Here is a 112,791-nt window from a genome sequence, read left to right as displayed (position 1 = left end):
GGTGGCCACCGCCGAGCGGATCACCCGGGCGGTGGAGCGGGCCACGGCCGCGCGGCTGCCGCTGCTGGCGCTGCCGGTCTCGGGCGGGACCAGGATGCAGGAGGGCACCGCCGCGTTCCTCTGCATGGTGCGGATCACCGCCGCCGTCCAGGCCCACCGGGCGGCCGGTCTGCCCTACCTGACGTACCTGCGCAGCCCGACCATGGGCGGGGTGTTCGCCTCCTGGGGCACCCTCGGCCATCTGGTGCTGGCCGAGCCGGGGGCCGGCTGGGCTTCCTCGGGCCGCGGGTGTACCGGGAGCTGCGCGGGGTGGAGCTCCCGGAGGAGGTGCAGCGGGCCGAGACCCTGGTGGCGCACGGTCTGGTCGACGGCGTCGTCCCGCCGGAGCGGCTGGCGCGGACGGTGGCCCGGGCCCTCGCGGTGCTCGCCGACCCGCCCGGACCGGCCGGGCTGCCCGACCCGGAACGGCCGGCGGAGCCGGTGGACGCCTGGGAGGCCGTGCTCCGCAGCCGCGCCCCGGACCGCCCGGGGACGGAGGCCGTGCTCGCGGCCGCCGACCTCGGCCTGCTGGAGCTGGCCGCGCCGGACTCCGCGCTGGTCCGGGCGCTGGCCCGGTTCGGCGGGCAGCCGGCCGTGGTCGTGGGGCAACGGGCGGGCGCCGAGCGGCCGTTCACCGCGCCGATCTGCGCAGCGTGCGCCGGACCGCCCGGCTGGCCGAGCAGCTGGGCCTGCCGCTGGTGACGCTGGTGGACACCTCGGGGGCCGAACTCTCCGTGCAGGCCGAGCTGGACGGCCTGGCGCTGGAGATCGCCCGGACCCTGGAGACGCTGGTCGCACTGCGCACACCCGTCCTGGCGGTGCTGCTCGGCCAGGGTTCGGGCGGCGGGGCCCTGGCCCTGCTGCCGGCCGACACCGTGCTGGCGGCGGCCAGCGGCTGGCTGGCCCCGTGCCGCCGGAGGGCGCCTCGGCGATCGTGCACCGGGACGGCGGGCACGCCGCGGAGCTGGCCCGCGCCCAGGGCATCGGGGCGGCCGACCTGGTCGCGGCGGGCCTGGTGGACCGGGTACTGCCGGAGGGCGACGACGAGGGCCCCGGCCCCGGCTTCGCCAACCGGGTCGCCCACGCCATCGGTACGGGCCTCGCCGACCTGACGGCCCGTCCGGACGAGGAGCGGCTGGCGGCCCGCGCCGCCCGCCACCGACGGCTCGGCGGCAGCGCCCTGAACCCACCCCGACCGTCCCGTGGCACACCCGCCGGGTGACGGCCCGTCCGGACGCGCGCACCGGCCGTCGCCCACGCTGCCGTCCACCCGCCCCGTCCACCCGCCCCGGCCCCGCGACCCGACGCCCCGAAGGCTCGACCGCCCCGCCACACCCTCGGGTGACGGAACGTCAGGCCCCGGTCGCGGCCCGCCCTCGCCGGGTGAGGATGGCCGTGGGGGACGGCCCCGAGCCAGTGGGAGTGGGAGGTACGGGTGACCGGTTCGCTGCCCAGCGCGGGTGAGGGAGCCCTCACCGCAGCAACCCCACCGCAGCAGCCCTCACCCTCCGCGGCCGGGCCGGTCGGCCCGGTTCAAGGCCCGGCTGGCCGTGCTGGCCACCACCGCCAAGGGACTGCCGGACCGGGTGCCGATCGTCGGCCGGGCCGTCGGCCAGCTGATCCGGGTCAACCTGCTGGACAAACGCCACCCGGCTGGCCGCCCAGGCCTCCTCAGTGCGCTGCCCGCGCTCTTCGTGGTGGCGGTCTTCGCCCCCGCCTCGGTCCGGGACGGCGTGGTCGGCTCGCTCCGGGACCAGCTGGGCCTCCAGGGCGAGGCGCAGCAGCAGGTGCGGCAGCTGCTCTCGGCCGGCAACGACGACGTGACCCAGAGCTTCGGGGTGATCGGCGCGCTGGTCACCCTGCTCTCGGCCACCGCGCTGAGCCGGGCCATGCAGCGGGTCTGCGAGCGCTGCTGGGACCTGCCCAAGTCGGGGGTTCGGCTGGCCGCCTGGCGCTGGCTGGCCTGGTGGCGGCCTTCCTGGCCTTCCTGGTCTTCCAGTCGCCGGTCCGGAGGGCTTCGGGGCCGGGGCCTGGCTGGGACTGCCGCTCTACCTGGTGCTGGCCACCGTCCTCTGGTGGTGGACCCAGCACCTGCTGCTGGGCAACCGGGTGCGCTGGTACCCGCTGCTGCCCGGGGCGCTGCTCTGCGGGGTGGCCTGCCTCGGCCTGGGCCTGGCCGCCAAGGTCTACCTGCCCCGGGCGGTGACCCAGAGCGTGGACGGTTCGGCCGTACGGCGTGGTGTTCACGTCCCTGAGCTGGTTGATCGTGCTGTTCACCGCCATCACCCTCGCCATCTCGCTCGGCCGGGTGATCGCCGAGGAGCCCGCCCTGGAGCGCCTGCTCGGAACACCGGACGAGCCCGGCCGCTGGGGCGGCCGGGCTCGCTGAGGGGGTACGGAAGGAGCGTCAGAGCAGGCGCAGCAGCCGGGACGCGATCGACGGCGGCGCAGGTCCGACTGGAGCGTGACGGGCACCTCGACCCGGTCCTCGCCCTCGCCGGCCGCGATGGTGCCGACCTGGGTGCCGGCCTTGGCGGAGTGGCCGAGGCCCTCGGTCCGCATGGTGAGCTCGGCCTTCACGCCGGACCAGCGGCCACCGTCAGGTCCTTGGCGGCGACCACCGGGACGGTGCCGCCGAGGCGTCGTCCACGCGGCCGACCACCTCGCCCTGCTTGGCCAGGGTCTGGCCGGTGAGGCCGTTCTGCGCGCTGGTGATGATCTTCTGACTGGCCGTCTGGGCGGCCTTCAGCAGGTTGTCGGTGGCCGGTCGCGGGCTGGCCCAGGGTGACGCCGAGGATCAGCCGCTTGGTGCCGCCGATGTCCTTGTGGCGGCCCACATCAGGCAGGAGCCGGCGGGGTGCTGGAGCCGGTCTTGACGCCGATCACGCCGTTGCGGGCGGAGAGCAGCCGTTGGTGTTGTAGATCCGCTGGTTGTTGAAGGTCATGTCCGGGGTGGCGACCACCTGGCGGAACACGTCGTCGTCCATCACCTCGCGGGCCAGCTTGAGCTGGTCCTTCGCGGTGCTCTTGGTGTTGTTGTCGTAGCGGCCGGGTCGGCGTAGGTGGTGTTGGTCATGCCGAGCGCCTTGGCCTCGGCGTTCATCTTCTCCACGAACGCGGCCTCGGAGCCGGAGTCCCAGCGGGCCAGCAGGCGGGCCACGTTGTTGGCCGAGGGCAGCATCAGCAGTTCGAGCGCCTCGTACTCGGTCAGCTTCTGACCCTCGGTCAGCTGGGCGCGGGACTCGTCGGTGTTGGCCGACTCGGCCGCGGCCTGCTTGTCCACCGTGATGACCGGGCCGGGCTCGCCCTTCTTCAGCGGGTGGGCCTTGAGGATCAGGTGGGCGTTCATCACCTTGGTGACGCTGGCGATCGGCGCGGGGGTCTCCGGGCCGGAGCTGCCCAGGCTGCCGACCCCGACCACCTCGGCGGCGGCCTGGCCCTTGGCGGGCCACGGCACCGTCAGCTGGTCGCCGGAGAAGGTGTAGGAGCCGGCCAGCGAGAGCTTGGTCCTCGGGTCCGGCAGCGGGCGCAGCAGCTGGGCCACCACCACCGCGCCGATCACCACGGCCAGGAAGACCGTCCAGATGGTGATCCGCTTGACCGCCCTTCGGAACGGCGAGAACGGACGGGCGGAGAGCGCGGCCAGCACCTCCATCGCCTCGGAGGTGGTCTCCGGCACCGGAGCGGGCTCCGGCTCGACCACCGGGGGCGCGCTCGGCTCGGGGACGGTCCAGGCCTGCACCGGCGGCTTCACCGGGGCGGGCTTCTCGAACTTCTCGGCCACCGCGGGCGGCGCGACAGGCGTGGCCGACGGCTCGACGGGTACGGCCGGCGACGCGACGGGTACGGCGGCCGGCTCGGCGGGCGCGACCGGCTCGGCGGATTCCCGCACGTCAGCGGCCTCCACCTGCTCCGCAGGCTCCGCCTCCCCCACGGCGGCGGCCACGGGATTCTTCGCCACCGGCTCGGCGACGGCCTCGGCAGCGGGCTCCTCCGCGGGCTCCTCCGCGGTCGGCTCGGCAGCCGGCTCGGCGGCCTCCCCGGTGCCCTTGTCGGCAGCCTTCGCGGCGGCCGGTTCGACCCGCTCCGCAGGCTCCGCGGGCTCGGTGTCCTCGTCCGGCACCCGCAGGTGCGTGGTCGCGTTGTCCACCGGCAGTCTCAGCATGGTGGTCCGACTGTCCACATCACGGACCCTCAGCTGGACGGTGGAGCCGTTCGGAGCCGCCTCGGCGGCCGCCTCCCCCTCCACCGTTTCCCCGTCGCGCCGCACCTTGTCGGGGGACTCGCCCACGTAACCCATCCTCCTCGTCCGCCGGACCGGCCGGGGCAGATTTCCGCCCGCCGGTTAGCTCTCCAGTCTCCGCTACCGGGACCGTAACGACCGTCACACCCCGCCCGACCGGCCGTTATTCGCTCGGACCGGCCCGTCCGGGGGCATTCCCTGCCTCAGACGCCGGCCCCGGCGGGCCCGGTTCCCGCCCCCACCGCCAGGTCACAATTCGGAGGCGTACTCGACAAGCCGCTGTGAGAGGCGTCACTCTGTCATTCATCCACGCGGGGAGGCTTGGATGGGCAAGAGCCGCAGAACTATTCCCGAGGAACTCCTGTTGCTCGCCCTGGACCCGACCACGGGTACCACGGCGCAGCCGCAGACCCTCGACCTCGGACTCGCCGGGGCACAGCTCGTCGAGCTGTCCCTGGCCGGAAGGATCGTCCCTGACGGGGACCGGATCGCCGTGGTGATGGCACGGCCGACCGGTGATCCGACCTTGGACCACGCACTGGAACTGCTGCGCCGTCGTGGCAGTGCGGTGCGGGCTGCACACTGGATCGGCGGGCCCCGGCTGGGGCTACGGCAGACCTACCTGGCGCACCTGGAGCGGTGCGGCATGGTGACTGCCGTGCCGGGCCAGGTGTGCGGCGTGCTGCCGACGACGCGGTACCAGGCGTCGGACGACTGCACCAACGCCGCCATCAAGCAGCGGCTGGACACCGCGATCCGGACCGGGGTCCCACCGGACCCCAGGACGGCCGCGCTGGCCGCGCTGGCGCACGCCGTCGGCCTGGGCAAGCACCTCTACCCGGGCAACGAGGGCCGGTCGTCGCGGTCACGGCTGCGCGACCTGATCCGGTACGACCCGCTCGGCGGCATGGTCGCCCACGCGGTGATGGACGTTCAGAACGGCCTGCCGGGGCAGGCCCGGGGTGCGGCTCCGGCCCGTCCCGCGGTCACCGGCCATCCCGTGCCGAGCCGTCCGACCGCGGGCGGCAACGGCCGGGGCCTGGCGGGCCGGGCGGTGGCGCGCTGACCCCAGCGCGCGGCCGGCCGGGTGCGGCACCGCGGCACCACCTCGCACGAGCTCTCGGGGCGGCCGCTCCAGACAGTTGGTCAACTGTCTGGAGCGGCCGCCCCGTTGGCGTCTCCGGAGCCGGATCGCCATTACCGTACGGGTGACCGTGGACGCAAGGGCCACGATCCCGTTTGAGTGCTTTTACGATGGTCTGTTCTTGTGAGCGGAGGTCATTCCCCCACGCCAGGGCGGGTCGAGATGACATGCTGCTCCACGTCAGGGGGGTTGGTACCAATTTCCACACTCTTCCGAGGCGCACCTCATCCGGGTGCGCCAGAGGTACGGCCGGAGGTCGACGTGTCCGCCAACATCAATCCGACGGTCCGGCGCCGCCGACTGGGCGCCGAACTGCGGCGCCTGCGCGAGCAGAAGGGCATGACGGCCGAGGAGGTGGCCGGCCGCCTGATGGTCTCCCAGTCGAAGATCAGCCGCCTGGAGAACGGCCGCCGCTCGATCAGCCAGCGCGACGTCCGCGACCTGTGCGACGTCTACGAGGTCACCGACGAGCGGATCCGGGCGGGGCTGATGGAGATGGCCAGGGAGTCGCGCCAGCGCGGCTGGTGGCACGAGTTCGGGGACATCCCGTACTCGGTCTACATCGGCCTGGAGGCCGAGGCCAGTTCGATCCGCGCCTACGAGTCCTCCTTCGTCCCGGGGCTGTTGCAGACCCGGGAGTACGCGGCGGCCGTCGTCGAGGGCACCCAGCCGGACACCGACGCCGGAGCGGTGCAGCGGCGCGTCGAGGTGCGGATGAAGCGGCAGAGCCGGATAAACGGTGAGAACCCGCTGGGCAGCCTCTGGGTCGTGGTGGACGAGGCGGTGCTGGCCCGCGAGGTCGGCAGCCCGATGGTGATGGCCGATCAGCTGCACCAGCTGATCGAACTGAGCGAGCGTCCGAACATCAACCTTCAGGTCATCCCGTTCCGCCACGGGGCCCATCCCGGCATGACCGGGACATTCTCCCTGATGGAGTTCCCGGAGTCGGCGGATTCGACGGTCGTCTACTTCGAAGGAGTGACGGCCGACCTCTACCTGGAGAAGGACGCCGACGTCCGCCGCTATACCAATCTGTACGACCACCTGCGGGCCGCAGCGCTCAGCGTGGCGGAGAGCCGCACACTGATCAGATCCTATGCAGAGGGGTTCAAGAGATGAGCACCACGTCCACGCAAGGCAGTCTCACCTGGCGCAAGAGCAGCCACAGCGGCGGCAACGGGGCCTGCGTCGAGATCGCCGTGCCGAACGGCTCCACCATCGCCGTCCGGGACTCCAAGGACCCCGAGGGCCCGCAGCTGCACTTCTCGAACGCGGCCTGGGCCGCCTTCGCCACCGCCACCGCGGCCGGCGACTTCGGCCGGATCTGACCCGCCCTCAGCAGCGCCCCCGACGGACGCGGTGCCCGGTCAGACCGGGTACCGCTCCGTCCAGGCACGGCCCCGCAGTTCGCCGCCGTGCAGCAGCTCCAGCACGAAGTCGTCGGCCAGCTCCAGCAGCGTCCCCCGGCCCTCCAACTCGGCCACCAGCTCCGGCGGCAGCGCCGTCTCCCCGTGCACCACGCCCAGCAGGCCGCCGCAGAGCGCCCCGGTCGAGTCGCTGTCCCCCGAGTGGTTGACCGCGAGCAGCAGGCCGGACTTCACGTCGTGCGCCACCAGCGCGCAGTAGACCCCGATCGACAGGGCCTCCTCGGCCGCCCAGCCCTCCCCCAGCTCCTCGACCCGCGCCGCCCCCGGCTCCCCGGCCCGGACGGCGTCCAGCGCCCGGCGCAGCGCCGCCGTCGTCTCCTCGTGCCCCGGGTGGTCGGAGAGCGTGGCCAGCGCCTGGTGCACCCCCTCCTCCAGCGTCCCGCCCCGGGCGGCCGCGTGCACGATCACCGCGAAGGCGCCCGCCGACAGGTAGGCCGCCGGATGACCGTGCGTCAGCACCGAGCACTCCACCGCCAACTGGAACACCAGCGCCGGGTCCCAGGCCGTCAGCAGGCCGAACGGAGCCGACCGGACCACCGCCCCGCTCCCCCGGGCGTCCGGGTTGCGCGGCTCGCCCAGGCTGCCCGGCACGGCGGCCTCCGGCCCCGAGAGCGCGGCCAGCGCGGCCGGCTCCGGCGAGCGCTGCGCGTACAGCCACTCCTGCCGCCCCAGCCAGCCGAGGTCCGCCCGGCGCTCGTCCGGGCCCCAGTCGTGTTGGGTCGCGGCCCAGCGCAGGTACGCCCGGTGAACGTCGGTCGGCGGGTGCCAACTGCCGCCGTCCCGCTGGGCGTGCGCCCGTATCAGGCCCTCCACCGTGAACAGGGTCAGCTGGGTGTCGTCGGTGACGGTCCCCGGGCGGCCGTACGCGGCCACGTAGCCCGTCACTCCGTCAGGTCCGTGGGCCGCCAGGATCTTCTCCAGCGAATCGCCCTCGATCCCGGCCCCGAGCGCGTCTCCGATCGCACCGCCGAGCAGGCAGCCGCGGACCCGGCTGCGGAAGTCCTGCTGCTGGGCACGGGACCACAAGGCCATCACGGGTACGGCACCTCTTCTCGACACGCCGCGCACCGCCCCCCGGAGCGCGCCCTCGCACTGTATTCGAATACCTCACCACGGGGCGCCGCGGTCCGGAACACCAGCCCTTCAACAGACTGTTGCCACCGCGCCATCCGCGGGCCACCGGGCCACATCCCGGGCTTCCTACCGTCCGCTCCATGACCACCACCCGCACCCGGTTCGCCGTCGCCGTCGCCCTGACCGGCGCCCTCACCCTCGGCACCACCGCGCTGGCCACCTCCCCCGCCCTGGCCGACTCCGCCGGCCACCACGCCCAGCAGTCCGCGCACCGCATCCCGTTCACCGCCGCCACCGTCACCCAGCGGGCCGACGGCACCTTCACCCTGACCTGGGCCGCCCCCACCGCCCGCAGGGTCACCGTCTACGCGGGCACCGACCGCGACGCGATCCGCCACCGCACCGCCGTCGCCCGCGGCGCCGGCTCGGCCACCGTGACCGTCTCCGGCCTGGCCGCCGCCGACCGCTGGTACTTCGAGCTCGTCCCGGACCGCGGCGAGTCCCTGACCGTCGCCGACCGCTCCCTGCACCTCGCCTCCGCCCCCAACTTCCGCGACGCGGGCGGCTACCGCACCGCCGACGGCCGCTGGGTGAAGATGGGCGAGGTCTACCGCTCGGACGACCTCTCCAAGCTCACCGACGCCGACCTGGCCAAGCTCCAGCGCCTGGGCATCCGTCAGGTCTTCGACCTGCGCACCCCGGCCGAGCAGAAGGCCGCCCCCGACCGCGTCCCGGCCGGCGCCACCGTCACCTCCGCCAACGTGCTCGGCGTCGAGGACACCGGCGCCTTCAACGTCACCTCCCCGCAGGCCGCGGTGCAGGCGATGATCGACGCCGAGAAGGTCATGGTCTCGGCGGCCAGCGCCAAGTCCGCCTACCGCGGCGTCCTGCGGGCCGCGGACGACCGCGGCGCGGTGCTCTTCCACTGCACCGCCGGCAAGGACCGCACCGGCTGGGCGGGCGCCTCCCTGCTCACCGCGCTCGGCGTCCCGAAGGCCACCGTCGAGGCGGACTACCTGGCCAGCAACGACTACCGCGCCGCCGCCAACGCCGCGGTCCTCTCCCACCTCCCGGCGTCGTACCAGGCGATCTACAAGCCGCTCCTCGACGTCCGCCCCGAGTACCTCAACTCCGGCTACGACGAGGTCACCGCCAAGTACGGCACCTTCGACCGCTACCTCAAGAACGGCCTCGGCCTCGACCGCACCGAGCTCCGCCACCTCCAGGACCGGCTCCTCGTCGGCTGAGGCTTCGGCCCGGGGCCGGAGGCCCCAGGGGCGCGGGGAACTGCGCGCAGGGGAACGGCAGCACCTGCAACTGGCTGACGGAGCTTCAGTTGCCGGTGGGCCGCCTCCCGACCCGCGCAGTTCCTCGCGCCCCTGGGTCGCTGCATGGACCCGCGCCCGCGAAAGTACTAGCCGACGACCGGAAGCAGCGCCGGCAGGTGCCCGTCCGAGGCCAGGGCGGCCGCCCGCCGTTCGGGCGGGACCTCGCCGTAGGTGGTGGTGCGCTGCCGGTGCGGACGCCCGGCCGCCTCGGCGATCGCCTCCAGCTGACGGACCGACATGTAGCTCCCGTACGAGGACCCGGCCATCCGCGAGATGGTCTCCTCCATCAGGGTGCCGCCCAGGTCGTTGGCCCCGGAGCGCAGCATCTCCGCCGCCCCCTCCGCCCCGAGCTTGACCCAGCTGGTCTGCACGTTGCGGATGTGCGGGTGCAGCAGCAGCCGCGCCATCGCCATCACCGCCCGGTTGTCCCGCGCCGTCGGCCCGGGCCGCGCGATCCCCGCCAGGTACACGGGGGCGTTGGTGTGCACGAACGGCAGCGTCACGAACTCCGTGAACCCGCCCGTCCGTTGCTGGATCTCCGCCAGCAGCCGCAGGTGCGCCAGCCAGTGCGAGGGGTTGTCCACGTGCCCGTACATCATCGTGGAGGACGAGGGGATCCCCAGCTCGTGGGCCGTGCTCACCACCTCGACCCAGGTCGCGGCGGGCAGCTTCCCCTTGGTCAGCACCCACCGGACCTCGTCGTCGAGGATCTCCGCCGCCGTCCCCGGGATGGAGTCCAGCCCGGCCTCCTTGGCGGCCGCCAGCCACTCCCGGATCGAGAGCCCGGTCCTGGTCGCCCCGTTGACGACCTCCATCGGGGAGAAGGCGTGCACGTGGATGCCGGGCACCCGGGCCTTCACCGCCCGGGCGATGTCGAAGTACGCGGTGCCCGGGAGGTCGGGGTGGATCCCGCCCTGCATGCAGACCTCCGTCGCCCCCACCTCCCACGCCTGCTGGGCCCGGTCGGCGACCTGCTCCAGTGACAGGGTGTAGGCGTCGGCGTCGGTGCGCCGCTGGGCGAAGGCGCAGAACCGGCAGCCGGTGTAGCAGACGTTGGTGAAGTTGATGTTCCGGGTGACGCAGTAGGTGACCTCGTCGCCCACCGCGTCCCGCCGGACCGCGTCGGCGATCGAGCAGAGCGCGTCCAGTGCCGGGCCGTCCGCCTGGAAGAGCGCCAGCGCCTGGGCGTCGGTCAGCTTCTCGGGGTCGTCGGCCGCCTGCGCCAGTGCCGCCCGCAGGTCACCCGGCAGCCGCTCGGGGGCGGTCAACCCGGCGGCCTGCTCGCGCAGTTCGGCCCAGTCGCCGTAGACCTCCTCGAAGTCCCCGCGCCGGTCCCCGGTCCGCCCGGCCCCGTCGATCTCGCGGTGCAGCTCGGTGCGCCCGCGTGCGGTGAGCGGCTCGTCCGGCTCCTGCCAGGGCAGTCCGACCGGCAGTGCGTCCTCCCGGGCCAGGCCGGTCTCCGGGTCGGCCAGCGCCCGCACGTGCGGCAGGACCCGGGGGTCGATCCACGGCTCGCCGCGCAGCAGGTACTCCGGGTACACCGTCAGCCGCTCGCGCAGCGCGAAGCCCTCGGCCGCGGTGCGGGCGGCCAGCTCCTCGATGTGCGGCCAGGGCCGCTCCGGGTTGACGTGATCGGGCGTCAGGGGCGAGACGCCGCCCCAGTCGTCGATGCCCGCGCCGATGATCAGCGGGTACTCCTCGTCCACCAGGTTCGGCGGCGCCTGGATCCGCGCACCCGGGCCGAGCACCAGCCGGGCCACCGCGATGCAGGCGGCCAGCTCCTCCAGCTCGGCGTCGGGCATGGCCCGCATCGCGGTGTCGGGCTTGGCCCGGAAGTTCTGCACGATGACTTCCTGGAGGCCCTGGTAGCGCCGGGCGGTGCGGCGGATCGCGAACAGCGCGTCGGCCCGCTCCTCGTGGGTCTCGCCGATGCCGATCAGCACGCCGGTGGTGAACGGCACGGCGCTGCGGCCCGCGTCCTCCAGCACCCGCAGCCGGACGGCCGGCTCCTTGTCGGGAGAGCCGTGGTGCGGGCCGCCGGGCTCGGACCAGAGCCGGGTGGCGGTGGTCTCCAGCATCATGCCCATCGAGGGGGCCACCGGCTTGAGCCGCTGGAAGTCGGTCCAGGACAGCACCCCGGGGTTGAGGTGCGGCAGCAGCCCGGTCTCCTCCAGCACCCGCACGGCCATCGCCCGCACGTAGGCCAGGGTGTCGTCGTAGCCGTGCGCGTCCAGCCACTCGCGGGCCTCGGGCCAGCGGTCCTCGGGGCGGTCCCCGAGGGTGAAGAGCGCCTCCTTGCAGCCGAGCGCGGCGCCCTGCCGGGCGGTCTCCAGCACCTCGTCGGGCGACAGGTAGAGGCCGTGGCCGTCCTTGCGGAGCTTGCCGGGCACGGTGACGAAGGTGCAGTAGTGGCAGCGGTCCCGGCAGAGCCGGGTGAGCGGGATGAAGACCTTCTTCGAGTAGGTGATCACCCCGGGGCGGCCGGCCGCCAGCAGCCCCTGGTCGCGGACCCGGGCGGCGCTCGCGCACAGGTCGCGCAGGTCCTCGCCGCGGGCGTGGAGCAGCACGGCCGCCTCGGTGACGTCCAGCGCCACCCCGTCCCGTGCCCGGCGCAGGGCGCGGCGCATCGAACTGCTGGTGGGGCGGGGGTCGGTAGCGTCGTCCATGGGGCGACGATACCCAGAGCCGGAGGCGGTGTTCGTCCTTCGGCGGTAGCCGACCCTGAGACGTGCTCAGGGTCACGTGCACCGCTGGGAGTAGGCGGATCCGGCCCTCTGGAGCGATACCGGACGGGGGTCCCGTGGGTTCCAATGGAGGGGAAGCACGGCAGTTCTGACGTCTGACGAGGGGTAGGAAGTCATGGAACGGACCACGCGACGCAAGGCCGTCCGGGTGCTGGTGCCCGCCGGTGTGGTGGCGCTGACCGCCGCCGGGATCGGCCTCGTGCCCGCGATGGCCGGGGAGTCCGGGCCCAAGCTGCCCGAGCTGACGGCGGAGCAGGTGGTGGCCAAGGCGCTGGGATCCGACGCCCGGGCGCTCTCCGGCACCGTCAAGCTCAAGGCCGACCTGGGCCTGCCGACCCAGCTGCTGGGCGGGGCGCTGCCGGGCGGCGGGGCCCCCGGCGGGCACGGCGGCGGCCGGGGCGGCGGCGAGGGCTCGGAGGCCGACCCCGGGGCCAAGCTGCTCCAACTGCTGGGCGGCGAGCACACCCTGCGGATCGCGGTGGACGGCCCGGACCGCCAGCGGCTCGGCCTGATCGGCGGCCTGTCCGGCTACGAGCTGGTCCACAACGGCTCCGAGCTCTGGGCCTGGGACAGCAGGAGCAACGAAGCGGTGCACCTGACGGGTGCTCAGGCCGCCGAGCGGGCGAAGCCCGAGCTGCCGCTGCCGGTCACCCCGCAGGAGGCCGCGAAGAAGTTCCTGGAGCTGGGTGCTGACACCACCCAGGTCACCGTGGAGGGCACCACCACCGTGGCCGGGCAGGACGCCTACGAGCTGCGGGTGAAGCCCAAGCAGGGCGGCTCGACCATCTCCGAGGTGCGGATCGCCGTCGCGGCGGAGAACGGCGTGCCGCTCGCGGTGCAGGTCCGCTCCGGCTCCACCAAGGTGCTGGACGCCCGCTTCAGCGAGGTCTCCTTCGCCACCCCGTCGGCCGACACCTTCCGCTTCACCGCCCCCAAGGGCGCCAAGGTGACGGAGCAGAAGGCCGAGGAGGGCGTGGGCCACGAGAAGTGGCTGCAGAACGACTCACCCGACGCCAAGGCGGCCGAGGAGGCGCTCGGGAAGGCCGGGCAGGACGCGGACTTCAAGGTCACCGGCGAGGGCTGGACCACCGTGCTCAGCGCCAGGCTCCCCGCCGAGGCGGCGGGCGGCGAGGCCGGCGGCTTCGCCAAAGCGCTCGGCAAGCCGGTCGGCGGCGGCAGCCTGATCTCCACCAAGGTGGTCAACGTGCTGATCACCGACGACGGCCGGGTGTTCGCCGGCGCCGTCACCCCACAGGTGCTGCAGAGCGCGGCCGGGGCGAAGTGACCGACCTGTTGGAGCGGCCGGACGGCCGGGCGGCTGCGGGCCGCCCCGCCGCTCCGGCCGAGGTGATCCGCACCCGGGGGCTGACCAAGCGCTTCCCGGGCGGCCAACTGGCCGTGGACGGGCTGGACCTGACGGTGCCCCGGGGCAGCGTGTTCGGCTTCCTGGGGCCGAACGGCTCCGGCAAGACCACCACCATCCGGATGCTGATGGGCCTGATCACCCCCAGCTCCGGCGAGGCGGTGGTGCTCGGCGAGCCGATGCCGCGCGGCGCGGCCACCGTGCTCCCCCGGGTCGGCGCCCTGATCGAGGGCCCGGCCCTGTACGGCTTCCTGACGGGCCGTGACAACCTGGCCCGGTTCGACGCGGCCGATCCGACCACCGACCCGCGCACCCGGGCCCGCCGGGTCTCCGAGGCGCTGGACCGGGTCGGCCTGACGGCCGCCGCCGGCAAGAAGGCCCGGGCGTACTCGCTGGGCATGAAGCAGCGCCTGGGCCTGGCCTCGGCCCTGCTGCGCCCGCGCGACCTGCTGGTGCTGGACGAGCCGACCAACGGCCTGGACCCGCAGGGCATGCGGGAGATCCGGGCACTGGTACGGGAGTTGGCGACCGAGGGCTCCACCGTCTTCCTCTCCTCGCACCTGCTGGACGAGATCGAGCAGGTCTGCACCCACGCCGCCGTGATGTCCAAGGGCCGGCTGCTGGTGCAGGGCACGGTGCCCGAGCTGGCGGCCAGGGCGCAGGGCCGCCTGGTGGTTCGTACGCCGGACGTGGCGGCGGCCGCCGAGGTGCTGACCGCGCGTCAGGTCCCCGACGTCCGGGGCGGCGAGGGCTCGCTCTCCGCCGCCGCCCCCGCCGAGGAGGAGCTCGCCGGGCTCTGCGCGGCGCTGGTCGCGGCGGGAGTGCGGGTGCAGGGCTTCGGAGTGGAGCGCGGCACGCTGGAGGACGCCTTCGTGGCACTGACCGGGGAGGGATTCGATGTCGCGGGCTGAGGCACTCACCGACGCACCGGCGCGGCTTCCGGCCGCGCTCTCGACCTCACTGCTGCGCAGCGAGCTGGCGCTGACCTTCCGGCGGGCCCGGACGGTCACCCTGCTGGCCATCCTGGCCGCCCTGCCGGTGCTGATCGGCGTGGTGATCAAGTGGCAGACCGACGGCGAGGGCGGCGGCGGCCCGGCCTTCATCGCCCAGGTGACCCAGAACGGCGTGTTCCTGGTCTTCACTTCACTGGCCGTCACCCTGCCGGTCTTCCTGCCGATGACGGTGGGCGTGGTGGCGGGCGACGCGATCGCGGGCGAGGCGGCCTCCGGCACCCTGCGCTACCTGCTGGTCGCCCCGGCCGGCCGGACCAGGCTGCTGGTGGCCAAGTTCCTGGCCGGGACGGCGTTCTGCCTGGGCGCGACCCTGACGGTGGCGGCCTCCGCGCTCGCCACCGGTGCGGCGCTGTTCCCGCTGGGGGACGTCACGCTGCTCTCCGGGGACACGGTGGGCCCGGGCGAGGCGCTGCTGCGGGCGGTGCTGGTGGCCCTGGTGGTGGCGGCCTCGCTGGCCGGGCTGGTCGCGGTCGGGCTGTTCGTCTCCACCCTGACGGGCAGTGGGATCGCCGCGATGGCCACCACCGTGGTGCTGGTGATCACGGTGCAGATCCTGGACGCCTTCCCGCAGTTGCACGCGATCCAGCCGTACCTGCTCTCGCACCACTGGCTGAGCTTCGGGGACCTGCTGCGGCAGCCGATGTACTGGGACGAGGTGCTGAAGAACCTCGGGCTGCAGGCGCTCTACGTGGCGGTCTTCGGCTCAGCGGCCTGGGCCCGCTTCACGGCCCGCGACGTCACTTCGTGAGCTGGCCGCCGCGCAGGCCAGCACCGGCAGCTGCGCGGGCGCGACCAGGAACAGCGGGGACCAGCCGTGGCAGACCAGCCGGACCCCGGCGGTCAGCCCGTGCAGCCGGGCCCGGTGCGAGCCCTTGAGCTCCACCCGGTCGAGCCGGCTGGGGGCCTGCAGGGTGACCGGCGGGCGGCCGGGGCGCTGCCAGCGGATGGTCACCGGGCCGCCGGGGCGGTCGGCGCTCAGCAGCAGTTCGCCGGTCTCGGCGGCGTCCATCTCGCGGCGCACGGCGGGCACTCGCAGGGCCCCGCCGGAGGCCAGCACGGCGGCCCCGTCGGCCGCCGCCGACCGGCGGAACGGCCGGACCAGCGGTGCCTTGAGCTGGACCATCGCGACTCCTCCCGTGGCCGGCATGGGGGTGCCTTCCGACAGCCTTCGGCTGCGGGCACCCCGGACGTTAGCAGGGTTGCGGGGGGCTTGAGGAGATCCCGAAACGAGTTGTTCACCGGGCGGACGAAGCTGACGGAGCGTCAGCCGGCGCATCCTCCGGCCGAGTGCTCGGCGGCGCCGCCGGGAGCTCGGACCGGCTCTGTCGCAGGCGCCGCAGCGCGTCGAAGGTGAGCACCGCGAGCGCGGCCCAGACCAGGGCGAAGCCGGCCCAGCGGGCGGGCGGCATCCGCTCGTGGAAGACGGTGATGCCGAGCAGGAACTGCAGCACCGGCGCCAGGTACTGCAGCAGGCCGAGGGTGCTCAGCGGCACCCGGACGGCGGCCGCCCCGAAGCAGAGCAGCGGCACGGCGGTGATCAGGCCGCTGAGCATCAGCAGGCCGGAGTGCGCCCAGCCCTCGGTGCCGAAGGTGCCCCGGCCGGTGACGCCCAGCCAGACCAGCAGGCCGACCGCGAACGGGAACATGGCGGCGGTCTCCAGCGCGAGGCTCTCGGTGCCGCCGAGCGCGACCTTCTTCTTGAGCAGGCCGTAGGTGCCGAAGGAGAGGGCCAGCACCAGGGCGATCCAGGGCAGCCGCCCGTACCGACGGTGAGCACCGCGACCGCCAGCACGCCGATCCCGACCGCCGCCCACTGGGCCGGGCGCAGCCGTTCGCCCAGCAGCAGGACGCCGAAGGCGATGGTCACCCAGGGGGTTGATGAAGTAGCCGAGGCTGGTCTCCACCACGTGCCCCGAGTTCACTCCCCAGATGTAGACGCCCCAGTTGACCGAGACCACCACGGCGCCGAGTGCGGAGAGCGCCAGCCGACGGGGCTGGGCGAGCAGCGGGCGTATCCACGCCCACTTGCGCATCACGGCCAGCATCAGGGCGACGGCCACCAGGGACCAGGCCATCCGGTTGGCCAGGATGTCGACCGCGCCGCTGGGCTCCAGCAGCGGCCAGTAGAGCGGGAAGAGACCCCAGATCCCGTAGGCGGCGAATCCGTACCCGAGCCCCGGCACCGCTGCCGGCCCTTCTGCTGCTGTGCCATCGACCGGCCTGCCCTCCGCGCGCGCTGTCCTCCGGACGAAGTAGCGGGCGGGAGGGGCAGGGTGTCATCCCTGAATCGGCGTTTTGGTCATGACACGCGTTTCGGACAGCTCAGAGCGCGGCGGCCACCGTCGCGGCGCAGCGGGGTGGTGGGGCGGCCGATCAGCTTCGACAGCACCCCGCGGTCGCGGGCCAGCTCGCCCCGGGCGATGGCCGCGTCCACGTCCACCAGGATCCCGGCGAAGCCCTCCGGCAGGCCGGCGCCGACCAGGATCTCGTGGGTGCTTCTCGGCCGGACGTCCGCGTAGGAGACCGGCTTGCCGGTGTGCGCGGCCAGCGCGGCGGCGTACTCGGAGAAGCTCCAGGCCCTCGTCCCCGCTGAGCTCGTAGACCGCGTTCTCGTGGCCCTCGCCGGTGAGCACCGCGACGGCCGCGTCCGCGTAGTCCTGCCGGGAGGCGGTGGCGATCCGGGCGTCGCCGTTGCTGCCGACCACCGCGCCGTGCTCGACGGCGACGGCCGCGTTGGCGGTGTAGTTCTCGGTGTACCAGCCGTTGCGCAGCAGCACGTACGGCAGGCCGGAGGCGCGGATCACGGCCTCGGTCGCCTGGTGCTCCTCGGCCAGCCGGAAGGTGGCCTCGTCGCCGCCGAGGATCGAGGTGTAGGCCAGCAGCGCCACCCCGGCGGCCTTCGCGGCCTCGACCACGGCGGTGTGCTGCGGCACCGGGCGCCGACCTCGCTGCCGGAGATCAGCAGCACCTTGTCACCCGCGCCGAAGGCGCGGCCAGGGTCTCGGGCCGGTTGTAGTCGACCTCGCGGACGGTCACGCCCTTCGCGGCCCAGTCGGCGGCCTTGTCGGCGGAGCGGACGGCGACGGCGAGCTCGCCGCGCCGGCACCTCGGCGAGCAGGCCCTCCACCACGAGGCGGCCGAGCTGTCCGGTGGCTCCGGTGACGACGATCATGAGGTACTCCCTGGTCGGTGGGGTCTTGCGCTTTCCACACTCACCGTATGTACTGCACTTACCAATCGGAAGTACGCACTTTGAAGTAGGGTACTGACATGAAGGTAAGTGTCGACGCACTGCTCCACGCCCCGGACGTCAACGACCGGATGTGCCCCTCGCGCGGCGTGCTGGAGCACGTCACCAGCCGCTGGGGCGTGCTGGTGCTGATCGCGCTGGCCGAGCGCGAGTACCGGTTCAGCGAGCTGCGCCGCCGGGTGGCCGGGGTCAGCGAGAAGATGCTCGCCCAGACCCTGCAGACCCTGGAGCGGGACGGCTTCGTCGAGCGCGAGGCGCACCCGGTCATCCCGCCCCGGGTGGACTACCGGCTGACCCCGCTCGGCCACGAGGCCGCCGAGCTGGTCGGCGGCCTCGCGCACTGGGTCGAGCGGCAGACGCCCGGGGTGCTGGCGAACCGTCAGGCGTACGACGCGCGCTGACGGCCCGCCCCGGCGGTCAGACCACCGTCCAGGTGTCGCTCCCGGTGAGCAGCGCGCCCAGGTCGCCCCGGCCGCGCTGCTCCACCGCGCGCTCCAGCTGACCGCCCATCAGCTCGTCGTAGACGGGCCGCTCGACGCTGCGCAGCACCCCGATCGGGGTGTGGTGGAGGGTGTCGGCGTCGGCGATCCGGGAGAGCGCGAAGGCGTGCGCCGGGTTGGCGTGGTGGGCGTCGTGCACCAGCACCTCGCCCCGGTTGGCCTCCGTCACCTCGTCCACGTACAGCTCGCCGCCCGGGCCGCGGAAGACGCCCCGGCCGGCGAAGGTGACCGGCTGCCCGTGCTCCAGCCGGATCAGCGCCTCGTCCCGGGTGCCCGGGTCCTTGAGCACCTCGAAGGCGTTGTCGTTGAAGATGTTGCAGTTCTGGTAGATCTCCACCAGCGCGGTGCCCCGGTGCTCGGCGGCCGCCCGGAGCACCGAGGTGAGGTGCTGGCGGTCCGAGTCGATGGTCCGGGCGACGAAGGTGGCCTCCGCGCCGATGGCCAGCGAGAGCGGGTTGAAGGGGTGGTCCAGCGAGCCCATCGGGGTGGACTTGGTGATCTTCCCGACCTCGCTGGTGGGCGAGTACTGACCCTTGGTCAGGCCGTAGATCCGGTTGTTGAAGAGCAGGATCTTCAGGTTGACGTTGCGCCGCAGCGCGTGGATCAGGTGGTTGCCGCCGATCGACAGCGCGTCCCCGTCACCCGTCACCACCCAGACGCTCAGGTCCGGCCGGGAGGCCGACAGGCCGGTGGCGATGGCCGGGGCGCGCCCGTGGATCGAGTGCATCCCGTAGGTGTTCATGTAGTACGGGAAGCGCGAGGAGCAGCCGATCCCGGAGACGAACACGGTGTTCTCCCGGCGGATGCCGAGCTCCGGCATGAAGGCCTGCACGGCGGCCAGGATGGCGTAGTCCCCGCAGCCGGGGCACCAGCGCACCTCCTGGTCGGTCTTGAACTCCTTGGCGCTCTGCGGCCCGTCGGCCTTGGGCACCAGTCGAAGGCTCTCCATCACTTCTCCTCCAGGGTGCCGAGGGCGGCGGTCAGCACGTCGGCCAACTGGGCCGCCTTGAACGGGAGTCCGCGCACCTGGTTGTAGGACTGGGCGTCCACCAGGTACTTGGCGCGCAGCAGCAGGGCCAGCTGGCCGAGGTTCATCTCCGGCACGATCACCCGGTCGTAGCCCTTGAGGATCGCCCCGAGGTTGGCCGGGAAGGGGTTCAGGTGGCGCAGGTGCACCTGCGCCACCTGACCGCCGTCGGCCCGCACCCGGCGGACGGCGGCGGTGATCGGCCCGTAGGTCGAGCCCCAGCCGAGCACCAGCACCCGGGCCTCGCCCGAGGGGTCGTCCACCACCAGGTCGGGCACCGCGATCCCGTCGACCTTGGCCTGCCGGGTGCGGACCATGAAGTCGTGGTTGGCCGGGTCGTAGGAGATGTTCCCGGTGCCGTCCTGCTTCTCGATGCCGCCGATCCGGTGCTCCAGCCCCGCCGTCCCCGGCACCGCCCACGGGCGGGCCAGCGTCTGCGGGTCGCGCTGGTAGGGCCAGAAAGCGCCGTCCTCGCGGTTCGGCCCGGTGGCGAAGTCCGGTGCGATCTCCGGGAGTTCGTCCGCCGCCGGGATCCGCCACGGCTCCGAGCCGTTGGCCAGGTAGCCGTCGCTCAGCAGGAACACCGGGGTCCGGTAGGTGACCGCGATCCGGGCCGCCTCCAGTGCCGCGTCGAAGCAGTCGGCCGGCGTGGCCGGGGCCACGATCGGCACCGGCGCCTCGCCGTTGCGGCCGAACATCGCCTGCAGCAGGTCGGCCTGCTCGGTCTTGGTCGGCAGCCCGGTGGACGGCCCGCCGCGCTGGATGTCCACCACCAGCAACGGGAGTTCGAGCGAGACGGCCAGCCCGATGGTCTCCGACTTCAGCGCCACCCCGGGCCCCGAGGTGGTGGTCACGCCCAGCGCCCCGCCGAAGGCCGCGCCCAGCGCGGCCCCGATCCCGGCGATCTCGTCCTCCGCCTGGAAGGTCCGCACGTCGAAGTTCTTGTGCCGGGACAGCTCGTGCAGGATGTCCGAGGCCGGGGTGATCGGGTACGAGCCGAGGAAGACCGGCAGGCCCGAGCGCTCCCCCGCCGCGATCAGGCCGTAGGACAGCGCGAGGTTGCCGGAGATGTTCCGATAGGTGCCCTCGGGCAGCCGGGCCGGGGAGACCTCGTAGGAGACCGCGAAGTCCTCGGTGGTCTCGCCGAAGTTCCAACCCGCCCTGAAGGCCAGGATGTTGGCCTCGGCGATGTCGGGCTTCTTGGCGAACTTCTGCCGCAGGAACGACTCGGTGCCGTGGGTCGGCCGGTGGTACATCCAGGACAGCAGCCCGAGCGCGAACATGTTCTTCGCCCGCTCGGCGTCCTTGCGGGCCAGCCCCGAGTCCTTCAGCGCCTCCAGGGTCAGCGTGGTGAGCGGCACCCGGTGCAGGTGGTACGCCTCCAGCGAGCCGTCCGTCAGCGGGTCCGCCGCGTAGCCGACCTTGGCCAGCGCCCGCTTGGTGAACTCGTCGGTGTTGGCGATGATCTCGGCACCGCGCGGCAGGTCCGCGAGGTTGGCCTTCAGGGCGGCGGGGTTCATCGCCACCAGCACGTTGGGCGCGTCGCCCGGGGTCAGGATGTCGTGGTCCGCGAAGTGCAGTTGGAAGGACGACACGCCGGGAAGGGTGCCGGCGGGAGCCCGGATCTCGGCCGGGAAGTTCGGCAGGGTGGAGAGGTCGTTGCCGAACGAGGCCGTCTCCGAGGTGAAGCGGTCTCCGGTGAGCTGCATGCCGTCGCCGGAGTCGCCGGCGAAGCGGATGATCACCCGGTCCAGACGCCGGACCGGCTTCGCCGGCCGCTGCCGGGCGCCCGGCGGCGAGGCCGGGCCCGACCGGCCGTCGTCGTCCGAGCCGTCCACTGCCTCTGCCTGATCGACCTGACTGGTCACTGCCGCGGACCTCCTCGTGGGCGCCAGCCGCGGGCGTGAGCCGTGTGCCCCGTCCGCCTGGTGCACCGTTCCGAATCCTAGGCGGCCGAACCTCCCCCGGACCGGAACTCGGCCCAACCACCCACGAGAACGTCTACCCGACCCCGATCCATACCCACTGGAGCGCCGCCCGGAAGGGCGGTGCCCAGGGGCGCGAGGAACTGCGCGAGACGGAAGAAGCAGACCCGTGTGCCGGGTACGGAGATCCACTTGCACGTGAGCCTCCGTACCCGGCACACGGGCCGGTACCTCCCGCAGCGCGCAGTTCCCCGCGCCCCCGGTATGACCACTTTCCGATCACGACCGGAGGTACGTCAGCACCGCGAGCACCCGCCGGTGGTCCTCCGGGCTCTGCCCCAGGCCCAGCTTCAGGAAGATGTTGCTGACGTGCTTCTCCACCGCCCCGTCGGAGACCACCAGCTGCCGGGCGACCGCCGCGTTGGTGCGCCCCTCGGCCATCAGCCCGAGCACCTCCCGCTCCCTCGGCGTCAGCCCCGCCAGCGCGTCGCCCTTGCGGCTGCGCATCAGCAGCTGCTGCACCACCTCCGGGTCCAGCGCCGTCCCGCCCCCGGCCACCCGCACCACCGCGTCGACGAACTCCCGCACCTCCGCCACCCGGTCCTTCAACAGGTACCCCACCCCCCGGGTGGACCCGGCCAGCAGCTCCCCCGCGTACTTCTCCTCGACGTACTGGGAGAGCACCAGCACCCCCAGCTCGGGGTACAGCCCGCGCAGCGCCACGCACGCCCGCACCCCCTCGTCGGTGTGCGTCGGCGGCATCCGCACGTCGGCGACCACCACGTCCGGCAGGGCGTCCTCCGCCGCGAGCCGCTGGACGGTGCGCAGCAGCGCCTCGCCGTCACCGACCCCGGCCACCACCTCCAGGCCCCGGTCGGTGAGGAGCCGGGTGAGGCCCTCGCGGAGCAGTACGGAGTCCTCGGCGATGACGACGCGCAGCATGACGGCCCCTTCGGACGACGGCGACAGGTTTCGAACCCCAGTCTCCCCCACCCTGACAGCCCGTCAGCCCACAGGCGGAGGCCCGGCCGGGCCACGGCATACCGCGGGATGACCCCGGATCGTGCCTCGTGCCGTCTCCGGTCCGCCGCCCCGCTCCTAGCGTGGAAGCACGACCACGAGAGGGGGCGGCCGCCATGGCTTCGCTGGGGCGTTACACCGTCAAGGAGTTCCTGGGCCAGGCCCGCCAGCTGGTGCTGACCGGGGTGGCGGTGGCGGTCGGGGTGGCGTTCCTGGTGCTGTCGGTGGGGGCGAGCGGCGCCCTGGTGGACTCGTTCACGCAGACCGCCGCCACCGAGGTCGGCCCGGGCGCGGTGCAGGTGACCGCCGCCGAGGGCCGGGCCCGGGAGGGCCTGCCGGCGGACGCGGCCCGCCGGGCCGCCCGAGTGCCGGGGGTGGCCGCGGTGGCCGAGCGGCTGACCGGCCGCGGCACGGTGCTCACCGCCTCGGGCCGCCCGCTGGACGAGGCCGCCGTGGTGACCTCGGTGGCCGCCGACCCGGCGCTGCGCTGGCAGCGGCTGGCGGAGGGCTCCTGGCCGTCCCGGGACGGTGAGCTGCTGCTGGACGGGGCCACCGCCGATCGCCTCGGCGTCTCCCCGGGCGGGCAGGTCACGGTGCTCCGGGCCGACGGCTCCTCCGGCCGGGCCACCCTGACCGGCCTGCTGGACACCGGAGGCTCGCCGACCCTGTCCGGCCACCCGGTGCTCGGCCTGCCGCACGACGCGGCCGCCGCCTGGGCGGCCCGCCTGACGGTCGCTCAGCTCGACCTGGCCCTGTCCCCCGGCACCGATCCGGCCGCCGCCGCGAAGGCGGTCGGGCAGGCGCTCGGCGACGGCGCGGCGGCCCGTACCCGGGCGGCCTCGGTGGAGGAGGCGAGGAGCGGCAGCAGGGCGATGTACTCGGTGGTACTGGCGGCCGCGCTCTCCTTCGTGCTGATCGCCCTGGCGGTGGCCCGGATGGTGGTCACCAACACCTTCTCCGTGGTGCTGGCCCAGCGCGCCCGGCAGTTGGCGCTGCTGCGCTGCGTGGGCGCCTCGCGGCGGCAGGTGCGGCGGATGATCCTGGTGCAGGGGCTGATGCTCGGGGTGCTGGCCTCGGCGGCCGGGCTGGTGGCCGGTGCGCTGGCCTGCCTGCTGGGCACCGGGGTGCTGGCCCTGCTCGACCTCGGGCCCGTCTCGGTCTCGCTGCTGCCGTCCTGGCCGGTCTTCCTGACGGCGGGTCTGTTCGGACTGCTGCTGACCGCGCTGGCGGTGCGGCGCCCGGCGAGGCTGGCCTCCGCGGTACCGCCGGTGGCGGCGCTCTCCGAGTCCGGCGCGGCCCTGCCCGAGCTCGGCAACAGGTACCTGCGCGGGGCGGTCTCGGCGCTGCTGCTCGGCTTCGGCGTGCTGATGCTGGTGATCGGCGGTCAGGGCGGTTCGGCCGTCGCCCTGCTGGCCGTCACGGTGGGCGCGGTCTCCAGCTTCTTCGGCGTCCTGCGGCTGGCCCGCTTCCTGCTGCCGCCGGTGGTCTCGCTGCTCGGCCTGCCGGCCCGCCGGGCCTTCGGCACCACCGGACGGCTGGCCGCCCAGCAGCTGCGCGCCAACCCCGGCCGCACCGGCTCGGCCGCCTCGGCGCTGCTGGTCGGGGTCACGGTGGCGGTCTCGGCGGCCACCGCCATCTCGGTGGCGGGCGGTTCGCTGGAGGAGATGCTGAGCGCCCGTCAGCCCGGGGCCTTCGCCCTGGCCACCGACGACGGCCGGATCCCGGCCGGCGCGCTGGCGGCCCTGGAGCGCTGGCCCGAACTGTCCGTCACCCCCGTGCGCGCCGCCACCGTCCGGCTCGGCGGCAAGGACACCGTGGTGGCCGCCGCCGACCCGGCCCGGCTGAACGGCTCCTCCGAGGGCGTCGGCGAGGCCCCGCGCCCTGCGCGACGGCGAGGCCCTCGCCACCGGCCCCGCCGCGGCGCTCCGGCTCCCGGACGGCACCTCCTGGCAGACCCGCCCCGGCCCCTCGGCCCTCCCGTACGCCCTGCTCCCCGAGGCCACCGTGTACGTCACCCCGGCCACCCTGGCGAAGGCCGCGCCCGACGCCGCCGTGGCCACCGCCTGGATCTCCGCCGCCGGCTCCGCCGACCGCGCCGCGGCCCGCCGCGCGGTGGACGAGGCCCTGGCCGGCTTCCCCTCCGTCCCGGGTCACCGACTCCGCCTCCGAGGCGGCGTACGTCCGGGACGTGCTGGACACCATGCTGACGGTCTCCACCGCGCTGCTCGGCTTCTCGATGGTGATCGCCGCGATCGGGGTGGCCGCCACCCTGACCCTCTCGGTGGACGAGCGCACCCGGGAGCTCGGCATGCTGCGGGCGATCGGCCTGACCGGGGAGCAGCTGCGCTCCCTGCTCACCCTGGAGGCCGCCCTGCTGGCCCTCGGCGGCGCCGTCGCGGGCACCGCCCTGGGCGGCCTCTACGGGGTCCTGGCGGCCCGCTCGGTGACCGGTGAGGGCCTCTCCCTGGCCTTCCTCCCCTACGGCACCGTCACCCTGGTCCTGGCTGCCGCGGCCCTCCTCGGCGTGGCGGCCTCGGTACTCCCGGCCCGCCGCGTCCGGCGCATGCGCATCGTCCAGGCCCTGCACGCGCCCTGACCGGCCGGGCCTCGGGGCCGAAGGCCCCGGGGGCGCGAGGAACTGCGCGAATCGGAAGTCGGCCCAGCGTGAGATCGGGGCACGCCGGCCAGTTGCACGTGCCGCCGTTCCCCAGCGCGACTACATGGTGCGGATGGCCACCGCGTCGCAGAGCCCCTGGAGGGCGGCCTTGGCCGGGCAGTCCGGCAGCGGGGCCAGCAGGGCGCGGGCCTCCTCCGCGTAGCCGAGGGTCTCGCGGCGGGCCCGCTCCAGCGCGGGGTGCCGCCGCAGCAGCCGCAGCGCCTCCGCGTGCAGCTCGTCGTCCTCGGCGAGGTCGAGCTCCAGCAGCTCCCGCAGCCGGACGTCCTCCGGATCGCCCTCCTCCACCGGCATCTGACGCAGCAGCAGGATCGGCAGCGTCGGCACGCCCTCGCGCAGGTCGGTCCCGGGGGTCTTGCCGGACTCGTGGCCGTCGCTGGCGATGTCCAGCACGTCGTCGGCGAGTTGGAAGGCGGTGCCCATCCGCTCGCCGTACTGCCGGAGGATCTCGACCGTCTCCGGCGTGGCCCCGGCCATCAGCGCGCCGAGGTGACAGGCGACGGCGACCAGGGAGCCGGTCTTGCCCGCGATCACGTCGAGGTAGTGCCGCAGCGGGTCGTCCCCGGGCCGCGGCCCGGCGGTCTCCAGGATCTGACCGGTCACCAGGCGCTCGAAGGCGTCGGCCTGGATGCGGACCGCCTCCGGCCCGAGGTCGGCCAGCACCTGGGAGGCGCGGGAGAACAGGAAGTCGCCGGTCAGGATGGCCACCGAGTTGTCCCAGCGGGAGTTGGCACTCGGGGCGCCGCGCCGCACGGGCGCCTCGTCCATCACGTCGTCGTGGTACAGCGTCGCCAGGTGGGTCAGCTCGACCACCACCGCGGACGGGACCACCCCCGGCGCGTACGGGTCGCCGAACTGCGCTGCCAGCATCACCAGCAGCGGGCGGAAGCGCTTGCCGCCGGCCTCGATCAGGTGGCTCGCGGTGACCGTGATGAACGGCACCTCGCTCTTGGCGGCCTCCAGCAGCGAGGTCTCGACCGCGTCCATCCCGGCCTGGACGTCGCTGGTCAGATCGCGGTCCTGCACGGTCAGCCCGAAGGGCCCCACGACGGTCACGCAGACCACTCCTGTCCCTGGTCGATTAGCGGCCCGGTCCCTGAGTGCCGCCGCTGGCCTACTAGGAGGGTATCCGGTCGCGAGTCGATCACTGCACGGGCGTGCGGACCAACAGTCGACCGTGCACGGAACGGGGCCCGTAGCCAGCGGCTACGGGCCCCAGGGTGGTTCCTCAACGGGTGAAGACGGAGGCCGAGGAGGCCAGGTCGAGGAAGTACTGCGGGGCCAGGCCCAGGACCAGGGTGACCACCACGCCGAGGGCGATGGCGGTGCTGGTCATCACCGAGGGGACGGCCACGGCGGGGCCGCCGGGGCGCGGGTCGGAGAAGAACATCAGGACGATGACCTTGATGTAGAAGAAGGCGGCCACCGCGGAGGAGAGCACGCCGACGATCACCAGCGGGGTGGCTCCGCCGGCCGCCGCCGCCTGGAAGACGGCGAACTTGCCGGTGAAGCCGGAGGTGAGCGGGATGCCGGCGAAGGCCAGCAGGAAGAGGGCGAAGACGGCCGCGAGGAGCGGGGAGCGGCGGCCGAGGCCGGCCCAGCTGGAGAGGTGGGTGGCCTCGCCCTTGGAGTCGCGGACCAGGGTCACCACGGCGAAGGCGCCGAGGGTGACGAAGGAGTACGCCGCGAGGTAGAAGAGCACCGCCCCGACGCCCTGCTTGTTGGAGGCGATCACGCCGGTCAGGATGAAGCCGGCGTGGGCGATCGAGGAGTAGGCCAGCAGCCGCTTGACGTCCTGCTGGGTGACGGCCAGCACCGCGCCGACCACCATGGTCAGGATCGCCACGCCCCACATGACGGGCCGCCAGTCCCAGCGCAGGCCGGGGAAGGCGACGTAGAACAGCCGCAGGAAGGCGCCGAAGGCGGCGGTCTTGGTGGCGGCGGCCATGAAGCCGGTGACCGGGGTCGGGGCTCCCTGGTAGACGTCCGGGGTCCAGGAGTGGAACGGCACCGCGCCGACCTTGAAGAGCAGGCCGACCGAGAGGATCGCGAGGCCGATCAGCAGCAGCGCGTCGTTCTGGGTGGTGTTCGCCAGTGCGGGGGTGACCTGGGCGACGCCGGACACCACGTCGGCGATGCCGGACAGCCGGACCGTCCCGGCGTAGCCGTAGAGCAGTGCGGTGCCGAACAGGAAGAAGGCCGAGGCGAAGGCGCCGAGCAGGAAGTACTTGACGGCGGCCTCCTGGGAGAGCAGCCGCCGGCGCCGGGCCAGCGCGCAGAGCAGGTAGAGCGGGAGGGAGAAGACCTCCAGCGCGATGAACATGGTCAGCAGGTCGTTGGCCGCCGGGAAGAGCAGCATGCCGCCGACCGCGAAGAGCGTGAGCGGGTAGACCTCGGTGGAGGTGAAGCCGGCCTTGGTGGCCTGCCGCTCCTGCTCGCTGCCGGGCACCGTGGCGCCCTGGGCCGCGAAGGCGTCCACCCCGTGGCCGTTCAGGCGCGGCTCCAACCGCCGCTCGGCGTAGGTGAGGACGGCCATCACGGCGGTCAGCAGGATGACGCCCTGGAGGAAGAGCGCGGGGCCGTCGATGGCGACCGCGCCCATGGCCAGCAGCCCGGACTCGGTGGTGGCGTGGCCCTGGGCGGCCAGCACCACCACCGCCGCGAAGGAGGCCGCGAGGCCGAGCAGCGCGATGGTGACCTGGGCGCCGTAGCGGGCCCGCCGGGGCAGGAAGGCCTCGGCGAGGATGCCGAGCAGGGCCGCCCCGAGCACGATCAGCATCGGGGAGAGCTGGCCGTACTCGACGTGCGGGGCCGGGATGCTGGGGCTGTTGCCGCCGGCCGCTGTGAGCCAACCGGTCACTTGTGCTCACCTCCGGTGGTGGCGGCGACCGGGTGGGCCGGTGCCGGGTCGGTCTGGTGGACCTGGGAGAGCGTGGCGTCCACCGCCGGGTTGACCAGGTCGGTGAGCGGCTTGGGGTAGACGCCCAGGAGGATGGTCAGGGCCACCAGCGGTGCCACCACGGCGAGTTCGCGGACCTTCAGGTCCGGCATGCCCTCGACCTGGGGGGTGACCGGGCCGGTCATGGTGCGCTGGTAGAGCAGCAGCGCGTACAGCGCGGCCAGCACGATGCCGAGGGTGGCCACGATGCCCACCGCCGGGTACTTGGCGAAGGTGCCGACCAGCACCAGGAACTCGCTGACGAACGGGGCGAGCCCGGGCAGCGAGAGGGTGGCCAGGCCGCCGATCAGGAAGGTGCCGGCCAGCACCGGGGCCACCTTCTGCACGCCGCCGAAGTCGGCGATCAGGCGCGAGCCCCGGCGGGAGATCAGGAAGCCGGCCACCAGCATCCAGGCGGCGGTGGAGATGCCGTGGTTGACCATGTAGAGCGTGGCACCGCTCTGCGCCTGGCTGGTGAAGGCGAAGACGCCCATGATGATGAAGCCGAAGTGCGAGATGGAGGCGTACGCCACCAGCCGCTTGATGTCCTTCTGCCCCACCGCGAGCAGCGCGCCGTAGACGATCCCGATCAGCGAGAGCACCAGGATCGCCGGCCCGAAGTCCTTGGAGGCCTCCGGGAAGAGGCCCAGGCAGAACCGGAGCATCGCGAAGGTGCCGACCTTGTCGACGACCGCCGTGATCAGCACGGCCGTTCCGGCGGTGGCCTCGCCCATCGCGTTCGGCAGCCAGGTGTGCAGCGGCCAGAGCGGGGCCTTCACCGCGAAGGCGAAGAAGAAGCCGAGGAAGAGCGCCTTCTCGGCGGCCGGGTCGATGTTCAGCTTGCCGTCGGCGATGGCCGAGCTCAGCGTCGGCAGGTCGAAGGTGGGCAGGCCCTGGTCGGCGGCGACCACGTAGAGCCCGATCACGGCGGCCAGCATGACCAGCCCGCCGAGCAGGTTGTAGAGCAGGAACTTGACGGCCGCGTACGAGCGTTGGGCGCTGGCGTCCGGGCCGCCCGCGCGGTCGCCGAAGCCGCCGATCAGGAAGTACATCGGGATCAGCATGGCTTCGAAGAAGACGTAGAACACGAAGACGTCGGTGGCCAGGAAGGAGACCAGGACCATCGCCTCGACCGCCAGCACCAGGGCGAAGAAGCCCTGGGTGCGGCGCAGGTTCTCGAAGGTGCCGTCCGGGTTCTGGATCGGCTCGGCGTCGTGCCAGGAGGCCAGCATCACGATCGGCACCAGCACCGCGGTGAGCAGCACCAGCACCGCGCCGATGCCGTCGACGCCGAGCGAGAAGGTGATCCCGAAGGACTTGATCCAGCTGTACGACTCGGTCAACTGGTAACGGGCGCCGCCCGGTTCGAACTCGGTGACGACCAGTGCGGCCAGTGCGAGGGCGGCCAGCGAGACCAGCAGCGCGGTGACCTTGGCGGTCCGCCGGCGGGCCTCGGTGGAGCCGCCGGGCAGCGCCGCGGTGAGCACCGCCCCGACGGCCGGGACGGCACAGGTGGCGGTCAGCAGATAGCTCATCGCCTTACCTCCCAAGCGAATTCACGATCCATCACACGGACCTCATCAGGAGAGTGGTGGCGACCAGCACCAACGTGCCGCCGAACATGGAGAGCGCGTAGCTGCGCACGAAGCCGGTCTGGGTGCGGCGCAGCCGGGCGGAGATCCCGCCGATCGCGGCGGCCACGCCGTTCACCGTGCCGTCCACCACCTTGCTGTCCGCGTAGACCAGCGAGGCGGTGAGCGCGGAGCCGGGGCGGACCAGGACGGCGTGGTTGAAGTCGTCCTGGAGAAGGTCGCGGCGGGCCGCCCGGGTGAGCAGCGAGCCGACCGGCGGGGTGACCGGCACCGATCCGCGGCCGTACATCAGCCAGGAGACCAGCACGCCGCCGGCCACGCAGACCGAGGTGAGCACGGTGACGGTGGTGGCGTTCAGCGGCGAGTGGCCGTGGGCCAGGCCGGTGACGGGCTCCAGCCAGCCGACGAAGGACTCGTTCAGCGCGAAGATCCCACCGGCGAAGACCGAGCCGAAGGCCAGCACGACCATCGGCAGGGTCATGCTGGCCGGGGACTCGTGCGGGTGCGGCTCGTGGCCCTCGGCGTCGGGCTGCCAGCGCTTCTCGCCGAAGAAGGTCAGGATCATCACCCGGGTCATGTAGAACGCGGTGACGGCGGCGCCGACCAGGGTGCAGACGCCGAGGATCCAGCCCTCGGTGCCGCCCTTGGCGAAGGCCGCCTCGATGATCAGGTCCTTGGAGAAGAAGCCGGACAGGCCGGGGAAGCCGATGATCGCCAGGTAGCCGAGGCCGAAGGTCACGAAGGTGACCGGCATCTTCTTGCGCAGGCCGCCGTAGTGACGCATGTTCACCTCGTCGTTCATGCCGTGCATGACCGATCCGGCGCCGAGGAAGAGCCCGGCCTTGAAGAAGCCGTGGGTCACCAGGTGCATGATGGCGAAGGCGTAGCCGATCGGGCCGAGGCCCGCGGCCAGCACCATGTAGCCGATCTGCGACATGGTCGAGCCGGCCAGCGCCTTCTTGATGTCGTCCTTGGCGCAACCGACGATCGCACCGAACAGCAGGGTGACCGCACCGACCACCACGACCACGGTCTGGGCGTCCGGGGCCAGGTCGAAGATGGCCGAGGAGCGGGTGATCAGGTAGACCCCGGCGGTCACCATGGTGGCCGCGTGGATCAGGGCGGAGACCGGGGTCGGGCCCTCCATCGCGTCCCCGAGCCAGGACTGCAGCGGCACCTGGGCGGACTTGCCGCAGGCGGCCAGCAGCAGCATCAGGGCGATCGCGGTGAGCTTGCCCTCGCTCGCCTGGTCGGCGGTGCCGAACACCCCGGTGAAGGAGAGGTCGCCGAACTCGACGAACATCAGCATGATGCCGATCGACAGCCCGAGGTCGCCGACCCGGTTGACCAGGAAGGCCTTCTTGGCCGCCACGGCCGCGCTGGGCTTGTGCTGCCAGAAGCCGATCAGCAGGTACGAGGCCAGGCCGACTCCCTCCCAACCCGCGTACAGCAGCAGGTAGTTGTCCGCCAGCACCAGGAGCAGCATGGCGGCCAGGAAGAGGTTGAGGTAGGCGAAGAAGCGGCGGCGGCGCTCGTCGTGCGCCATGTACCCCATCGAGTAGATGTGGATGAGCGTGCCGACGCCGGAGATCAACAGGACAAAGGTGACCGAGAGTTGGTCCAGCTGGAAGGCCAGGTCGGCCTTGAAGCCGCCCACCTCGATCCAGGTGAAGAGCTTGGAGGTCAGCGTCCGGTGCTCGGCGTCCTTGCCGAGCAGGTCGAGGAAGAGCGTCAGGCCGAGGCCGAAGGAGGCGGCGGCCAGCGCGGTGGCCAGCCAGTGACCGAAGCGGTCGAGGAGCCGGCCGCCGAGCAGCAGCAGGGCGGCACCGGCCAGCGGCGCTGCCACCAGCAGCGGAATGAGTGAGTTCACCGTGGGCCCTCCGCCTACAGCTTCATCAGGTTGCTGTCATCGACCGAAGCCGAGTGCCTGGACCGGAAGATGGACACGATGATGGCGAGGCCGACCACGACCTCGGCCGCCGCGACCACCATGGTGAAGAACGCGATGATCTGGCCGTCCAGGTTGCCGTGCAGCCGGGAGAAGGTGACCAGGGCCAGGTTCGAGGCGTTGAGCATCAGCTCGACGCACATGAAGAGCACGATCGCGTTGCGCCGGATCAGCACGCCGGAGGCGCCGATGGTGAACAACAGGGCGGAGAGGTAGAGGTAGTTGACGGGGTTCACTCCGCCTCCTCCTTGCTCAGGACGGGCGTGACGGCCTTGCGCGGGCCGGCCACCGCGGGCCGGGCCGACGGGGCGCGGCCCAGGTACTCGGCGGTGCGGCCCTCCAGCTCGGCCATCCGCTCCAGCATGTCGTGGCTGACGTCGCGGATCTGGCCGCGCTCGCGCAGCGTGCCCATCACCGAGTCCTCGCTGATGGTGCCGTCCGGCAGCAGGGCCGGGATGTCCACCGCGTTGTGCCGGGCGTACACGCCGGGGGCGGGCAGCGGCGGCACCTGGATGTTGTCGCGGACCCGCTGGTCGGCCAACTGCCGCTGGGTGAGCGGGGCTTCGACGTGCTCGCGGTGGGTCAGCACCATCGCGCCGATGGCCGCGGTGATCAGCAGCGCACCGGTGAGCTCGAAGGCCCAGACGTAGTCGGTGAACAGCAGCCGGGCCAGGCCCTGGACGTTCCCCTCGGCGTTGGCCTCGGCCAGTCCGCTGAAGGAGGAGAGCTTGGCGTTGGAGATGCCGGCGATCAGCAGCACGCCGAAGCCGAGGCCGCAGAGCACCGCGGCGATCCGCTGGCCCTTGAGCTGCTCCTTCAGCGAGTCGGCGCTCGTCACGCCGACCAGCATCAGCACGAACAGGAAGAGCATCATGATCGCGCCGGTGTAGACGACGATCTGCACCACGCCCAGGAAGACCGCGCCCTGGGCCAGGTAGCAGACCGCCAGGGCCATCATGGTGGCGGCCAGGCAGAGCGCGCTGTGCACCGCCTTCTTGAGCAGCAGCATGCCGAGCGCACCGCCGACGGCGATCACGGCGAGGATCCAGAACTGGACCGCCTCTCCGGTGGAGGTCATGACTGCGCCTCCTTCTCCCGGTCGGTGCGCTCCTGCTGGACGGTGCCGGGAGCGGCCGCGGTGATCTCGCCCCGGTAGTACGCGCCCTCGTCGGCACCCGGGTAGTAGGCGTGCGGCGAGTCCACCATGCCCTCGGTGAGCCCCACCAGCAGCTGCTCCTTGGTGAAGATCAGGTCGGCCCGGGAGGAGTCGGCCAGCTCGTACTCGTTGGTCATGGTGAGCGCCCGGGTCGGGCAGGCCTCGATGCAGAGCCCGCACAGGATGCAGCGGGCGTAGTTGATCTGGTAGACCGCGCCGTAGCGCTCACCCGGCGAGTAGCGCTCCTCGTCCGTGTTGTCCGCGCCCTCGACGTAGATCGCGTCGGCCGGACAGGCCCAGGCGCAGAGCTCGCAGCCGACGCACTTCTCCAGGCCGTCCGGGTGCCGGTTCAGCTGGTGCCGGCCGTGGAAGCGGGGAGCGGTGGGCTTCTTCTGCTCCGGGTACTGCTCGGTGAGCCGCTTCTTGAACATGGCCTTGAAGGTCACGCCGAAGCCAGCGGCCGGGCCGAGGATGGACGGCTTCTCAGCCTTCTCGTCCGACATCGTCTCAGCTCCCTTCCGCGGAGTTGGAGTTGGCGCCGTTCAGGGCGTCCTGGAGTTGCGGGGCCCGGCTGCGACGGCGGGGCACCGGGGGGAGCTGCTGACCGGGCAGCGGCGGGACGGGGTAGCCGCCCGCCATCGGGTCGAACTCGGTCTCGGCGGCGGCCGGCTGCTCCGGCTCCTTGGCCTTGACCACGTCGCGGAGCAGGAACAGCAGCAGCACCACCAGCACCGGTGCGCCGACGTACAGCACCACCTGGCCGAAGTCGTAGCCCTCGTTGCGCAGCGCGCGGACGGTGGCCACCATCACCAGCCAGACCAGCGAGACCGGGATCAGCACCTTCCAGCCCAGCTTCATGAACTGGTCGTAGCGGAACCGGGGCAGGGTGCCGCGCAGCCAGATGAAGAAGAACAGCAGCAGCTGGATCTTCAGGGTGATCCAGAGCATCGGCCACCAACCGTGGTTGGCGCCCTCCCAGAAGGTGGAGATCGGGTACGGGGCCCGCCAGCCGCCCAGGAAGAGGGTGGAGGCGACCGCCGAGACGGTGACCATGTTGACGTACTCGGCCAGCATGAACATCGCGAACTTCAGCGAGGAGTACTCGGTGTTGAAGCCGCCGACCAGCTCGCCCTCGGCCTCGGGGAGGTCGAACGGGGCGCGGTTGGTCTCACCGACCATCGCGATGATGTAGACGATGAACGACACCGGCAGCAGCACCGCGAACCAGGTCGGCTGCTGGGAGGCGACGATCTCCGAGGTGGACATCGAGCCGGAGTAGATGAAGACCGCCGCGAAGGACAGGCCCATCGCGATCTCGTAGGAGATCATCTGCGCCGAGGAGCGCAGCCCGCCGAGCAGCGGGTAGGTCGAGCCGGAGGACCAGCCCGCCAGCACGATCCCGTAGATGCCGACCGAGGCCACCGCCAGGATGTAGAGCAGGGCGATCGGCAGGTCGGTCAGCTGCATCGGGGTGCGGGTGCCGAAGATGGAGACCTCGTTGCCGGCCGGGCCGAACGGGATCACCGCGAAGGCCATGAAGGCCGGGATCGCGGCGACGATCGGTGCCAGGACGTAGACCACCTTGTCGGCGCCGGTGACCACCAGGTCTTCCTTCAGCGCCAGCTTCACGCCGTCGGCCAGCGACTGCAGCATGCCCCACGGGCCGTGCCGGTTGGGGCCGATGCGCAGCTGCATCCAGGCCACGACCTTGCGCTCCCAGACGATCGCGATCAGCACGGTGCCGACCAGGAAGGCGAAGACGAACACCGCCTTGATCAGCACCAGCCACCACGGGTCGCGCCCGAAGAAGCCGAGGGTCTCGTATGCGGCCAGCGTCATGACTCCTCCGCCGGGGCGATGGTCACCAGGTGTCCGGTGGTGGTGCCGAGGGTGCGGAAGGCGCCGCCCGGCGTGGAGTTGAGGGGCAGCCAGACGGTGCGGTCGGGCTGCTCGGGGTTGAGCTCCAGCGGCAGGGTGAGCGAGCCGCCGGGGCCGGTGATCCGCAGCGCCTCCTCCGCGCCGATCTCGGCGGCGGTGGCGGGCGAGATCCGGGCCACCGCGGCGTGCCGGGTGCCGGCCAGGTGCTCGTCACCGGTCTGCAGGGTGCCGTTGTCCAGCAGCATCCGGTGGCCGGCCAGCACGGCCTGGCCGGTGGCCGGGCGGGGCAGCGGGGCAGGGGCGGCGTTCGGAGCGGTGGGCAGGTCGCCCTCCCACGGGGCGAAACGGTCCAGCTCCAGCCGGGCGGCCCGGACGTCGCCGAGGCCGATCGGGCGGCCCAGGGCGTCGGCCAGCATGCTCAGCACCCGGACGTCCGGGTGCAGTTGGCGGGCCATCAGCTGGTCGGGCTTGAGCGCGGCCTCGAACATCCGCACCCGGCCCTCCCAGTCGAGGAAAGTGCCCGCCTTCTCGGTGACCGCGGCCACCGGCAGCACCACGTCGGCCTGCGCCGTGACGGCGGAGGGGCGCAGCTCCAGCGAGACCGTGAACCGGACCCGGGCCAGCGCCTCGTCGGCCAGCGCCGGGTCGGCCAGGTCGTCCGGGTCGAGCCCGCCGATCACCAGCGCGTCCAGGTCGCCGTGGGCGGCGGCCGCCAGGATCTGGTCGGTGTCCCGGCCGAGGCGGGCCGGGAGTTCGGCCGCGCCCCAGATGCCGGCGGTCTCGGACCGGGCGTCGGTGGAGCTGACCGGACGGCCGCCGGGCAGCAGGCCGGGCAGCGCACCGGCCTCCACCGCACCGCGCTCACCGGCCCGGCGCGGCACCCAGGCCAGCCGGGCGCCGGTGGCGGCGGCCAGCCGCAGCGCGGCGGTCAGCCCGCCGGGCACGGTGGCGAGGCGCTCGCCGACCAGGATCACCGCACCGTCCTGGCGCAGGAGTTGACCCGCGCGGCCGGCGTCGTCGCCGAGCGCGGTGTCCTCCGCGAGGGCGGTCAGCCACTCGGCCTCGGTGCCGGGCGCGGCCGGGAGCAGCGCGCCGTGCAGCTTGGCCAGGCCCCGGCTGCGGTGCGAGGCGACCGAGAAGACCTGGAGCCCCTTGGCCCGGTTCGCCTTGCGCAGCCGCAGGAAGACGATCGGCGACTCCTCCTCGGGCTCGAAGCCCGCGAGCAGCACGGCCGGTGCGGCCTCCAGCGCCTCGTACGAGACGCCTTCGCCGTCCAGGTCCACGCCGGTGCCGGCCACCTCGGAGGCCAGGAAGTCGGCCTCCTCGGCGGAGAGCGGGCGGGCCCGGAAGTCGACGTCGTTGGTGCCGAGCGCGACCCGGGCGAACTTGCCGTAGCCGTAGGCGTCCTCGACCGTGACGCGGCCGCCCGCCAGGACGGCGGCCTTGGCGCCGCGCAGCCCCTCGGCGGCGAAGGCCAGTGCCTCCGGCCAGGAGACGGCGACGAGTTCGCCGTCCTTGCGGACCATCGGGCCGGTCAGCCGGTCCCGCTGCTGGGCGTAGCGGAAGGCGAAGCGGCCCTTGTCGCAGTTCCACTCCTCGTTCACCGCCGGGTCGTCCCCGGCCAGCCGGCGGAGCACCTTGCCGCGGCGGTGGTCGGTGCGCTGGGCGCAGCCGGAGGAGCAGTGCTCGCAGACGCTGGGCGAGGAGACCAGGTCGAACGGGCGGGAGCGGAAGCGGTAGGCGGCCGAGGTGAGCGCGCCGACCGGGCAGATCTGGATGGTGTTGCCGGAGAAGTAGGACTCGAAGTCGTCCCCGGCCCCGGTGCCGACCTGCTGGTTGGCGCCGCGCTCCAGCAGGTCGATGAACGGGTCACCGGCCACCTGCTCGGAGAAGCGGGTGCAGCGGGCGCAGAGCACGCAGCGCTCGCGGTCCAGCAGCACCTGGGTGGAGACCGGCAGCGGCTTGGGGTAGGTGCGCTTCATCCCGTCGAAGCGGGTGTCGCTCTCGCCGGTGGACATCGCCTGGTTCTGCAGGGGGCACTCGCCGCCCTTGTCGCAGACCGGGCAGTCCAGCGGGTGGTTGATCAGCAGCAGCTCCATCACACCGCGCTGGGCCTTCTCCGCCACCGGGGAGCTGACCTGGGTGCGGACCACCATGCCCTCGGCCACCGGGATGGTGCAGGAGGCGACCGGCTTGCGCTGGCCCTCGACCTCCACGATGCACTGGCGGCAGGCCCCGGCCGGGGCGAGCAGCGGGTGGTCGCAGAAGCGCGGGATCTGGGTGCCGATCTGCTCGGCGGCCCGGATCACCAAGGTCCCCTTGGGGACCTGGAGTTCGACCCCGTCGATGGTGAGCGTGACGAGGTCGGTGCTGGTCTTCGGCGGCTCGGTCACGGTCATGCGTGCACCTCCCTCTCGGTGGTGTGGTCGTGGGCGGTGCGGTCGGCCCAGACGGTGGAGGCGGAGTGGTCGAACGGGCAGCGCCGCTCGGTCAGGTGCCGCTCGTACTCCTCGCGGAAGTACTGGAGCGAGGAGACGATCGGGCTGGCCGCGCCGTCGCCGAGCGCGCAGAAGGACTTGCCGTTGATGTTGTCGGCGATGTCCAGCAGCTTCTCCAGGTCGCCGTCGGTGCCCTCGCCGGCCTCGATCCGCTTGAGCAGCTGCACCAGCCAGTAGGTGCCCTCGCGGCACGGGGTGCACTTGCCGCAGGACTCGTGGGCGTAGAACTCGGTCCACCGGGTGACCGCCCGCACCACGCAGGTGGTCTCGTCGAAGACCTGCAGCGCCTTGGTGCCGAGCATCGAGCCGGCCGCGCCGACGCCCTCGTAGTCCAGCGGCACGTCCAGGTGCTCGTCGGTGAACATCGGGGTCGAACTGCCGCCCGGGGTCCAGAACTTCAGGCGGTGCCCGGCCCGGATGCCGCCGCTGATGTCGAGCAGCTGACGGAGCGTGATGCCGAGCGGGGCCTCGTACTGGCCGGGGTTGGTGACGTGCCCGGAGAGCGAGTAGAGGGTGAAGCCGGGGGACTTCTCGGTGCCCAGCGACTTGAACCACTCGTTGCCCCTGGCCAGGATCGGCGGCACCGAGGCGATCGACTCGACGTTGTTCACCACCGTCGGGCAGGCGTACAGGCCGGCGATCGCCGGGAACGGCGGGCGCAGCCGGGGCTGGCCGCGGCGGCCCTCCAGCGAGTCCAGCAGCGCCGTCTCCTCGCCGCAGATGTACGCCCCGGCGCCCGCGTGCACGGTGATGTCCAGGTCGATCCCGGAGCCGAGGATGTTCTTGCCGAGGTACCCGGCCTCGTACGCCTCGGCGACCGCCGCGTGCAGCCGGCGCAGCACCGGGACGACCTCGCCGCGCAGGTAGATGAAGGCGTGCTCGCAGCGGATCGCGTAGGACGCGATGATCATGCCCTCGATCAGCGAGTGCGGGTTGGCGAACAGCAGCGGGATGTCCTTGCAGGTGCCCGGCTCGGACTCGTCGGCGTTCACCACCAGGTAGTGCGGCTTGCCGTCGTTCTGCGGGATGAACTGCCACTTCATGCCGGTCGGGAAGCCAGCCCCGCCGCGGCCGCGCAGGCCGGAGTCCTTGACCTGGGCGATCACCTCGTCGGGCGCCATCGCCAGGGCGTTGCGCAGGCCGACGTAGCCCTCGTGGCGGCGGTAGGTGTCGAGGCTCCAGGGGCGGTGGTCGCCCCAGGAGGCGGACAGCACGGGCGAGAGCAGCTTCTCGGCCGGCTCTGCGGAGGTCATCACGCTTCGGTCCCTTCGTGCCTCGGAGCCACGACCTTGGTGCCGGGGGTGCCGGGCAGCGCCTCGCCCTTGGCGAGCCGCAGGCCGGCCAGCGAGGGCGCGCCGCCCGCGCCGGAGGCGTCCACCGCGCCGGGGCGCTCGTCCGGGAAGCCGGCCAGGATGCGGGAGGTCTCCTTGAAGGAGCAGAGCCGGGCGCCGCGGGTCGGCCGCACCTCCTGGCCGTCCTTCAGCTGGTCGACCAACTCCCGTGCGCTCTGCGGGGTCTGGTTGTCGAAGAACTCCCAGTTGACCATCACCACGGGGGCGTAGTCGCAGGCCGCGTTGCATTCGATCCGCTCGATCGAGACCTTGCCGTCCGGGGTGGTCTGGTTGTTCTCCACGCCCAGGTGCTGCTTGAGCTCGTCGAAGATCTCGTCGCCGCCGAGCACCGCGCAGAGCGTGTTGGTGCAGACGCCGACGTGGTACTCGCCGGCCGGGCGGCGCCGGTACATGGTGTAGAAGGTGGCCACCGCGGTCACCTCGGCCGTGGTCAGGTCCAACTGCTCGGCGCAGAACCGGATACCGGTCGGCGTCACGCAGCCCTCCTCCGCCTGCACCAGGTGCAGCAGCGGAAGCAGGGCGGACCGGGCCACCGGGTAGCGGCCGATCAACTCCTTGGCGTCCTCGGCCAGTCGGGCCTCGACCTCGGCCGGGTACGGCTTGGCGGGGAGGGCCGGCATCCCCAGTTGGACGTCGCTGCTCACCGGTCCACTCCTCCCATCACCGGGTCGATCCCGGCCACCGCGACGATCACGTCGGCGACCTGGCCGCCCTCGCACATCGCCGCCATCGTCTGCAGGTTGGTGAAGGACGGGTCCCGGAAGTGCACCCGGTACGGGCGGGTCCCGCCGTCGCTCACCACGTGCACGCCGAGCTCGCCCTTGGGGGACTCGACGGCCGCGTAGGCCTGGCCGACCGGCACCCGGAAGCCCTCGGTGACCAGCTTGAAGTGGTGGATCAGGGCCTCCATCGAGGTGCCCATGATCTTCCGGATGTGGTCCAGCGAGTTGCCCATCCCGTCGGGGCCGACGGCCAGTTGGGCGGGCCAGGCGATCTTCTTGTCGGCCACCATCACCGGGCCGGGCTTCAGCCGGTCCAGGCACTGCTCGACGATCCGCAGCGACTGGTGCATCTCCTCCAGCCGGATCAGGAACCGGCCGTAGGAGTCCGCGGTGTCCGCGGTGGCGACCTCGAAGTCGTAGTCCTCGTACCCGCAGTACGGGTCGGTCTTGCGCAGGTCGTGCGGCAGTCCGGTGGCCCGCAGGATCGGGCCGGTGGCGCCGAGCGCCAGGCAGCCGGGCAGGTCCAGGAAGCCGACGTCGACCAGACGGGCCTTGAAGACCGGGTTCCCGGTGGCCAGCTTGTCGTACTCGTGCATCCGCGAGCGGAGCGTCTTCACCGCCTCGCGGATCTGGTCCACCGCGCCGGGCGGCAGGTCCTGGGCGAGGCCGCCCGGGCGGACGTACGCGTGGTTCATCCGCAGGCCGGTGACCAACTCGAAGACGTCCAGGATGAGTTCGCGGTCCCGGAAGCCGTAGATCATCAGTGTGGTGGAGCCGATCTCCATACCGCCGGTGGCCAGGCAGACCAGGTGGGAGGAGATCCGGTTGAGCTCCATCATCAGCACCCGGATCACGCTGGCGCGGTCCGGGATCTGCTCGGTGATGCCGAGCAGCTTCTCGACCGCGAGGCAGTACGCGGTCTCGTTGAACATCGGGGTCAGGTAGTCCATCCGGGTCACGAAGGTGGTGCCCTGGACCCAGTTCCGGAACTCCATGTTCTTCTCGATGCCGGTGTGCAGGTAGCCGATCCCGCACCGGGCCTCGGTCACCGTCTCGCCGTCGATCTCCAGGATCAGGCGCAACACCCCGTGGGTGGACGGGTGCTGGGGGCCCATGTTGACGATGATGCGCTCGTCGTCGGCCCGGCCGACGGCCTCGACCACCTCGCCCCAGTCGCCACCGGTGACGGTGAAGACCCGTCCCTCGGTGGTCTCCCGTGCTTCCTCGTAGTGAGTGGTCATCAGCTGTACGACCTCCGCTGGTCGGGCGCCGGGATCTGGGCGCCCTTGTACTCGACGGGGATGCCGCCGAGCGGGTAGTCCTTGCGCTGCGGGTGCCCGGTCCAGTCGTCCGGCATCATGATCCGGGTCAGTGCCGGGTGGCCGTCGAAGACCAGGCCGAAGAAGTCCCAGGCCTCGCGCTCGTGCCAGTCGTTGGTCGGGTAGACGCTGACCACCGAGGGGATCACCGGGTCGGCGTCCGGCGCGGTGACCTCGATCCGGAGCAGCCGGCCGTGGGTGATCGAGCGCAGCGGGTAGACCGCGTGCAACTCCCGTCCGGTGTCGCCCGGGTAGTGCACGCCGTTGACGCCGAGGCAGAGCTCGTAGCGCAGCGCCGGGTCGTCGCGCAGCGTGCGGACGGCCTTCAGCAGGTGCTCGCGGGCGATGTGGAAGGTGAGCTCGCCGCGGTCCACCACGGTCTTCTCGATCACCTCGGCCGGGTCGAGCCCCTGCTCCTCCAGCGCACCCTCGAACTCGTCGGCGACCTCGTCGAAGCCGTGCCCGTAGGGGCGGCTGCTGGCCGGCGGCATCACGATCGGGGCGGCCAGGCCGCCGAAGCCGGAGGTGTCGCCGGTGCCCTTGGCACCGAACATGCCCTGCCGCGTGCCGATCACCTCGACGGGGATCTCCTTGCGGGTGGCGGGGACCGGGCTCTCGCCGCTCGTCTGCTCGCTCATCGCAGCAGCCCCCGCATCTCGCTGGTCGGGGTTGCCTCCAGGGCCAGCTCCTCCGCCAACTCCTCGGCCCGGAGCCGGTTCACGCCCAGCGGCTCGTGCTGGATCTTCTCGTGCAGCTTGATGATCGCGTCCATCAGCATCTCCGGGCGGGGCGGACAGCCCGGCAGGTAGATGTCCACCGGGACGATGTGGTCCACGCCCTGGACGATCGCGTAGTTGTTGAACATCCCGCCGGAGGAGGCGCAGACGCCCATCGAGATGACCCACTTCGGATTGGCCATCTGGTCGTACACCTGGCGCAACACCGGCGCCATCTTCTGGCTCACCCGACCGGCCACGATCATGAGGTCGGCCTGCCGGGGCGAGCCGCGGAAGACCTCCATGCCGAACCGGGCCAGGTCGTAGCGGCCGGCGCCGGTGGTCATCATCTCGATCGCGCAGCAGGCCAGCCCGAAGGTCGCCGGGAAGAGCGACGCCTTGCGCACCCACCCCGCCGCGGCCTCCACGCTGGTGAGCAGAAAGCCGCTCGGCAGCTTCTCCTCGATACCCATCAGTTCCCTCTCAGTCCCTCAAGTCCGGTGGCTTGCCCCCGTGTTCACAAGCGGCCCGCACCGTCACGGGGAGCCGCCCGACCGGGGCGTTCAGTCCCACTCGAGACCGCCGCGACGCCAGACGTAGGCGTAGGCGACGAAGACGGTGGCGATGAACAGGAGCATCTCGACCAACCCGAAGATCCCCAGGGCGTCGAAGCTGACCGCCCAGGGATAGAGGAAGACGATCTCGATGTCGAAGACGATGAACAGCATCGCCGTGAGGTAGTACTTGATCGGGAACCGACCGCCGCCCACCGGCTGCGGGGTCGGTTCGATGCCGCACTCGTACGCCTCCAACTTGGCCCGGTTGTAACGCTTCGGGCCGGTCAGTGAGGCCATCACGACGGAGCCGACCGCGAACGCCGCCGCGATGGCACCGAGTACGAGGATCGGCGCGTAGGCATTCATAGCCCCCGCTCCCTCCGTCCAGTCTTCCGTGACTGCAGATCGGAACTGCCGGATCACGCTCCGCGCGACCCGCTTCCAGCCTGTGAGATCCACCTATGTGAGGCAGTTCACAAGGCTTGGAACGAGCGCATCCTATGCCCGTCGGCTTGTGACGTGCGACACGCGGTTCTGAACGATCTTTGTGATCTACGCCACCTCGCAAAGGATCACGGAGGGGCGGAAGGCGTGATCAATCAACCCAGTGCAGGCAAGTGGTCACAAACCGTCGCAATCGCCTGTGAAGTGACTGGTCAGCGAGCCATGCGCATATCAACTCAGCTGGTGATCATGCAAATTTCTGACCGTGCGGTTGACGTGATAAAGGGACCACCCGGGAGGGTGGCCCCTTCGGAACGGCCGCTTGACCCTTCGTTCACAAGCGCACGAACGCCCGGTTCCGCTACCGGCGTTCGCCCCAGACGTGGGCGGCGACGCCGACCCGGTTCCGGACGCCGAGCTTGCGCTGGATGTTGGCGAGGTGGTTCTTCACCGTGCCCGGCGAGATGAACAGCCGGGCGGCCACCGCCGCGTTGGTCGCCCCGTCCGCCACCAGGGCGGCGATCTCGGCCTCCCGGGGCGTGAGGTGCTCCACCGCCGCCTGTGCCGCTGCCGGAGATGGAGGCGGAGGCGGTCCGGCCGGCTCCGGCGGAGCGATCATCCGCAGCAGACGGACCGTCACCTCCGGGCTGATCAACGCGTCCCCCGCCACCGCCGCCCGGACCGCCTCCACCAGCAGCGCCGGGCCGGAGCGCTTGAGCAGGAAGCCGGCCGCGCCGCTCCGCAGCGCGGCGTGCACGTACTCGTCCAGGTCGAAGGTGGTCACCACGACCACCCGCAGCGGGTCCGGCACCCCCGGCCCGGCCAGCCGCCTGGTCAGCTCCAGCCCGTCCAGCCCGGGCATCCGGATGTCCGCCAGCACCACGTCCGGCCGCAGCCGCCGGGCCAGCTCCAGCGCCCGCTCCCCGTCGGCCGCCTCGGCCACCACGGTCAGGTCGGGCTGCGCGTCCAGGATGATCCGGTACGCCGTGCGGATGTCGGCGTGGTCGTCCGCCAACAGGACGGTGATCGTCACAACTCCCCCTCGATCGGCGGCAGGTACGCCCTGACCCGCCATCCCGCTCCGGTCCGGGACGCCTCCAGCGTCCCGTCCACCGCCTCCACCCGGGCGGCCAGCCCGCGCAGCCCGTGGCCGCCGCGGCGGCGGGTCCGGGCCGGGGCGGCCCCGCCGTCGTCGGTGACCAGCACCTCCAGGCCGCCCCCCGGCCCCGGCCGGACCGCCACCTCCACCAGGGTGGCGTCCGGCGCGTGCCGCCGGACGTTGGTCAGCGCCTCCACCACGATCCGGTGCACGGTCGCCCCGGCCTCCCGGCCGACGGCTCCGTCCGGCAGCTCCAGCCGGACGTCCGCCGGGCCGGAGGCGGCGAACCGCTCGACCACGCCGGTGAGTTCGGCCAGGCCGGGCTGCGGCTCCCGCCGCGCTGCCTCCTCGGTGCGGAGCAGATGCACCGTACGGTCCAGCGCGGCCAGCGCCTGCTGCCCAGCCTCCTCGATCCGCCGGAACAGCTCCTGCTGACCCTCCGTCACGAGTCCGCCCGCCTGCGCCAGCGCCACCATCCCGCTCACGTCATGGGCCACGAAGTCGTGCAGATCGTGCGCGAGTTCGACCCGCTGGGCGTGCCGGGCCGCCTCCACCTCGCGCCGCCGCCGCTCGTCCAGTGCCCCCAGGTACAGCCCGACCGCCCCTGCCAACAGACCTGCCAGCAGCCCGAACCCGAGCAGACCGGCCAGCTCCGGCAGCCGTTCCGGCACGGTGTACCGGAGCGGCCAGAGCACCGCCGCCAGGGCTGCCGCCACCGCCGTCGGCCAGGCCCTTCCCCGCACCGCGGCCGCCACCAGGCCGAGCAGGGCCAGCAGTTCGACCACCACCAGCACCCCGACGGCCCGGCCCGCCTCCCCGAGCCCGCCCAGCCACCACCCGACGGCCGTCACCGCCAGTGACGCCGGCGCCCCCGCGCTCCCCCACCTCACGATCATCCGATCACCCTACGGGCCCGCTGCCGGTGACCACCCCGTGCCGAACGGCACATGACGGCCCGTCCGAACCTCCCGTTCGGCATCTGCCGCCGCTCCCCCACCCCCGGGAGGCTTGAGCCGTTCCCGAGCGACCCACCACGAAAGGCAGCCCGATGCCCACCACCCTTCTCGCCGGCACCCCCGCCCCCACCCTCGCCGTCGTCCGTCCGCCCGCCCCGTGGGCCGTCCGCGCCGCCCGGCTCGCCGCCCTGACCGCCCTCCCCTCCGGCCTCTGGCGGATCGCCCTCGGCGTCGGCATCCCGGTCGGCTTCTCCGGCACCCTGGAGGCCCAGATGACCGCCCACATGCCGGGCTGGGGCACCGTCTACGTGCTCGCCCTCTCCGCCCTCGCCGAGGCACTCGCCTTCCTCACCCTCGGCCTGGTCCGCCCCTGGGGCCAACGCGCCCCCCACTGGCTCCCGTTCATCGGCGGCCGCCGCCGCATCGCCCCGGCCACCGCCGCCGTCCCGGCCGCCCTCGGGGCCCTCGCCGTCACCCTGATCACCCTCTACGGGGCCACCACCTGGTACGACCCCGCCGCCATGGGCAACCCCGAAGCCCCGCACGGCCTGGCCGGCTTCCTGATGACCGCCGCCTACGCCCCGCTCCTCCTCTGGGGCCCGCTCCTCGCCGTCGTCACCGCCGACTTCTGGCGCCGCTCGCGGCGGTGATGTTGGTAATGTGGAGATGCTGCCAACATCACCACCATCGGAGGCTCTGATGAGCGTGACGCAGATCGACATCGACGACGAGGCACTGGCCGCCGCGATGCAACTCATGGGCACCACCACCAAGAAGGACACGGTGAACACCGCCCTCCGTGAGTACACCCAGCGGATACGGCGACTGGAGGCTGCCGAGCGGCTCGCAGCCCGCGGTGCCCGCGGCGAGTTCGACGAGGCGGCGACCGCCCACGCGGCCGGAAAGCGGGCCCGCCGCGAGGCCGCCGGGTGATCGGCTACCTGGTCGACACCTCCGCCCTGTGGCAGCTCTTCCGCAGACCGGAGACGTTCGCCGCCTGGGAGGGGCACATCGCCGAGGGCGCCCTGCACCTCTGTGAGCCGAGCCGGGCCGAGTTCCTCTACTCCGCGACCGGCCCGGCCCACCGGGACGAGCTGGCGGCGGACCTGGACACCGTCCTTCGGCCCGTCGCCGTCCCGAAGGGCGCCTGGCGGTGGGTCGACAGCGCGCAGTACAGGCTCACCCAGCAGGGGCAGCACCGATCGGCCGGTGCGATCGACCTGTTGGTCTGCGCGACCGCCGTCCACCACGACCTGACCGTGCTTCACCTGGACAACGACTTCAGCACCGTGGCCTCCGTACTCACCGACCTCCGAGCTCGGGACATCCGGGCCTGACGGTCAGACGGGCTCGGGCTGCACGACCGGCGGCGCCTTGCCTTCCGACACCGCCGCCGGGGCGGCGGTGCGGCGCCCCCACTCGGTGCCGGCCAGGACGCAGAGGGCGCCGAGCAGGCCGAGCGTGCCGAGGTGGTCACCGGCGAGGGTGATGCCGAAGACGGCGGCCCAGAGCGGCTCGGTGCCGAGCAGCAGCGAGACCCGGGAGGGCGAGGTGGTCCGGACCGCCCACATCTGGACCACGAAGGCGAAGATCGTGCAGACCAGCGAGAGGTGCAGCAGCACGGCCCAGTCGGCGGCGCCGTAGGAGGCCGCCAGGGTCAGCGGGGAGGTGCCGGTGAACGGCGCGATCACCGCGAACACCAGGGTGGCGGTGGCCAGTTGGACCCAGGTCAGGGCCCCCGAGTCGGCCTCCCGGATGGACTTCAGCCGGGCCATGGTGAGCACGTGCGCCGTCCGCACCAGCGCCGCCCCGAGCACCAGCAGGTCCCCGAGCCCCGGCATCCGGAGGCCGCCGCCCCCGGTCAGCAGCGCCACCCCGAGCACCGAGAGTCCGGCCGCCGCGACGAACGGCCGGGGCAGCCTGGTCCGGGCCAGCGCGCTCTCCGCGAGCGGGGTGAAGACCATGGTGAGGCTGATGACCAGTCCGGCGTTGGTCGCCGAGGTGTGCACCGCCCCGTAGGTCTCCAGCAGGAAGACCGCCCCGAGCACCAGCCCCAGCGAGGCCCCGCCCAGCCACTGCCTCGGCCCGAAGCGGCGCAGCCCGCGCCAGGTGAACAGCGCCAGCAGCGGCAGCGCCACCCCGAAGCGCAGCACCAGCATGGCCACCACGCTCTGGTCGGTGGCCACGTTCTTGACCGCCAGGAAGCTGGACCCCCAGGCCACCGCCACCCCCAGCACGGGCAGGTCACGGACGAACGGGCCGAACGGGGCGAGGGACGGAGCACGCATGCGGTCTCCTCCGAGGAGCGGGAGCGGGAGCCGTGCGACGCCGAACGGTCTGGTCGCGGGCATCGTCCCGCACGCCCGCGCAGGCGATCAACACCATTCCACCCACCGGTCAACCGGCAGCTTCACGAAGCAACCTGACGACGTGCATACCGAACGGGCGTCCGGGCATTGATGATTGCGCCATGCCAACTCCCCGCCGCTCCCCGGAGGCACCTCAAGTGCTGCGCAAACACTGGGCCCTGCTCACCGCCGCCACCACCCTGCCGCTCGCCCTCACCACCTCGGTCGGCGTCGCGGACGCCGCCCCCGCGGCCACCGCCAGCTGCACCTACACACCCGCCGTGCCCGCGGACAACTTCAAGGGCATCCCGGTCTTCGACGCCAAGAAGGCGGCCCAGCCCTACAGCGCCACCCTGAGGACCACTCAGGGCACCATCACCTTCCAGGCCTTGACCGACAAGGCGCCGTGCACCACCTTCTCGTTCCGCTTCCTCGCCGAACGGGACTACTTCGACAGGAGCCACTGCCACCGGCTCACCACCGAGCGGATCTTCGTCCTCCAGTGCGGCGACCCCACCGGCACCGGCAGCGGCGGCCCCGGCTACTCCTTCCCCGACGAGAACCTCACCGGCGCCACCTACCCCGCCGGCACCGTCGCGATGGCCAACGCCGGCCCGAACACCAACGGCAGCCAGTTCTTCTTCACCTGGAAGGACACCAAGCTCTCCCCCGCCTACACCCCCTTCGGCCGGGTCACCGCCGGCCTCGACGTCCTCCAGAAGATCGCCGCCGCCGGCTCCGACTCCCAGAACAACCCCGGCGACGGCTACCCCAACCTCGTCCCCACCTTCAAGAACGTCAAGATCACCAAGCGCTGACCCCCGCCCGCTCCCGTCCGGCACGGCCCCCGCCCGCCGGACGGGAGCATTGCCGTCCGCCGACGCCCCCAGCAGAATCCGGGGCACCGCGAGGGCTGCCCTGGAGCAGGCCAGGACGACGGCCGCGGCCGAGAGGGCGCAGCGGGCCTCCGGCCGGGCCTTCCACCTCCTGGAGGCGGCCGTCCACGACACCGAGCGCGCCGGCCAACTCGACCGCGCCGTCATCGAGTTCTGGGACGCGGTGTCGGCCTTCGCCACCACGGCCCGCACCGCCCTGCATCCCTGATCGGTACGGGCCCGTCGAGCGTCAGGCGTTGGGGGCGACCTTGGCGAGGCCGTTGATGATGCGGTCCATGGCGTCGCCGCCCTGGGGGGTCGGTGAGGTTGGCGAGCATCTTGAGGACGAACTTCATCAGGACCGGGTGGGTGAGGCCGCGCTGGGTGGCGAGCTGCATCACCTTGGGGTTGCCGATGAGCTTCACGAAGCCGCGGCCGAGGGTGTAGTAGCCGCCGTAGACGTCCTTGAGGATGCGCGGGTAGGCCTGGAGGGCGCGCTCGCGGCCCTCGGGGGTGATCCGGGCGTGGGCCTGGACGATGACGCCGGCCGCGATCTGGCCGGACTCCATGGCGTAGGCGATGCCCTCGCCGTTGAAGGGGTTGACCATGCCGCCCGCGTCGCCGACCAGCAGCAGGCCCCGGGTGTAGTGCGGCTGGCGGTTGAAGGCCATCGGGAGGGCGGCGCCGCGGATCGGGTCGGTCATGTTCTCGGGGGTGTAGCCCCACTCGGCGGGCATCGAGGCGCACCAGGCCTTGAGCACCTCGCGCCAGTCCAACTCCCCGAACGCGGGCGAGGAGTTGAGGATGCCGAGGCCGACGTTGGAGGTGCCGTCGCCCATGCCGAAGACCCAGCCGTAGCCGGGCAGCAGCTTCTTCTCGCCGCCCCGGGTGTCCCAGAGCTCCAGCCAGGACTCGAGGTAGTCGTCGTCGTGCCGGGGCGAGGTGAAGTAGGTGCGGTAGGCGACGCCCATCGGGCGGTCCTCGCGGCGGTGCAGGCCCATCGCCAGCGAGAGCCGGGTGGAGTTGCCGTCGGCCGCGACCACCAGCGGGGCGCGGAAGACCACCGGGCGCTTCTCGTCGCCCAACTTGGCGGTGACGCCCACGATCCGGCCGCTGCGGTCGTCCAGCACCGGGCCGGTCACGTTGCACTTCTCGTACAGCCGGGCGCCGGCCTTCTGGGCCTGACGGGCCAGCAGCTCGTCGAAGTCGGCGCGCTTGCGGACCAGGCCGTAGTCCGGGTACGCGGAGAGCTCCGGCCAGTCCAGCTCCAGCCGGACGCCGCCGCCGATGATCCGCAGGCCCTTGTTGTGCAGCCATCCGTTGGAGGTGGAGACGTCGATGCCCATGTCCACCAACTGCTTGGTGGCGCGCGGGGTCAGACCGTCGCCGCAGACCTTCTCGCGCGGGAACTCGGTCTTCTCCAGCAGCAGGACGTCCAGCCCTGCCTGGGCCAGGTAGTAAGCGGTGGTGGCCCCGGCCGGGCCGGCCCCGACCACGATCACGTCGGCGGTGCTCTCCACCGTCTCGCTGGACTCGCTGCTCAGGTCAACTGCGGTGTCGGACACGGCTGGGCACACTCCACTACGTCAAGACTGCGGGCTCGGTCGAGTCTAGTCAGGCCTTACGCCTTGAAGCCCCGGTGCAGCGCGACGATGCCGCCGGTGAGGTTGCGCCAGGCGACGCGCTGCCAGCCGGCCTGCTGCAGGCGGGTGGCCAGGGCGGGCTGGTCCGGCCAGGAGCGGATGGACTCGGCGAGGTAGACGTAGGCGTCCGGGTTGGAGCTGACGGCGGTCGCCACCGGGGGCAGGGCGCGCATCAGGTACTCGGTGTAGACGGTCCGGAACGGCGTCCAGGTGGGGGTGGAGAACTCGCAGATCACCACCTTGCCGCCGGGCTTGGTGACCCGGTGCAGCTCGCGCAGCGCGGCGTCGGTGTCCTGCACGTTGCGCAGGGCGAAGGAGATGGTGGTGGCGTCGAAGCTGTCGTCGGCGAACGGCAGCTTGGTGGCGTCGCCCGCGGTCAGCGCCAGCTCGGGGTGGCGCTTCTTGCCCTCGCCCAGCATCCCGATCGAGAAGTCGCAGGGCACGACCTCGGCCCCGGCCTCGGCGAACGGCAGCGAGGACGTCCCCGTGCCGGCCCCCAGGTCGAGCACCCGCTGCCCGGGCCCGGCACCCACCGCCTCGGCCACCGCGCGGCGCCAGGCCCGCGCCTGGCCGAGGGAGAGCACGTCGTTCGTACGGTCGTACTTCGCGGCGACGTCGTCGAACATCGCGGCGACTTCGTGCGGCTGCTTGTCCAGGGAGGCTCGGGTCACGACCCCATTGTTCACCACCGGCGCGCGGACCTGGGAGGAGGTCCGGCGGCGGGGCGGTGAAGGCTGCCCCGAGGGGCGCTGCCGGACGGCCGGCGGACGACCGCGAAGCGTCCGACAGCGGGTCAGCGCAGCGCGCGGCGGCCGGACTTGCGGCGCCGCCGGGAGCGCTTGCCGTGGCTGATCGCGGGCATCCCGGTCCCGAAGGACTCGGAGGCGAAGGCGACCGTGGTGCGCGGCCGGCTGCGCCGCGACCGGGCGGCTCCCCGGCGGTGCAGCCAGATCCGGTGGCAGCTGAAGGCGAGCAGCAGCAGCGCGACCGGGACGCTGATCCGGGCCAGTCCGACCCCGGCGGGCTGCGGGTAGCGCTTGCCGCAGGCGCGGACCGCGCCGGGGTCCTCGCCCGCGTACTCCAGACAGATCCGGTCGCCGACCCGGGCGTCCTCGGGGAGCCCGAGGTCGGTGGCGGTCAGGGTGCGGCCCGCGGCCTGGTAGTTGACGGAGCTGTAGGTGCCGGTGCCGGCGGCGAGCTGGGTGACGGTGCCCTGCACCTTCACCGGGTCCGCGTTGATCCGGTCCGCCTGGTCGGCCTGGCGCCAGCCGAGCAGGCACATGCCGGTCGCGAGCACCGCGCTGAGCACGGCGGCGAGGTACCAGCCTCGACCGAGGCGCGAGCTGCGCGGGTGGGTTGCGGTCGGGGGTCGCATGGTTCCTGTCGGGGCTTGCCGGACCGGGTTGGGGACGACCCGGTGCTCAGGATGGTAACCGCTGACGGTCCCTCCGGTCACGACGAGGGACCATCAGTTCACGTGGACGAAGCGAGGGTTGGTGCGGTTATGTCCAGTTGACGGCCCGTCGAACGACGCCCCACCTGACGGAGTTCCGCCGGCCCCGTGGCAGACCGCTGGACGCCGCTCAGCGGCGGCGGTAGAGCAGCCGCCCGCCCAGGACGGTGGCCAAGCAGGCCGCCCCGCCGCGCTCCAGCTCGGCGACGGACGGCACGTCGAAGACCGCGAAGTCGGCCGGCCCGCCGACCACCAGCGGCCGGTGCACGGCCCGGGCGAGCGGACGGTCCGTCAGGGGGTCGAGACCGCCCCTGGCCCCGTCCCCCGGCACCGCGTGCAGCCCGGAGCGGGCCACCGCCGTCCGCACGGCGGGCAGCGCGAACGGCCCGGCCACCGCCGTCACCCCGTGCCCCAGCAGCCGCTGCAGCCCCAGCCGGGCGCTCGGCCCGCGCCGCTCCGGCGCCACCTCCGGCAGCTCCAGCGGCTCGCTCCCCAGCCCCTCGCGCGGGTCCGGGTGGTACGCGGTCCCCAGCAGCCACCCGGCGTACGGGTTGAGCAGACCGGGCGTCAGCAGCCCGCCCCACAGCCGCTCCCGGGCGCCTTCGCGGGCGAGGGCGGCGAGGGAGCCGTACGGGCCGAGCGCCAGCACCGTGCCGCCGTCGACCAGCACCGCCCCGTCGGGGACCGGCGGGGCGGTGGGGTCGGCCGGGTCGGCCAGCAGGAGGGCCGCCCGGTGCAGCGTACGCATCAGGTGGTGACCCCGGCTCAGGTGGTGGAGAGGATCTTCAGCTCGGGGTGCGCGGTGCCGCCCTCGATCGCCGTGGAGGCGATGTGCGAGGCCACCCGCGGGTCGACCGGGTCGTTGGCCGGGTCGTCCAGCACCCGCAGGTGCTGGTAGGTGGTGGAGCGCTGGGCCGGAGTGCGGTCGGCGGTGCGGATCAGGTGGATCAGCTCGGTCAGGTTGGACCGGTGCTTCGCCCCGGCGGCCGAGACCACGTTCTCCTCCAGCATCACCGAACCGAGGTCGTCCGCCCCGTAGTGCAGCGACAGCTGGCCGGCCTCCTTGCCGGTGGTGAGCCAGGAGCCCTGGATGTGCGCCACGTTGTCGAGGAACAGGCGGGCGATCGAGATCATCCGCAGGTACTCGAACACGGTGGCCTGGGTCCGGCCCTTGAGGTGGTTGTTCTGCGGCTGGTAGGTGTACGGGATGAACGCCCGGAACCCGCCGGTGCGGTCCTGCACCTCGCGGATCATCCGCAGGTGCTCGATCCGCTCCGCGTTGGTCTCGCCGGTGCCCATCAGCATGGTGGAGGTGGACTCCACGCCCAGGTTGTGGGCGGCCTCCATGATCTCCAGCCAACGCTCGCCCGACTCCTTCAGCGGGGCGATCGCCTTGCGCGGACGCTCCGGCAGGAGCTCGGCGCCGGCCCCCGCGAAGGAGTCCAGACCCGCCTTGTGGATCCGGGTGATGGCCTCCTCGATCGAGACCTTCGAGATCCGCGCCATGTGCTCGACCTCGGAGGCGCCGAGGGAGTGGATCACCAGCTGCGGGAAGTCCTTCTTGATCGCGGCGAACGCGGTCTCGTAGTACTCCACCCCGTAGTCCGGGTGGTGGCCGCCCTGGAACATCACCTGGGTGCCGCCCAGTTCGACGGTCTCGGCGCAGCGGCGCAGGATCTCGTCGAGGTCGCGGGACCAGCCCTTGTCGCTCTTCGGCGCCACGTAGAAGGCGCAGAACTTGCAGGCCGTCACGCAGACGTTGGTGTAGTTGATGTTCCGCTCGATGATGTACGTCGCGATGTGCTCGGTACCCGCGTAACGGCGGCGGCGGACGGTGTCGGCGGCGGAGCCGAGCGCGTGCAGCGGGGCCGACCGGTAGAGGTCCAGCGCCTCTTCCGGGGTGATCCGGCCACCGGCGGCCGCACGGTCGAGGACGGCCTGCAGGTCAGTGGCGGAAAGGTTGGTCTCGGACACCTTCGCTGGCCCTTCTTAATCTCCGACGTCGGACCGGCCCAGCCTACGCCAGCACCTGCGGACGGCCGGGCCCGGGAGGACGTGGTGCCGGGGGCGCGAGTTGGTGGTCACCCCGGGGGCGCGGGGAACTGCGCGCGGGGGAACGGCAGCACCTGCAACCGGCTGACGTGCCCTCAGTCTCAGGTGGGCCGCCTTCCGACTCGCGCAGTTCCTCGCGCCCCTGGGTCGCTGCCCTGCCGAGCGCCGGCCGTCAGACGGTCTGGAGGAGCGTCAGCTGGACGTCCGGGGCGAAGCCGGAGTCGTGGCCGACCCGGCGGGCGAACTCGGCGATGCCGGCCAGTTGGCGCTCGCCCAGGGAGAAGTCGAGGGCCTCGGTGAAGTAGCGCTCCAGCAGCGGGGCGTCGAACTCCTCCCACCGCGCCGCCTGTTCGGCGACCAGCGGAGCCTCCGTCAGCGAGAGGTCCCGCGACTCCAGGAAGGCCCGGTGCACGGCGGCCACCACCTCGGGGTGGCTCTCCGCGTACTCCCGCCGCGCGGCCCAGACCGCGAAGACGAACGGCAGCCCGGTCCACTCCTTCCACATCTCGCCGAGGTCGTGCACCGCGAGGCCCTGCTGCGGCGCCTGCTCCAGCGAGGCCCGCAGCGCCGGGTCGCCGATCAGCACGGCGGCGTCCGCGTCGGCGAGCATCAGCTCCAGGTCCGGCGGGCAGGAGAAGTACTCGGGCCGGACGCCCTCGCGCTCCTCCAGCAGCAGCCGGGCCAGCCGCACCGAGGTCCGGGAGGTGGAGCCGAGGGCGACGCGCTTGCCGTCCAGCTCGTGCAGCGGAAGCCTGCTGACGATCACGCAGGACATCACCGGGCCGTCGCTGCCGACCGCGATGTCGGGGAGGACGACCAGCTGGTCGGCGTGCCGCAGGTACTCCACGCAGGTGATCGGGCCGATGTCGAGCGCTCCGTTCACCAACTGGTCGCTCAGCTTCTCGGGGGTGTCCTTGCTGAGGTCGAGGTCGAGCAGGTTGCCGGTTCTCGCCAGGCCCCAGTACAGGGGAAGACAGTTGAGGAACTGGATATGTCCCACTCGGGGCCTTACCGCGACGGTCACGTTGATCCTTCCGAGCTGCCCGTTTGAAGCACTGTTCGCAGGGTATGCCTGCCCGGCTCCGCACCGGTCACCGGGCACCCACGACACACACGCGACACACACCTGACGTGGCTTTGGTCACCCCTGGTCGGGGCCGCCTCTGCGTGCTACGGTTCCACTCAGTTGCAGTTTGATTCCCCTTGCAGTACTTGAAGCCTGCGGAGCATGTAACCGCGGGCTTTTTGTAGTTTTTCAGCTTTATCGAAAAACTCCGGACCCACTCCGGAGGCGGGGCGATCAGCGCAGCGGACCGGATGCCACACGGTGTGGTCTCCGAAACGTCCCTCGCAAGGAGAACGGCATGGCTCAGGGAACCGTCAAGTGGTTCAACGCTGAGAAGGGCTTCGGCTTCATCGCCCAGGATGGCGGCGGCCCCGACGTCTTCGTCCACTACTCCGCCATCAACGCGAACGGTTTCCGCTCGCTGGAGGAGAACCAGGCGGTCTCGTTCGACGTCACCCAGGGCCCGAAGGGCCCGCAGGCGGAGAACGTCACCGCTATCTGATTCATCCTCCCGATGATCTGATCGCTCTGGACCCCTGTTTGGGTCCGGCAACGGCCCGACGGGCCGTCAAGCAAGAGCATGACGAGCAGTACCAAGGGGGCCCACCGCGTCTTCGGACCCGGCCGGGCCCCCTGCCTTTTCCCGACGCGGCCTCAGGACCGGGCGAACGGCGTCCCGGTGGCCGGCCCGCGCAGCACCAGGACCGCCGACTCCCCCAGGAAGCTGACCCCGAGGCCGAGTTCGGTCGGCCGGGCCTCGTGGTGCAGACCGAGGCGGGTGGCGAGCACGCCGTAGCCGGCCATCGTGGCGGCGGAGAGCAGCAGCACCGCGAAGGTGCGGACGGTGTAGTGCTGGTGCAGCACCCCGTTCCTGACGGAGAGCCGGACGGTGGCGCCGCGCAGCGCGCCGGAGCCGAGGCCGAGCAGCAGGCCCGGGACGGCCAGGGCGTAGTCGGCGGCCGTGAGCCCCTCGGCCCGGACCAGCGAGGCGAGACCGAGGGCGGTCAGGACGGCGGGCACCGCCACCAGGCCCCGCAGGTCCAGCACTTCACCGCGCACCCGCCGCACCGACACGACCACCACCCCGGCGAGCACCAGCGCAGCCACCAGCCAACCGTTCACGTCACACCCCCGTTTTCGTAGCACGCCCGTGCCACGAAGAAGGAATGTAGCTCACCCGTGCTATAACGACAACATGCCGAAGATCGTGGACCCGGACGAGCGCCGCGCCGCCGTCGCCGCGGCCGTCCTCCGGGTCGCCGCCCGGGACGGCCTGGCCGCCGCCTCGCTGCGCAACGTCGCCGAGGAGGCCGGGCTGGCGATCGGCTCGGTCCGGCACTACTTCGCCGACCACGACGAGCTGATCCTGTTCACCATGCGGGAGTTGGTCGGCCGGATCGACGCCCGGGTCACCGCCGCCGTCCGCCGGCTGCTGGCCGACACGGGCACGGACCACCGGCTACGGGCCGAGGCCCTGCTCGCGGAGTTCCTGCCGCTGGACGCCACCCGCCGCGAGGAGGCCGAGCTCTGGCTCGCCTTCACCACCGCCGGCCACACCCGCCCCCACCTGCGGCCCTACGCCCGCGAGCTCCAGGACTCCCTGCGCACCGTGCTGGCCAGGGTCCTGACGGGCGGCATCGCCTCCGGCGCCCTCCCCGCCTCGCTGGACGTCGAGTTGGAGGCGCACCGCCTCTCCGCCCTCCTCGACGGCCTCACCTTCCAGGCCGTCCTGGAGCCGGACCGCGTCACCCCCGCCCTGATGCGCCGCGTCCTGCACTCCCACCTGCGCTTCGGCTGACCGCCTGCTGACGGGCCGCCGGCGGCCACAGCACGACGGCCCGCCTCCCCGGTGGGGAGACGGGCCGTCAGGCGAGGGAGCGTCAGGCCGCGACGGCGACCTTCTCGCGCGGGGCGTCCTCGGTGAGGAGGTCGCCCGTCGGGTTGTTGTAGGCGGTGAGGTCGAGGGTCTTCTCGCGGGCGGAGACCAGGATCGGGACGACCGACTGACCGGCCACGTTGGTGGCGGTGCGGATCATGTCGAGGATCGGGTCGATGGCCAGCAGCAGGCCGACGCCCTCCAGCGGGAGGCCCAGGGTGGAGAGGGTGAGGGTCAGCATCACGATCGCGCCGGTGAGGCCGGCGGTGGCCGCGGAGCCGATGACCGAGACGAAGGCGATCAGCAGGTAGTCGCCGATGCCGAGGTCGATGCCGTAGACCTGGGCGACGAAGATCGCGGCCAGCGACGGGTAGATCGAGGCGCAGCCGTCCATCTTGGTGGTGGCGCCGAAGGGGACGGCGAAGGAGGCGTACTCGCTCGGGACGCCGAGCCGCTCGGTGACCCGGCGGGTGACCGGCAGGGTGCCGACGGAGGAGCGGGAGACGAAGGCCAGCTGGATCGCGGGCCAGGCGCCGCGGAAGAAGTTGACCGGGTTGAGGCCGCCGGCGAAGCGCAGCAGCAGCGAGTAGACGCCGAACAGGACGATCGCGCAGCCGACGTAGATGTCGATGGTCAGCGTGGCGAACGGGCCGAGCAGGTCCCAGCCGTACTTGGCGACGGACTTGCCGATCAGGCCGAGGGTGCCGAGCGGGGCGAGCCGGATGACCCACCACAGGGCGGTCTGGGTGAGGTCGAGGACGGACTCGCTGAGCTTGCGGACCGGCTCGGCCTTCTCGCCGATCTTCAGGATGGCGGCGCCGACCACCACGCCGAGGAAGACGATCTGGAGGACGTTCACCTCCAGGAAGGCGTCGGCGATGTTGGTCGGGACGATGCCGGTCAGGAAGTCGACCCAGGTGCCCGCGTCCTTGGGGGCCTTGAGGCCCTCGGTGGAGAGCGAGGCGCCCTTGCCCGGGTCGGTGAGCAGGCCGAGGCCGAGGCCGACGCCGACCGCGATCAGCGAGGTGATCAGGAACCAGAGCAGGGTGCGGCCGGCCAGCCGGGCGGCGTTGGTGACGTTGCGCAGGTTGGCGACCGAGACCACGATCGCGGTGAAGACCAGCGGCGGGACGGCCAGCTTGAGCAGCTGGACGAAGGTCTTGCCGATGGTGTCCAGGGTGGTGGTCAGCCAGGACACGTCCTGGACCCGGGCGACGTAGCCCAGGAGGAGGCCGAGGACCAGGCCGCCGACGATCTGCACCCAGAACGGGGTCTTGCGGACCTTCTGCAGGAAGGAGGGCGCGGGGGCTGCTGTGGACATGGGAATGCGGCTCCGGGGGGAGTGGGGTGGGGAGAGTGACCTGGGGCGACGGGCGACACGGCTGTACGGAGAGCGGGGAGGAGCTCAGGCGCGACGTGCCGCCGGGATACAGCTGACGCAGCGACAGCCGTTGTCCACAGCGGTGAGCAGGCACGCGGAGGGCGCGAGCGGGGTGCTCGCGTCACGCATCCGGAAGGCGCCTGGGGTGGTCATGGCCAGTACAGTAGCAACAAACCTTTGAGATGTTCAAAGTACTACTTTCAAATGTGACCACGAACCACCCAGGGACGGTCAGGTCCGCTCGTCCACTACCTCAGGTAGGACTGGGTCATGGCCTTGGTCACCGGGCCCGCCAGCCCGCCGCCGGTGATCTCGTCCCGGTCCTTGGAGCCGTTGAGCACCACGGCCGCCGTGGCGATCTTCTTGCCCTTGCCGTCCTCCGCGTAGGAGGTGAACCAGGCGTACGGGATGCCGGAGTTGTCCACGCCGTTCTGCGCGGTGCCGGTCTTGCCTCCGACGGTGAGGCCGGGGACCCGGGCCGCCCTGCCGGTGCCCTGCTCGACCACGGTGGCCATCGCCGAGCGCAGCTGCTCCGCCGTCCGCGCGCTCATCGCCTGCGACTGCCGCTCGGGGTCGAACTGCTGGACGGTGCGGCCGGAGTGGTCGGTGAGGCGGTCCACCTCGAAGGGCTTCATCAGCACCCCGTCGTTGGCGATCGCCGCCGAGACCATGGCCATCTGCAGCGGGGTGGCCGTCACCGAGAACAACTTCTTTGCCTGGTCGGTGAGTTTCCCCTCGCCGAGGTCGGCCGCCGCCTTGGCGAAGACGTTGTTGCAGGAGTACTGCAGCGCGGTCCGCAGGGTGGCGTTCAGACAGGGCGCGGAGGCGTTCTCGTTGGTCAGCACGGTGCGGGTGTTCGGCAGGGTGTACGGGTTGGGGCTGTCGGTCGGGGTGTCCACGTCCCGGTAGAGGCCGTTCTCCAGCGCGGCCGCGGCCACCACCAGCTTGAAGGTGGAGCCGGGGGCCAGCGTGGTGCGCAGCGCGCCGTTGACCATCGCCTTCCCCTGGTCCGCACTGAGCCGCTGCCACTCCCGCCCGGCCGCCCCGTCCCGCCCGGTGATCCCTGACGGGTCGTAGGACGGGGTGGAGACCAGCGCCAGGATGCGGCCGGTCGCCGGGTCGATCGCCACCGCCGCGCCCTGCTTGCCGCCGAGCGCGTCCCAGGCGGCCTTCTGCACCGCCGGGTCGATGGTGGTCACCACGTCGCCGCCGGCCGGGCGGGTCCGGGTCAGCTGGTCGGTGAGCCGGTCGACGGGGCCGGCCAGCCGGGGGTCGGAGCCGTCGAGCAGGTCGGCGTAGAGGTTCTCCAGCTGGTTGCTGCCGTAGGCCTGGGAGGTGTAGCCGGTGACGGGGGCGTAGAGCGGGCCGTCCGTGTAGCTGCGCTTGTGGGCCAGCGTGCCGTCGGTGGCGGTCGAGCCGGTGACGGGCTGCCCGCCGACCAGGATGTTGCCGAGCGGCTGGGAGTAGCGGTCGATCGTCGTCCGCGCATTGGCCGGACTGCCCGCGTACTCGTCGGCCTTGGCCACCGCGAGCCAGGTGGCGCGGGCCATCAGGGCCAGCACCAGCAGCAGGCAGAACAGCGAGGCCCGCCGCAGCGGGGTGGCCATCGAATCCCGGCTCGCGCTCTTCTTCATCCGTTCCGTCCCGCCGCCCGGCCGCGGCTTCCCTTCCGCGCGGCGGCTGGTCGCGGCCGGTGTCCCTGGCGGCCTGGTGCGTCATCAGCTGTCGGGTTGTCAGACGACGAACGACCGGGCCCGGTTCCCGGCCGGGGGCCGGGGCTCGATTGACCGCAGTGTGGTTATACGTATAACTTGAGGGCTCACCACCCCTTGCCACCCCCGTGCCCACGCCTGCCCCGGGAGACCGAATCCGATGGGCTACCTCGCCCTGCTCCGCGCCCCCCACGTCACCCGTCTCCTGGGCGGCACCCTGCTCGGCCGCCTCCCCGCCGGGATGACCGCCCTGGTGATCGCCCTCGCCCTGCGCGAGGCCGGCACCCCGTACAGCCGGATCGGGCTGGCCACCGCCGCGTACGCGATCGCCGCCGCGATCGGCGGGCCGGTGCTCGGCCGGATCGTCGACCGGACCGGGCAGCCCCGGGTGCTGCTGGCCTCCGCCGTGGTGGCCGGCGGCGGCTACGCGCTGCTCGCCCTGGCCCCCGGCTCGGCCTGGGCCGCCCCGCTCGGAGCAGCGGTGGCCGGGCTGGCGATGCCGCCGCTGGAGCCCTGCCTGCGCTCGCTCTGGCCCGAGGTGGTGACGGAGGACCAGCTCGACACCGCCTACGCCTTCGACTCCGCCACCCAGCAACTGCTCTACGTGGCGGGCCCGTTGGCCGTCGCCGGGATCGCCGCCGGGGCCTCCCCCACCGTCGCCCTGTGGACCGCCGCCGGGCTCGGCCTGCTCGGCGCCCTGGTGGTCGCCACCTCCGCCCCCTCCCGCGCCTGGCGCGCCCCGGCCCGGCACGCCTCCTCCGGCCTGCTCGGCCCGCTGCGCTCCCCCGGCCTGGTCCTGCTCCTGCTCGGCCTGGCCGGCGCCGGCTGGGCGGTCGGCGCGCAGAACGTGCTCTTCATCGCCTACGCCGAGCAGCACCCCGGCGCACTCCCCGGCGGCGCCGGGACCCTGCTGGCGCTGGCCGCCCTCGGCGGGCTGCTCGGCGCCCTCGGCTACGGCGCCGTGAAGTGGCGCAGCTCCACCGCGACCCGCACCTGGGTGCTCGCCCTGGCCATGGCCGCCTCCTACCTGCCGCTGCTGCTGCTCCCCTCCCCCGGCGTGATGGCGGCGCTGGCGCTGCTCTCCGGGATCGGGCTCGCCCCGCTGCTGGCGGCCGCCTTCGTACTGATCGCCGAGCTGGCGCCGACCGGCACCGTGACCGAGGCCTTCGCCTGGCTGATCACGCTGTTCGCCACCGGCAACGCGGCGGGCTACGCCGTCTCCGGCGCGCTGGCCGAATCCGCCCTGGCCGGCGTCGCCCTCTGCGCGGCCGGCGGCATCGCCCTCGGCGGCCTCCTCCTACTGGCCGCCCGCCGCCTCTTCCACCCGATGCCGGCTCCCGCGCTGGTCGCGGCCGCATGACGAGAGTGGTCACACCGGGGGCGCGAGGCTCTGCTGATCTGCGGCTCCGCCGCGGGGCGCGCGGGGGAACGGCAGCAGCTGCAACTGGCTGACGGAGCCTCAGCTGCAGGTGAGCCGCCTTCCGATTCGCGCAGTTCCTCGCGCCCCTGGTGGCGCAGCCTCGTGTGCCCCTTCGGGTGCGTCAGCCGTGGCGGCCCCGGCGGGGGGTCAGGCGACCGGCCGGGTGGAGCTCCGTTCGACCAGCCGGGTGGCCAACGGCGGTACGGGCTCGGCCGGCTCGCCCCGCAGCAGCGCGGCCAGCGCGGCGGCCCCGGCCCGGCCCAGCTCCTCGCCGGGCAGGTCCACGGTGGTCAGCGGCGGGGCCAGCAGGTCGGCCACCGGGATGTTGTCCATGCCGACCACCGAGACGTCGTCGGGGATCCGCAGGCCCAGCTCGGCCGCCGCCTGGTACAGCCCGGAGGCCACCACGTCGTCGTCGCAGACCACCGCGTGCGGTCGGTCCGGCCGGGAGAGCAGCTCGCGCGCGACCGCCCGGGCGGCCCGCTGACCGTCGTTCAGGGTGACGCCCAGCTCGATCACCTCCAGCCCCCGGGCGGCCTGCTCGAAGGCGGCCTGGCGGACCCGGAAGGTGTACGCGGAGTGGGTCGAGCGCAGGTGGCCGATCCGCCGGTGGCCGAGCCCGGCCAGGTGCTCCACGGCCGCCCGCATGCCGCTCGCCACGTCCAGCTCCACGGTCGGCCGGGTGCGGCCGGTCTCCGGATCGGCCAGTGCCGGGTCCGCGTCCAGGAAGACCACGGGGGTGCCGGAGGGCAGCGCGCCCAGTTGGCTGTCGTCCGGCGAGCAGACCAGCAGGCCGTCGAAGCGGCTGGTGGTGGCGGCCTCGGCCAGCGTCGCGCTCCCCCAGCCCGAGCTGACCACCACGGCCAGCCCGTGCCGGCCGGCCTCCTCGTGCACCCCGACCAGCACCCGGCCGAAGAACGGGCCGAGCATGTTCGGCACCGCCAGCAGGATCATCCCGCTGCGGCCCAGCCGCAGCTGACGGCCCGCCGCCTGCGGGCGGTAGCCCAGCTCCCGGGCCGCCTCGCGGACCCGCTCCCGGGTCGCCGGGGAGACCCGCTGCCCCGCCTCCGAACCCGAGAACACCAACGAGACCGTGGCCTGCGACACCCCGGCCAGCCGGGCCACGTCCCGCCCGGTCGGACGGCGCGGCGCGGCGCGGGGTTCGGGGGCCGGCTCGGGGATCGGCCCGGACGGGGGCACGGCGGTGGTCATCGGGCGGACGGGAGCGGTCAGTTGGCGGCGGTGCTGCGGGCCGCCTCGGCGGCGCGGGCCGCGTCGTCGGCCGCGTCCTCCTGCGCCGCGACGGCGGCCGAGCGGGCCCGGCGGGCCGCCACCTTGTCGGCCAGCTGCGCCGACATCGCGTCCCGCTGCTTGCTGAGCAGGATGTAGCTGAGCGGCGCCGAGACCACACCGGCGATCAGCACCAGGAAGACCACACCGGTGTTCCCGGTCACCGGGATGATCCCGTAGTGGCCGAGCACCAGGGAGATCAGCAGGCAGGAGAGGAAGATGCTGACCCGCATCGAGGTGTAGCGGAGCGTGGCGTGCTTCTGGCTGCTCACGGTGGTGTCCTTCACGGCGGGGGTACGGCTGGCACGGCAGTCCAGTGAAACACGACCTGACGGCCCGGAACCGCCAGGGTCCCGTGGCGGCCACCGTTCAGGCGAGCGGCAGCCACATCGTCACGTCGTCGCGGTCGTCGCCGGGCCCGACCCGGATCGCCCCGGGCACCCGGCCGACCTCGGTGTATCCGCAGCTGCCGTAGAACGCCTCCAGCCCGTGCCCGCCGCGCAGGGTCAGCCGAAGGCCCGTCAGCCCCCAGCCGGTGGCCACCCGGGCCGCCTCGCCGAGCAGCTCCGCCCCGTACCCGCGCCCCTGGAAGTCGGGGTGCACCATGACGCGCTTGAGCATCCGCCAGTGCTCCATCAGGTCGAAGCGCATCGACTCGAAGAAGAGCAGGGCCGCCAGCCGTCCGCCCTCCGGCTCGCGGCCGATCAGCAGCACGTCCGGCTGCCCCGGGCCGGTGCCGCCGAACTGCTTCTCGGCCGTCACCCAGACCTGGTCCTCCGTCACCGGCGGCACGAAGCCGACCGCGCCGCCCGCGTTGGTGACGTCCGTCCAGAGCGTGATGACCTCGGCGCGCAGCTCGGGCGTCAGCTCGGGGGCCAGGGTGAAGGAGAGCGTCATGATCCCCGAGCCTAGTCGGCGGCGACGGCCGCCTTGGGGGTGGCCTCGGCGTGTGCGTCGTGCACGTCGTGGTGGGCCTCGTGGTGCGCGTCGGCCGGGGCGGCGGGCTTGGAGATGCCGGGGCCGAGGGCCAGGCAGAGCACCACGGCCACCGCGCAGAGACCGCCCGCGGCGTACCAGGTCAGGTCGTAGTTCCCGAAGCTGTCGCGGGCCAGGCCGGCGAGGCCGGCCACCACCGCGGCGCCGATCTGGTGGCAGGCCAGCACCCAGCCGAACACCACCGGGGCGTCCGCGCCGAACTCGCGGCGGCAGAGCGCGATGGTCGGCGGCACGGTGGCCACCCAGTCCAGGCCGTAGAAGATGATGAAGGCCAGGATCGGCGGCTGGAGCGAACCGGCGAACAGCTGCGGCAGCAGGAGCAGCGAGACGCCGCGCAGACCGTAGTAACTGACCAGCAGCACCCGGGAGTCGAAGCGGTCCGTGAACCAGCCGCTGGCCACCGTCCCGACCACGTCGAAGACCCCGACCAGGGCGAGCAGGCTCGCCGCCGTGGTGACCGGCATGCCGTGGTCGTGCGCGGCCGGGATGAAGTGGGTCCCGACCAGCCCGGCGGTGGTCGCCCCGCAGATCGCGAACGAGCTCCCCAGCAGCCAGAACGCCCGGTCGGTGAGGGCGTTGCGCAGCACCCGCAGGCTGCGCAGGATCGCGCTGCCCTCCACCTTCTGAACCTCGGGCGCCTCGGTCGCGCCGTACGGCAGCAGGCCGAGGTCGGACGGGCGCTCGCGCATCAGCAGCAGCACCGGGACGGCGACGACGGTCGCGCTGATCGAGACCACCACGACGGCGGTGCGCCACCCCTGGGTCTGCACCATCCAGGCGAGCAGCGGCATGAAGACCAGGTTGCCCGCGGCCCCGGCGGCCGTCAGCACACCGGTGACCAGGCCCTGCCGGGCGGCGAACCAGCGGCCGGTGACGGTGGTGGCGAAGGCCCCCGCCATCGAGCCGGAGCCCAGGCCGACCATGACGCCCCAGCAGAGGATCAGCTGCCAGCTCTCGGTCATCATGATGGTGAGGCCTGCCCCGACCGAGATCGTCAGCAGGGCGCAGACCACCACCAGGCGGACGCCGAAACGGTCCATCAGGGCGGCGGCGAACGGGGCGGTCAGGCCGAACAGGGTGAGGTTCACCGAGACGGCGCTGGCCACGGTGGCGTGGGACCAGCCGAACTCCGCGTGCAGCGCGTCCATCATCAGACCGGGCGTGGACCGGAATCCGGCCGAGCCGACCAGCACCAGGAGGGCGACCGCCGCCACCACCCAGGCGTAGTGGAGACGTGGGGCGCGGGTGCGTTCACCGGTTCTGGTCACGGCCGACAGCGTAGGGAGCGTCGTCCGCGACGTACACGGGATATCCGTTCAACGTGCAGTCCACGACCGGTTTCCCCGGGGGCCCGAGGAACTGCGCGCAGGGGAACGGCAGCACCTGCAACTGGCTGACGGTGCATGAGCTGCAGGTGGGCCGCCTTCCGATTCGCGCAGCCCCTAGGCCACTCGCCGTAGCTTTCGCACCGGGCGTGCCAGCAGGAGCGCCGCGACGGTCAGGAGGGCGACCAGGATGCCGAGTTCGAGGGTGCGGGTGGTGCCGAAGGCGGTCGTGGCCGGGCCGGCGAGGGCGCTGCCGACGGGGAACATGCAGACGGAGCCCGCCACCTCGTAGGCGTGGATGCGGTTGAGGACCTCGCCCGGGACCTGGGTCTGGACGCTGGTGGCCCACATGACGCTCCAGAAGGTGAGGCCGACGCCCACCACGAACTGGGCCACGCCGAGCAGCCAGACCGGCCAGCCGGCCACCAGGCCGATGGGGTAGAGCGGGAACACGGCCATCGCCACCGCCCCTGCCGCGAGCGGCCGTTCGGGCTTGTAGCGGATGGCCAGCAGCCCGCCGGCCACGGTGCCCGCACCGAGGGCGCAGTTGAGCACGCCGAACACGGTGGAGCCGTGCGCGGGCACCACCAGCCCGGCCGAGATCGGCTGCAGCGGCCCCCAGGAGAAGACCGTGAAGGCCATCCAGATCAGGATCACGCCCCAGAGCCAGCTGCGGGAGCGGAACTCGTGCCAGCCGACCACCAGGTTGCGCCAGAGGCTGTCCCCGGGCGGCGGGGCCGGGACGGGGCCGAGCCGGAGGAGGAAGAGGCAGATCGCGCTGATGCCGAAGGTGACGGCGGCGATCACCATCACCCAGCCGGTGGCGGCGGCACCGACCAGGACGCCGGCCAGGGCCGGGCCGATCAGGGTGGTGAGGGCCTCGGCGGTGCGGAGCACGCCGTTGGCGCCCTGGACGTCGCGGGCCACCAGCGGGACGGTGGAGGCGGCGCCCGGCTGGAACATCGCGGCGGCGGTGCCGGCCAGCGCGAGCAGCACGTAGAGGTGCCAGAGCTGGTCGATGCCGCGGAAGAAGAGGACCGCGAGCAGCGCGCGGGTGGTGAGGTTGGTGAGGTCGGCGGCGATCATCATCCGCCGGGCGGTGAAGCGGTCGGCCAGTACGCCGCCGAAGAGCACGAAGCCGGCGAACGGGGCGAACAGGAAGGCCAGCGCGAAGCCGACGGTACCGAGGCCGTGGCCTGCACCGATCAGTCCGGCGGAGACCGCGACGGGGAGCATCGCGTCACCGAGCAGGCCGGAGCTGCGGGCGGTGAAGTAGTAGCGGAAGTTCCGGGACCAGATGGCGGGTTGGTCATCGGCGGGCGGGGCGGCGACGGCGGGGGCCTGTGTTTCGGGGAGCGTCACCCCAGCAGTTTTGGTCCAGACCACTTCGACACGCCAGCGATTTAGGGTCACGATCCCGCAGCTTCGGAGGCCGGGCGGCGGCCGCTGTTCCGCCGCCGCCCGACCGTGGGCGCGGGCCCTGAATCCCGCGCTCCGAGCGCTCCGTGCTCGCCGAGGAAGGGCCGACCGGGCGCTCGGCAGCTGCTGATCCCCCATGCTGACCGCACCCGGTGATCCCTCGGCGTCCCCTCACGACGGAGAACTGCACCCAAGAGTGATCAGTCGGATACGTCACGTCAATGGGTTGTCGGAAATTCGGAATGGTTGCGGAGCATTTACCGGGCGCGGGGGGCGCACTCCCGGTCGCTAAGCGATCAGTGCGCCCCCGGGGCCGCCCGCGCCCTCCAGCGCCGGAAGGCCCGCCGAGCAGCCCGCGATCTCGCACCAGACCCGCTTGCCGGAGCCGTCGGGGTACCAGCCCCAGCTCTCGCAGAGCAGCTCGACCAGCTCCAGCCCGCGCCCGTTGGTGGCGTCCCCGGAGGCGTGGCGCGGCACCGGGGCGCTGGTGCTGCCGTCGGCCACCTCGACCCGGACCCGGCTCGGCGCCGACGCACCGTCACCTTCGGCCAGCGGCACGGAGAGCCGGAGCACCGCCGGGGACCCGGTGTGCACCACCGCGTTGGTGACCAGCTCGGAGACCACCAGGACCAGCGTCTCGGCCAACGGGGCGTCCGGATCGAGCCCGTGGCCCTGGAACCGCGACCGCACCCACCGGCGGGCGCGCCCGACCTCGGCCGGGTCGGCCCGCACCGCCAGCTGGACCTGAAGTACCTGCACCGCTCACCACCCGCACTCGCAGTTCGAGGCCCGGTCGGACCGGCCTCGGCCCCGTCACGAATACGCCTCAGAATGGTCCGGCCGGACATTCGCAGCAAGCGCTTCGGGCATATTCCAGCGTCAGAGGGACAGCGCAGTGCATACTGTCCCGCTCACCCTGGCGACCGTCGCACCGACGGTCGTCCGGCCACCCGTGCCCACCTGCTCGTCGAGGGTGCCCCGGGCATGACGAAAGGTACCGCGCGGTGGCTCGGATCTGACGGCCGCCACGAGCGAACCACCCTTCCTACATGTGTCCACCACCACTCGAACATCGAATGGCGGTACGACCGCCACCAACTGACGAATCGAAACTTCTTCGTACGATTCCCCCCACCGGTCCACGGCTACGGGCTACCGTGGCCCGGTGGACAGCGCCGCACCGCCCCCGAGCTGGGACGAGCGGATCCAGTGGCGCCTCGCCTGCGGCGAGGAGACGGCCCTGGCCGAGCTCTACGACCGGACCGCCCCACTGGTGCACGGCCTGGCCGGCCGCATCCTGGCCGACCAGGACGCCGCCGAGCGGCTCACCCGCGAGGTCTTCGCCCACCTCTGGGAGCACCCCGAGGCCTTCGACCCGGGCCGGGGATCGCTGCGGGCCTGGCTGGCGGCGCTCACCCGGCGGCGGGCACTGGACCGCTTGCGGCTGGAGCAGGGGCCCGAGGGGGCGCCACCGCGCGGCCTGGCCTCCGGCCTGGTCGAGCTGCTCCCCGACGACCTGCGCGAGACCGTCGCCCTGGCCTGGCTGGAGGGCCACGACTACCGCGAGACGGCCCGCCGCCTGGGCATCGACGAAGCCACCGCCAAGGACCGCCTCCGTCTGGCCCTGCAGCAGCTGAGCGGTGATGACGTACGTGGTGATGCCTTCGGGGGCGCGGGGAACTGCGCGAATCGGGAGGCGGACCAGCGTGAGGTCGGGGCACGTCAGCCAGTTGCACGTGCTGCCGTTCCCCCGCGCGCAGTTCCCCGCGCCCCCGGATGCGTAGCCACCTTCCCCGAGGCGTCCACGTGACTGTCGGAGACCGGCCGCACGAGGAGTACCGGTCCCTGCTCGGGGCCTGGGCCCTGGAGGCGTGTCCGCGGCGGGAGGCGGCGGAGGTGGGCCGCCACCTGGCGGGGTGTCCGGAGTGCGCCGAGGAGGCGGCGCGGCTGCGGGAGGCCGCCGGGCGGCTGGCCGCGGAGGATCCGCTGGAGCCGTCCGAGACGCTCCGTCAGCAGGTGCTGGACTGGTGCCTGGCCCGCCGCGCGCCCGAACTCCCGGTCCCCGCCTGGGCGGCGCCCTACGCGGCGGAGACGGCCAAGCTGGACGCCCTGCTGCGCGACCTCGGCCCGCAGGAGTGGCAGGAGGTGGCCGAACTCCCGTGGCACGGCGGGGTGGAGCGCTGGCGCCCGGCCGAGGTACTGGCCCACCTGACGGCGGTGGACGGCTATCTGGCCCCGGCGCTCGGCCTGCCCGATCCCGTCCCCCGGGCGGAGCCGCCGAGGGTCCCCGCCCAGCGCTCCCCCGCGGCGGCTGTGCTGGAGCGCACCGAGCGGCTGCTGGCCGCCCGGCCGGCGCGGGAGGCGGTCGCCGTCCGGGCCCGCTGGCGGGAGCAGGGCCACGCGTTGGTGCGCGCGGCCGCGCTGCGGCCACGGGGTTCGGCCGCGGTGGACTTCGGCTTCGCCCGGCTGCCGCTGCGGGACGCCTTCGTGGACCGCGCCTTCGAGACCTGGGTGCACGGCGAGGACGTCGCCCGCGCGGTGGACTACCCCTACCCGCCGCCACTGGCCCGGCACTTGCGGCTGATGGTGGACCTGGCGGCCCGGATGCTGCCGCTGGCCCTGGCCGCCGCCAACCCGTCGGACGGCCCGCCGCAGGACGGCCGGCCCGGTCGGGTGGTCCGCCTGGTGATCGACGGACCGGCCGCCGGGGAGTGGCTGGTGCCGCTGGACGGGACGGTGCCCGAGGGGCCGCCGGTGGCCGAACTGGTGCTGGACGGGCTGGAGTTCTGTTCCCTGGCGGCCGCCCACCGGAGCCCGGAGCGGATCCCCGCCGGGCAGCACGGGGACCGCGGCGCGATCGCGGAACTGCTCAGGGCCGCGCCGCTGCTCTCCCGTCCGTGAAGCCGCGGGCCCCGGGCCGACGGGCCGTCAGGCGAAGACCACCGTGCGGCTGCCGTTGAGCAGCACCCGGCGCTCGCTGTGCCACTTGACCGCCCGGGCCAGGGCCTGGCACTCCACGTCCCGGCCGAGCGCGACCAGCTGGTCCGGCGTCACGTCGTGGGTGACCCGGGCCACCTCCTGCTCGATGATGGGGCCCTCGTCCAGGTCGGCGGTGACGTAGTGGGCGGTGGCCCCGATCAGCTTCACGCCCCGGGTGTGCGCCTGGTGGTAGGGCTTGGCGCCCTTGAAGCTCGGCAGGAAGGAGTGGTGGATGTTGATGACCCGTCCGGCCAGCGCCTTGCAGAGGTCGTCCGAGAGCACCTGCATGTAGCGGGCCAGCACCACCAGGTCGACCTGCTCGGCGGCGACCAGGTCGAGCAGCTGCTGCTCGGCCTCGGCCTTGTTCTCCCGGTTCACCGGCAGGTGGTGGAAGGGGATGCCGTAGGACTCGGTGAGCTCGCGGAAGTCGGTGTGGTTGGAGACCACCGCGGCGATCTCCACCGGCAGCGCGCCGATCCTGGTGCGGAACAGCAGGTCGTTCAGGCAGTGGCCGAACTTGGAGACCATCAGGACCACCCGCATCCGCTCGCTGCTCGGGGTGATCTGCCAGTCCATCCGGAACGAGGCGCCGATCGCGGCGAAACTGGCGCGCAGCTTCTCGGTGCTGACGGGGTGTTCGGCGGCGAAGTGCACCCGCATGAAGAACAGCCCGCTGTCGGCGTCGCCGAACTGCTGGCTGTCGATGATGTTGCATCCCGTCATGAACAGGTAGCTGGAGACCGCGTGCACGATCCCCTGCTTGTCCGGGCAGGACAGCGTGAGGACGTACTGGGCGCTGGCGGTCTGCTGGTCCACGGGACGTTCCGTTCTTCGGTCGCGGGGCGGGTCGTCCAGGCTTTCACATTCCGGACGCGCCCCGCCCCGCTGACCGCACTCCGGACGCCACGCCGACGGGGTTCCGCTCAGCCGACCCGGGTCAGGATCCGCAGCACCTCCAGCGAGCGCGGCGGCTCGGCCGGGTCCTCGCCGTCCGCCAGCGTCAGCCGAACGTGTGCCTCGCGGGCGGCCGCCACTGCGGCCGGCCAGCCGGGGTGGCCGAGGTAGGCACCGGCCGGGGCGTCCGCACCGACCTCGTGCAGCACCCGGAGCACCGCCAGCACGGCGGCGTCCACCAGGGCGGCCTCCTCAGCGTCCCGCAGGACGCAGCCCACGTACTTCTCGGCCGGCCAGCGGTCCAGCCAGCTGTCCTCGACCAGGCGGTAGACGGCGTCGGTCACGTCGCCGTAGCCCTCCTGGCCGACCAGCCAGGTGCGCTGCTGGAAGTCGTGGTCGGCGAGCATGTGGAGGGCCGAGCGGATCCGGGCGCGCCAGCGCCACCACGGCAGGTCGTTGATCGGCATGCCGCCCATGGTGCTGGAGCCGTGCCCGGTCCGAGAAGGGGTTCGGGCCGAACGATGCGAAGAACTTGTACTCGCGGACATGGGGATCGATGCTACGTGCCCGGACATTGCACGTTCTACCCGCGTCGCGCAACGAAAGCTCCCGGAGTTCCGTCCCCGTTTGCCGGTCGTTCGCTTTTCATCCCCTCCTGCGCACCCTGACCGGTCGAGTCTGAACCGGGGCCGACCAGGCCTGCACGTCCGAGGAGGGGCAGAGCATCATGAGGCGCAGCGGATCGCCCGACCACACGCCGTCGACCGGCACCGCAGGTCCGGGCGGCCGGGGCCGCCGGACCGCCGCCGCGGTCACCGCCGCGCTGCTGCTGCCAGCCCTGCTCTCCGCCTGCGGCGGCCCCGCCGACGCGGCCGGCACCGAGGAGGTGACGGTGATGACCTGGGCCCCCTCCGGCACCGGCACCACCGACCGCCCCGGCATGACCCTGCTGGCCGAGGCGATCGGCCGCGAGCTCAACTCCACCGGCGGCCTGTTCGGCCGCAAGGTCAGGGTGCTCACCTGCAACGAGCAGAACTCCGCCGACGGCGCGGCCGCCTGCGCCGAGCAGGCGGTGGCCGAGCACGCGCTGGCCGTGGTCGGCTCGTACAGCCAGTACGGCGACAGCTACATCCCGGTGCTGGAGAAGGCCGGCATCCCGTACATCGGCGGGTACGGGCTCTCCACCCCGGAGTTCAGCAGCCCGCTCTCCTACCCCGTCTCCGGCGGCACCCCCGCGCTGATCGCCGGCAGCGGCAAGCAGCTGACCGAGGCGGGCTGCAAGAACATCGCGCTGATCCGCCCCGACACCCGGGCCGGCGACACCCTGCTCGGCTACCTGGCCGGGGCGCTCAAGGGCTCGGGCATCAAGATCAGCGACATCAAGGCGCCGGAGCGGTCGAACGACTACACCGGCATCGCCAAGAAGGCCATCGGCGACGACCGGGCCGGCGGCTGCGTGGTCGCCGCGCTCGGCGCCGAGCCGACCGCCAACCTGCTCGACCCGTTCCGCCGCCTGGAGCCCAAGCGCACCCAGCTGGCCTCGGTGATCGGCAGCTTCCAGCAGTCCGTGGTCGACTCCACCGGCGGCGACAGCGGCCCGCTGGGCGGCGCCTACGCCACCGGCTGGTACCCGCCGGAGTCCTCGCACGTCTGGAACGTGCTGCGGACCACCGTGCGGCAGCAGGCCAACGGGGCCGTGATCGACGTCTCCGACCCCGGCGTGCAGACCACCTGGGTCGCCTACGAGGTCCTGCGGACGGCGGTCGAGCGGGCCGGCAACGAGAAGCAGCTGACCTCGAAGGCGCTGCGCAACGTGCTGGACAGCGGCGAGCCGATCGAGACCGGCGGCGCCACCCCGGCCCTCAGCTGGGGCATGACCAACATGCTTCCCAGCGCCGACTCGCCCCGCCTGGTCAACACCTCCGTCACCTTCCAGCGCGTCCAGGGCGGCCGCCTCACCCTCCAGCGCGAGGGCTTCGTCGACGTCCGCACCACCCTCGCGGGCTGACGGGCATCCGCCCGGGGCAACGACAACACACGTGGTGACCCCGGGACGCCAGGAACGCACGCGGTGACCCCGGGGCACCAGGAACGCACGCGGTGACCCCGGGGCACCAGGAACGCACATGGTGATCCCGGGGGCGCGAGGAACTGCGCGAGTCGGAAGGCGGCCCACCTGCAACTGAAGCTCCGTCAGCCAGTTGCAGGTGCTGCCGTTCCCCTGCGCGCAGTTCCTCGCGCCCCTGCGGGGCCTTCGGCCCCGGGGCGCGCTGCCCTGCCGGGCCGGAGTGCCTAGAGCTCGATGGCGGACTTCGTCGGGAGGCCGGTCTGGGCGGCGATCGCGTTCCAGAGGGTGCTGGCCTGGTTCTTGGCGGTGGTGGCGGTGCCGCTCGCCGCGTCGCCGTTCTTCAGGTGCTGGTTGTCCTTCTTGGCCGGGTCGCAGGCGGCGATCGAGTCGGCCGCCCAGAGGGCGTACTCGCTGTCGGCGGTGGCCGAGGCCTCCCAGGCCTTCTTCAGCTGCTCGGCCAGCGCCGCCCCGCTCGGCAGCTGGTCGACCTTGAGCGCGGCCAGCCCGTTGACCAGCTTGGTGCGCTGCTGGGCCGCCTGGTCCAGTGCGGCCTGGGACTCCGGGAGCTTCTCGCACTTGCGCACCGACGCGACGGCGTTGACCACCGCCGTGCGGCTGGCGTTGGCGTCGCCGAGCAGGGCGGAGAGCGCCTCGGCCTGGGCCTTGGTCTCCGGGCTGACGGCCGCGCCGGAGCCCGCGGAGGCACCGGAGCTGGGCTTGGCGGAGGAGGAGGCCGCGGCCTTCTTGTCGCCCGCCCCGCCCTTGTCCTCGTCACCGCCGCCGGACAGCGCGATCACGATGCCCACGACGGCCAGCGCGGCCACCACGCCGCCGCCGATGACCACCCGCTTGTCGAGCCCGCGGCGCCCGGGCTCGGGGGCCTGGGCCCCGTAGGACGGCGCCGCCGGGTACTGCTGGGTCGCGGCGGCCGCGGGGAAGCCCTGCTGCCCGCCGAAGCCCTGACCGCCGTAGGACGGCTGCGGCTCGCCGTACTGCTGCGGCTGCTGGGGCTCGCCGAACTGCTGGGCGTCACCGAACTGCTGCGGCGCGCCGAACCCCTGCCCGCCGTACGTCTGCTGACCCTGCATCGGCTGACCGCCCGCCGGCTGGGAGGTCGGGTACGGCGGCAGGTACTGGGTGGCCTGGGAGGCGTCGGCCGGGGCCGCCGGGGCCGCCGCCTGCGGCGGGACCCCGTACGTCGGCGCGGCGTACTCCGGGCCGCCCTGGAACTGCCCCGTCGGGAAGCCCTGCTGGACCGGCGGCGCGGACTGCTGAGCCGCCTGCTGAGCCTCCTGCTGGGCGGCGTCGGGCTCCGGACGGAACAGATCGTCCAGGTTGAAGTCGCCGGAGTTGTTGTACGAGCGGCGCTGGCTCAACGGGTTTCCTCACCTGTGCACGGCCTGCGTCCGCACCGCGGGCCTCTCTCGGTCTACCGCGCGCTCGCTGTGCCCCTGACCGCGCCGGAACGCCGACTATCGGCCCCAACCTACCCCGTACCCCTCAGCCGTGACTACGCGCCCCGGCACCTCTCACGCGGCCTCCACCTCGATCCTGGCCTGGAACTCCCGCACCGCGCGGTGGCTGCGGTACGGCTCCAGACGGCGGCGGAACTCGTCCAGGTACTCCACGCCCCGGTTGGAGCGAAGCCCGCTGAGCAGCCGGACGGCCTGGGTGCCGGTCTCGCAGGCCCGCTCCACGTCCCGCTGCTGGAGCTGGGCGGTGGCCAGCAGCACCAGGTCGACGGCGCGGCGCCGGACCCGGGTGGGCGGGTGCAGCTCCAGGGCGGTGCGGGCGTACTTCTCGGCCTGCACGGCCTGCTCCAGGTCCCGGTGGCAGTGCGCCAACTCGTCGGCCAGGTAGGCCTCGTCGAAGTGCACGATCCAGTCCGGGTCGTCCTCGGGGTTGCGCTGCTCCATGGCGGCCAGCGCCTTGGCGGCCACCGCCTCGCAGGAGCGGACGTCGCCGAGCAGGGCGTGGCCGCGGGCCTCGGCCGCGTAGAACATCGCCATCGCGGTCGGGGTGGCGACCGAGCGGGCGCCCTCCTGGGCGGCGCGGGCGAGTTGGGCGATCTCGCGCGGGTTGCCGAGCGCGGCGGCCAGGTGGCTCATGGAGGCGGCCAGCACGTATCCGCCGTAGCCGCGGTCGTCGGCGGCCTGGGCCAGCCGCAGGGCCTGGATGTAGTAGCGCTGGGCCAGCCCGGGCTGGCCGGTGTCCACCGCCATGTAGCCGGCGAGCTCGGTCAAGCGCGCGACCGCGGCGAAGAGTTGACGGCCGGTCTGCTCCCGGTAGGCGCCGCCGAGCAGGCCGGAGACCACGCTGTTGAGGTAGTGCACGACCACGGGGCGGACGTGGCCGCTGCCGAAGCGGTGGTCGAGGTCGACCAGCATCTGGGTGGTGGCCCGGATCGCCGCCACGTCGGCCGGGCCGACCCGGGGGCCGCCGGCCCGGGCCACCGAGGGGTCGGGCGGGGTGATCAGCCAGTCCCGGCTGGGCTCGACCAGGGCGGAGGCGGCCACGGTGGCGCCGGAGAGGAACTCCCGGCGGCCGACGTCGCTGCGCCAGAGCTCGCAGACCTGGTCCAGTGCCCCGCTGAGGGTGGCGGCGAACTGCAGCCCGATGCCCGAGCTGAGGTTCTTGCCGTCGGCCATGCCGATCTCCTCGACCGTGACGCTGCGGCCGAGCTTGCGGCCGAGCGCCTCGGCGATGACCGCCGGGGCCTGGCCGCGCGGCTGCTGGCCGCGTAGCCAGCGGGCGACCGAGGTCTTGTCGTAGCGCAGGTCGAGCCCGTGCTCGGCGCCACAGAGGTTCACCCGGCGGGCGAGGCCCGCGTTCGAGCAGCTCGCCTCCTGGATCAGCTGCTGCAGACGCTCGTTGGGCTGCCGTGCGACGAGTGCTCTTGCGGCCATGGGCTTCGCCTCCCCACGCCCCCGGCCCTGACCGGCGGGCGACGATTATGCTGCTCGGTTGCCGACGTGCCGACCGGTTAAGGCATCTGAGTGCAGGTTAGCGATCAGCAACGCCAGCGGGATACCCACGGTGACTGGCCCGACCCCCACGCGCCCTGCCAAATGCCCCTGTGCGCCCCCTGTTGCGCCGTCAGGAGCCTGTTCCACCTCTACCCCGCCCCGAACGCCCGGAACCCAAGCGGCAGTTGCGTTCCGGCGCGGACTCCGCCGTGCGCCGGTCCCGGCGCGTCACCGGTTGGGGTGACATCGGGGCCGGAGCGAAACCGGGCCCGGCACAGCCCGTAACCCCACTCACGGACGGTAGTTGAGCAGCACGTGGAAGAGACCCCTCAAACGCCCAGGTCGGGCCTGCCCCCGCTGCTCATCGAGGCCGTCAGCTACGTCGAGGACCGGCACTGGGAGGTGGCGCAGGGCTGCTGGCTGATCGAGGGCGACGGCCCGGCGCGCTGCTCCTGCGGCGACCCGCGCTGCGAGCTGCCCGGCGCCCACCCGACCGGCCCGGAGTGGCGGCGCAAGGCCAGCGCGGGCCCCGGGATCGTCCGCAAGTGGTGGACGGAGAACCCGGAGGGCTCGATCCTGCTGCCCACCGGCCGGTTCTTCGACGTGCTGGACGTGCCGGAGATGGCGGGCTGCCTGGCGCTGGCCCGGATGGAGCGGCTCAGCCTCCAGCTCGGTCCGGTGGTCTCCACCCCGGCCACCACCGGCACCACCGGGCGGCGGCTGCTCTTCCTGGTGCTGCCCGGCGTGGTCGCCAAGCTGCCCGACATGCTCCGCCGGCTGGGCTGGGGCCCGGGGCGGCTGGACATGGTGGCGCGCGGCGAGGGCGACTGGATCGTCGGCCCGTCCTCCCGGGTCGGCCTGTTCAGCTCGGCCCGCTGGGCCCGGCCGCCGTCCGAGATGAACCGCTGGCTGCCGGACGCCCAGGACCTGATCAGCCCGCTGGCGTACGCCTGCGGCCGGGAGGCGGCCCCCCTGCGGCCGCAGGGCGCCCCGGCCACCGCGGGCCGCTGACGGTCCGTCGGCCCGGCGCCGCTCGAACTGCCGTCCCGCACCCATCTGGTGGGGGGCGCGCACCGCGCGGGACCACCGCGCACCGCTGACGGGCTCCGTCCCCCACCGGGGGCGGGGCCCGTCACGCGTCGGTGCAGGTGGGGAGGCGGACGAGAGAGCGGATAAGACACCGGTCTACCCGGTGATCACCCGGGGAAGCCGCTCGTACGAGTGACGACGCTCAAGGATTGCCGGGATCTGCCGAGGGGAGGAACTCCTCCGAGAGGAACGCCGGAGGGGCGCTCGGACGGGGAAGCCGAGTGTGGCGGATCGGGGGGGCTCTCGAGGGAGGGGCCGGGGGACCGGAGGGGAAGCGGGGGGCAGAGGGCCCGGTGCGAAGGGGACGCACCGGGCTCACGAGCTTCCCGGGCCGGCCGGCCCGCCGCCGGGATCAGGCCTCGGCGACGAAGAGGTGCGCGGTGATGTCCTTGGGGAGCTCGGCCGCGTCCTCCCCCGTGCCGACCAGCAGGCCGCCGACGCCGGCCGAGACCCTGACCGTGCTGCCCGGGCGGATGCCGGCCCGGCGCAGGGTGAGCATCAGGCCCTCGTCGTTCTGGATCGGCTCGCCGATCCGGCGGACCACCACGTCCACACCGGCCTCACCGGGGCGGACGGCGTCCAGGGCCACCAGCGAGGCGTCGTGGCCCTCGCCCTCGGCCCGGGTGTCGCCGAGCTCGTCCAGACCGGGGATCGGGTTCCCGTACGGGGACTGGGTGGGGTGGCCGAGCATGGCGAGCACCTTGCGCTCGACCGTCTCGCTCATCACGTGCTCCCAGCGACAGGCCTCCTCGTGCACCTGCTCCCACTCCAGGCCGATCACGTCGACCAGCAGGCACTCGGCGATGCGGTGCTTGCGCATCACCCGGACCGCCAGCAGGCGGCCCTCCTCGGTCAGCTCCAGGTGGCGGTCGCCCGCGACCTGGAGCAGGCCGTCGCGCTCCATCCGGCCGACGGTCTGACTGACCGTCGGGCCGCTCTGCTCCAGCCGCTCCGCGATCCGGGCCCGCATCGGGACGATGCCCTCTTCCTCCAGCTCCAGAATGGTGCGGAGGTACATCTCTGTGGTGTCGATCAGCCCAGACATCGCCGCTGGCTCCCGTTCTTCGGTGTCCTCACCGACAATTCTGACGTACCCCGGCGACAACGACGGCCGCCGGACCCCATGTTCCCGGGCCTTTCCGTAACACCTGCGGCGATTTCGTCACTGTTGACAGCCGCCGCCCCCAGGCCGCACCGTGCTCGCCGTAGCTTTCTCCCAAACTGCGGTCTGGACCACGGGCCGCCCCCACGGTACGGAGATCTGATGAGCGACCTGGTCGGGCAGTACTTCGACGCGGCGGTGGAGCACCTGCACCGGATCCGGACGGAGGAGGCGGACGCCATCGACCGGGCCGCCGCACTGCTGGCCGAGGCGGTCGAGGACGGCCGCCGGATCTTCGCCTTCGGGGCCGGGCACTCCTCGCTGGCCGCCCAGGACGTGGTCTACCGGGCGGGCGGCCTGGTGGTGGTCAACCTGCTGAACGTGCCCGGCATGACCGGGGTGAACGTGATGCCGGCCAACCTGGGCAGCGCCCTGGAGCGGGTGTCCGGCCTGGCCACCACCACCCTGGACCTCACCCCGGCCCGCTCGGGGGACCTGCTCTTCGTGATCTCGCTCTCCGGCCGCCAGGTGATGCCGGTGGAGCTGGCCCAGCACGCCCGGGCCCGCGGCCTCTCGGTGATCGGCGTGACCTCGCTGGCCTATCCGGCCGAGGTGACCTCCAACCACCCCACCGGCACCTACCTCAAGGACCACTGCGACGTGGTCCTGGACAGCAAGATCGCGGTCGGCGACGGCGAGCTCACCCACCCCGGCGCCGGCACCACCTTCGGCTCCGTCTCCACCATCGTCACCAGCGCGCTGATGCAGTCCGTGGTGGCCTCGGCGGTCGGCAAGCTGGCCGACCGGGGCGTCACTCCCCCGCTCTTCCGCTCCGGGAACGTCGACGGCGGCACCGAGTGGAACGTCAAGGTGATGGCGGACAACGCGGAGCGCATCTACTACAGCTTCTGACCCCCTCGATTCGCCACCTCCCTTGTGATCATCGGGAGTTGAACCCCCCGACGGGCGTAGCGGGGCTCCGCCCGGGGCAGTAGGTAGAGAGGGGAAGACGCGAGCGACGGGGGTCCGGATGGCGGTGGCCGGTGGCGGGCGGTCGATGGGCTGGGTCCGGGAGGACGAGCTGCTGCCCGAGCTGTTCTGGACGGCGGACTCCTCCTCGCTCCAGGGGCAGCGGCGGGCCGTCTCGCTCTCCCGCTGGGGGCTGGTGCTCCTGGTGGTGGCCGCCTTCGCCGGCTCCGCCGACGGCACCCTGCCGGCCTGGCTGGCGGCGGCCGCCTACCTGTTCACGGTGGCGCTGGCCGCCGTGGCCGGGCGGCAGAACCCGCAGGGGCTCTGGTACGAGGGCCGGGCCGCCGCCGAGTCGGTCAAGACGCTCTCCTGGAAGTACGCGGTGCGGGCCGACGCCTACCAGCCGCCGCCGAAGACCCTGCCCGATGCCGAGCGGCTCTACGACGTCCAACTCGGCGGCATCCTCGGCCAGTTCGGCACCAGCCGGGCGATCCCCCAACTGGCCCGGGTGCAGGCCGAGCTGCAGAGCTGGCGCGGACCGCTGGCCGGCCGGCCGGCCCGGCACCCGCAGATCACCGACAGCATGCGGCAGCTGCGCGAGCAGCCGCTCTCGGTCCGTCGCGAGGTCTACATCAGGGAGCGGGTGAAGACCCAGCGCGAGTGGTACCGGGCCAAGGCCCGCTCCTGCACCAACGCCACCCGCTGGGCCGACCTGCTGGGCGTGGTGCTGCCGCTGGGCGGCCTGGTGCTGGCGGTGCTGCGGGCGCTCGGCGAGTTCAGCTTCGACGCGCTCGGCGCGGTCTCCGCGGTGGCCGCCTCGGTGGCCGCCTGGGCCCAGCTGCGCCAGTACCGGCCGCAGGCCGCCGCCTACTCCATCGCCGCCTCCGAACTCGCGGTGATCGAGGCCCAGTTGAGCCAGCTCCCGCTGGACACCCCGGACGCCGAGGAGACCTGGGCCCGGCTGGCCCGGGACGCCGAGGACGCGATCTCCCGGGAGCACACCACCTGGCAGGCCCGCCGCGAGGTGCGCACCACCGACCCGTTGGGGATGTGACACCGGCGGGCGCCCACCACCGGACGCCCGAGGGCGTCCCCGACCCCGAGGAGCCCGATGGCGTCGTCACAGCTGGTGCAGGTGGGGGACGGCCGCACGCTGGCGGTGGAGACCTGGGGCGACCCGGACGGCAGACCCGTCTTCCTGCTGCACGGCACCCCCGGCAGCCGGGTCGGCCCCAGCCCGCGCAGCTCGGTGCTGTACCGGCTCGGCGTCCACCTGATCTCCTTCGACCGGCCCGGCTACGGCGAGTCCACCCGGCTGCCCGGCCGCAAGGTCGCCTCGGCGGCGGCCGACGTGGAGGCGATCGCCGACGCGCTGGGGATCGACGGCTTCGCGGTGCTCGGCCGCTCCGGCGGCGGGCCGCACGCGCTGGCCTGCGCGGCGCTGCTGGCCGGACGGGTGCGGCGGGCCGCGGTGCTGGTCAGCCTGGCCCCGCGGAACGCGGACGGCCTGGACTGGTACGCCGGGATGACCGCCTCCAACGAGCGCGCCTACCACGAGGCCGAGCTCGGCCCGCACCGCTTCGCCGCCTCCTTCCAGGCCAAGTCCCGCCGGATGAAGGCCGACCCGGCCGCCGTGATCGACGGCCTGGTGCCCGAACTCCCGCTCACCGACCGGGTGGTGGTGACCGATTCGGGAATCCGGCGCCGCCTGCTCTCCACCTACGCGGCCGCCTTCCACTACAGCGCGGACGGCTGGATCGACGACGCCCTGGCCTTCACCACCGACTGGGGCTTCAAGGTCGAGGACATCACGGTGCCGGTCCGCCTGTGGCACGGCGCGGACGACCAGTTCTCCCCGGTGGAGCACTCCCGCTGGCTGGCCGAGCACATCCCCGGCGCCGAGCTCTACCTGGAGCCCGGCGCCGCCCACTTCGGCGCGCTGGCGGTGCTGACCGAGGCGTTGCGGTGGGCGGCGGGCTGAGGCGCCGTCAGGCCACCGGAGTGACGGGGGCCTTGCCGTTCAGCACCGCGAGCACGTTGTCGACGGCGAGGTCACCCATGGCGCGGCGGGTCCGGACGGTGGCGCTGCCGAGGTGCGGGGCCAGCACGGCGGTGGGCTGCGCCAGCAGCTCGGCCGGGACGGCCGGCTCGCGCTCGAAGTTGTCCACGGCGGCGGCGGACAGGTGACCGGAGGCGAGCGCGGCGGCGAGGGCGAGCTCGTCGACGATCCCGGCCACCACGCTCACCAGGACCGCGCCGGGCGGGAGTTGGGCGATGGTGGTGGCGTCGAGGAGGTGCCGGGTCGCCTCGGAGAGCGGGCAGGTGACCACCAACACGTCCGAGGTGGCGAGGAGTTCGTCGAGGCCGACCCAGCGGGCGCCGTGCTCCTGCTCCGCCGGGAGCCGGGAGCGGTTGTGGTACGCCAGCTCCATCCCGAAGCCGAAGGCACGGCGGGCCACCGCCTGGCCGATCCGGCCCATGCCGAGGATGCCCAGGCGGGCGCCGCTGAGCTCGGTGCCGAGCATGAAGGTGGGCGCCCAGGCCCAGGGCTCGCCGGAGCGGATCAGGCGCTCGCCCTCGGCGAGGCGGCGGGTGGCGGCGAGCAGCAGCGCCCAGGTGAAGTCCGCGGTCGCCTCGGTGAGCACACCGGGGGTGTTGGTGACGGTCACCCCACGGGCGGCACAGGCGGCCGTGTCGACGTTGTGGAACCCCACCGCGTGGTTGGCCACCACCCTCAGCCCCGGCCCGGCGGCGTCCAGGAACTCCCCGTCCACCACGTCGTCCAACGTGGTGACCACGGCCGCCTTGCCCGCGACCGCCGCCAGCAGCTCCGCCCGGGCCATCGGCGTCTCGCTGTCGTGCTGCTCCACCCGGCAGTACGGCACCAGCCGCTCCACCACACCGTCGACGAGCCGCCGCGTCACCAGTACCTGATCCATGCCGCGAGGCTACCCCTTTGGAAATTGGTCACTCCAGGGGCGCGGGGAACTGCGCGCGGGGGAACGGCAGCACCTGCGACTGGCTGACGGTGCTTCAGCTGCAGGTGAGCCGCCTTCCGACTCGCGCAGTTCCCCGCGCCCCTGCCGGGGCGCAGCCACCTTCGTCAGACGGGCTGGGGTTCGAGGTCGCGGTTGATGCGCTTCCAGCCGCGGCAGGCCACGGTGTTGGGGTGTTCCTCGCCGAAGAGCCTGAGCAGTTCGGTGAGGGCGTGTTCGCGCAGTTCCGCCGCCTGGCCGGGGTTGGACTTGCGGAGGGTGACCGCCAGGTTGGACTCGCAGGCGATGGCGTCGGGGTGGCCGGGGCCGTAGCGGTTCACCAGGCCCGCGTAGGCGGCCCGTTCGAGCTCCTCGGCCTTCGCCGCCTGGCCGGCGTCGCCGTACGCGTTGGCCAGGTTGATCATCGCGTTGAGGGTGTAGTGGTGGTCGGGCCCCAGCACGGACCGCAGGGCGTCCACGGTGTGGCTGCCCCGGCGGATCGCGGCCTCGACGTCACCGCTGCCGCGCAGGTAGATGCCGAGGTTGTTCTCGCAGGCCAGGGTGAAGGGGTGCTCGTCGCCGAACAGGCGCTGGTGGCCCTCGTAGACGGCGGTGGCCAGGTCGCGGGCGGCCTCCTTGTCGCCGGAGGCGCTGTGGTCGGCGGCCAGGTTGAGCGCGCAGGCCAGCGTCTCGGCGGCCTCGGAGCCGTAGCGGTCGAGGTAGCGCTCGTAGGTCTGCATGGTGAGCTGGCGGGCCTCCCGGAGGTGGCCCTCCCGGCGCAGCGATACGGCCAGCGACTTGGCGTTGCGCAGGTTCTCCGGGAGGTCGGGCTGGAGGACGTCGGCCAGTTCCTCCGTCACCTCCCGCAGCAGCTCGATGGAGCCCTTGTAGTCGCCGATCTCGCGCAGGTCGCGGGCCAGGTTGGACTTGCTGGAGAGGGTGTAGGGGTGGCGGGGGCCGAGCACGGCCTGGCGGCGGTCGAAGGTGTCCTGGTCGAGGTCGCGGGCGGCGGAGGAGTCGCCGACCAGGCGGTAGTCGATGGCGAGGTTGTTGGCGGCCGAGAGCGTGCGGGCGTTCTCCTCGCCGAAGAGTTCGCGGAACTGGCCGTAGGTCTCCAGGTCGAGGTCGAGCGCCTCCTGGAAGCGGCCGAGCGCGCGCAGGTCGGCGCCGAGCGAGCCGGCCGTCATCAGGGTGTAGGGGTTGTGCTCGCCGAGCAGCTCCTTCTGCCCGGCCAGGGTGCGCTCGTCGAGCGCCCGGGCGTCGGCGAAGTTGCCCTGGGAGCGGACCACGTTGGCGAGTTGGAAGTTGAGGCTGAGCACCTGGCGGCGCAGGTGCCGGGCCTCGAGTTCGTTGGCCTCGCCGGCCAGCCGGGTGGTCCAGGTGAGGTCGAGCTGTTCGGCCAGGGCGCGGGCGCGGTCCAGGTCGGAGCGCTTCCAGAGGTAGCGGACGCGGTCGATCATCAGCTCGCGGGTCTCGCGCTCGTCGCAGTCCTGGGCCCGGGAGGGGACCAGGTGCGGCCAGATCTTCTCGAAGCGGGGCCAGTTGGCGGGGTTGTCGGTGTCACCGAGCACGGGGCGGGCGCCGACCAGGATGCGGTGCACCTCGTGCATCGCGGCCTCCCGGGCGGGGTCGTCCATCTCGGAGCGGACCACCGCCTGCACCAGCCGGTGCACCTGGAAGGAGTTGGAGCCGGCGTCCACCTTGGCCAGTGCGTACCGGCCGACCGCCTGGATCACCTTGCCGAGCATGAAGGTGTCGCTGAGGTCCTCGTCGTAGCGGACCAGCGAGCGGATCATCTGGTCGCTGTAGAACAGGTCCATGGAGATCGGCTCGGGGGCCATGAAGGCGCACAGCTGGAGGAGGCGCACCGCCGCCGGGGACTGCTCGCGCAGGCGGGCGATGGAGACGTTCCAGGTCGCGCCGACCGGGGTCGGGTAGTCGGCGGGGCGGCCGACGGCGAGGGCCCGGGTGGCCTCCTGGTGGAGCTGGGCGACGTAGGTGTCGACGGGGGTGCGGGTGGTGTCGAGCCAGGCGGCGGCGACCTCGACGGCCAGCGGGAGGTCGCCGACGGCCTCGGCGACCCGGTCGGCGTCGGCCCGGGACAGGCCGCGGGTGCGGCGGGTGAGGTGCTCGATGGACTCGCCGCGGGTGAAGACGTCGACCCCGAGCACGCCGGCCTGGCCGGACCAGGCCTGGTTGCGCGAGGTGACCAGGACGTGGCCGGAGCCGCCGGGGAAGAACCGGCGGATCTCCGACGGTTCGTCGGCGTTGTCGAAGATCAGCAGCCAGCGCGGGGTCGGGGTGCCCTTGCGCAGCGCCTCCCGGGCCGCCTCCGCCGCCTCGTTGACCGAGTCGCCGACCCGCAGGCCGAGCCGGTTGGCGAGCTCGGCCAGCGCGGTGGAGATCAGGTCGGTCTGCTCGGCGTCGATCCACCAGACCAGGTCGTAGTGGGACATGTAGCGGTGGGCGTACTCCATGGCCAGCTGGGTCTTGCCGACGCCGCCGAGGCCGTAGAGGGTCTGCGGGGTGGGCAGCACCACCATCGGACCGCCGACCAGGCTGTCCCGCAGCTCCTCCAGCACCCGCGCCCGGCCGGTGAAGGAGGGGTTGCGCTGGGGCACCGACCAGTAGGCCGGCTTGGTGCCGGGGAAGCGCGGGATCACCACCTCGGGGTCGGCCTCGGTCTCGGCCCGGCCAAGGGCGCGCAGCAGGATGGCGGCGGCCTGGGTCTCGTCGCGGCCGACCAGGTCGATCGGGTTGCGGCCGCTGAACGGGGCGGTGAGGCGGACGTCGCCGACCCGGACCGGGACGATCTGACGGCGGGTGCCGGAGGGGTCGAAGCCGCCCATCGAGTCCCACAGCGCCCGGGCCTGAGGGGCCCTCAGGTAGCCGGCCGAGAGCACCGCGACGGTCCGGGAGGCGGCGTCGATGCCGCGTTCGGTCTCCAGCCGGGAGTCGGCCCCGGCGCCGATGTCCCGGGGCACCACCCGGAAGCCGGCGCTCTCCAGGACGGCGGCGATCCAGTCGGCCCAGATCCGGTCCTCGGGGACGAAGGAGAGGTAGAGGTCGGCGGGCGCGGTCGGGCGGCGCCGGGTGTAGGCGTCCACCCAGTGCAGCCGGACCTCCTCGTCCATCGGCGGCAGCGCGGAGATCCGGCCCCGGGTGAGCACGGTGGTGAGCCGCTCGCAGGCGGCCAGCATCGAGGTGGGGGTGCCGGGCTGGTCGCCGAAGGTGGCCAGGATCTCCTCGTAGGCGTAGAAGGGCCGGTACGGGATCTCCACCGAGCCCCAGTAGTGGGACAGGTCCTCGTCGGCCAGGCCCTCGGGCAGTCCGGCGAAGCGCAGCCGGGCCAGCGCGCGGCCGGCGTCCGCCTTCTCCTTCTCGCCCTCGTCGATGCGCATCGGCACCGGCAGGATGCGGATGCCGCGCTCGCGGTAGCGGTCGTTGATGTGCTGGGCGATCTTGGAGGCGCCCTCGATGCTCTGGTCGCTGAGGGTGAAGCAGACCACCAGGTCGTCCGGCATCTGCACGGTGCAGATCTCGGCGATGTCGGAGAGGCCGGTGCGGCTGTCGATCAGCACGTAGTCGTAGCGGCGGCTCATGTCGCGCTTGAGGGCGTCGAAGAACTGGCCGCCGTCGAAGCGGTCGTAGAAGAGGTCCCAGTCGAGCCGGCCGACCACCTCGGAGTAGTCCCGGTTCAGCTGCCCGGCGGAGAGGAAGTCCAGGCTGCCGCCGGCCGGGAAGCCCGGCCAGGAGAGCGAGAGCACGTGCGGGTGGACGCGGGCGAAGTCCCGGTGCCAGCCCGGCGGGTGGTCGACCTCGCGCAGGGCCTCCTCCCGGTAGTCGGTGATCAGGTCCATCATCCCGGTGGTGCCGGCCAGGGCGCCCTGGTCAAGAAAGGGGCGGAAGAACTTGGCCAGGCCCGGGGCCTCCAGGTCCCAGTCCACGGTGAGCACCCGGAAGCCGTTGGCGGCCAGGATCCAGGCGGTGTTGGCGAGCGCCATGGTGCGGCCGGTGCCGCCCTTGTAGGAGTAGAACGTCACCACCCGGCCCTGGCGGTCCTCGCCGCCGGCGGGCCGGGCCTCCTCGGCCGGGGCGGCTGCCTGGCCCGGCAGTCGCAGCTTCCTGGTCGGGTTGTCGGTCATCGGTGTCCTCCCCCGAAGCGGCCCGGCTGGGGCCCCTCCTCCTCGTCGTCCGGCGGCTCGTCGTGCGGGTCGTACGAAGGTCTTCCGCGGTCCCTCGGCGGGTCCTGGTCGAAGGCCTCCCTCAGGCGGGGGCGGAAGCGGCCCGAATCCCGTTGCTGCCCGGGCGGGGTGGTCTCCGCGGCGGTGCGGTCCTCGAAGGCGTACTTGGCCCGCATCACCGCGCGCGGCAGGGCCTCCTCGAAGTCGGCCATCGAGCTCAACTCGCCCGATCCGTCCCGGAAGCTGGGCTTGGACTCCCGGCGCTTGTACCGCAGGGTGCGGGCGCTCAGCTCGGTCAGCGGCCGGTCCTCGGCCACGCAGTCCGGGTCGTCGGCGTTCCAGGGCTCCAGCACGCTGACCCAGGGCGGGTTGCGCTGGTCGAAGCGGGCCACCGCCTGCCGGCGCTCGTCGTCCTTGAGCGCCCAGCGGTCCAGCAGCACCAGGCCGGGCGCGTTCGGCGGGGCGCCGGCGAGCAGCTCGGCCTCGTCCTCCTCGAACTCGTGCACGGTCGGCTCGAAGCCCAACTGCCGTGCCACCCTGGCCGCGTGCTCGGCCACCGGCCGGGCGGAGGCCGGCTGGTACGGGTGCCAGTCCTGCCGCCGGGTTCCGTAGTAGTCCGGATTGCGACCCTCGGGGAGCTCGGACTGCGCGTACGAGTAGACCGAGATCCGCAGCTGCTTGGTGCGCGGCATTGGGAAGGCGCTCGGCTGGGCGTTGAAGTCCAGCGCGCGGCCGGGCGGGATGACGGTGTTCTCGGCCACCTCGACGATCCGCCGGGCCAGCCGGAAGACGGCCAGCTCGTAGGCCTTGCGGAAGTAGCCCAGGCGCATCAGCGCGTACAGGCCCTCGTCCTCGTACTCACGGCCGAACCCCCGGTGGTTGAACTGGAGTTGGCGGGCCACCTCGGGGAGCTGACGGTCGCTCATCGGCACCCAGAGCACCGGCACGATGCCACTGGTGCGCTCGGAGGTCTGCCGCGCCGGGAAGACCGGACGCTGGGTGAAGGAGTGCCACTCCTGGCCGCAGGCCAGGCTGGAGAAGTAGCGGGGCGAGTAGAGCGGGACGAACACCCGGCAGGTGGCCAGCTCCTGGGACAGCCGCTTGGCCCAGAGCTGGCCCTGGTGCATGGACTGGTCCATGAAGCCGACCGGGCGGCCGGAGCGGTAGTCGGTCAGGGCCAGGACCGCCTCGCAGAGGTCCTCGTAGAGCTGGCTGACCCACTGGTTCGGGTCGCCGGCGCCCTTGGTCCTGGCCCGCGGTACGTGGGCGTAGCTCAGGAAGAAGTACGGCCGCTCCGCTCCCTCGTCCCACCCACCAGATTCCTCGTCGTACACACGCGCCTCCCCCGAGACATCCGGTGTGTTCTCTCTCCCAGGTGTGCCGTTCCCCCACAGAGGGCCTTCAGTGTAGGAAGGGCTGGTTCTCCAATGGAATAGGGCCGTCAGCCGCGCAGGTGCCGGTCGGCCACCGCCACGCCGTCCGCGACGTCCATCAGGAAGCAGTCCGCCTCGCCCAGCGGGCCCGTGACCAGGCTCGGCATCCGCTCCAACGCGCCGGTCATGCCGGGGAAGTGTTCGTCCCTCAGGTGCACCGCCTCGAAGGAGGTCCAGTTCCCGTCCGGCAGCACGCAGCCGTAGGTCTGCATCGGGGGGTCGGGTTGGAGGTACTCGGCCAGGTGCAGCGCGGTGCAGCACCAGACCGGGACGCCGATCAGCAGCGCCCTGGACCGCCAGGCCCGCAGCCGCCCGACCGGCGAGCCCTCGCCCAGGTGGCTGTCGAGCGGGTGATCCTCCGTCAGTTCGACGGCCCGGCGGCCGAGGGCGGCGAAGGAGGTCTGGGGGTGCTGGCTGCGGACGGCGCCCGGGGCCAGCCGGACCACCTCGGAGAAGTGGCCCAGGATGCGGGAGGTGGGGGTGGTGTCGGGGTTGAACGGGGGGCGTGTGCGCCAGTGCTCCCGCTTCTGCTCGTCCGTCATGCCCAGGGTGGGGGCGAGCGCCAGCCGGGAGGTGTTGGAGTTCTCCGGGGTCGCCGTGTAGACCACCAGGGTGCCGCTCTCGCCGAGCACCGCGAGCAGCGCCTTGAGCAGCGCCTCGGGGCCGCCGTCCAGCTCGCCCAGCGAGCGGAGCGAGGACTGCACCAGCAGGGTCTCGCCCTCCTCGACGCCGAGCTCCCGCAGGCCCCGCTCCAGCTCCGCCGCGCCGATCACCCGACGGCCGCCGACCGCTCGGCGGCGGCCCGCTCGGCCGCCCGGCCGGCCTCGACCGCCAGCCAGGGCTCCACGGTGGCCCGCATCCCGTCCGCGAACCGCAGCCCGAGGGCGGTCAGCGAGCCGGAGCCGGCCAGCGTCTCCACCGCCCGGGCGGTGTGCGCGCGCCAGGTGGCCAGCTGCACCCGGGCGTGCTCGGCCGCCGCGCTGGCCAGGCCGTCGTAGGCGCGCACCCGGGTGCCCCAGTACGCCGTCACCGCGAGGTGGGCGTAGGTGCCCTGGAGCAGGCCCTCCAGCGGGCGCGGATCCGGCCGCCAGGGGGCGTGGTAGGTGCGCTCGTCGGCCGGGTCGTACAGCTCGTGGAAGTCCAGCACCGCGCCCAGCTTGACGTGCTGGAACTCGTGGGCGAGCAGCAGCGCCAGGGTCGGGGCGGTGGCCGGGCGGGCGATCCCGACCGCGCCGAAGGCCTGCCGGGCAGCCGCGCTGACGTCCCGTCCGTCCGGGCCGGGCCGCAGCGGGGTGACGGTGGACAGCCCGGCCGGCAGGCCCTCGGCGTACTCCGGCAGGTCCCGCCGGAGCAGCTCCCAGGCCTCCCGCAGGGCGCCCGTCCAGCCCAGCAGTTCGTCCTCGGGCAGCCGCCCGGCCACCGGCCACTGGTGGGCGTCCCGCTGCGGGTCGGTGTCCTCCAGGGCGAGCGTCGGGCCGCCGGGCAGCTCCACCCGGCGCACCGGCTGCCAGGCCGCGCTCCCCGGCGCGTCCCAGCCGACCGTCACCCCGCGCACCGCGAAGCCGTCGGCGGTGCCCTGCAGCACCGCCTCGCCGCCTCCGCCGACCAGGACCCGGCCGAGGGTGGGCAGGTGCACCGCCCCGTCCCGGACCGGCACCGGGAGTGCGAACTCCCGCCCGGCCCGCAGCGCGGCCGCCGCCGCCAGCTCGGCGAAGCCGCCGAGGTCGCCGCCGGGCTCGCGCTCCAGGCAGCGCACCGCCCAGGACCGGGCGTACGGGTGGGCCAGCACCGCGTCCAGCGCCCGAGGCGCGTCGGTGTCCAACTCGGCCAGCAGCGCCCAGGGTTCGGGAGCGCCGGCCGAGAGGGCGGCCAGCAGCCTTCTGGTCAGCCCGAGTTGGGCGGCGGCCAGCGCGCGGACGGTGCCGGCGCCGCCCAGGCCGTGCGCCAGCTCGTCCAACTGAGCCTCGGTCAGCGGCCGTTCGGCCGAGCCGGGCTGGGCCGGGACGGCGGCCACGGGGGTGATCCGGTCCCGGATGGTGGTGATCAGCTTCATCAAGTCCCCGCAGAAGACGGAGGGGTTGTCGAATCCGCGGCCGCTCCGGTAGCGGTGGGCGTACAGGCCCCCGCCGCAGGAGCGGACCACGGGGCAGGCCCGGCACTGCTCGCTCAGCCCGGCCAGGCCCGACTGGCGCTCCCGCATGCCCGGGTGGTCGGCCACCTGGTCCAGGGTGTGCGCGAAGACGTCGAAGCCGGTCTCGGGCGCACCGTCGAAGGCGGTCTTCAGGCTGTCGGCCTGCTCCAGGGTGCCGTCGGTCTCCACCACCACCAGGTCGGCCGGGTCCAGGCCGAGCGACTCGGTCAGGCTGGAGCGCCCGCGCAGGGTGCGGTACACCGAGTCGAAGACCCGCACCGGCACCGGGCGGCCGTGCGCCGTCCAGCGCTCGTGCACGGCCAGCAGCCAGTCCGCGTAGGGGGTCGGCCCGAGCGCCTCCGGGCGCTTGGGCGGCTCGTCGTGGGTGGCGTGCGGGAGCAGGAAGTCGATCCGGGGCGGGGCGAGGGCGACCAGCGCGTCGTAGACGGCGACGGGGTCGTTCTCCACGTCGACGGTGCAGAGCAGCCCGGCGTACAGGTGGCGGAAGGCGGGGCGGCGGAGCAGCTCGACGGCGGCCAGCACCTTGGCGTGGCTGGAGCGGCCGTCGGCGTAGCGGCGGTGCCGGTCGTTGGCGGCCCGGTCCCCGTCGAGGGAGACGCCGACCTTGATGCCGAGCTCGTCGAAGAGTTCGCAGAACTCCTCGGTCAGCCGGACGCCGTTGGTGTGGATGCGCAGGTCCAGCGCGCAGCCCTCGGGGAGCGCGGCGGCCAGCAGTTCGGCCGCCCGGCGCAGCACGGCGGGGCCCGCGAGCAGCGGCTCCCCGCCGTGCAGCACGACGTGGACGGCCGTCAGCCGGTGGGCCAGGGCGTGCTCCCCGATCCTGGCCGCCGCAGCTGCCAGCACGGGCTCCGAGACGGTGCGCGGCTTGCCACGCCAACTGGTGTCGGCGTGCTCGTACACGTAGCAGTGGTCACAGGCCAGGTCGCAGCGGCTGTGCACCTTGAGGACGAACTGCGTGAACGGGACCTGCGGCGGGGCGGGGGGCATGACCGGGCTTCGACTGTGCGGCGACCGTCAGATGGACGAGTTGAAGGCCGCCACGGCGACCTGGCCGGTGTCCCCGCCGGGCAGCGCCCGGTGCAGATCGGCGGTGAGACGGTCGGTTCCCAGGGCGGCGAGGGCGGCGAGCGAGGCCCGTGGGGCGGGCTCCTCGACGGAGTCGCGGTCAGCAGGCCGGATGGCGAGTGCGGTGACCATTGCAGTCTCGTTTCTGCGCATGAAACGCGGGGGAAGCGGGGAAACCCGCGGGGGCGGGCCCACCCGATTACCGCCAAGTGAAGCAGCAGGACACCCCCGCGCACCGTGCAAATGGCCAGAAATCCATCACTTCAGGCTAGTTGCCGCTACTGCGATTGACGTAGGGTCAGCGCACGCACGATCAGGGGCAGAGCCGCTCCACCCGCCAGCCGCCCGGCCCGGCCGCGTAGCGCAGCCGGTCGTGCAGCCGGTTCTCCCTGCCCTGCCAGAACTCGACGGTGTCCGGCACCACCCGGTACCCGCCCCAGAACGGCGGCACCGGCACCCCCTCGCCCTCCGGGTAGCGCCGCTCCAGCTCGGCGTAGCGCTGCTCCAGCACCTCGCGGGAGCTCACCGGACTGGACTGCTCGCTGGCCCAGGCACCCAGCTGCGAACCGTGCGGGCGGGTGCGGAAGTAGGCCGCCGTCTCGTCCCGGCCGACCTTCTCCACCCGTCCGCTGACGATGACCTGACGGGAGATCACGATCCACGGGAAGAGCAGCGAGGCCCACGGGTTGGCGGCCAGCTCGGTGCCCTTGCGGGAGCCGTAGTTGGTGAAGAAGACGAAGCCGCGGTGGTCGTACCCCTTGAGCAGCACCGTGCGCGAGCTCGGCCGCCCCTGCCCGTCGGCGGTGGAGAGCACCATCGCGTTGGGCTCCGGCACGCCCGATTCGTCGGCCTGCTGGAACCACTCGGTGAACTGCGCCACCGGGTCGGCCGCGAGCTGCTTCTCGCCGAGCCCCTCGTGCTGGTAATGCCGGCGCATCACGCTCGGGTCCGGCGCGGGCCGGGGCTCGGCCGGGGTTCCGGCGGTCGGCTTGGTCGGAGGGGTCGGGTGACGATCCGCGGTAGGCACGGCAACATCATCCCGTACGACAAGCGTCGGATACCGCTACGTCCCGGCAAACCCGGGTGGGAGATAAGGTGTCTCGCCACCGCTCCGCCCCTGGTCGGCCGGAGTAACCTCCGGTTCCGTCCGGAAATGCCCAGATGGTCCGTCAGCGCCGCCGGACCCGGCAGGAGCGTCCGCAGGGAACATCACCGTGGTGGTGTCTGGCGCAATGCACTCCGTGCCTGCCACTCTGACACCGAGTGCCAATCCACCAACGGTCACCGGCGCGGCCGCCCCACCATCGGCGGCCCGTCCAACGGATCACTGAAGGAGCCGTCCATGTCCGACTTCGTACCCGGGCTCGAGGGAGTCGTCGCGTTCGAGAGCGAGATCGCCGAACCCGACCGGGAGGGCGGCGCACTCCGCTACCGCGGTGTGGACATCGACGAGCTGGTGGGCAGCGTCTCGTTCGGCCACGTCTGGGGCCTGCTGGTGGACGGCAAGTTCAACCCCGGCCTGCCCGCCGCCGAGCCGTTCCCGATCCCGGTGCACTCCGGTGACATCCGGGTCGACGTGCAGTCCGCGCTCGCCATGCTCGCCCCGGTCTGGGGCCTCAAGCCGCTGCTCGACATCTCCGCCGAGCAGGCCCGTGACGACCTCGCCCGGGCCGCCGTGATGGCGCTCTCCTACGTGGCCCAGTCGGCCCGCGGCCAGGGCCTGCCGATGGTCCCGCAGAGCGAGATCGACAAGGCCGAGACCGTGGTCGAGCGCTTCATGATCCGCTGGCGCGGCGAGCCGGACCCGAAGCACGTCAAGGCGATCGACGCCTACTGGACCTCGGCCGCCGAGCACGGCATGAACGCCTCCACCTTCACCGCCCGGGTGATCGCCTCCACCGGCGCCGACGTGGCGGCCGCGCTCTCCGGCGCGGTCGGCGCGATGTCCGGCCCGCTGCACGGCGGCGCCCCGTCCCGCGTGCTCGGCATGATCGAGGAGATCGAGCGCACCGGCGACGCCAAGGCCTGGGTCAAGAACGCGCTGGACAAGGGCGAGCGCCTGATGGGCTTCGGCCACCGCGTCTACCGCGCCGAGGACCCGCGCGCCCGCGTGCTGCGCCGCACCGCCAAGGAGCTCGGCGCACCGCGCTTCGAGATCGCCGAGGCGCTGGAGAAGGCCGCGCTGGAGGAGCTGCACAACCGCCGCCCCGACCGCGTGCTGGCCACCAACGTGGAGTTCTGGGCCGCCATCATGCTGGACTTCGCCGAGGTCCCGGCGCACATGTTCACCTCGATGTTCACCTGCGCCCGCACGGCCGGCTGGTCCGCGCACATCCTGGAGCAGAAGCGCACCGGCCGCCTGGTCCGCCCGGCCGCCCGCTACATCGGCCCCGGCCCGCGCAGCCCGCGCGAGGTCGAGGGCTACGAGTCGATCGCGCACTGACGCGCAGTCACTCTTTCGAGCGGGCCCGGCGGCTGTCGCCGGGCCCGCTCCGCACCTGCGTCACTCCCCCACCCCTCCGCCCCGCCCCCGCCGGAGGCGGCTTCCGCCTGCCCGGGCCGGGCCGGCCGCAGGCCGCTGAGCGGGGAAGATCACATCTCAGCGGGCGGACGGCGGTGCCCAGTTGACGAGCCCGGGCAGTAGGCTGCGGGCGTGGCTCAGATCCAGATCCCCGCTGACATCAAGCCCGCCGACGGCCGTTTCGGCTGCGGCCCTTCGAAGGTGCGGCCCGAGGCCCTGAAGGCCCTCGCCGACACCGGTACCTCCCTGCTCGGCACCTCCCACCGGCAGGCGCCGGTGAAGAACGTGGTGAAGCGCGTCCGCGAGGGCGTGTCCTCCCTGTTCTCCCTCCCCGAGGGCTACGAGGTCGTGCTGGGCAACGGCGGCTCCACCGCCTTCTGGGACATCGCCGCCTTCGGGCTGGTGCGCGAGAAGTCCCAGCACCTCAACTTCGGTGAGTTCTCCAGCAAGTTCGCGTCCTCCGTCAAGGCCGCGCCCTGGCTGGCCGACCCCTCGGTGATCAAGACCGAGCCGGGCACCCACCCGCTCCCGGTCGCCGAGGCCGGCGTGGACGTCTACGCGCTCACCCACAACGAGACCTCCACCGGCGTGGCGATGCCGATCGCCCGCCCCGCGGGCGCGGACGCGGGCTCGCTGGTGCTGGTGGACGCGACCTCGGGCGCCGGCGGCCTGCCGGTGGACATCACCGAGACCGACGTCTACTACTTCGCGCCGCAGAAGTCCTTCGCCTCCGAGGGCGGCCTCTGGCTGGCCACCTTCTCCCCGGCCGCCCTGGAGCGCGCCGCCGAGATCGCGGCGTCCGGCCGGTACATTCCGCCGTTCTTCGACCTGCCGACCGCGATCGACAACTCCTCGAAGGACCAGACCTACAACACCCCCTCGATCGCCACCCTCTTCCTGCTGGCCGACCAGCTGGAGTGGATCAACGGTCAGGGCGGTCTGGACTGGGCGACGGCCCGCACCGCCGACTCGGCCGCGCGGCTGTACGGCTGGGCCGAGAAGTCCTCCTTCGCCAGCCCCTTCGTGGCCAAGCCCGAGGAGCGCTCGCAGGTCGTCGGCACCATCGACTTCGACGAGTCGATCGACGCCGCCGCGATCGCCAAGGCGCTGCGCGCCAACGGCATCGTGGACACCGAGCCCTACCGCAAGCTGGGCCGCAACCAGCTGCGGATCGCGATGTTCCCGGCCGTCGACCCGGCCGACGTCGAGGCGCTCACCGCCTGCGTCGACTACGTGGTCGAGCAGCTCTAGGCACGACACCGCGAAGACCCCCGGGGCACTGCCCCGGGGGTCTTCGCGTTCCGCCGCGTCAGCGCCGCAGCAGGGCGCTGACGATCACCACGGCCAGCAGCAGCGCCAGCGCGCCGCTCACGATTCGCATTCGGGTCTTGGGGTCCACGGTCATCGAGGTTACCCGGTGACCCGGCCCGGCCCCCCGGTGGCCCGCTCCCGCCGCTCCGCCCCGCCCAGCTGGGCACCGCCCCGGTACTGCTGGGCGCGGAAGGCCGAGGGCGCCATCCCGACCCGGCGGGTGAAGATCCGGGTGAAGTAGGCCGGGTCCTGGTAGCCGACCCGGCGGGCCACCGCCGCGACCGGCAGCCCGCTGGCCGCGAGCAGCTGCTTGGCCTCGTTCAGACGGACCGTCAGCAGGTACTCCTTGGGCCCGACCGCGCCCACCGAGCGCACCGCGCGCCGCAGTTCGGCCACCGACAGGCCGGCCCGCCGGGCGTGCTGGGCGATCGACAGCGGCAGGCAGGCGTCCCGCCGGAGCACCTCCAGCACCGGCTCCCCCGCCACGTCCACGTCGGCCCGGTGCCGGCGCAGCTCGACCAGCAGCTGGTGCACCTCGGCCGAGCTCTCCACGTCCACCAGCGGGCCGCCCCGGCGGCAGGCCGCGGCGATCCGGGACACCACCCGCTGGGCCGGCTCGGCGGTGGTCAGCGGGGTGACCCGCAGCGGCGGCAGCAGGCCCAGCTCGGCGTAGCCGGCCAGCCCGGAGCCGGTGAAGTCCACGAAGCACTCCGACCAGCCCTCCGCGTCCGGCGCGTAGTGGTGCGGCTCACCGGGGCGCAGCCAGAGCACGGCCGGGGCGGCCACCGGATGCCGGGCGCCGTCCGGGCTCTCGTACCACCCGCGGCCGCTGGTGACCACCACCGCCACCCAGTGGTCCAGGGTGCGCGGCCCCACCGTCGGCAGCACCCCGCTCTGCAGGCCCACCCCGAGGCAGGCCAGCCCGGTCGCCAGCTGGGCCGGAGCGGGCGTCAGGTACCACCACCACTGCTCCACCGTCACCTCCTCGCGCCGTGCGCGGCACGGGACCGCCGCCGGACTCCGACAGTCCAACACACCCAGGGGTTTGTCCATGGCTTCGACCTGCCGCTCTGGGGCAGGCTGGAGTGCATGCTCACCTACGACTCCACCGGCTTCCGTCTCGACGGCGGTCCGCTGCGCATCCTGTCCGGCGCAGTGCACTACTTCCGCACCCGCCCCGAGCAGTGGCCGGCCCGGCTGGCCGCCCTGCGCGCGATGGGCCTGAACACGGTCGAGACGTACGTCCCGTGGAACCTGCACGAGCCCCGCCCCGGCGAGTACCAGCGGCTGGACGAGCTGCCCGCCTTCCTGGACGAGGCGGCCCGCCAGGGCCTGTGGGCGATCGTCCGCCCCGGCCCGTACATCTGCGCCGAATGGGACAACGGCGGGCTGCCGGGCTGGCTGACCGCCCGGGTCGGCCGCCGGGCCCGCACCTCGGACCCGGAGTACCTGGCCGCGGTCGACCGCTTCTTCGACGCGCTGCTGCCGGCGGTGGTGGAGCGTCAGACCACCCGGGGCGGGAACGTCCTGATGGTCCAGGTGGAGAACGAGTACGGCTCCTACGGCAGCGACGCCGCCTACCTGCGCCACCTCGCCGACGGGCTGTCGGCCCGGGGCGTCGACGTCCCGCTGTTCACCTCGGACGGCCCCGAGGACCACATGCTCACCGGCGGCACCCTGCCCGGCGTGCTGGCCACCGTGAACTTCGGCTCCGACCCCGAGGGCGCCTTCGAGGTGCTGCACCGGCACCGCCCCGAGGACCCGCCGTTCTGCATGGAGTACTGGAACGGCTGGTTCGACCACTGGGGCAAGCCGCACCACAGCCGGGACGCGGCCGACGCCGCCGACACCCTGCGCCGCATCCTGGCCGCCGGAGGCTCCGTCAACCTCTACATGGCGCACGGCGGCACCAACTTCGGCACCGGCGCCGGAGCCAACCACGCCGACCCGCCGTTCAACTCCACCGACTGGACCGACTCGCCGTACCAGCCCGTCACCACCTCCTACGACTACGACGCCCCGCTGGACGAGCGCGGCGCCCCGGCCGCCAAGTACGCCCTCTTCGCCGAGGTGCTGGCCGAGTTCGCCGCCGCCCACCCCGAGCAGGCCCGGTTCCTGGGCGAGGCGCTGCCGTACGAGCTGCCGCCGGTGCTCGCGCCGCGCACGGTCGAGCTCACCGGGCGGGCGCCGATCCCGTTCGGACCGGCCGCCGCGCACCCGGTGCCGCCGAGCTTCGAGGAGCTGGGCCTGGAGCACGGGGTGGTCCGCTACGTCTTCCGGGTCCCCGCCGAGCGGCCCGAACTCCCGCTCACCGTCGAGGGCCTGCACGACCGCGCGGAGCTGCGGGTGGACGGCAAGCGGGTCGCCGAGCTGCGCCGGGGCGCGGCGGACGAGCCGGTCGTGGTGCCCGGCGGGGTGGAGCTGGAGCTGCTGGTGAGCTCGCTCGGCCGGGTCAACTACGGCCCGCTGACCGGGGACTCGAAGGGGATCACCGGCGGGGTGCGGCACGAGCGGCAGTACCTGCACGGCTGCGAGGTGGCCGCCTTCGACCTCCACGCCCCGCTGCCCGCCCTGGAGTTCACCGGCGAGGGCCCCTTCGCCCGGGGCACGCTCACCCTCGACGCCACCGGCGACACCTGGCTGGCCGTCCCCGAGGGCCGCCACGGCTACCTCTGGGTCAACGGCTTCCTCCTCGGCCGCTACGACGCCCGGGGCCCGCAGACCGCCCTCTTCTGCCCCCAGCCCCTCCTCCGCCCCGGCGCCAACACCCTCCTCCTCCTCGAACTCGGCGACGCCACCCCGACCACGGTCGACCTCCTGGACACCCCTGCGCTGTGAAGGTGCGGTGCGCCCCGCAAGGGGCGCGAGGAACTGCGCGCGGGGGAACGGCACGAGCTGCAACTGGCTCACCTGCCCCGATCCAGCACTGGGCCGCCTTCCGCTTCGCGCAGTTCCTCGCGCCCCCAGAGGCGTAGCCACTTTCGCCGAGCCCTACCGGCGGGCGCGCCAGGCGGTGTAGGAGGGGCTGCGGCCGGCCGCCTCGGTGTGGGCGCGCCGCGCGTAGCGGGTGACCTCGGCGGCCGTGCCCGCCTCGGCCGACTCCGGGTGCCAGCCGAGGAGGTGGCGCCAGGTGAGCGGGTCCCCCGCGAGGGGGACCGTCACCACGCCGGAGGTGGGCGGGAAGGTGGCCCGGGCCAGGCCGACCGCGCGGCCGACCTGGACCAGGTGGACGCAGGAGGCGGTGTCCGTCTCGTACATCGCCGCCGGGGCGAAGCCGGCCCGGCTGCAGGCCGCCGAGAAGCAGTCGGCGAAGCAGCCCTCCCCCGGCACCACCGCCCACTGCTCCCGCGCCAGCTCCTCCAGCCCCAACTCCGCGCGCCCGGCCAGCGGATGCCCCTCCCCGAGCATGGCGAACACCGGGTCGGTGCCCACCTCCCGCCAGGCGAGCTGCGCCGCCCCCGCCGGACGGCTCTGCCCGCAGACCCCCACCAGGGCGTAGTCCAGCCGTCCGCTGGCCACCTGGCCGGTCAGCTCCTGGGTCGACCAGGAGGTCGCGGTGTTCACGGCCGCTCCCGGGTACTCGGCCACCAGCCGGTCCACCAGGGCGCCGAGCAGCGGCCCGTGGGTCGCTCCCAGTCGGAAGCGGCGCCGTCCGCCGTCCGCGTTGGCGAACCGGACCGCCTCCTCCTGCAGCTCCTGCGCCGCCGGGAGCAGCACCTTGGCCCGGTCCAGCACCAGCTCACCGAGCGGGGTCGGCCGCACTCCGCTCCGACCGCGCTCGAACAGCTGGCCTCCCAACAAGCGCTCTATCCGCTTGAGCTGAGTACTCAGAGCGGGTTGGGCCAATCCCATGGCCACCGAGGCCTTGGTCAGACTGCCCGCCTCGGCGATGGCCCGGACGGTCCGCAGGTGACGCAGCTCCAACTCCATGGCGACGAACGTAAGGGCGTCGACGGATTCTCCACAAGAGATGGTCACCGGCTCCAGTTGGCCAGATTCCACCGGCGCAACACCGTGTACCGCGCCGGGCCGTGGTCCAACTCGCTGCGCATCAGGCAGAGTTCGTCCGCCTGCCAGTCACTGCCGCGGAAGCCGTCCAGGGCGGTGGCCAGGGCCCGGAGGTCGGCGGCGTCGGTGCGGCGGTCCGCGCGGCGGCGGCCGTGCGAGGAGCCGGCCCGGGCCAGCGTCAGATGCGGATGGAACCCGAACTGGTCACTCTCGCCTCCGAGTTGGCCCACCGCCTCGCGGACGCCCTCGGCCAGCCGGCGGAGCGCCCACACCTCGCCGTCCACCCCCGCCCACAGCACCCGGTCCCCGAAGCACCCGCCACCGGCCAGCCGCAGCCGGTGCGCCCCGTGCTCGCCCGCCACCCGCCCGAGCGCCTCCTCCAGGGCGGGCACCTCGGTGACCGGCACCTCCCCCAGGAAGGCCAGCGTCAGGTGCCACCCCGCCACCTCGCTCCACCGCAGCCGCCCCGCCCCTGGGGCCTCCCGCAACGGCGCCGCCGCGTCGACCAGTTCCCGCACCGCCACCGCCGGCGGGTTCACCGCCACGAAGAGCCTCATGGTCCCCATGATCCACGCTGTCGGCGGGACTCTGGTAGAACGGCCGGCATGGAGATACGTACCGGAACCACCGCCGACGCCCCCGGGGTCGTCGCCCTGCTGGACCGGACCATGGGCTGGCTGATCGACCAGGGGCGGACCGGGCAGTGGGGTGACCGACTCTGGAGCGAGCGGCCGGAGTTGGTCGAGCGGATCGAACGCTACCTCGGCACCATGCACGCCCGGGTGGCGGTGGCCGGGGACGGATCCCCGCTGGGGATCTGCGTGGTGGACGAGGAGGGGCCGCAGTACGCGCTGCCGGCGCCCGGGCCGGAGCTGTACCTGCGGTTCCTGGCGACCGAGCGCGCCGCGAGCGGCACCGGGGTCGGCGCCGCGCTGGTCGCCGACGCGCTCGCGGAGACCGCGCGGCGCGGGCTGCCGACCCTGCGGGTGGACTGCTACGGGGGCGACGACCGCCGGCTGGTGGGCCAGTACCTGAAGCTGGGGTTCACCCCGTGCGGAACCTTCGCCGTCCCCCGGCCCGACGGCAGCGAGTGGCCCGGGCAGTTCCTGGAGATCAGGCTCTGACCGGGCCGCCCGCCGGGCGTCAACAGGCCGTCAGCAGGCCGTCGCCAGGGCCCGCTCGCGCAGCGGGGTGCGCGGCACCAGTGCGACCACCCGGCTGCCCCGGTGCAGGTCCACCCGGACCTTGAGGTCGGCGACCCGGGCCAGCACCAGGCCGACCACCACGGCCGCCACCGCGGAGACCGCCCCGCAGGCCAGCAGCCCGAACCGGGGCCCGTACTCGGCCGTGACCCAGCCGACCACCGGGGCGCCGATCGGCGTGCCGCCGGTGAAGACCAGCACCAGCAGGCCCATCACCCGGCCGCGCAGCGCGGGGTCGGTGGCCAGCTGGATCGCCGAGTTGACCGAGGTGTTGAAGGTCAGGCCGAACATGCCGACCACGGTCAGCAGCGCGGCGAAGGTCCAGTACCCGGGCGCGAACGCGGCCAGCACCTGGAGCGCGCCGAAGGCCAGCGCGGCACCGACCAGCCGGCGCAGGCGCGGTGCCCCGCGCCGGGCGGCGATCAGCGCACCGGCCAGCGAGCCGACCGCCATCGCGGTGTTGAGCAGGCCGTACTGGCCCGCCCCGACGTGGAAGGTGTCGTAGGCGAAACCCGACAGCAGGGTCGGGAAGTTGAACCCGAAGGTGCCGATGAATCCGGCCAGCACCATCGGCCACAGCAGCTCCGGACGCTCCTTCACGTACCGCAGCCCCTCCCGGAGTTGGCCCTTCTCACGGGGCACCGGGGTGATCGGCCGCAGCTCGGACTCGCGCATCGCGAGCAGGCCGCCGATCACCGCCACGAAGGAGAGCGCGTTGACCGCGAAGGCCCAGCCGCTGCCCACCGCGGCGATCAGCAGACCGGCGACGGCCGGGCCGACCAGCCGGGCGGTCTGGAAGTTGGCCGCGTTCAGGCTGACCGCGTTGGCCAGGTCCCCGGCCGGGACCATCTCGCTGACGAAGGCCTGCCGGGTCGGGTTGTCGACCACCGTCACCAGGCCGAGCAGCAGGGCGAAGACGTACACGAAGCCGGCGGTGGCGGCCCCGGTGACGGTGAGCACCGCGAGGCCGGCGGCCAGCAGGCCCATCGCGCCCTGGGTGGCGATCAGCAGCCGCCGCTTGGGCAGCCGGTCGGCGAGCACGCCGCCCCAGAGGCCGAGCAGCAGCATCGGGAGGAACTGCATCGCGGTGGTGATGCCGACCGCGAGCGGGCTGCCGGTGAGGCTGAGCACCAGCCAGTCCTGGGCGATCCGCTGCATCCAGGTGCCGGTGTTGCTGACGACCTGTCCGGCGAAGTAGTAGCGGTAGTTACGGATCCGCAGCGAGGAGAACATCCCGCCGGGCCGGGTGAAGCGGGCCCCGGTGGGGCCGTCCCCGCGAGGCGGGGCGGATGCGGCGGGGAGCTCCGCCGCGGTGCGTTCGTCGGGGTCGTCGTCGCCGGTGCCCGGCAGGCCCACGGGGGTGGGCTCGGGGCTCTCGACGGCGGCGGCGCCGGGCGCCGCGAGGTCGGTGGTGGAGTCGTCGGTACGGATGGCGGCGCTGACGGCGGCCGGCGGTGTCAAGGTGGGCTCCCCTCCTGGCGCGACCGTGGTGCGTCCCCCGGTCGCGCTGCTGGTGTGTCGTGTCGGTCCTGCGGTGATGCGGTGCTCCTTCTCCCGATGCCTCGATGCGCTGACGGGTCGTCGGCTACAGGTGGGCCAGCTTGTAGAGGACCGGTGCGGCCTCCTTGAGCTGCGCCCACTCCTCCTCGGTCAGCCCTTCGGCCAGTTCGGCCAGCCAGACGTTCCGACGGCGGCGGCTCTCCTCGAGGATGGCCTCGGCCTCCTCGGTGGAGCTGACCACCACCTGCCGGCGGTCCTCGGGGTGCGGCTCGCGCCGCACCAACCCCTTCTCCTCCAGCATCGCGATGATCCTGGTCATCGACGGCGGCTGGACGTGTTCCTTCCTGGCGAGCTCACCAGGGGTGGCCTTGCCGCAGCGGGCCAGGGTGCCGAGCACCCCGATCTCGGTGGGGCTCAGCGATTCCTCGACCCGCTGGTGTCGCAACCGGCGGGCGAGGCGCATCGCGGCCGACCTGAGCTGACTGACGGCAGCGAGGTCGGCCTCGGACATCTCGGGCATGTTCTTAGCCTATCTCATTACTCTCGCTAACAAAAACGGGTATCGGCGGGATTGGTGAGCGTGTCTTGCCCCGCCCGTGAAGGACCACCCCTGGCCTGCGACTTCACAGAAACCACCGTGGTTGCCCACGTTCCGTCAGGGGTGGTTGGGTCGTGTTGTCAGGAACACAGCATGCCTAGGAGCTCTCTTGGGTCACATCGACCACACGGTCCACGGCTGGGTCACCCCGGCGATCTCGTACCTGGCCGCCTGCCTGGGCGCCCTGCTCGCCCTGCGCTCCACCCGCTGGGCCCTGCTCACCGAGGGCCGCACCCGGCGCAACTGGCTGTTCTTCGCCTCGGTCTCGCTCGGCGTCGGCATCTGGAGCATGCACTTCATCGCCATGCTCGGCTTCGCGGTCCAGGGCGCAGAGATCCGCTACGACGTACCGCTCACCGTGGTCAGCCTCCTCACCGCCATCGGCGTGGTGGGCGTCGGCATCTTCACCGTCGGGTACAGCCGCCGGCGCAACGCCTCCCTGCTGGCCGGCGGGGTGGCCACCGGACTCGGGGTGGCGGCCATGCACTACCTGGGGATGGCCGCGATGCGGATCAACGGGACGCTGGTCTACGACCGCGCGACGGTGGCCGCCTCGGTGGGCATCGCGGTGTTCGCGGCGACGGCGGCGCTCTGGGCCGCGCTCAACGTCCGGGCCACGGGCGCGGTCCTGGCGGCGGCGCCGGTGATGGGCGTCGCGGTCTGCGCCATGCACTACACCGGCATGGCCGCCGTCCAGGTCGAGCTCTCCGGGGTCCGCACCACCCCGCCGGGCGTGGTCGCCCTCCAGTTCGTCTTCCCCCTCGCGGTCGGCCTCGGCTGCTACGTCTTCTCCAGCGCCCTCGCCTTCGCCGTCGCCCCCGACAAGGTCACCGTCCGCCCGGCTTGACGTACGTGGCTACGCCTCTGGGGGCGCGGGGAACTGCGCGATTCGGAAGGCGGCTCACCTGCAACTCATGCACCGTCAGCCAGTTGCACCTGCTGCCGTTCCCCCTCGCGCAGTTCCCCGCGCCCCGGTGTGACCACTATCCGCGGATGTGCGCCGGGGTCTCGGTGGGGCAGGTCTTGTGGACGAAGGCGCGGCGCAGGGCGTGGTAGGGCTCCTCGGGGGCGAGGAAGTTGTGCCGCATGTGGGCCAACTCCTCGGCGCGGTAGGCCGCCAGCGGCTTGGCCGCCTCGTCCGCGCCGCGCCGCCGCTTCTTCTCCACCAGCCAGTCCTCCAACTCCCCGGAGCGGGCCAGCTGTTCGGCCTCGTGGTCGACCCAGCGGCGGAAGCCGGTGGAGTCGCCCCCGGCCACCCGGTCGGCCAGGCCGATGGCCAGCGCCTCGCGGGCGCCGATCGGGAGGGCGGCCGTGGTGAGCCGCGCGGCCTGGTCGGTTCCGACGCGGCGGGGCAGCGTGTAGGTCCAGTACTCCGAGCCGTACAGACCCATCAGCCGGTAGTGCGGGTTGAGGACCGCGGAGGCCCGGCACCACACCTCGTCCGCCGCGAGGGCCAGCATCAGGCCGCCGGCCGCCGCGTTGCCGGCCAGCGCCGAGACCACGTAGGTGTCCGTGGTGGTGAGGACGGCCTCGACCAGGTCGTCCATCGCGTTGATGTTGGCCCAGGACTCGGCGGCCGGGTCGGCGGCGGCCTCGATGACGTTGAGGTGGATGCCGTTGGAGAAGAAGTCCCGGGACGGCCCGAGCACCAGCACCCGGACCGGCCGGGCCACCGCCGCCCGGTAGGCGCGGAGCAGGCGGCGGCACTGCGCGGTGCTCATCGCCCCGCCGGGGAAGGCGAATTCGAGGTGACCGACCTCGCCGTGCTCCCGGTAGCGGATCTCCGACCAGGTCTCCCGCCCGGCCGCCTCCTGCGGGGTGACGGGCACCTCGGGCACCCCGGCCAGGGTCAGCTGGGGCCCGAGCACGGTGGCCGCGGGCAGTTTGTAGGTGGCGGGGCCGCCCGGCGTCCGACGCGGCCTCAGCTGCGGTATCCAGACCGCCCCGTCCACCGTGGCCCGGCAGACGGCGCCGTCCCGGCTCGCGATCAGCTCACCGGGGCGCCCGCGCAGCCGGTCCTCGGCGCAGCCGCCGTGCAGGTAGTACGCGCGGCCGTACAGCTCGTCCAGCACGCCGGGCTGGCTGTCCGCCGCGCGGAGCTTGCGCAGCACCGTCGCGGTGGTGTCCACCGCCCAGTCGATCCGGCGGAACTCCTGGGCGTGATAAGGGCGTTCGCGTCCGATCCGGCCGGCCGCCAGATCCGGGGCGTACCAGCCGCCGGCGAACCGCTCGACCGCCTGGAGCACCGCCTCGACGGCGGCGTCCGCCACCTCGTTGCGGTAGACCTCGCTCTTGCCGCCGGCCCGGAGCGGGAACGGCACGCTGGCCCAGACCGGGCCGGCGTCCAGCTCGGCCACCGCCTGGAGCACCGTCACGCCCCACTCGGCGGCACCGTCGTGGATCGCCCAGTCCAGCGAGGACGGGCCGCGGTCCCCGGCCGGGCCGGGGTGCACGATGAGGACCGGGTACGTCCGCCAGACGTCCTCCGGGACCGTCCGGGTGAGCATCGGCGCCACGATCAGGTCGGGCCGGAACCGGGCCGCCCCGGCCCGCAGGGCCTCGTCCCCCAGCGCGAGTTCGACCCCGACGTGGTGGCCGCGTTCGCGCAGCTCCACGTGGACCCGCTGGGTCAGACTGTTGAAAGCGCTGGCGACCAGCAGTACGCGCAAGGTGCCCTCCGACGGCATGTCAGTGCGGTGACCCCCCGTGAATCGGGATCATCCAAACACGGTCATGCGCACGTCAGAGGTTTCCCCGCACGACCCTCACCCAGCCCACCCGGGCCGTCGACGAAACCTCCCGATCGGCCCCGCCGACCCCACCGGCCGCCCCACCGGTCACCCCGCCGGTCACCCCGCCGCGCGGCGTTCCAGCAGCCGGTACGCCGGGGCCGTGGCGGCCGTGGTGAGCACCGCCATCAGCACCAGCACGGTGGCGCCGAGGTCGTTCACCAGCCCGGCCTGGTGGCCGATGGTGATCACCACCAGCTCGGTGACGCCCCGGCAGTTCATCAGCACCCCGAGCCGCAGCCCCTCGGCCCGCGGCGTCCCCGCCACCGCGGTGCCCAGCACCGCACCCAGCAGCTTCCCGCCGACCGCCACGGCCAGCACCGCGAGCAGCAGCAGCCAGCCCACCGGATCGCCGAGCACCGCCCCGGCCGAGGTCCGCAGCCCGACGCCGACGAAGAACAGCGGCAGCAGCACCGCCGAGGTGAAGCCCTCCAGCTGCCGGCAGATCCGCCGCACCGCCGGGTGCCCGCCCGGGGTGGCCGCGCCGAACAGCAGCGCGCCGACCACCGGGTGCAGCCCGAGCCACTGGGTGAGCGCCGCCAGGCCGAGCAGCCCGGCCAGCAGCGCGGAGAGCAACTGGCCGCTCCGGGACTCCGGTTCGCGCTCGGCCCAGTCGACCAGGGCGGCCAGCGCGGGCCGCAGCCCGTACCGGACGGCGGGCAGCAGCACGACCAGGGCGGCCACCGTGAGCGGGGCGCCACCGGCCCGGCCGCCGGTCAGGGCCAGCAGGACGGTCAGCGCGCCCCAGCCCACGCCGTCGCCCAGCGCGGCGGCGCCGAGGGCGAGTTGGCCGTGCGGGCGGTCGGTGAGGCGGAGCTCGGTGAGGATCCGGGCCAGCACCGGGAGGGCGGTGACGGAGAGGGCCAGACCGAGGAAGAGGGCCTCGGCGGCCGGGCGGGTGCCGCTCGCGAGGCGGTCACCGAGGAGCAGGGCCAGACCCAGGCCGCCCACGAAGGGTGCCAGCAGGCTGCCCACGCCGAGGCCGAGCAGGGCGCCGCCGCGGGCCCCGAGCTCCTCGGGGCGGATCCGGCATCCGACCAGGAACATGAACACCGCCAGGCCCAGGTCGGCGGCGGAGCCCAGGCCCTGACGGACCGGCGCGGTGAACAGCCACTGCTGCCCGGCCGGCCAGAGCAGGCCGAGGGCGGACGGACCGAGCAGCAGCCCGCCGACCACCTCGCCGACCACCTGGGGCTGCCCGAAGCGCCGGAACAGCGCGCCCAGCAGATGCGCCGTCAGCACCACCACCGCCGCAGCGACCAGGAACCGCGCCAGCGGATCGTTCACCCCGTCCCGGGCCCACGCCGCCCCGCCCAGCGCCACCACCGACACGGCGCCCACCACCCCGCGCCACCGCGGCGCAGCCGCCCGCTCGACTTCGGCGACGGACACTTCGGCTCCTTCTCCGCGGAATGTGGTGATGCCTCTGGGGGCGCGAGGAACTGCGCGAGTACGGAAGGCGGACCAGCGCGAGATCGGGGCACGTGAGCCAGTTGCACGCGCTGCCGTTCCCCCGCGCGCCCCGCGGCGGAGCCGCCGATCAGCAGAGCCTCGCGCCCCCATCGGCGCAGCCACGTCCACCACTCCCCTCAGAGCAGGTTGCCCTCGGGGACGACGATGCGGGGGCGGCCCTGGCTGAGGACCTTCGCGGCCTGGCGTTCGGCGAAGACCGGGCCCTCGATGGTGGCGATGCGGTAGTTCTCGGCGGTCTGCCGGGCGATGGCCTTCCAGCTGTAGTCGCGGATGACCATCTCCCGGGCCCGCTGCGCCATCTCCAGGGCGTTGTCGCGGTCGCTGAGCAGACCCGAGACGGCCTGCGCGAGCGAGCGCGGGTCGCCCGCGTTGAAGGTGGCGCCGGTGCGGCCGGGCCGGATGATCTCCATCATGCCGCCGGTGGAGGCCACCGCGACCGGGGTGCCCGCCGCCGCCACCTCGAGGGCGATCATGCCGAAGGGCTCGTACCGCGAGGGCAGCGCCATCACGTCGCAGGCGGCGATCATCGTGGAGAGCTCGCGGTCCAGGAAGCCGGTGAACTGGACCCGGTCGCCGACCCCCAGGTCCCGGGTCAGCGCCTCCAGTTCCTGCCGGTAGGGCCCGTCGCCGGCGATCATCACCTTGGTGCCGGGGTGCCGTGCGGAGAGCTCCGGCACGGCCATGATCAGGTCCTGGACGCCCTTCTCGTAGACCAGCCGCCCGGCGAAGCCGACCAGCGGGCCCTCGGCGTGGTGCCGGCGGCGGAAGTTCTGCACCTGCTCCGGGTCGGTCTCCCAGCGGTGCGGCTCCACGCCGTTGGCCACCACCTCCATGCGCCGGTAGGGCACGCTCATCAGGCGGTTGACCTCCCAGGCCATGTACTGGGAGCAGACCACCAGGCGGCAGGCCTCGTGCGCGAGCCACCACTCCACCGAGTGGATGGACTTGTTCATGTTCTCGGGCAGCCAGCCCTGGTGGCGTCCGGCCTCGGTGGCGTGGATGGTGGCGATCAGCGGGACGTTGAGCTGCTCCTTGAGCGTGACCGCGGCGTGCGCCACGAGCCAGTCGTGGGCGTGCACCACGTCGAAGTCGTGGCCGATCGAGGCCCGCAGGGCGGCCCGGGTGAGGGTGTGGTTGAAGGCCATCGTCCAGGCCAGGAAGCTGTCCTGGGACTCGGCGAACAGCGGCGGGTCCTCCATGGCGTGCACGACCCGGACGCCCTCCTGCCACTCCTCCAGCGGGTGGCCGGGCGCGTAGCGGGTGACCACGGTGATCTCGTGGCCCTCCTTGACCAGTGAGGTCGCCAGGGCGTGCACGTGCCGCCCCAAGCCGCCGACCAGCACCGGCGGATACTCCCAGGACAGCATCAGGATCTTCATGGACCGTCTCCCCCGTCGTCTCTCGGTTCAGTGGTGCGTTGGTACTCGCCGGGACCGGCGGGGTGCCGGAGCAGACCGAGCATCGTGATGTCGTCGAACTGCTCACCCACACCGGCGTGTTCGGCCACCGCCTTGCGCATCCGCTCGATCACGGTGGCCGCCCGGCCGGGGTCGGCCAGCATGGCCAGCATCCGGCCCTCTCCGAGGAACTCCCCTGCCGGATTGCGCGCCTCCGGCACTCCGTCGGTGTAGAGGTAGAGCAGGTCGCCCCGCTCCAGGGTGGCGAACCCCAGGTCGAAGTGGGCGTCCCGCATCAGCCCGAGGGCCGGGCCGGTGGGCAGCAGCGAGAGCTGCTCGCCCGTCGCGCGCTGCACGACCGGTGCGTTGTGGCCGCAGTTGATGTAGATCAGCTCACCGGTCCTGGTGTCCACGACCCCGAAGAACAGGGTGGCGAAGTACGCCTGGTGCAGGTGATTGGTGGTCAGGTAGTCGTTGGTGGTGCGGACGGCGCGCAGCGCCAGTGCCGCGCCGGGGAGCGGCCGCCCGGCCGAGCCGACCGGCTCGGGGACGGCGGTCAGGCCCTCGTCGGCCACCGCGGCCTGCCGGAGCAGGCTGCGGATCAGGGCCATGAACAGGGCGGCCCCGATGCCCTTGTCGCAGACGTCCGCGATGGCGAAGGCGAGGAAGTCGCCGTTGATCACGTCGTACGCGTCGTAGAAGTCGCCGCTGACCTCTCGGGCCGGCTCGAAGTAGGCCGCGATGTCCCACTCGTCCAGCTCCGGCAGGTTCTCCGGCAGGAAGCCGCGCTGGATCTCCCGGCCGATCTGGAGCTCCCGCTCGAAGCGGCTCTCGTCCACGGCCGAGTGCATCTCGTCCAGCACGTAGGCGAGGTCGCGGTTCTGCCGGCACATGTCCAGCCGCTTGCGGACCAGGTAGGGCAGGAAGGGCTCGGACAGGAAGTCCAGCCCCTCCTTGAGGTGCTGCTCGATCTGGCGCACGTCGCCGCTGCTGAAGGCCACCACGGCGGGCGGGCGGCCGGTCTTGCGGCTGAGTTCGCGGATCAGCCGGCGGACCGTCTCGACGTCGAGCGCGGCGTCCACCAGCAGCAGGTCACAGGCGGGGGCGTCCGGCCAGCGCGCCGCCAGTACCGAGGAGGGGTAGGACACCGTCGCCGGGATCCCGACCTCCGCCAGGGTCTGCCACAGCTCCAGCGCCGCCGCGCTGGGGCTGGGTTGACTGACGATCAGTGCTTTCTCGGACACGCTCGACCCGCCCATCGTATTCCGGTGCGATCCGCCGCATGGCGATCGTGGTGTGGTTCGCACCGTGCACGTACTCGTGAAACGACCTGTCCACCGCGTGGTTGACCAGATAGAGCCCCAGCGAGCCCGGCTCGCGCTCGTGCAGGGGGAGGTCGAGACCACGCGGTGGCCGGGCCGTGAACGGGTTGAACGGTGGTGCGGTGTCCGTCAGCCGGATCGAGACCTCCGTGTCGGTGACCACCCCTTCGAGCCCGATCCGGCCCCGTCCGGAGCCGGAGTACCCGTGCACCACGATGTTGACGACCAGCTCCTCGGTCGCCAAGCGGAGCAGGTGGGACCGGGCCGGAGTGAGCCCGGCCTCGGTCGCGAGGTCCTCCACCAGGGAGTTGACCAGCTCCAGGGAGCTGACGTCCGCCGACACGTCGATCTTCTTCATGGCATGCCTACGCCGGGATCGAGTCTGCGAAGGTGACGCTCTGGTCGAAGCCGACGAGCCGGATGGTCTGCTCCACGGCGCTGTTGACGCCCACCAGGACGACGCGGACGTCGTCGTCCATCTTCTGGCGGGTGTAGACGATCTGGCGCAGGCCGGCCGAGGAGATGTAGTCGACCTTGCTCATCTCCAGGACGAGCTCCTTCGGGCGGGCCTCGATGACCGACTCGGCGGCCTTCTGGAAGGCCGGCGCGCTGGCCGCGTCGAGGTCACCGCCGATGGTCACGACCGCCGTGGTGCCGCGGAAATCCACTGAGACGTCAAAACTCATTTGGTCCACTCCTGGTCAGTTGCCTCGGCGACGCGTTGCCGAATGAGCATTGCGACGCCCTCGGAACAACTCTCGACAATATGGAAGAGGCGGAGGAAGCCGGTCACCCGGAGCGCATTCCGAAGATGCGACGAAAGACCGGCGAGAGCCACCTCGACCTCGGCGCCCTGAGCCCGCCGGTGCACCATGAGCAGCACCCGCAGACCGGCGCTGGAGATGAACGGGACCCCTGAGAGGTCCAGCAGCAGCGGCGTTCCCTGCGGCATGACGTCCACGATCCCGCTGAACACGCCCTGCGCCGATCTGGCGTCCAGGTCACCGGTCAGTTCGACACAGGTGACGCCGTCGGCCATGCGCGTGACGACCTCCATTGCCGGGCCCCTCGGTCGAAATTGCTCCAGATTCCCTTTCCCCTGCTATTTTCCGGGGGGTGGTGAGGGACCGTCAATGAACTGTCCGCCCAGGGGAATCCACGTTCGAGTCGCGGATCGGAGTCCGTCAAGTCCCTGTGTCAGGTCGGTGCGCGGGGCGTGGAAATGCCGATGGCCGGCCCCGGGGAAGGGGGCCGGCCATCGGCTCGGAAACGGGGCGGCTACTCAGCCGGCTGGGCGCGCCGCAGGCGCTGCGGCACCCGCACCAGCGGCAGCGAGCGGTGGGTCTCCACGATGAAGGCCTCCGCCCCGTTGACGGCCGCCAGCACCAGCAGCACCACGACGGCGGTGACCAGTTGGGGCAGCAGCGGGGCCAGCGCGGACAGCACGGCCAGCGCGACGGCACCGGAGAACCGGGGCACCGCGGCCGCGCCGAACATCCGCCAGCGGGCGTAGCAGAACCCGAGCAGGTAGAGGCCGGCTCCGGGAGCGAGCATCAACTGCGGCAGTTCGTGCGGCACTTGTGTCGGATGGGCGATCAGCTCCTCCAGGCCGACCGCCATCAGGATGATGGCGACGGCGTACAGCAGGTGCGCGTAGCTGAACACGTCGCGGACGATCCTGGCCTGCACCGGGTCGCTGCCCAGGCTGTGCCGGGCCGCCGGTGCCCCGTAGTGGAAGTACGCCCACCAGAGCAGCACGATCAGCACGAAGGCCAGGCCCAGCGTGCTCAGGGTGAGTGCGTCCATCACATGGGCGCCGGTGACGTGGCTGCCGGCCGCGATGACCGTCTCGCCCAGCGCCATGATGACGAACAGGCCGAAGCGCTCCGGGAGGTGGGAGGTCTCGAAGCGGGCCTGGTCGAGCTTCTTGCCCAGCACCGCGGTGCCCAGCACCTCGATCACCGCACCGACCGCCCACAGGACGTGGCGCGGCTCGCTGTCCAGGAAGCTGCCGACCAGGAAGAGCGGCCCGCTGGCCAGCAGGCTGACCGAGAACGGCTCGATCCGCAGCCCGCCGAAGCTGGGCCAGCGCCGCATCCGCTGCCACAGGATCAACCGCAGCAGCACGTAGCAGACGCCGTACAGCGGCCCGCTGGTCCCGAAGGCGTCCGGCACGGCCACCGCCATGCCCAGGCCGCAGGCGGCCAGCCCGAAGACCAGCACCCGGCCGTGCACCCCGTCGAGGTTCTCGCCGCTGGTGTTGCCCAGCAGCGCGGCGCCCACCCAGCCCATCCAGAGCGGCAGGAAGAGCAGGATCGCGGCGCCGGCGTCCACCAGCGAGTGCGAGTGGGCCAGCAGGACCGAGATCTGGGTGATGGCGAACACCCAGACCAGGTCGAAGAACAACTCGGCCCAGGTGACCCGCTGTTCCTGGGTCTCCGTGGCCTCCGCGTCCGCGGTCATGCGCCGTCCCCGCCCTCGATGTGGCGGTGGGCGCCCACCTCGAGGCCGTCGGTCAGACGGCCGGCCTCGCCGTAGACGAAGCCCTTCATGGACTTGATGAAGTCGGCCGGGAAGCCGAGCGGCACCTCGCTGGCGCGGTTGAGCCGGGCGACCGCCTCGTCCGGGAGCCGGACGTCGACGGCGGCCAGGTTGTCCTCCAGCTGCTCCAGCTTGCGGGCGCCGACCACCGGGTGGACGTGCGGGCCGTGCTGCATGACCCAGGCCAGCGCCACCTGGGAGGAGGAGACGCCGAGTTCGTCCGCGACGGCGTCCACCTCCTTGGCGACCGCGAGGTCCCGGGCCGAGATGTCCCGCTGGTTCACCCGGGTGTGGCCAGTGGCCCGGCCGCGGCTGAACTTGCCGGAGAGCAGGCCCCCGGAGAGCGGCGACCAGGCCGCCACCGAGAGGCCCATCGCGTCGACCATCGGCATGATCTCCCGGTCGGCGTCCCGCTTGACCAGGCTGAACGGCACCTGGACGCCCACGAAGGGGGTCCAACCGCGCCATTCGGCAAGGGTGTTGGCCCGTGCGACCACCCAGCCCGGGGAGTCCGAGATGCCGATGTACTGCACCTTGCCGGCCCGGACCTGGTCGTCCAGGGCCCGCATGGTCTCCTCGATCGGCGTGCCCGGGTCCCAGATGTGCACCCAGAGCAGGTCGATCCGGTCGGTGTTCAGCCGCTTGAGGCTCTGGTCCAGCGAACGGACCAGGTTCTTGCGGTGGTTGCCCGAGGCGTTCGGGTCGGTGCCGTCATCGGTGAGGGTGTACTTGGTGGCCAGCACGAAGCGGTCGCGGTCCGCGCCGAGCAGCTCGCCGAGGATCTTCTCGCTGGTGCCCTCGGTGTAGCGGTTGGCGGTGTCGATCACGTTCCCGCCGGCCTCGGCGTAGGCCTCGAAGAGCTTGCGGCTCTCCTCGACCGAGGCACCGAAGCCCCAGTCCTCGCCGAAGGTCATGGTGCCGAGGAACAGCTCGGACACCCTCAGACCACTGCGTCCCAGAAGTCGGTAACGCATCTGGTAATCCCTCCCCTGATGATGGCCCGTCGCGGCCGGGTCAGTGCGCGTGGGTGTGCGCGTGGGCCGACGGATCGTCCCGGTACCCCTCGCTGACCTCGACCACCACGCCGTCCGGGTCGGTCAGCCAGACGCTGCGCCACCCGGGGATGAAGTCGTCGAAGGAGAGCGGGCCCAGGGAGACCGGCACGTCCTCGTCCAGCCCGGACAGGAACTCTGTCAGGTTCTCGGTCTGGAAAGCGAGGTGTCTCACCGTTCCGGGGGTGGAAGGGCCGTCCTTCGTTACGTCGAGCGGCTCGCCGGCCCCCGCCGCGAACAGTTCCAGGTAGACCTGACCCTGCTTCACGAAGACGATCTGCTGGTCGCCCAGGTCCACCGTGCGGGCCCGCTCGAAGCCGAACCAGCGGTGGTAGAACTCCTCGGTCACCTTCTGGTCGGCGCAGTTGAGCGCGGCGTGCGACCAGCGCAGCTCCAGCCCGCTCACGCCGCACCGCCCTGCGCGGCCTTGCGGTCGACCAGGATGTCGATGATCTGACGGGCGAACAGGTGGGCGTGCTGCCCGGTCCGGCCGGTCACCAGGTCGTCGCCGTCCAGCACCACGTCGGAGTCCACGTACTCGGCGCCCATGTTCCGGACGTCGCCCACCAGGTTGTTGTGGCAGACCACCTTGCGTCCCCGGATGGTCTCCGGGACGGTGGCCAGCAGCCAGAAGCCGTGGCAGATGATGCCCTTGAGCACCGAGGGCTGCTCGAAGGCGCGCTTGACGAACTCGGCCGCCGGGGCCAGCACCTCCACGTCCTCGGTGTAGCGCAGCCGGTCCGAGACCATGCCGGAGGGCACGATGACCGCGGCGTAGGAGCGCAGCTCCTCGTCGCTCAGGCCCTCGAAGGACTCCGTGGCGGTGAACGGCACCCGCCACTCGTGGCCGGTGAAGGTGATCGCGTCCTGGCCCCACAGCCGGGTGAGGAAGTGGACCTCGGCGCCCTCCTCGGCGAAGCGGCGCTGGTAGTAGTGGATCTCGGGCTCGTAGTAGTCGCTCTCGATCAGCACGGCGATCTTCGTGCCGGTCAGCGGGCCCTCGCGGAGCACCAGGTCACCCACGGCGCGCCTCCTTGATCAGGTCGGACGCGCGCTCGGCGATGGCGACGATCGCGCTGTGGCAGTTGCCGGACGGGACGGCCGGCATCACGCTGGCGTCCACCACGCGGACGCCCTCGACGCCGCGCACCCGCAGCTGCGGGTCGACCACGGCCAGGTCGTCGATGCCCATCCGGCAGGAGCCGGCCTGGTGGTGGTAGCAGTCCGCGCGGTCGCGGACGAACTGCTCGATCTCCTTGTCGGTGCGCACGTCCGGGCCGGGCAGCAGCTCGCCCTTGAGGTGGCCCTTGAACTCCGGCGCGGCGAAGATGTCGCGGGCCAGCTTGAAGCCCTGGACCATCCGGTCCACGTCCGACCGGTCCCCCAGGTAGTTGGGGTCGACCAGCGGCTTGGCGAAGGGGTCGTCGCTGGCCAGCCGGATCGAGCCGCGCGAGGTCGGGCGGACCACGCCGGGCAGGATGGAGACCGCGTTCGGGTGGCCGGCGCCCACGATGATGTCGAACGACACGTGCACGAAGGCGAGTTGCAGGTCCGGCGCGATCATGCCGGGCTGCGAGACCGCGAACAGCGCGGACTCGGAGAGGTTCTGGTGGCCCTCCCGGGGCGGATCGACGGTCTCCGCGATCAGGCCGGTGAGGACGTGGTTGTGGAAGTTCTCGCCCACGCCCGGCAGGTCGGCGACGACCGGGATGCCGTGCTCGGCCAGCAGCTTGGCCGGGCCGAGCCCGGAGAGCTGGAGCAGCTTGGGCGACTCGATGGCGCCCTGGCAGACGATCACCTCGCGGGTGGCCCGCACGGTGTGCACGCCGGGCTCCGCCTGGGTGGCGGCGGAGAGCAGGCGGCCCTCGCCCTCGGCGGGCTTCTCGGCCTCCTGGCGGTACGTCACGCCGACGCAGCGGGTGCCCTCGAAGACCAGGTTCATCGCCGTGGCCGAGGTGCGCAGGGTCAGGTTGGGGCGGGGCAGGGCCGGCTCCAGGAAGGACTGGAGGGCGCCCTTGCGGCGGCCGTTCTCCACGTCGATGTGGTGCCAGCCGGTGCCGATCATCTCGGGGCCGTTGAAGTCGTCCACCTCGCGGTGGCCGAGCCCCTTGGCGGCGTCGATGAAGGTCCGGGACAGCGGGTGGGGGTTCCCGTCGGCCGCGGAGGTGACGGTCTGGAGCTCCTTGAGCTTGGCGAAGTACGGCTTGAGGTCCGCGTAGGACCAGCCGGCCGCGCCCTGGTAGGCCCAGTTGTCGAAGTCCGAGGGGTGACCCTCGATGTGCATCATGATGTAGAGGTTGCTGGAGCCGCCGGGCAGCTTGCCGCGCGGCTCGTAGACCGTCCGGCCGTTCAACCCCGCCTGTGGCACGGTCTGGTAGCCCCAGTCCACCGGGGACCCG

Annotated in this window: 102 protein-coding genes and 5 pseudogenes (2 of these 107 only partly in view); 36 read left to right on the top strand and 71 right to left on the bottom strand. The window is 72.9% G+C overall.

From position 1 onward, the window contains the following. From ABD946_RS15650 to ABD946_RS15625, 6 genes and pseudogenes are all read left to right on the top strand, one after another. A pseudogene (locus ABD946_RS15650) lies at positions 1–190 on the top strand (carboxyl transferase domain-containing protein); its annotated part reaches 260 nt to the left of the window's first position; the annotation flags it as partial. Positions 191–288: 98 nt separating this feature from the next. Continuing rightward, positions 289–741: a Clp protease/crotonase-like domain-containing protein gene (locus ABD946_RS15645; protein ID WP_345283954.1), complete on the top strand. Its 453-nt coding sequence runs from the start codon at positions 289–291 to the stop codon at positions 739–741. Beyond that, positions 693–869, top strand: a pseudogene (locus tag ABD946_RS15640) (carboxyl transferase domain-containing protein); the annotation flags it as partial. The gene ABD946_RS15645 and the pseudogene ABD946_RS15640, both read left to right, overlap by 49 nt. Before the next feature lie 77 nt (positions 870–946). Then, positions 947–1,261 (top strand): hypothetical protein, encoded by a 315-nt coding sequence (locus ABD946_RS15635; RefSeq protein ID WP_345283984.1) that lies wholly within the window; start codon positions 947–949, stop codon positions 1,259–1,261. A gap of 238 nt (positions 1,262–1,499) precedes the next feature. After that, positions 1,500–2,294, top strand: coding sequence for a hypothetical protein (locus ABD946_RS15630; protein ID WP_345283952.1), 795 nt, complete (start codon positions 1,500–1,502; stop codon positions 2,292–2,294). Beyond that, positions 2,276–2,428, top strand: coding sequence for a hypothetical protein (locus ABD946_RS15625; RefSeq protein ID WP_345283950.1), 153 nt, complete (start codon positions 2,276–2,278; stop codon positions 2,426–2,428). Before ABD946_RS15630 ends, ABD946_RS15625 begins: the two co-directional genes overlap by 19 nt. A 597-nt stretch (positions 2,429–3,025) precedes the next feature. Here the strand turns inward: ABD946_RS15625 and ABD946_RS15620 are convergent. Continuing rightward, positions 3,026–4,330, bottom strand: coding sequence for a D-alanyl-D-alanine carboxypeptidase family protein (locus tag ABD946_RS15620; RefSeq protein ID WP_345283948.1), 1,305 nt, complete (start codon positions 4,328–4,330; stop codon positions 3,026–3,028). A gap of 277 nt (positions 4,331–4,607) precedes the next feature. Here ABD946_RS15620 and ABD946_RS15615 point away from each other — a divergent pair, with 277 nt between their 5' ends. The 3 genes from ABD946_RS15615 (at position 4,608) to ABD946_RS15605 (ending at position 6,754) form a co-directional block, all read left to right on the top strand. After that, positions 4,608–5,348 (top strand): GOLPH3/VPS74 family protein, encoded by a 741-nt coding sequence (locus ABD946_RS15615; protein ID WP_345281942.1) that lies wholly within the window; start codon positions 4,608–4,610, stop codon positions 5,346–5,348. 339 nt (positions 5,349–5,687) lie between these two features. Beyond that, the gene (locus tag ABD946_RS15610) at positions 5,688–6,545 is read left to right on the top strand and encodes a helix-turn-helix domain-containing protein (protein ID WP_345281944.1); all 858 of its coding nucleotides are present in this window, start codon (positions 5,688–5,690) and stop codon (positions 6,543–6,545) included. Next, positions 6,542–6,754 (top strand): DUF397 domain-containing protein, encoded by a 213-nt coding sequence (locus ABD946_RS15605; protein WP_345281945.1) that lies wholly within the window; start codon positions 6,542–6,544, stop codon positions 6,752–6,754. The genes ABD946_RS15610 and ABD946_RS15605 overlap by 4 nt, the downstream gene beginning before the upstream one ends. A 39-nt stretch (positions 6,755–6,793) precedes the next feature. Here the strand turns inward: ABD946_RS15605 and ABD946_RS15600 are convergent, their stop codons facing one another. Further along, positions 6,794–7,885 carry an ADP-ribosylglycohydrolase family protein gene (locus ABD946_RS15600; protein WP_345281946.1) on the bottom strand — a complete coding sequence of 364 codons (1,092 nt, stop codon included), beginning with the start codon at positions 7,883–7,885 and terminating at the stop codon, positions 6,794–6,796. 182 nt (positions 7,886–8,067) lie between these two features. On the opposite strand from ABD946_RS15600, the gene ABD946_RS15595 reads away from it, so the two are divergent. Continuing rightward, the gene (locus ABD946_RS15595; RefSeq protein WP_345281949.1) at positions 8,068–9,174 is read left to right on the top strand and encodes a tyrosine-protein phosphatase; all 1,107 of its coding nucleotides are present in this window, start codon (positions 8,068–8,070) and stop codon (positions 9,172–9,174) included. A 167-nt stretch (positions 9,175–9,341) separates the two neighbouring features. On the opposite strand, the gene ABD946_RS15590 is transcribed toward ABD946_RS15595, so the two are convergent. After that, on the bottom strand, positions 9,342–11,921 hold the full coding sequence (locus ABD946_RS15590) for a bifunctional FO biosynthesis protein CofGH (RefSeq protein ID WP_345283946.1): 2,580 nt from the start codon (positions 11,919–11,921) through the stop codon (positions 9,342–9,344). Positions 11,922–12,114: 193 nt separating this feature from the next. Between ABD946_RS15590 and ABD946_RS15585 the strand changes: the two genes are divergently transcribed. The 3 genes from ABD946_RS15585 to ABD946_RS15575 are packed head-to-tail and all read left to right on the top strand — an operon-like array spanning position 12,115 to position 15,123. Further along, positions 12,115–13,284 (top strand): LolA family protein, encoded by a 1,170-nt coding sequence (locus tag ABD946_RS15585; protein ID WP_345281951.1) that lies wholly within the window; start codon positions 12,115–12,117, stop codon positions 13,282–13,284. A 5-nt stretch (positions 13,285–13,289) separates the two neighbouring features. Continuing rightward, positions 13,290–14,273, top strand: a complete 984-nt coding sequence (locus ABD946_RS15580; protein WP_345282204.1) for an ABC transporter ATP-binding protein — start codon at positions 13,290–13,292, stop codon at positions 14,271–14,273. Continuing rightward, positions 14,260–15,123 (top strand): ABC transporter permease, encoded by an 864-nt coding sequence (locus ABD946_RS15575; RefSeq protein WP_345283944.1) that lies wholly within the window; start codon positions 14,260–14,262, stop codon positions 15,121–15,123. Before ABD946_RS15580 ends, ABD946_RS15575 begins: the two co-directional genes overlap by 14 nt. Here the strand turns inward: ABD946_RS15575 and ABD946_RS15570 are convergent. The 3 genes and pseudogenes from ABD946_RS15570 to ABD946_RS15560 form a co-directional block, all read right to left on the bottom strand. Then, positions 15,079–15,498 carry a hypothetical protein gene (locus ABD946_RS15570; RefSeq protein WP_345283942.1) on the bottom strand — a complete coding sequence of 140 codons (420 nt, stop codon included), beginning with the start codon at positions 15,496–15,498 and terminating at the stop codon, positions 15,079–15,081. The two genes, ABD946_RS15575 and ABD946_RS15570, sit on opposite strands and share 45 nt — an antisense overlap. A 112-nt stretch (positions 15,499–15,610) precedes the next feature. Then, a pseudogene (gene rarD, locus ABD946_RS15565) lies at positions 15,611–16,558 on the bottom strand (EamA family transporter RarD). Positions 16,559–16,697: 139 nt separating this feature from the next. After that, positions 16,698–17,547: pseudogene (locus ABD946_RS15560) on the bottom strand (SDR family oxidoreductase). Between the two features lie 98 nt (positions 17,548–17,645). Here ABD946_RS15560 and ABD946_RS15555 point away from each other — a divergent pair. Next, complete coding sequence (locus ABD946_RS15555; protein ID WP_345281953.1) at positions 17,646–18,026, top strand: winged helix-turn-helix transcriptional regulator; 381 nt, start codon at positions 17,646–17,648, stop codon at positions 18,024–18,026. A gap of 16 nt (positions 18,027–18,042) precedes the next feature. On the opposite strand, the gene ABD946_RS15550 is transcribed toward ABD946_RS15555, so the two are convergent. From ABD946_RS15550 to ABD946_RS15540, 3 genes are all read right to left on the bottom strand, one after another. Then, positions 18,043–19,074 (bottom strand): 2-oxoacid:ferredoxin oxidoreductase subunit beta, encoded by a 1,032-nt coding sequence (locus ABD946_RS15550; RefSeq protein WP_345283940.1) that lies wholly within the window; start codon positions 19,072–19,074, stop codon positions 18,043–18,045. Next, positions 19,074–20,906: a 2-oxoacid:acceptor oxidoreductase subunit alpha gene (locus tag ABD946_RS15545; RefSeq protein WP_380149459.1), complete on the bottom strand. Its 1,833-nt coding sequence runs from the start codon at positions 20,904–20,906 to the stop codon at positions 19,074–19,076. Before ABD946_RS15545 ends, ABD946_RS15550 begins: the two co-directional genes overlap by 1 nt. Before the next feature lie 450 nt (positions 20,907–21,356). Continuing rightward, positions 21,357–22,016, bottom strand: coding sequence for a response regulator (locus tag ABD946_RS15540; protein WP_345283982.1), 660 nt, complete (start codon positions 22,014–22,016; stop codon positions 21,357–21,359). A 197-nt stretch (positions 22,017–22,213) separates the two neighbouring features. Between ABD946_RS15540 and ABD946_RS15535 the strand changes: the two genes are divergently transcribed. Further along, positions 22,214–24,304 carry an FtsX-like permease family protein gene (locus ABD946_RS15535; RefSeq protein WP_345283936.1) on the top strand — a complete coding sequence of 697 codons (2,091 nt, stop codon included), beginning with the start codon at positions 22,214–22,216 and terminating at the stop codon, positions 24,302–24,304. Further along, positions 24,286–24,693, top strand: a complete 408-nt coding sequence (locus tag ABD946_RS15530) for an FtsX-like permease family protein (protein WP_345283934.1) — start codon at positions 24,286–24,288, stop codon at positions 24,691–24,693. Before ABD946_RS15535 ends, ABD946_RS15530 begins: the two co-directional genes overlap by 19 nt. A 120-nt stretch (positions 24,694–24,813) precedes the next feature. Here the strand turns inward: ABD946_RS15530 and ABD946_RS15525 are convergent, their stop codons facing one another. From ABD946_RS15525 to ABD946_RS15445, 17 genes are all read right to left on the bottom strand, one after another. Next, positions 24,814–25,827, bottom strand: a complete 1,014-nt coding sequence (locus ABD946_RS15525; protein ID WP_345283932.1) for a polyprenyl synthetase family protein — start codon at positions 25,825–25,827, stop codon at positions 24,814–24,816. 172 nt (positions 25,828–25,999) lie between these two features. Beyond that, positions 26,000–27,631 (bottom strand): NADH-quinone oxidoreductase subunit NuoN, encoded by a 1,632-nt coding sequence (nuoN, locus tag ABD946_RS15520; RefSeq protein WP_345283930.1) that lies wholly within the window; start codon positions 27,629–27,631, stop codon positions 26,000–26,002. Further along, positions 27,628–29,244, bottom strand: a complete 1,617-nt coding sequence (locus ABD946_RS15515) for an NADH-quinone oxidoreductase subunit M (RefSeq protein ID WP_345283928.1) — start codon at positions 29,242–29,244, stop codon at positions 27,628–27,630. Before ABD946_RS15515 ends, nuoN begins: the two co-directional genes overlap by 4 nt. 31 nt (positions 29,245–29,275) lie before the next feature. After that, the gene (nuoL, locus tag ABD946_RS15510; RefSeq protein WP_345283926.1) at positions 29,276–31,171 is read right to left on the bottom strand and encodes an NADH-quinone oxidoreductase subunit L; all 1,896 of its coding nucleotides are present in this window, start codon (positions 31,169–31,171) and stop codon (positions 29,276–29,278) included. A 14-nt stretch (positions 31,172–31,185) separates the two neighbouring features. Then, positions 31,186–31,485 carry an NADH-quinone oxidoreductase subunit NuoK gene (nuoK, locus tag ABD946_RS15505; protein WP_057227572.1) on the bottom strand — a complete coding sequence of 100 codons (300 nt, stop codon included), beginning with the start codon at positions 31,483–31,485 and terminating at the stop codon, positions 31,186–31,188. Then, positions 31,482–32,327 (bottom strand): NADH-quinone oxidoreductase subunit J, encoded by an 846-nt coding sequence (locus ABD946_RS15500; RefSeq protein ID WP_345283923.1) that lies wholly within the window; start codon positions 32,325–32,327, stop codon positions 31,482–31,484. Before ABD946_RS15500 ends, nuoK begins: the two co-directional genes overlap by 4 nt. Beyond that, complete coding sequence (gene nuoI / locus ABD946_RS15495) at positions 32,324–32,908, bottom strand: NADH-quinone oxidoreductase subunit NuoI (RefSeq protein WP_345283921.1); 585 nt, start codon at positions 32,906–32,908, stop codon at positions 32,324–32,326. Before nuoI ends, ABD946_RS15500 begins: the two co-directional genes overlap by 4 nt. Positions 32,909–32,912: 4 nt before the next feature. After that, complete coding sequence (gene nuoH, locus ABD946_RS15490) at positions 32,913–34,244, bottom strand: NADH-quinone oxidoreductase subunit NuoH (RefSeq protein ID WP_345283919.1); 1,332 nt, start codon at positions 34,242–34,244, stop codon at positions 32,913–32,915. Then, positions 34,241–36,682, bottom strand: a complete 2,442-nt coding sequence (locus tag ABD946_RS15485; RefSeq protein ID WP_345283917.1) for an NADH-quinone oxidoreductase subunit G — start codon at positions 36,680–36,682, stop codon at positions 34,241–34,243. The genes nuoH and ABD946_RS15485 overlap by 4 nt, the downstream gene beginning before the upstream one ends. Further along, the gene (nuoF, locus tag ABD946_RS15480; protein WP_345283915.1) at positions 36,679–38,034 is read right to left on the bottom strand and encodes an NADH-quinone oxidoreductase subunit NuoF; all 1,356 of its coding nucleotides are present in this window, start codon (positions 38,032–38,034) and stop codon (positions 36,679–36,681) included. The genes ABD946_RS15485 and nuoF overlap by 4 nt, the downstream gene beginning before the upstream one ends. After that, positions 38,034–38,753, bottom strand: coding sequence for an NADH-quinone oxidoreductase subunit NuoE (gene nuoE, locus ABD946_RS15475; RefSeq protein ID WP_345283980.1), 720 nt, complete (start codon positions 38,751–38,753; stop codon positions 38,034–38,036). Before nuoE ends, nuoF begins: the two co-directional genes overlap by 1 nt. A gap of 20 nt (positions 38,754–38,773) precedes the next feature. Beyond that, positions 38,774–40,096 (bottom strand): NADH-quinone oxidoreductase subunit D, encoded by a 1,323-nt coding sequence (locus ABD946_RS15470; protein WP_345283913.1) that lies wholly within the window; start codon positions 40,094–40,096, stop codon positions 38,774–38,776. Continuing rightward, a complete protein-coding gene (locus tag ABD946_RS15465; RefSeq protein ID WP_345283911.1) occupies positions 40,096–40,812 on the bottom strand; it encodes an NADH-quinone oxidoreductase subunit C in 717 nt (238 codons plus the stop codon). The genes ABD946_RS15470 and ABD946_RS15465 overlap by 1 nt, the downstream gene beginning before the upstream one ends. Then, complete coding sequence (locus ABD946_RS15460; RefSeq protein WP_345283909.1) at positions 40,809–41,363, bottom strand: NuoB/complex I 20 kDa subunit family protein; 555 nt, start codon at positions 41,361–41,363, stop codon at positions 40,809–40,811. The genes ABD946_RS15465 and ABD946_RS15460 overlap by 4 nt, the downstream gene beginning before the upstream one ends. A 90-nt stretch (positions 41,364–41,453) precedes the next feature. Further along, complete coding sequence (locus tag ABD946_RS15455; RefSeq protein WP_014137597.1) at positions 41,454–41,813, bottom strand: NADH-quinone oxidoreductase subunit A; 360 nt, start codon at positions 41,811–41,813, stop codon at positions 41,454–41,456. A gap of 439 nt (positions 41,814–42,252) precedes the next feature. Next, a complete protein-coding gene (locus ABD946_RS15450) occupies positions 42,253–42,966 on the bottom strand; it encodes a response regulator (protein WP_345283906.1) in 714 nt (237 codons plus the stop codon). Beyond that, positions 42,921–43,886: a sensor histidine kinase gene (locus tag ABD946_RS15445; protein WP_345283904.1), complete on the bottom strand. Its 966-nt coding sequence runs from the start codon at positions 43,884–43,886 to the stop codon at positions 42,921–42,923. Before ABD946_RS15445 ends, ABD946_RS15450 begins: the two co-directional genes overlap by 46 nt. A gap of 152 nt (positions 43,887–44,038) precedes the next feature. On the opposite strand from ABD946_RS15445, the gene ABD946_RS15440 reads away from it, so the two are divergent. The 3 genes from ABD946_RS15440 to ABD946_RS15430 are packed head-to-tail and all read left to right on the top strand — an operon-like array spanning position 44,039 to position 45,283. Then, on the top strand, positions 44,039–44,596 hold the full coding sequence (locus ABD946_RS15440; RefSeq protein WP_345283902.1) for a hypothetical protein: 558 nt from the start codon (positions 44,039–44,041) through the stop codon (positions 44,594–44,596). A 49-nt stretch (positions 44,597–44,645) separates the two neighbouring features. After that, positions 44,646–44,879 carry a type II toxin-antitoxin system VapB family antitoxin gene (locus ABD946_RS15435; protein WP_345283900.1) on the top strand — a complete coding sequence of 78 codons (234 nt, stop codon included), beginning with the start codon at positions 44,646–44,648 and terminating at the stop codon, positions 44,877–44,879. Then, the gene (locus tag ABD946_RS15430) at positions 44,876–45,283 is read left to right on the top strand and encodes a PIN domain-containing protein (protein ID WP_345283898.1); all 408 of its coding nucleotides are present in this window, start codon (positions 44,876–44,878) and stop codon (positions 45,281–45,283) included. Before ABD946_RS15435 ends, ABD946_RS15430 begins: the two co-directional genes overlap by 4 nt. A 3-nt stretch (positions 45,284–45,286) precedes the next feature. Here the strand turns inward: ABD946_RS15430 and ABD946_RS15425 are convergent, their stop codons facing one another. Then, positions 45,287–46,234 carry a DMT family transporter gene (locus ABD946_RS15425; protein WP_345283896.1) on the bottom strand — a complete coding sequence of 316 codons (948 nt, stop codon included), beginning with the start codon at positions 46,232–46,234 and terminating at the stop codon, positions 45,287–45,289. 182 nt (positions 46,235–46,416) lie between these two features. Here ABD946_RS15425 and ABD946_RS15420 point away from each other — a divergent pair, with 182 nt between their 5' ends. Continuing rightward, entirely contained in the window at positions 46,417–47,112 is a 696-nt protein-coding gene (locus ABD946_RS15420) for a peptidylprolyl isomerase (protein ID WP_345283894.1), read from the top strand. Between the two features lie 49 nt (positions 47,113–47,161). Next, complete coding sequence (locus tag ABD946_RS15415; RefSeq protein ID WP_345283892.1) at positions 47,162–47,398, top strand: hypothetical protein; 237 nt, start codon at positions 47,162–47,164, stop codon at positions 47,396–47,398. Positions 47,399–47,419: 21 nt separating this feature from the next. Here the strand turns inward: ABD946_RS15415 and ABD946_RS15410 are convergent. The 6 genes and pseudogenes from ABD946_RS15410 to ABD946_RS15385 form a co-directional block, all read right to left on the bottom strand. Next, positions 47,420–48,689: pseudogene (locus ABD946_RS15410) on the bottom strand (geranylgeranyl reductase family protein). A gap of 101 nt (positions 48,690–48,790) precedes the next feature. Next, positions 48,791–49,483 carry a demethylmenaquinone methyltransferase gene (locus ABD946_RS15405; protein WP_345283890.1) on the bottom strand — a complete coding sequence of 231 codons (693 nt, stop codon included), beginning with the start codon at positions 49,481–49,483 and terminating at the stop codon, positions 48,791–48,793. A gap of 122 nt (positions 49,484–49,605) precedes the next feature. Next, a complete protein-coding gene (locus tag ABD946_RS15400; RefSeq protein WP_345283888.1) occupies positions 49,606–50,187 on the bottom strand; it encodes a hypothetical protein in 582 nt (193 codons plus the stop codon). A gap of 208 nt (positions 50,188–50,395) precedes the next feature. Then, positions 50,396–51,013, bottom strand: coding sequence for an amidohydrolase family protein (locus tag ABD946_RS15395; protein ID WP_345283886.1), 618 nt, complete (start codon positions 51,011–51,013; stop codon positions 50,396–50,398). Positions 51,014–51,030: 17 nt separating this feature from the next. Further along, positions 51,031–52,239, bottom strand: a complete 1,209-nt coding sequence (gene mqnC / locus ABD946_RS15390) for a cyclic dehypoxanthinyl futalosine synthase (protein WP_345283884.1) — start codon at positions 52,237–52,239, stop codon at positions 51,031–51,033. Between the two features lie 250 nt (positions 52,240–52,489). Beyond that, positions 52,490–53,347, bottom strand: a complete 858-nt coding sequence (locus tag ABD946_RS15385) for a menaquinone biosynthetic enzyme MqnA/MqnD family protein (RefSeq protein ID WP_345283978.1) — start codon at positions 53,345–53,347, stop codon at positions 52,490–52,492. Positions 53,348–53,681: 334 nt separating this feature from the next. Here ABD946_RS15385 and ABD946_RS15380 point away from each other — a divergent pair, with 334 nt between their 5' ends. Continuing rightward, positions 53,682–53,885, top strand: coding sequence for a cold-shock protein (locus tag ABD946_RS15380; RefSeq protein WP_345283882.1), 204 nt, complete (start codon positions 53,682–53,684; stop codon positions 53,883–53,885). Positions 53,886–54,037: 152 nt separating this feature from the next. Here the strand turns inward: ABD946_RS15380 and ABD946_RS15375 are convergent, their stop codons facing one another. Continuing rightward, on the bottom strand, positions 54,038–54,490 hold the full coding sequence (locus ABD946_RS15375) for a DUF1453 domain-containing protein (RefSeq protein WP_345283880.1): 453 nt from the start codon (positions 54,488–54,490) through the stop codon (positions 54,038–54,040). A gap of 88 nt (positions 54,491–54,578) precedes the next feature. On the opposite strand from ABD946_RS15375, the gene ABD946_RS15370 reads away from it, so the two are divergent. Next, positions 54,579–55,181, top strand: a complete 603-nt coding sequence (locus tag ABD946_RS15370; protein ID WP_345283878.1) for a TetR/AcrR family transcriptional regulator — start codon at positions 54,579–54,581, stop codon at positions 55,179–55,181. An 82-nt stretch (positions 55,182–55,263) separates the two neighbouring features. Here the strand turns inward: ABD946_RS15370 and ABD946_RS15365 are convergent, their stop codons facing one another. Both ABD946_RS15365 and ABD946_RS15360 read right to left on the bottom strand, forming a co-directional pair. Beyond that, the gene (locus tag ABD946_RS15365) at positions 55,264–56,580 is read right to left on the bottom strand and encodes a dicarboxylate/amino acid:cation symporter (RefSeq protein ID WP_345283876.1); all 1,317 of its coding nucleotides are present in this window, start codon (positions 56,578–56,580) and stop codon (positions 55,264–55,266) included. A 308-nt stretch (positions 56,581–56,888) separates the two neighbouring features. Then, the gene (locus ABD946_RS15360; RefSeq protein ID WP_345283976.1) at positions 56,889–58,247 is read right to left on the bottom strand and encodes a penicillin-binding transpeptidase domain-containing protein; all 1,359 of its coding nucleotides are present in this window, start codon (positions 58,245–58,247) and stop codon (positions 56,889–56,891) included. 265 nt (positions 58,248–58,512) lie between these two features. Here ABD946_RS15360 and ABD946_RS15355 point away from each other — a divergent pair, with 265 nt between their 5' ends. After that, a complete protein-coding gene (locus tag ABD946_RS15355; protein WP_345283874.1) occupies positions 58,513–59,712 on the top strand; it encodes an MFS transporter in 1,200 nt (399 codons plus the stop codon). 207 nt (positions 59,713–59,919) lie between these two features. Here the strand turns inward: ABD946_RS15355 and ABD946_RS15350 are convergent, their stop codons facing one another. From ABD946_RS15350 to ABD946_RS15325, 6 genes are all read right to left on the bottom strand, one after another. Further along, the gene (locus tag ABD946_RS15350; protein ID WP_345283872.1) at positions 59,920–60,984 is read right to left on the bottom strand and encodes a LacI family DNA-binding transcriptional regulator; all 1,065 of its coding nucleotides are present in this window, start codon (positions 60,982–60,984) and stop codon (positions 59,920–59,922) included. Between the two features lie 17 nt (positions 60,985–61,001). Further along, positions 61,002–61,334: a DUF4229 domain-containing protein gene (locus ABD946_RS15345; RefSeq protein ID WP_345283871.1), complete on the bottom strand. Its 333-nt coding sequence runs from the start codon at positions 61,332–61,334 to the stop codon at positions 61,002–61,004. A gap of 97 nt (positions 61,335–61,431) precedes the next feature. Then, entirely contained in the window at positions 61,432–61,959 is a 528-nt protein-coding gene (locus ABD946_RS15340; protein WP_345283869.1) for a GNAT family N-acetyltransferase, read from the bottom strand. An 11-nt stretch (positions 61,960–61,970) separates the two neighbouring features. Beyond that, positions 61,971–63,326 carry an MFS transporter gene (locus ABD946_RS15335; protein ID WP_380149442.1) on the bottom strand — a complete coding sequence of 452 codons (1,356 nt, stop codon included), beginning with the start codon at positions 63,324–63,326 and terminating at the stop codon, positions 61,971–61,973. 174 nt (positions 63,327–63,500) lie between these two features. Beyond that, positions 63,501–64,745, bottom strand: a complete 1,245-nt coding sequence (locus ABD946_RS15330; RefSeq protein ID WP_345283867.1) for an MFS transporter — start codon at positions 64,743–64,745, stop codon at positions 63,501–63,503. Between the two features lie 345 nt (positions 64,746–65,090). After that, positions 65,091–65,561 carry an ATP-binding protein gene (locus tag ABD946_RS15325; RefSeq protein ID WP_345283865.1) on the bottom strand — a complete coding sequence of 157 codons (471 nt, stop codon included), beginning with the start codon at positions 65,559–65,561 and terminating at the stop codon, positions 65,091–65,093. A gap of 406 nt (positions 65,562–65,967) precedes the next feature. Between ABD946_RS15325 and ABD946_RS15320 the strand changes: the two genes are divergently transcribed. Then, positions 65,968–66,612 (top strand): RNA polymerase sigma factor, encoded by a 645-nt coding sequence (locus ABD946_RS15320; protein WP_345283863.1) that lies wholly within the window; start codon positions 65,968–65,970, stop codon positions 66,610–66,612. Continuing rightward, positions 66,609–67,703 carry a maleylpyruvate isomerase N-terminal domain-containing protein gene (locus ABD946_RS15315; protein ID WP_345283862.1) on the top strand — a complete coding sequence of 365 codons (1,095 nt, stop codon included), beginning with the start codon at positions 66,609–66,611 and terminating at the stop codon, positions 67,701–67,703. The genes ABD946_RS15320 and ABD946_RS15315 overlap by 4 nt, the downstream gene beginning before the upstream one ends. A gap of 27 nt (positions 67,704–67,730) precedes the next feature. Here ABD946_RS15315 and purU read toward each other — a convergent pair whose 3' ends face one another. Beyond that, complete coding sequence (purU, locus tag ABD946_RS15310; protein ID WP_345283861.1) at positions 67,731–68,597, bottom strand: formyltetrahydrofolate deformylase; 867 nt, start codon at positions 68,595–68,597, stop codon at positions 67,731–67,733. A gap of 107 nt (positions 68,598–68,704) precedes the next feature. Continuing rightward, the gene (locus ABD946_RS15305; RefSeq protein WP_345283860.1) at positions 68,705–69,142 is read right to left on the bottom strand and encodes an SCO4402 family protein; all 438 of its coding nucleotides are present in this window, start codon (positions 69,140–69,142) and stop codon (positions 68,705–68,707) included. Positions 69,143–69,402: 260 nt separating this feature from the next. Between ABD946_RS15305 and ABD946_RS15300 the strand changes: the two genes are divergently transcribed. After that, positions 69,403–70,683, top strand: a complete 1,281-nt coding sequence (locus tag ABD946_RS15300) for an ABC transporter substrate-binding protein (RefSeq protein ID WP_345283858.1) — start codon at positions 69,403–69,405, stop codon at positions 70,681–70,683. 284 nt (positions 70,684–70,967) lie between these two features. Here the strand turns inward: ABD946_RS15300 and ABD946_RS15295 are convergent, their stop codons facing one another. Beyond that, positions 70,968–72,119, bottom strand: coding sequence for a hypothetical protein (locus tag ABD946_RS15295; protein WP_345283856.1), 1,152 nt, complete (start codon positions 72,117–72,119; stop codon positions 70,968–70,970). Between the two features lie 153 nt (positions 72,120–72,272). After that, a complete protein-coding gene (locus tag ABD946_RS15290; RefSeq protein ID WP_345283854.1) occupies positions 72,273–73,649 on the bottom strand; it encodes an NsdA family TPR-like regulatory protein in 1,377 nt (458 codons plus the stop codon). 375 nt (positions 73,650–74,024) lie between these two features. Here ABD946_RS15290 and ABD946_RS15285 point away from each other — a divergent pair, with 375 nt between their 5' ends. Beyond that, complete coding sequence (locus ABD946_RS15285; RefSeq protein ID WP_345283852.1) at positions 74,025–74,720, top strand: bifunctional DNA primase/polymerase; 696 nt, start codon at positions 74,025–74,027, stop codon at positions 74,718–74,720. Between the two features lie 430 nt (positions 74,721–75,150). Here the strand turns inward: ABD946_RS15285 and ABD946_RS15280 are convergent, their stop codons facing one another. Beyond that, the gene (locus tag ABD946_RS15280; protein WP_345283850.1) at positions 75,151–75,843 is read right to left on the bottom strand and encodes an iron-dependent transcriptional repressor DtxR; all 693 of its coding nucleotides are present in this window, start codon (positions 75,841–75,843) and stop codon (positions 75,151–75,153) included. A 219-nt stretch (positions 75,844–76,062) separates the two neighbouring features. Here ABD946_RS15280 and ABD946_RS15275 point away from each other — a divergent pair, with 219 nt between their 5' ends. From ABD946_RS15275 to ABD946_RS15265, 3 genes are all read left to right on the top strand, one after another. Next, positions 76,063–76,812 carry a sugar isomerase domain-containing protein gene (locus ABD946_RS15275; RefSeq protein WP_345283848.1) on the top strand — a complete coding sequence of 250 codons (750 nt, stop codon included), beginning with the start codon at positions 76,063–76,065 and terminating at the stop codon, positions 76,810–76,812. Between the two features lie 118 nt (positions 76,813–76,930). After that, a complete protein-coding gene (locus ABD946_RS15270; RefSeq protein ID WP_345283846.1) occupies positions 76,931–77,923 on the top strand; it encodes a DUF4231 domain-containing protein in 993 nt (330 codons plus the stop codon). A gap of 57 nt (positions 77,924–77,980) precedes the next feature. After that, positions 77,981–78,850, top strand: a complete 870-nt coding sequence (locus ABD946_RS15265) for an alpha/beta fold hydrolase (RefSeq protein ID WP_345283844.1) — start codon at positions 77,981–77,983, stop codon at positions 78,848–78,850. Positions 78,851–78,857: 7 nt separating this feature from the next. On the opposite strand, the gene ABD946_RS15260 is transcribed toward ABD946_RS15265, so the two are convergent. From ABD946_RS15260 to pdxH, 7 genes are all read right to left on the bottom strand, one after another. Continuing rightward, positions 78,858–79,808, bottom strand: a complete 951-nt coding sequence (locus ABD946_RS15260; protein ID WP_345283842.1) for a 2-hydroxyacid dehydrogenase — start codon at positions 79,806–79,808, stop codon at positions 78,858–78,860. Positions 79,809–79,972: 164 nt separating this feature from the next. Further along, complete coding sequence (gene fxsT / locus ABD946_RS15255) at positions 79,973–83,989, bottom strand: FxSxx-COOH system tetratricopeptide repeat protein (RefSeq protein ID WP_345283840.1); 4,017 nt, start codon at positions 83,987–83,989, stop codon at positions 79,973–79,975. Further along, a complete protein-coding gene (locus tag ABD946_RS15250; RefSeq protein WP_345283838.1) occupies positions 83,986–85,362 on the bottom strand; it encodes a TIR-like protein FxsC in 1,377 nt (458 codons plus the stop codon). Before ABD946_RS15250 ends, fxsT begins: the two co-directional genes overlap by 4 nt. Before the next feature lie 107 nt (positions 85,363–85,469). Then, positions 85,470–86,234 (bottom strand): AAC(3) family N-acetyltransferase, encoded by a 765-nt coding sequence (locus ABD946_RS15245; RefSeq protein WP_345283836.1) that lies wholly within the window; start codon positions 86,232–86,234, stop codon positions 85,470–85,472. Further along, positions 86,231–88,600, bottom strand: coding sequence for an FxsB family cyclophane-forming radical SAM/SPASM peptide maturase (locus ABD946_RS15240; RefSeq protein ID WP_345283834.1), 2,370 nt, complete (start codon positions 88,598–88,600; stop codon positions 86,231–86,233). Before ABD946_RS15240 ends, ABD946_RS15245 begins: the two co-directional genes overlap by 4 nt. A 27-nt stretch (positions 88,601–88,627) precedes the next feature. Next, on the bottom strand, positions 88,628–88,810 hold the full coding sequence (locus tag ABD946_RS15235; RefSeq protein WP_345283832.1) for a hypothetical protein: 183 nt from the start codon (positions 88,808–88,810) through the stop codon (positions 88,628–88,630). 181 nt (positions 88,811–88,991) lie between these two features. Beyond that, the gene (gene pdxH, locus ABD946_RS15230; protein WP_345283972.1) at positions 88,992–89,615 is read right to left on the bottom strand and encodes a pyridoxamine 5'-phosphate oxidase; all 624 of its coding nucleotides are present in this window, start codon (positions 89,613–89,615) and stop codon (positions 88,992–88,994) included. A gap of 405 nt (positions 89,616–90,020) precedes the next feature. Here pdxH and ABD946_RS15225 point away from each other — a divergent pair, with 405 nt between their 5' ends. Beyond that, entirely contained in the window at positions 90,021–91,121 is a 1,101-nt protein-coding gene (locus ABD946_RS15225) for a citrate synthase 2 (RefSeq protein ID WP_345283830.1), read from the top strand. A gap of 210 nt (positions 91,122–91,331) precedes the next feature. Then, complete coding sequence (gene serC / locus ABD946_RS15220; RefSeq protein WP_345283828.1) at positions 91,332–92,450, top strand: phosphoserine transaminase; 1,119 nt, start codon at positions 91,332–91,334, stop codon at positions 92,448–92,450. 159 nt (positions 92,451–92,609) lie between these two features. Here serC and ABD946_RS15215 read toward each other — a convergent pair whose 3' ends face one another. Then, the gene (locus tag ABD946_RS15215; protein WP_380149444.1) at positions 92,610–93,491 is read right to left on the bottom strand and encodes a helix-turn-helix transcriptional regulator; all 882 of its coding nucleotides are present in this window, start codon (positions 93,489–93,491) and stop codon (positions 92,610–92,612) included. Between the two features lie 108 nt (positions 93,492–93,599). Between ABD946_RS15215 and ABD946_RS15210 the strand changes: the two genes are divergently transcribed. Continuing rightward, complete coding sequence (locus tag ABD946_RS15210) at positions 93,600–95,348, top strand: glycoside hydrolase family 35 protein (protein ID WP_345283824.1); 1,749 nt, start codon at positions 93,600–93,602, stop codon at positions 95,346–95,348. A 153-nt stretch (positions 95,349–95,501) separates the two neighbouring features. Here ABD946_RS15210 and ABD946_RS15205 read toward each other — a convergent pair whose 3' ends face one another. Both ABD946_RS15205 and thpR read right to left on the bottom strand, forming a co-directional pair. Then, a complete protein-coding gene (locus ABD946_RS15205) occupies positions 95,502–96,440 on the bottom strand; it encodes a LysR family transcriptional regulator (protein ID WP_345283822.1) in 939 nt (312 codons plus the stop codon). Positions 96,441–96,484: 44 nt separating this feature from the next. Beyond that, positions 96,485–97,075, bottom strand: coding sequence for an RNA 2',3'-cyclic phosphodiesterase (gene thpR / locus ABD946_RS15200; protein ID WP_345283820.1), 591 nt, complete (start codon positions 97,073–97,075; stop codon positions 96,485–96,487). A gap of 48 nt (positions 97,076–97,123) precedes the next feature. Between thpR and ABD946_RS15195 the strand changes: the two genes are divergently transcribed. After that, positions 97,124–97,642: a GNAT family N-acetyltransferase gene (locus tag ABD946_RS15195; protein WP_345283818.1), complete on the top strand. Its 519-nt coding sequence runs from the start codon at positions 97,124–97,126 to the stop codon at positions 97,640–97,642. Positions 97,643–97,672: 30 nt separating this feature from the next. On the opposite strand, the gene ABD946_RS15190 is transcribed toward ABD946_RS15195, so the two are convergent. Both ABD946_RS15190 and ABD946_RS15185 read right to left on the bottom strand, forming a co-directional pair. Further along, on the bottom strand, positions 97,673–99,181 hold the full coding sequence (locus tag ABD946_RS15190; RefSeq protein WP_345283816.1) for an MFS transporter: 1,509 nt from the start codon (positions 99,179–99,181) through the stop codon (positions 97,673–97,675). A gap of 124 nt (positions 99,182–99,305) precedes the next feature. Continuing rightward, positions 99,306–99,740 (bottom strand): MarR family winged helix-turn-helix transcriptional regulator, encoded by a 435-nt coding sequence (locus ABD946_RS15185; protein ID WP_345283814.1) that lies wholly within the window; start codon positions 99,738–99,740, stop codon positions 99,306–99,308. Between the two features lie 187 nt (positions 99,741–99,927). Between ABD946_RS15185 and ABD946_RS15180 the strand changes: the two genes are divergently transcribed. Further along, complete coding sequence (locus ABD946_RS15180) at positions 99,928–100,665, top strand: MHYT domain-containing protein (protein WP_345283813.1); 738 nt, start codon at positions 99,928–99,930, stop codon at positions 100,663–100,665. 136 nt (positions 100,666–100,801) lie between these two features. Here the strand turns inward: ABD946_RS15180 and ABD946_RS15175 are convergent, their stop codons facing one another. From ABD946_RS15175 to ABD946_RS15120, 12 genes are all read right to left on the bottom strand, one after another. Then, positions 100,802–102,487, bottom strand: coding sequence for a hydrogenase maturation protein (locus ABD946_RS15175; RefSeq protein WP_345283812.1), 1,686 nt, complete (start codon positions 102,485–102,487; stop codon positions 100,802–100,804). Positions 102,488–102,667: 180 nt separating this feature from the next. Then, the gene (locus tag ABD946_RS15170) at positions 102,668–103,999 is read right to left on the bottom strand and encodes a cation:proton antiporter (protein ID WP_345283810.1); all 1,332 of its coding nucleotides are present in this window, start codon (positions 103,997–103,999) and stop codon (positions 102,668–102,670) included. A 197-nt stretch (positions 104,000–104,196) separates the two neighbouring features. Next, positions 104,197–105,459: a glycosyltransferase family 4 protein gene (locus tag ABD946_RS15165; protein WP_345283808.1), complete on the bottom strand. Its 1,263-nt coding sequence runs from the start codon at positions 105,457–105,459 to the stop codon at positions 104,197–104,199. Further along, positions 105,456–106,328 (bottom strand): PP2C family protein-serine/threonine phosphatase, encoded by an 873-nt coding sequence (locus tag ABD946_RS15160; protein ID WP_345283970.1) that lies wholly within the window; start codon positions 106,326–106,328, stop codon positions 105,456–105,458. Before ABD946_RS15160 ends, ABD946_RS15165 begins: the two co-directional genes overlap by 4 nt. A gap of 241 nt (positions 106,329–106,569) precedes the next feature. Then, positions 106,570–107,157 carry an ATP-binding protein gene (locus ABD946_RS15155; RefSeq protein ID WP_345283806.1) on the bottom strand — a complete coding sequence of 196 codons (588 nt, stop codon included), beginning with the start codon at positions 107,155–107,157 and terminating at the stop codon, positions 106,570–106,572. Positions 107,158–107,164: 7 nt separating this feature from the next. Further along, positions 107,165–107,485 carry an STAS domain-containing protein gene (locus ABD946_RS15150; protein ID WP_345283804.1) on the bottom strand — a complete coding sequence of 107 codons (321 nt, stop codon included), beginning with the start codon at positions 107,483–107,485 and terminating at the stop codon, positions 107,165–107,167. Next, positions 107,482–107,856: an STAS domain-containing protein gene (locus ABD946_RS15145; protein ID WP_345283802.1), complete on the bottom strand. Its 375-nt coding sequence runs from the start codon at positions 107,854–107,856 to the stop codon at positions 107,482–107,484. The genes ABD946_RS15150 and ABD946_RS15145 overlap by 4 nt, the downstream gene beginning before the upstream one ends. A gap of 221 nt (positions 107,857–108,077) precedes the next feature. Further along, a complete protein-coding gene (locus ABD946_RS15140; RefSeq protein WP_345283800.1) occupies positions 108,078–109,262 on the bottom strand; it encodes a low temperature requirement protein A in 1,185 nt (394 codons plus the stop codon). Further along, on the bottom strand, positions 109,259–110,314 hold the full coding sequence (locus ABD946_RS15135; protein ID WP_345283798.1) for an aldo/keto reductase: 1,056 nt from the start codon (positions 110,312–110,314) through the stop codon (positions 109,259–109,261). Before ABD946_RS15135 ends, ABD946_RS15140 begins: the two co-directional genes overlap by 4 nt. A 40-nt stretch (positions 110,315–110,354) precedes the next feature. Then, positions 110,355–110,798, bottom strand: coding sequence for a VOC family protein (locus ABD946_RS15130; RefSeq protein ID WP_345283796.1), 444 nt, complete (start codon positions 110,796–110,798; stop codon positions 110,355–110,357). Continuing rightward, entirely contained in the window at positions 110,795–111,415 is a 621-nt protein-coding gene (locus tag ABD946_RS15125) for a DJ-1/PfpI family protein (protein ID WP_345283794.1), read from the bottom strand. Before ABD946_RS15125 ends, ABD946_RS15130 begins: the two co-directional genes overlap by 4 nt. After that, on the bottom strand, positions 111,408–112,791 hold the 3' portion of the coding sequence (locus tag ABD946_RS15120; protein ID WP_345283792.1) for a GMC family oxidoreductase. The gene runs 170 nt beyond the window's last position; the window shows 1,384 of its 1,554 coding nt (coding positions 171–1,554); its start codon lies beyond the right edge, outside the window; the stop codon is at positions 111,408–111,410. Before ABD946_RS15120 ends, ABD946_RS15125 begins: the two co-directional genes overlap by 8 nt.

Source organism: Kitasatospora albolonga (assembly GCF_039535905.1).
Lineage (GTDB): Bacteria > Actinomycetota > Actinomycetes > Streptomycetales > Streptomycetaceae > Kitasatospora > Kitasatospora albolonga.
Note: the sequence above shows the minus strand (reverse complement) of the source record. Positions and strands in the feature narration are given on the sequence as shown.

What these genes read in the sequence shown, in the direction of transcription:
- ABD946_RS15185 (WP_345283814.1), bottom strand. Translation starts at nt 99,740, where the DNA reads ATGCCCGAGATGTCCGAGGCCGACCTCGCTGCCGTCAGTCAGCTCAGG.
- ABD946_RS15360 (WP_345283976.1), bottom strand. Translation starts at nt 58,247, where the DNA reads ATGGCCACCCCGCTGCGGCGGGCCTCGCTGTTCTGCCTGCTGCTGGTG.
- nuoE (WP_345283980.1), bottom strand. Translation starts at nt 38,753, where the DNA reads ATGCCGGCCCTCCCCGCCAAGCCGTACCCGGCCGAGGTCGAGGCCCGA.
- ABD946_RS15365 (WP_345283876.1), bottom strand. Translation starts at nt 56,580, where the DNA reads ATGTCCACAGCAGCCCCCGCGCCCTCCTTCCTGCAGAAGGTCCGCAAG.
- nuoI (WP_345283921.1), bottom strand. Translation starts at nt 32,908, where the DNA reads ATGTCGGACGAGAAGGCTGAGAAGCCGTCCATCCTCGGCCCGGCCGCT.
- ABD946_RS15300 (WP_345283858.1), top strand. Translation starts at nt 69,403, where the DNA reads ATGAGGCGCAGCGGATCGCCCGACCACACGCCGTCGACCGGCACCGCA.
- ABD946_RS15585 (WP_345281951.1), top strand. Translation starts at nt 12,115, where the DNA reads ATGGAACGGACCACGCGACGCAAGGCCGTCCGGGTGCTGGTGCCCGCC.
- ABD946_RS15460 (WP_345283909.1), bottom strand. Translation starts at nt 41,363, where the DNA reads ATGGGTATCGAGGAGAAGCTGCCGAGCGGCTTTCTGCTCACCAGCGTG.
- ABD946_RS15350 (WP_345283872.1), bottom strand. Translation starts at nt 60,984, where the DNA reads ATGACCACCGCCGTGCCCCCGTCCGGGCCGATCCCCGAGCCGGCCCCC.
- ABD946_RS15140 (WP_345283800.1), bottom strand. Translation starts at nt 109,262, where the DNA reads ATGACCGCGGACGCGGAGGCCACGGAGACCCAGGAACAGCGGGTCACC.
- ABD946_RS15515 (WP_345283928.1), bottom strand. Translation starts at nt 29,244, where the DNA reads ATGAGCTATCTGCTGACCGCCACCTGTGCCGTCCCGGCCGTCGGGGCG.
- ABD946_RS15550 (WP_345283940.1), bottom strand. Translation starts at nt 19,074, where the DNA reads ATGGAGAGCCTTCGACTGGTGCCCAAGGCCGACGGGCCGCAGAGCGCC.
- ABD946_RS15600 (WP_345281946.1), bottom strand. Translation starts at nt 7,885, where the DNA reads ATGGCCTTGTGGTCCCGTGCCCAGCAGCAGGACTTCCGCAGCCGGGTC.
- ABD946_RS15605 (WP_345281945.1), top strand. Translation starts at nt 6,542, where the DNA reads ATGAGCACCACGTCCACGCAAGGCAGTCTCACCTGGCGCAAGAGCAGC.
- ABD946_RS15150 (WP_345283804.1), bottom strand. Translation starts at nt 107,485, where the DNA reads ATGAGTTTTGACGTCTCAGTGGATTTCCGCGGCACCACGGCGGTCGTG.
- ABD946_RS15535 (WP_345283936.1), top strand. Translation starts at nt 22,214, where the DNA reads ATGGCTTCGCTGGGGCGTTACACCGTCAAGGAGTTCCTGGGCCAGGCC.
- ABD946_RS15420 (WP_345283894.1), top strand. Translation starts at nt 46,417, where the DNA reads ATGCCAACTCCCCGCCGCTCCCCGGAGGCACCTCAAGTGCTGCGCAAA.
- ABD946_RS15370 (WP_345283878.1), top strand. Translation starts at nt 54,579, where the DNA reads ATGCCGAAGATCGTGGACCCGGACGAGCGCCGCGCCGCCGTCGCCGCG.
- ABD946_RS15400 (WP_345283888.1), bottom strand. Translation starts at nt 50,187, where the DNA reads ATGCGACCCCCGACCGCAACCCACCCGCGCAGCTCGCGCCTCGGTCGA.
- ABD946_RS15290 (WP_345283854.1), bottom strand. Translation starts at nt 73,649, where the DNA reads ATGGCCGCAAGAGCACTCGTCGCACGGCAGCCCAACGAGCGTCTGCAG.
- ABD946_RS15500 (WP_345283923.1), bottom strand. Translation starts at nt 32,327, where the DNA reads ATGACCTCCACCGGAGAGGCGGTCCAGTTCTGGATCCTCGCCGTGATC.
- nuoF (WP_345283915.1), bottom strand. Translation starts at nt 38,034, where the DNA reads ATGACCTCCGCAGAGCCGGCCGAGAAGCTGCTCTCGCCCGTGCTGTCC.
- ABD946_RS15455 (WP_014137597.1), bottom strand. Translation starts at nt 41,813, where the DNA reads ATGAATGCCTACGCGCCGATCCTCGTACTCGGTGCCATCGCGGCGGCG.
- ABD946_RS15425 (WP_345283896.1), bottom strand. Translation starts at nt 46,234, where the DNA reads ATGCGTGCTCCGTCCCTCGCCCCGTTCGGCCCGTTCGTCCGTGACCTG.
- ABD946_RS15595 (WP_345281949.1), top strand. Translation starts at nt 8,068, where the DNA reads ATGACCACCACCCGCACCCGGTTCGCCGTCGCCGTCGCCCTGACCGGC.
- fxsT (WP_345283840.1), bottom strand. Translation starts at nt 83,989, where the DNA reads ATGACCGACAACCCGACCAGGAAGCTGCGACTGCCGGGCCAGGCAGCC.
- ABD946_RS15355 (WP_345283874.1), top strand. Translation starts at nt 58,513, where the DNA reads ATGGGCTACCTCGCCCTGCTCCGCGCCCCCCACGTCACCCGTCTCCTG.
- ABD946_RS15155 (WP_345283806.1), bottom strand. Translation starts at nt 107,157, where the DNA reads ATGAAGAAGATCGACGTGTCGGCGGACGTCAGCTCCCTGGAGCTGGTC.
- ABD946_RS15395 (WP_345283886.1), bottom strand. Translation starts at nt 51,013, where the DNA reads ATGCGTACGCTGCACCGGGCGGCCCTCCTGCTGGCCGACCCGGCCGAC.
- ABD946_RS15305 (WP_345283860.1), bottom strand. Translation starts at nt 69,142, where the DNA reads ATGCCGATCAACGACCTGCCGTGGTGGCGCTGGCGCGCCCGGATCCGC.
- ABD946_RS15265 (WP_345283844.1), top strand. Translation starts at nt 77,981, where the DNA reads ATGGCGTCGTCACAGCTGGTGCAGGTGGGGGACGGCCGCACGCTGGCG.
- ABD946_RS15160 (WP_345283970.1), bottom strand. Translation starts at nt 106,328, where the DNA reads ATGCACTCGGCCGTGGACGAGAGCCGCTTCGAGCGGGAGCTCCAGATC.
- ABD946_RS15235 (WP_345283832.1), bottom strand. Translation starts at nt 88,810, where the DNA reads ATGGTCACCGCACTCGCCATCCGGCCTGCTGACCGCGACTCCGTCGAG.
- ABD946_RS15240 (WP_345283834.1), bottom strand. Translation starts at nt 88,600, where the DNA reads ATGCCCCCCGCCCCGCCGCAGGTCCCGTTCACGCAGTTCGTCCTCAAG.
- ABD946_RS15570 (WP_345283942.1), bottom strand. Translation starts at nt 15,498, where the DNA reads ATGGTCCAGCTCAAGGCACCGCTGGTCCGGCCGTTCCGCCGGTCGGCG.
- ABD946_RS15470 (WP_345283913.1), bottom strand. Translation starts at nt 40,096, where the DNA reads ATGACCACTCACTACGAGGAAGCACGGGAGACCACCGAGGGACGGGTC.
- ABD946_RS15575 (WP_345283944.1), top strand. Translation starts at nt 14,260, where the DNA reads ATGTCGCGGGCTGAGGCACTCACCGACGCACCGGCGCGGCTTCCGGCC.
- nuoH (WP_345283919.1), bottom strand. Translation starts at nt 34,244, where the DNA reads ATGACGCTGGCCGCATACGAGACCCTCGGCTTCTTCGGGCGCGACCCG.
- pdxH (WP_345283972.1), bottom strand. Translation starts at nt 89,615, where the DNA reads ATGCGCCGGCATTACCAGCACGAGGGGCTCGGCGAGAAGCAGCTCGCG.
- ABD946_RS15485 (WP_345283917.1), bottom strand. Translation starts at nt 36,682, where the DNA reads ATGACCGTGACCGAGCCGCCGAAGACCAGCACCGACCTCGTCACGCTC.
- ABD946_RS15465 (WP_345283911.1), bottom strand. Translation starts at nt 40,812, where the DNA reads ATGAGCGAGCAGACGAGCGGCGAGAGCCCGGTCCCCGCCACCCGCAAG.
- ABD946_RS15225 (WP_345283830.1), top strand. Translation starts at nt 90,021, where the DNA reads ATGTCCGACTTCGTACCCGGGCTCGAGGGAGTCGTCGCGTTCGAGAGC.
- ABD946_RS15145 (WP_345283802.1), bottom strand. Translation starts at nt 107,856, where the DNA reads ATGGAGGTCGTCACGCGCATGGCCGACGGCGTCACCTGTGTCGAACTG.
- ABD946_RS15135 (WP_345283798.1), bottom strand. Translation starts at nt 110,314, where the DNA reads ATGCGTTACCGACTTCTGGGACGCAGTGGTCTGAGGGTGTCCGAGCTG.
- ABD946_RS15260 (WP_345283842.1), bottom strand. Translation starts at nt 79,808, where the DNA reads ATGGATCAGGTACTGGTGACGCGGCGGCTCGTCGACGGTGTGGTGGAG.
- thpR (WP_345283820.1), bottom strand. Translation starts at nt 97,075, where the DNA reads ATGAGGCTCTTCGTGGCGGTGAACCCGCCGGCGGTGGCGGTGCGGGAA.
- ABD946_RS15205 (WP_345283822.1), bottom strand. Translation starts at nt 96,440, where the DNA reads ATGGAGTTGGAGCTGCGTCACCTGCGGACCGTCCGGGCCATCGCCGAG.
- ABD946_RS15615 (WP_345281942.1), top strand. Translation starts at nt 4,608, where the DNA reads ATGGGCAAGAGCCGCAGAACTATTCCCGAGGAACTCCTGTTGCTCGCC.
- ABD946_RS15380 (WP_345283882.1), top strand. Translation starts at nt 53,682, where the DNA reads ATGGCTCAGGGAACCGTCAAGTGGTTCAACGCTGAGAAGGGCTTCGGC.
- ABD946_RS15590 (WP_345283946.1), bottom strand. Translation starts at nt 11,921, where the DNA reads ATGGACGACGCTACCGACCCCCGCCCCACCAGCAGTTCGATGCGCCGC.
- ABD946_RS15165 (WP_345283808.1), bottom strand. Translation starts at nt 105,459, where the DNA reads ATGAAGATCCTGATGCTGTCCTGGGAGTATCCGCCGGTGCTGGTCGGC.
- ABD946_RS15445 (WP_345283904.1), bottom strand. Translation starts at nt 43,886, where the DNA reads ATGATCGTGAGGTGGGGGAGCGCGGGGGCGCCGGCGTCACTGGCGGTG.
- ABD946_RS15555 (WP_345281953.1), top strand. Translation starts at nt 17,646, where the DNA reads ATGAAGGTAAGTGTCGACGCACTGCTCCACGCCCCGGACGTCAACGAC.
- ABD946_RS15195 (WP_345283818.1), top strand. Translation starts at nt 97,124, where the DNA reads ATGGAGATACGTACCGGAACCACCGCCGACGCCCCCGGGGTCGTCGCC.
- ABD946_RS15275 (WP_345283848.1), top strand. Translation starts at nt 76,063, where the DNA reads ATGAGCGACCTGGTCGGGCAGTACTTCGACGCGGCGGTGGAGCACCTG.
- ABD946_RS15450 (WP_345283906.1), bottom strand. Translation starts at nt 42,966, where the DNA reads ATGGCGGGTCAGGGCGTACCTGCCGCCGATCGAGGGGGAGTTGTGACG.
- ABD946_RS15210 (WP_345283824.1), top strand. Translation starts at nt 93,600, where the DNA reads ATGCTCACCTACGACTCCACCGGCTTCCGTCTCGACGGCGGTCCGCTG.
- ABD946_RS15280 (WP_345283850.1), bottom strand. Translation starts at nt 75,843, where the DNA reads ATGTCTGGGCTGATCGACACCACAGAGATGTACCTCCGCACCATTCTG.
- ABD946_RS15435 (WP_345283900.1), top strand. Translation starts at nt 44,646, where the DNA reads ATGAGCGTGACGCAGATCGACATCGACGACGAGGCACTGGCCGCCGCG.
- ABD946_RS15340 (WP_345283869.1), bottom strand. Translation starts at nt 61,959, where the DNA reads ATGACGCTCTCCTTCACCCTGGCCCCCGAGCTGACGCCCGAGCTGCGC.
- ABD946_RS15440 (WP_345283902.1), top strand. Translation starts at nt 44,039, where the DNA reads ATGCCCACCACCCTTCTCGCCGGCACCCCCGCCCCCACCCTCGCCGTC.
- ABD946_RS15270 (WP_345283846.1), top strand. Translation starts at nt 76,931, where the DNA reads ATGGCGGTGGCCGGTGGCGGGCGGTCGATGGGCTGGGTCCGGGAGGAC.